We start from the raw sequence: 115,343 nt of genomic DNA on the forward strand, positions 1-115,343 counted from the left end.
GCCGGCTTGGCATGGGGAGCCGGAAACGAAGGAAAATATAACCGGAAATATAAAAATTATAATCATTTGGGTGGAGACTGCACCAACTTTGCATCCCAGGCTTTGGGTGATCCCGAAGAAGGAGGCGGCTTAAAGATGAGGGGACCATGGAGATATCATTATCCGAATGGAGGTACCCGTACCTGGGTGCAAACCGATTCATTCAAGCATTTTCTTCTAAACAGCGGGTATGGAACGGTTATCGCCAGAGGGCATTTCGGTGATCTTACACAGCGAACAGACAAGCGTCCATACGGAGCCATCGGTGAGCTGGTTTCAGGTGATTTGATTGCCCACGTTATGCACAACGATGTGGATCATTTCTCGATCGTCACCGGCTTTGACGATCACGGCTATCCGCTCGTTAACTCGCATACGGCCGACCGATACAAGGCTCCCTTTGATCTGGGATGGGATGACGAAACCCAGTATCTGTTCATTCATATTCGGGACTAGGTGACGCATTCCCTATGTTCTTACTTGTTCATAAAGTTCATATATTTGAACGGACAAGTTAGAACAGGAGGACCAGAGCAATGGACAAGTCGTCGCTCATGATGCAAACGGGAATGCGGCTTGGCGCCATCGCGTTGACCAAAGCCATAGGGTTTACAGGCAGAGTAGCGTTAACAAGGATGATCGGTGCTGAAGGGATCGGCCTCTTTCAGATTGCTTATGCTTATTTCGGATTTGTGCTTATGCTGATCACAGGCGGCTTCCCTACATCGCTAGCGTTATACACTGCCAGAACGAAACATCAAGGATGGACATGGTTTAAGCGGCTGGCGGTTCTGCTTATGATCGGCGGAGCCCTCGCCTTCTTGCTGACCCTTGCGTTTACAGCAGAGCTTTCGCATGTTATGGGAAGCGCAGACAGCTACTTTTTTATTCGCGCATTGGCGCCAGCTTTTGTTGTTGTTCCGCCCCTTGCCCTGCTGCGGGGATATCTCCAGGGTATGGAACATTATCAAGCGGTAGCCTTTTCCGAGGTAGCTGAGCAGTTGGTCAGAATAGCAATGATGTTAACATTATGCTTTCTCCTGTTACCTAAAGGTGCGCACTATGCCGGCGGGATGAGTATGATGGGGACGACATTGGGGGGAATTGCCGCTTTTGTCATTCTGCTTGCCTTTACTGCAAGGAATACTGCTGAAATCGGCTCTCCGTTCTCCCCGTCGGGGACGGATAAAAAATGGTTCCTTCAGAGTTCTTTCGCGATTTGTCTGACTCGTCTGCTCATACCGTTTTCAGACATGATCGATGCCATTATTATACCTGCAAGGCTTCAGAGCGCCGGGTATTCCGTCAACCAAGCTACCGCCCTTTTTGGTTTGCTGACAGGTATGGCCCTTCTTGTCGCTTATATGCCGACTATTGTTACAGCGGCGATCTCCCATACTATGACCATGAAACTTTCGGCAAGCTGGGAAAAACAACAGGAAAACCTCTTTCAGGCATACAGTTTCAAAGCCATCCGATATGCATGGAATTGGGGCTTGGTATCCAGCCTCTTTTTTTGGATATATTCAAGAGAGCTTTCATTGTTATTGTTTAATTCTACAGATGCCGCCCAGTTGATCCAATGGCTGTCCCCAATCCCGTTAATTGTCGGCCTAAGAGAAATCACGACCAGCATTCTATGGGCTCAGGACCGAAGAAAAATCACGTTCATCAGCACAGCAGTCAGCATCGCTTTTGCCGTATGCTGCCACTACATACTTATTCCCTACCTGCATTTGAACGGAGCCGTGGTTGGCATTCTGCTTATGGAGCTGATCGTCCTCTCAGCCAATGTCTTTGCGCTCAGAAGGCTGCTGAAATGCACATTCTGGAGCAAAATGGCTGTATGGGGCTTCGTCATATTATTCATCGGCATACCGCTGGGCTATTCGTCCCGGATGGCCGCACATACCTTTTTCCCGGGTACTCCCGGGGAAGTAACAGCAATGGTATTGTATGGTGTCTGCCTCCTCGTTTTGCTGCAAATGGTTAAACCGTTAGGATGAACCATAGGATGAACCAAATGAAAAGGAGCCGACGCATAAAGTTGGCTCCTGCTTGGGCGTTAACCCAAATAAATGATATCCAATTCATTACAAGCCCATATCATCGGCAAGCGTTTCAACTCCGGTGAAGATGGAATCTCCATAGCCCCAGAAATTGTTGAAATCAATAACGTAAATTTTCTTGTTTTTGACTGCATTAACGCTTTGTACCTGCTTGTTGGCTAACAGTTTTTCAATCGTTTGCTGCGGGTCGATGCCACCGGCATATTTAGAAATAATCATGACATCCGGATTAATTTCGATTAATTTCTCCAAGCTGAGCGTGCCTGTTTCGTTAATAAGCATATTATGCATATTTATTAATGACATCGCACTCTCAATAAACGTATCTCCGTTTCCATTGTAAATGCCGATGGTTCCATCCCCATTATCAAAGAAAGATGCATAGTTGATCGGTTCGGCGCTTGCTCTCGCTTTGAGTGCATTCTCGCGAACTTTAAGCTTCTCAACATATGCTGCTGCATTTGCCTGTACGTTAAAGATTTCGCCTAGCTGAGCAATATCCTCATATAGACTATCTAGCGATGCATCCGTCACGCTGGTCCGCTGCACATACGTTTTGATACCCATTTCATTCAAGCTGCTTACCGTGCCAACGCCCCAGTCGGCATCCTCAAACAATCCGCCACGTCCCATGACCAGATCGGGGGAAGCGCCGATCGTTACTTCCTTGCCAACATAACTATCAGCCAATACAGGGATTTTCTTAAACTCCTCAGCAATGTCTTCAGGGACACTACCGAACAGCGCTGCCACGCCGACAATCTTGTCGGTCAAACCGAGGCGAATCAACAGTTCGGCAGCACCTTGCGTATTCGCAACAACTCGTTCGGGTGCCTTTTCAAAGATTTGTTCGTTGGCCACCCATGCACCGTTCTCTGTTTTATAGTTTGAAACGGTTAGCGGGTACGCTGTTTGGGCCGCATCCGAACCATTCCCGCTCGTTTTTTCCTCATCCGCTGCAGCTTTTGCAGAGCTATTCGTCGATGCTTGCTGTGAGCTGCTGCTTTCAGCATCGCTGCTGCCATTATTGCTGGAGCAGGCTGCAAGCACAAAAACCATTACAGCCATTAAACTAATGAACATTCCTTGTTTGATCCTTCCCGACATTTCAATCCTCTCCTCTTTTATTTACCGACATTATGTATAGCAATCATTGTCAGTATACCGTAAATGTCGAAGTTCGTAAATGAGAATTATAATCATTCTCAAGGTTGAATAAGTGACTTACTTTTGATATGTTAAATCAAAGCGAGGCGTTCTACCTTCAACCTCCTTAAATAAAAACGTAAAGGTGATCAGGATGTCAGTAATTATTGCAACAGACGATTTAGAGCTCCCCTGCCCTAACTGTAACGGAGAAAAATATGTTGTTCTCAATGACGAAAAAGAACCTTGTTCTAAATGTGACGGCAAAGGCGTCATTTTAACAGCGTTGGGACAAACATTGCTTCATTTTATCAAAAAACACGCTTAGCTTTGGTTAAGGCAACCAATAATTTGGATAGAACGTACAGCTTGTACTTGGTAAGCAATTAACAACAATGAAGGAGTCCATTTATACTTACTACAACGGAATATTACACCTAAAATCACTTGGAGATGTGGACTTTTGTGGAGACAAATCTCCATTTTCGCCACACAAAGGCCTTATACAGGACATTTGTGTGTTTTTTTTGCATTCAAAAACAGGAGAAGACGCTGAAGGTGTAGTTGCGGTACTTCGCCCTGACTAAACGAAATCCGATGAAACCCTCATTAACTTGTCACCCCGTCATATGTTAGAACCCAGTACTTCTCCCCCGGCTTTCCTTCTTCAACAACTTTCCTCCAACCGCATTTTTCATAAAAATTCATCGCTTTGTGATTTTCGGACACACATTTCAATGTTACAGGCGTACCCATTTTCTCTATGGCCTTCTTGAGCAACTGAGCGCCAACCCCTTTGCCGGCAAAATCGGGGTGTACAAACAAATTATGAATAAAACGATCAGGCAAATATAAGGAAGCAAATCCAAGAATTTGCGAATGTTCCTCAGCTAACAGGATATGTTCTTCGACGGTATCCCGATCGAAATCATTTAATCCCATCTCTTCTGCATTCGCCCAGTGAAAGCTTTTGCGACGTGATTCAAGATATATTCGTCTTAACTGCGGATAGTCTGTGTTACTCGCTTCTCTGATAATAATAAGATTCATCCCCTAACCCAAAATAAGTTGTTAACGACAGAGCTTTTCAGCTTTTTTCCATCATGACATAGTTAAAGCAAATTTCCAACAGGGTTACTGTAATTCACATCGCTTCTCATAGAGGCAAACACATTGCTCGCCGCTTTATCAACCGGCAAAAACACCCCGATTTATGCAGTGACACGGTAATCGAGTATAAAAAAGAAAAAACAAGCTGTCTTGAGGCAGCTTGTTTCTGTGATGATCGAATATACCTAAAAATCAAGATCAGACTGGGCATGTTGAGGGACATCCTGCGAAACCTTTTTAACGAGTACAAAATAAGTGATGATTGCAACAATACTGGTCCCCAATAAAGTCAGACCCAACGGAACCGCAGTGTCCTCGCCTGCCACCCCAACCAAAGGAGCGACCAATGCACCTAACAGGAAAGGAACGACCCCAAGCAATGCTGCAGCGCTTCCGGCACTTTTGGCTTGGCTTTCCATAGCCAGCGGGAATGCCGCAGTTGACGTAATACCAATCGAACACACAAAGCAGAACAATGGAATGACCAAAGCGAAAAGCGGGCCATGAACGATGGTTACGACCAGTGCGGCAACGCTTGACGCCAGGGCAACCCACAGTCCGGATAGCAGCAAAGTCTGCTCTGGTATACGTTGTGACATCCGCCCCACGATTTGCGAGCCGATCATCAAGCTGATGCCGTTCGATGCGAATAATATGGCAAATACAGTGGGCGTAACGCCATAAATATTTTGATATATAAAAGGCGTTCCCGCTACATAGGCAAAGACTCCGGCCGTCATGATGCCTTGAGCCAGCATGTAGCCGACAAACTTGCGATCACGCAGAAGCTGTCCGTAACTACGCAGCTGTTGTTTGAAGTTGGGGGCCACACGTCGTTCGGGTGGATTCGACTCCTTCAAAGCCCATTTGGTCATCGCTAATAAGAAAATGCCTAGAATAGCCAGTGAAATAAACACGCCCACCCAAGTCGTAAATGAAAGAACTCCACTGCCGGCGATCGGGGCAGCCAACGGCCCCAGATTGCCTACAAGCACAAGCAAAGAAAAGAATTTGGTGAGTTCATGTCCGCTGTACAAGTCACGAGCGATTGCGCGAGAAATGACGATACCAGCCGAAGCTGAAAATCCCTGAGTAAAACGAAACAGAATCAACAGCCCGATATTCGGGGAATAGGCGCACGCTACGGAACAAATGATGTAGGCAGCCATGCAAATCAGCAGCGGTGTACGTCTGCCATAAGCATCGCTCAAAGGACCCATAACAAGCTGTCCCACAGCCAGGCCCAATAAACAGGCAGTAAGACTGAACTGAACCAGAGAAGCGCTTGTATTAAGATTTTCGGCAATCTCGGGAAATGCCGGTAAATACATATCGATGGTAAACGGGCCTAACGTCGAAAATAAACCCAGCAGCAATGCCAGGCCAGCCACATTCCATTTATGGTTGGTTGTCATTAATGATTAAATCTCCAATTCCTCTTATGTTTTTAATAACTGCAGCTAATTTGTTCGGAATTCTAGGATGACTGACCTCCTTCTGCTCCTCGGCTTTCTATTGAAATTGAAATTTTGCAGCTCTCTATGCCCCTTCTTGCCAAGCTCCATCATAATCGCCAAATGATCATGAATCAAGTACAAATCCAATATGATTATCCTCCTTTTAAATTGAAGCGTGCTTTGGAACAGCCTCGATCTGACGGCAAGTGTTAAGAAAATGTATATATCCATCAACTATACTTAAAGGATCATTGTCTCTGGGGAAGGTTTGTTGTTCTCTTGGACGTGTCTGTTACATGAAAGTATGTTTATCCTGGAGGTGCTTTTCGAATGCACACAATGTATGTCAGAGATTTTAATGCTCCACCCAAAAATGACACCAAATGCCTGGACCTGCAATCTTTTAAGGAAGTAGATACCCGCGGAATCGATGGCAATGCATTCATCCGTGGCTTTTATATGAATTTCGAGAACGGCTTTACCGGCATTGTTGGCACGAAGGACGGACCGATGTATTTCTGGAGGGAAAAGTTTTACCTTCTAAGGAAGGGAAATTTTTCGTTCGGTTTGGAAAACAAAGGAATAAAGCAGCGTTTTACGTTCGAATGGAAGAACATGTATCAACATAGTGTCATGTACTCCTACTCGATCGGCAAAAACAGGCTTAGCAATGACTTTTTTTATTGGCTTGCACAGGCAGCACTGCAGGATAAATTCTTTCGCTTTTATGCCCCGCGTGCCAGTCAAAAATATGAGCAGATTATTGAGTCGCTCTCTGTCGATTATAAAAAAGTGTATACCTGAGTCCAACTGCATAAAGAAAAAGGCATTGCAGATTCATATGGGGGTCTATTAGAGTGAACATGGAAGAAGTTTTGAAAAGGCGGCTGGAAAAACAGAAGCAGCTGTTCAAGCAATTAGGCATAGGCATGGACGCCCAGCATATTCACGAAAAACAGTTTGATTATAAGCTGCGCGGTTATGATACCGAGGCGGTAGACCGGTTCCTTGACGAAGTCGTCAAGGATTATGAGCGTTTCTATGCACACATCGCGGACCTGATGGATAAACAAAAAGAGCATGAAGAGCAGATTCGATCTTTGAAGGAATCCGGAGAGCAGGAATGGCGTCAACATTTCATTGAGCGGAAGCAGCTTGAAGATGTCATTGAACAGCTCGAATTCAGTGTTCGCCAGTTGAGTCGATTAACGAAATCATAACGACGATCACCCTTTGAAAAGGGTGTTTTTTTATTTTCAGCCCCTTTTCCCTGATCTTGTAGAAATCCAAGTGAAAGCTGTAATATACTTATCACCGAAATACGATGGTACGGCACGTACAGGAGGAATTTATGCAGCATTATTATAGATCGCTTCACAATGCGGCTGTTCAAGGAGGCATCTCGCCCCGAGAGTGGGAATGGTTCGTGCAGCGGACTACGATCAGACATATCCCTAGCGGCTTCACCATCATTCAAGCTGATGAAGAAGTGAATGATGCCTATTATTGCGTGCAGGGATTATTTCGGCTGTACTATGCGCTGCGTGACGGAAAGGATTTCAACGTTGCCTTTACGTTGGAGGACGACTATGCCACATCCTATGGTGCAATGGTGACGGGCTCGAAATCACTATTCAACATCGAGGCCTTGGAGGATTCTGTAGTTATTGAAATTCCCTATGATACGTTAAAGCTGCTTATGGATCGAAGTCACATGTGGGAAAGATTTATTAGAAAGGCCGTGGAACGGTTGTACATTCGCAAAGAAGAGCGGGAGAAGGAACTGTTATGTCTGTCAGCGTTGGAACGGTACCATGCTTTTTTGGCAAAGTATCCCGGCTTGGAACACAGAATCCCCCAATATCATATTGCCTCTTATATCGGCGTCTCCCCCGTATCTCTCAGCCGCTTGCTTCATGGATAAACTGGATTAACCTATGTTAATGCCGAACGAATCGGGTCAGGGTACAATGGGTTGGCAGCAAAGCGAAAACATAGTTGAGCGAGGAGAATGAATATGCGACAAATGATGATTGTATTATTGGAGTTCTACCCAACCTGGTTGGCGCTGCCGCGGGAGGAGCGAAGAACATTTGCGGGTGGCTTGCAAGAGATCATATCCAAGTACAGTCCATCTGTGCAAGTGAGGTTTTTTGATGCGGAAGCTCTGCCTGGCAAGGATTTTACTGATTTTGTAGTGTGCGAGACCGAGGACTTGAAGCAATATCACTATATGTGGGAGGAAATTCGGGATTCGGAGCCGTATACCAAAGGATATATGAAAATTAAAGACGTTATTATGGGCATAGAGAATGCGTATCAGGCCTATGAAACGGAAGCACTGCAACTGCCAGAGACGGAAGTCTGAACTGCAGGTAATCGTTGATATTCGGCACACGTACTGGCCCTCATCTAGGGTTAAGTACGTGTCCGCAACATCAGAAAGCTGCTCCATCAGCCATCTTTAATCCGAGATCCCACTCAACAGACTAAGATGTTGATTTTTTGATATGAGAAACAATTCGTTCTGCATCGTATTTTACCCAGCCTATAAGTGCTGATCCCCTGGCTGTTTGCCAAGGTAATCCGACAAAGTAAAGGCCATCGATCGGTGATACTCCCTCGTTATGTACAGCCTCACCATTGGAGTTAAGTGCTCCCTCAATATCCATCCATGAGGCGTAATTTTGTTTAAATCCCGTAGCCCAAATCACATTATCCACAACGAGTTCGTTCCGGTCCTCGAAAATGACGCGTTGTCCTTCAACATGCAATGTCCGAGGGTACACACGGACTTTCCCCTTATGCACGAGTTTTTTTAAATCGTATCCATAAACGTATTCAGGTTGTTTGCGCAACCACGCTCCCCTAAAGGTATCCGCACCCGCTCGGAGAATCCCGAGTTTTTCAAAATACCAGAATATGCTTCGTTTCATAATATAAAGAGGTTTGTACTTTATTGTTCCGGAAATCGATATGGCCACGGATTGTTTGGCATGCAATGCAATCTCTGCCGCGATTTGTGCTCCTGAATTACCGCCGCCTACAACGAGTGTGCTGCCTGGTGATAGCTGTAAAGGATTTTTGTACTCAGAGGAGTGGAATTGAATTACATTTTCGGGTAACTGTTTTGAAAAATCAGGGATGTTTGCCCTATGAAAAGGTCCTGTGGCAATGACGATACTCCGGGCCTCAAACAGGCCTTTTGTTGTTTCAAGGTAAAAAATGCCGTCTTTTTTCCACAACCGTCTGGCGAGAACATTCAAAACGACGGGAAGTTTAAAAAAAGCTGCATAATCTTCCAGATAGTCCGCTATTTCATTTTTGCTTGGGAGCGTATTTTTATGGCCATGAAGCGGCAGTCCCGGTAACGCGTCATATGCTCTCGGAGTAAACAATTGCAAAGATTCGTACCGATTACGCCAAGAATCGCCTATGGAGGATCCTGCATCGATCATTAAATAATTCAGCCCGGCCTCCTTTAAATAGTAGCCGGTTGCTAAACCCGCCTGCCCTGCTCCAACAACCAATACATCATACATCATCATCATCCTTTTTCATAAATATATGATCAACTATTCATATATTATAAAATCTTGCTCCTCATTTGACAACACCATCGGTTGTGCAATCAGGTAATGCTTCATGCTCTTGAAACTCTTGTTGATTAAGGATGGGAAATAGTGAACATAATATCCGGATGGCAGCAAATTAATTTATTAATTTCCAAATGGAGGTAGATCGTTTGAAAGGGGCAAATGTTGCGTTTCTGTCTGTCCTGAGCAACGCCTTTGTCGTTTTATCCAAATTCGTTGTTGGACTTTTGACGGGGTCGGTGGCCATTATTTCCGAGGCGATCCATTCTGCTTTGGATTTGGCGGCTTCCCTCATTGCATTTTTTTCGATCCGTATTTCCGGACGCACCGCAGATCAACAGCATCCCTATGGACATGGCAAAGTAGAGAACGTCTCAGGAACCATCGAAACCATACTCATTTTTGTGGCTGGCATCTGGATCATCTATGAGTGTGTTCATAAAATCATCCATCCGAGTCCCGTAGAACTTCCCTATTTAGGAATCATTGTTATGCTAATTGGAGCCGGCATCAATTATTGGGTTTCGCGAAAGCTCAAAAAAACAGCGGCAGAAATGAATTCAGTCGCCATGAAATCAAATGCACTGCACTTACTTACGGATGTTTTCACCTCCCTAGGAGTAGCGTTTAGCTTATTGCTCGTTACGATCACAGGCTGGCATATATTGGATCCGGTCATTGGGATTATTCTGGCGTTCTATATCATGCGAGAAGCTTACAAATTGATGAAAGAATCCTTCCCACCACTGATCGATGCCCGATTGTCCGAAGAGGAGGAAGAGAACATCCTTCACATTATTCAATCGTTCGAGGAAAAATACATCGAGGTTCATAACTTTCGTACCCGGCGATCCGGTCCGGAGGAGATTATTGATTTTCACCTTGTCGTCCCGTCTACCATGAGCGTGATCACTTCCCATCAACTTTCCGATGAAATGGAGCAGGCCATTAAACAAGTTTTTCATCGTGCCCAAATTTTGATTCATATTGAACCCGAGCATGAACGGATGAAGAAAAAACAGAGTCATTGAAAAAATTCGGATAATCCGGAAACGATACGAATGGTCACATTCCCAAGTTTTCACCATATACTATCGTAATCTTTCTCACCAGAAAAAGCTGAATCAGGATACTCACCCGTTTACCTCCAGTTCCAAGCAATTTGGAGGCTGGAACATTTATACTGTCGTTATTTTTAACTGATTATGTTCCGGACAGAACTTCCTCTTGCTTATGTATCTTGTCCAGCTTGAACGTGACCACGGTTTCAGTAACCTTCATATCTTCAGTAGTTGCCGGCACCGGGATATTCTTACCAGACTTTGAGGGTTTGGCTTCGGTAACGGAGAGAGCAGCGGGCGATATGTTCTAGCTTTTTCGCCCCGCCGCTCTCCAGCCCCCGATCATTCAGACTATCTTTTCGAATAAATAGACTTATTGACCGGATAAAAGACATAATCTTTTATTTTTATGCAGACATAAACTATATTGAGAATCGGAATTAAGGAGTCAGTTTCAGAATGGTCACAGTGGTATTTAGATTGTTATGCAACTGTACAGGAGTTGCATTCGCATTTACCAGCTGGATCGTCGTCGGAACCGTTGTGACCGTAATAATAACTTCAGCAGATATAGGGCCTCCTCCATCACCTGTGAAAGGCACGGGGGTTACGGGCGTTCCATTCACTGTGAGGTTGAAATCAGCATCGCCCTGATTATGAATGGTGAAAGAGATCAGGTAGCTTCCTGTTTCGTTGATGGTGATCGTCGGGGATGGCGGCACGAAGGTAAATGCACCTCCAACATTAGCCAAAACGCCGGTTAAAGTTATGGGCGAGTTTCCTGGAACGGTGTCTGTACCTGTGCCCGGATCTGCCCGGAAAACGCTCAGGAAATCGGATATTCCGGCTCCAGTAGGGCCGGCAGGACCGGCAGGGCCTGTTGCTCCGGCAGGGCCGGCGGGGCCTGTTGCTCCAGCAGGGCCGACGGGGCCGACAGGACCGACGGGGCCAGGAAGTCCTTGCGGGCCGGCAGGGCCTGGTATCCCTTGTGCGCCAGTGGCCCCGATTGGACCTATCGGACCTATAGGTCCTTGCGGGCCAGGAACCCCTTGTGCGCCTTGCGGTGCATTAACAACAATTTTTGGTCTAACTTTTACCACCTTAACCTTAGCACAATGCACATGTTTTTTTAATTTACGTTTACCAATAAATTTCCCATGACGTTTTATCAATGAACTCACCTCCGTGATATTTCTCCACATACTATGTGTAAAAATCACGGGGGGGCATAGACAATTAACTATAATTCTGATAATTACAGGCCCATTATGGGAATAGTTGTCTATATTAAACCACCCCCGCCTTCTAGGCGGGGGCTTTTTGGTAACAACCCGGACTTATCCCGGATGGGGTACGTCGAGGCAGCGGTTTGGGCTTATGAACCAAAAGCCTCCGCTTCCCTGCAGTTTGACGTTTCTTTAGACGGTTCTCGGTCAACAAATTTAAAAAGCAGGTGATTCAATCCGTTTGCACCGGCAGCACCCCGGTCGCTTCCAGTTGGCCAAGCAAGACTTTCGTTCCGGCTGCCGTATTCGGCTCCTGCTTCCCGTAAACGGCAAGCGCGGAGCGCACGTTTTGCAAATAGACCATCTCGTATGGGTTCCCTAGCGATAACAACGTGTAACGCTTATTCCGCTTGTTCATCTCGTCGATCAAGGATTGAACCTCATTCCATCCGAACTGACTGGCCACATTGCGGAATTGGTAGGAGGCCAGAATAACGTAATCAGCCTTATTGATCGCTTGCATGGCAGCGTTGGTTTGTCCTTGGTCGATCACGGAAATTTCCGTTTTGAAGGACAAGTCATCTGTGGCTTGCTTCAGTTGTTTCTCCAGCTGTTTTGCCTGCTCTTCCTCGGCTGCAACGATCACAACGCGGTCGCCCTGATGGATCGGGTCCGGATGTAAACCGTCGCGGCTCGCCAATAAGGTGACAGCTTTTTCTGCAATTTTCCGCTCCACCGTGCGATGCTCCTCTGTTCCGATGACCTGTTTAAGGTCGGCTAACTTTTGGGCAAGGCTTGGGCCAGGTTCGAACAAACCATATTTCGATTTCAGCTCCAAAATTCGTTTAACGGACGCATGGATGGTTTGGGTCGGGATCGTCCCGTCCTTCACCGCGTTCACCAGCGTCTGATGAGCGGCTTCCGAATCTTGCGGCATCAGGATGATATCCACGCCTGCAGAGACGGCGCGTTCCACCGCTTTATTTTCCCCGAAATGCGCTGCAATGGCCTTCATGGTGAAGGCATCGGAAATGATGAGACCCTCATATCCCATCTCTTCGCGAAGTAACCCGGTGAGCACTTTTTTTGGATAATGTGGCAGGGATCGGCACACGGCTTCCGTCTTTGAGCGAAGTGACCTGTTCATTATCGATCGCAGGAAAAGCAATATGCGCAGTCATGATCAAATCCACCCCATTCTCGATCGCAGCCTGGAACGGTTTCAGTTCCACCGCATCAAGCCGTTCCCGATGATGCGTCAACACAGGCATTCCGAGATGGGAATCCACCGTTGTATCGCCATGGCCCGGAAAATGCTTGACTGCCGCGATCACGCCCGATTGACGCAGTCCCTTGATCGTTGCGAGACCAAACCGCGTCACCAAATCCGCACTCGAGCCGAACGAACGCATGCCGATGATCGGATTGTCCGGGTTGCTGTTTATGTCGAGCACGGGCGCAAAGTTGAGGTTCAGTCCGAGCGCCTTCAGCTCTTCTCCTGTCAGCTGTCCGGCCGCTTCGGCCAGTGCCGCATCCCCTGTGGCGCCAAGGGCCATTTGCCCCGGCAGATTCGTCCCGCCAGGAATTCGTTTTATGACGCCGCCTTCTTGGTCGATACCTAGAAACAACGGAATGTCGCCTGCTTCGTTTTGCAGATTGTGCGTGAATGTTGTGACCTGTTTAGCGTCTACAATATTTTTATCGAAAAGTATCAAACCGCCCAAATCTTGGTCGTGGATGGTGTGTTCCAGCCCTTCATTCACGCTCGTCGTTGCTTTGTCATTCCATTGCCGAACGTCAGGCATGAGCATTTGGCCGACCTGCTCGCTCACGGTCATATATGAAATCAACTTGTCCCAATCTTGTGCCCGAATAGCTGCTTCACGTTCAAACCGAATCACGCGCGACATAAATACGGCAAACTCCGCACGCGTGACCGTACGATTCGGACGATAGGTTCCATCCGCATATCCGCCGACCAAACCGTTCGAGCTCATGATGAGAATCGGCGCTGCGGCCCAGTGCTTTTCCGTATCCGACCAATTGGCAGGCTGCTTGCCTTCGACGAGTAAATATGCGCGTGTAAGGAATGCCGCCGTCTCTGCGCGGCTAAGAGGTGCATCCGGATGGAAGGTTCCGTCTGGAAACCCGCTGGCAAGCCCGTTTTTGGCCGCGATGGCGATTTCCCGGTAAAAGGGGTGTGTTGGCGGAACATCTCCATATGTCGTACTCTGCACCGGCTTCTCAAGCTGCTGCGAATAAAGCTCCCGTACCATAAAAGTGACCGCTTGCGCCCTTGTCACAGGCGCTGCGGGCTTGAATTTCCCATTGCCGTATCCGGCCACGGTTCCCCGTTTAGCCATATATTCAATACCGTCTTCGGCCCACTTCGAATGCTGCAGATCGGTAAAGCGCTCGTTCGCAGCCACGCTTCCTGCCCATAAAAACATGGAGCCGAGTACGGCACCGATGATCGTCAACCGTTTGATATGCATCTGTTTCACTCCCGTTGATGTTCTCTATTTATGCTCAATAGACGCTGTTGAACCGATTTTGTTGCGTTCAGCCATTTTGCCATTCCGAACACTTGACTGTGGCGGCGGCTTCAAAGATAATTAAAGTTTCACTATAAATATCCAAATAGGATGATTTTCATTTGGAAAAGAGGTGATCGTTATGAATTGGTTAAATGAACTCTATACTTCACAGAAGCGGGAGCCGAAAAAGGACCTCGAGCGCTCGTTGGTTGAAGCCATCTTCCGAGTGTATGACCGGTTTCCCCGAATGGGCCTCCGAGAGCGGGTCGGGCAGCAGGATATGTCACTGGATATAGCTGATGCTTATATTAATGGACGCAACGCCATGATTGAAGCCGGGGTTGGTATCGGCAAGTCCTTCGGATATCTCATTCCCGGCCTGCTCATTAATCAGGTATCGCGCCAACCGATTATTATCGCAACATCCTCCATTCAGCTTTCGGAACAGATACATAAAGACCTTAGGATCATCGGCAGCCGGTTAGGCTTTACAACGGTTCGCTCTGTCGTAGGGAAAGGCATGGGCCAGTATGCCTGCCGAAACAGGGCAGCGGAATTATTCAACCCTGATGATCCAGGCTCCCCCTTCTCTACCCTTGCACAGCGTGTATTAAATTTTGAGATTGACGAAAGAGCGGATATAAAGGGCGGCATTCGTGATGCCGAATGGTCCAATGTTTCCGTGAACGATTGCAAATTCGAACGCTGCCATCATAAAAATGGCTGCTTATTTTACGATATGCGTGCCAAAATCAATGCAAGGGTAAATGAAATCGATTTTATAATCGTGAATCAGGACCTGCTCATCCGGGATTTGATGAAGAAAAAAGAAGGAACCCGAGGCCTTATTACGGAACGGCCGGCTCTGATTGTCATTGATGAAGCTCATAATCTGGAAGCCAAAGTTAGAGACGCACGAACTCTGGAGTTCACTTTTCGAGGAATCTGCCGCATTCTGGACGATACTGTGCAATTGCTCATGAAGAAATCCGGGGATAAAAGCCTTCTTTCGCAATCCAAATTTCTGAAAAAATGCGTTGAACGCATTTTCAAACAGATCGGCACGGACTTGCTCCGTGCGGCCAAACAGGACAGCGACCGGATCAAAGTATCCGAGATCAAAGAAACGCCGTTGACTCGAGTCTCGCATGTGTTGAAAGACCTGAGTCTCAGCCTATCGGTTTTGACCTCCCGCAACGAACGTGAGATCGATGACGTTTATGAAGCCATGAACGGGCTTATCTCCCTCATCGATGTTCTGGCTGGAGCGGAGGACAACTATCTCATATGGGCAAGCAAACCTCTGCAGGAAGCCACGGTCAGCATCTGTCCCAAAGATATTAGCCAGTTTCTGAAACATACTTTATTTCACGGCAAAACTTCAGTGATCCTCACGTCTGCAACGATGTGCCAGGGCGGGGAAACGCTGGAAGAACAATACTCTTATTTGACGCAATCGCTTGGTTACAGGGGGGATTATATGGACCGCAAACCATCCCCTTTCGATTACACCAATCATGCCATAATGTACATTTCGAACCATGTTCCGCACTATCATTATGATCGGCGTGAAATTTACCTTGAATCAGCCTACAAAGAAATGGTCAAACTCTGTAATCTGACGCAAGGACGAACATTGGTCCTTTTTTCAGCCAAGGAAGACATGAAGTATATTCACAAGAAACTGATGTCGAGTGCCAATACGCATGCATGGGCAGTGCATGTTCAAAAAGAGGGATCTTCCCAGGACGGCGTGATCGCTGAATTTCGGGCAAGCAAAGGTGTGCTTCTGAGTACCGGTGTTTTCTGGGAAGGCGTGAATATCGAAGGCTCCGACCTGTCGCAGGTCATTATTTTCCGGCTGCCCTTTCCCGTTCCGTCGGATCCCATTTATGAATATAAGTCATTGGTGGCGGAGAATCCGTTCATGGACGTATTTGTGCCGGACATGCTTCTTCGGTTACGGCAAGGAAGTGGACGTTTGATTCGCAGCGAAACGGATCTTGGCGTACTTAGCATCCTCGATTCGCGTCTCAGCGGAGCGGCAAAAAAAAATTACCGGGAACAGGTGCTGGAAACGTTGCCGTTTAAGAACGTGACCGAGGATTTTTCGGTTCTGAAGAGGTTTGTCCAACAAAAGGGCATAAAACGCCGTGTTTGAGATGGGAACAAACCTGCTAAATTTGCCTGTATCGTTATACGCCGGAGGGTTCTGACTTGCAAACGTTGAAAATACCGCCAAGCAGGCGATGGCATAGCGAAGATAAAGATCATCCTCGGAGGGCGACCACAATTGGGGGAATTGAGAAAAGACACATGATAAAGAGGGCCGCTTTAGAGAGCAACCCTCTTGTTTTTCCGGTCCACCTCGAATGGTAAGATTGGCTATTCCTTCGTTGTGCCGATCGTAATCTGCTCATCCGCGGCAAAATTTTCAACATAACCGCTTTTCTCGTAAAAATGGATGGCATTCTGCTGGACGCCTGCTCGCGTGTAGAACGGATCGCCAGCAACGAGTGGAAGCTTGACATTCTCTCCGGTGCTCGCCGATTTGTAAATGGCCATAATCAGTTCCAACGTACTGCGGCCGCTACTGCCGTCAATCAAAGGCGGTTCCCCTGACTCGATGGCATGCAAGACATTGTCGATTTGGGCGGAATGCCCCTCGTACGGCAAATTCGGTAAACGGTCGTATGCTTGTTGAAGCTGCTCTTCGAGTTCGGCATTCTTTTCCGGAAAACCATTGGGTCTGGACAATGAAGCGGTGATTTTCCAAGGCGCAGAGATTCGGGCATCCCGTCCTTGGAAGATGAACTGCTGCTGTTCGCCATGATGGATGACCGAACTCGTAATTTGTCCCAATGCACCATTCGGATAACGAAGCATCGCAATGGATAAATCTTCGACTTCCGCATTGTCGTGCGCCACATTGCTCATGAACGCTTGAACTTGATCGGGGCGTCCCATCATCCATAGCAAAGCATCAATATGATGCACCGCATGGTTCAGCGTGCAACCTCCTCCTTCTTTTTCCCATGTACCACGCCACCAGAGATCGTAGTAGCAATGACCGCGCCACCAGAAGGAATCGACCTGAGCATGCAGGATCGGACCGGCAAGTCCGGTATCCAGCATTTGTTTCAGTTTCATGATCGGATTGGTGAACCGATTCTGCGCCACAACCGACAGTATTTTGCCGCTTTTCTGCGCTGCTTCGATCATGAGATCGCATTCCTCCAGGGAAGATGCCATCGGCTTTTCCACCAGGACATGACTGCCTGCATTCAGAAAATCCACCGTAACCGGTGCATGCGCATAAGGAGGTAAACAGACCGAAATCAGATCGATTTCCTTATCAAGCAGTTCTCTGTAATCGCTAACAACTTTGGCGTTCAATCCAAACTCGTTTTTCTTCGCTTCGGCCTTTTCAGGATACATATCGCACAGGGCCACAATTTCGCATCGTTCCTTAAATTGCAAATAACTGTTGATATGCGCGTTGGCAATGGCTCCTGCGCCTATAATCGCAATCTTTAACATGGTGAATCCCTCCTCTTACCCCATTGATGTCTTCAACAAAATAGTACCTTAGGGAGAGGGTTCATTGTGATCCTGTAATGTGGATAAAATAACGCTATATTGCTGTTTTTGGAACGCTTCGTTATAGTGAACTCATGGAAATATAAACCGTGCAAAGCGAGGTAATCCGATGTGCGATATGATCTCTACGATTTCAATAAACACTCCATTCATTTCGCGTATAGACGCAAAAGCGCAAACAACGAAACGTTCCATTCCCATTTAGGTATTGAATTGTTACTTATCCATGAAGGAAGCGGAACAATGATCGTGAATAACCGAAGCTATGAGATTAAACCGGGCATGCTTTGCATTTTTCAGCCTTTTCAGCTTCATCATCTCAAATTGGACTACTCGAATAACCGATGTTTTGAACGGTCTTTGGCCGTTTTCGAACCCTCCATGTTTGAAGCCTACTTCGAGAAATGGCCTGTTTTACATGCTTTCTTTAAGCATATTTATTTAGGGAAACTCCCCTCCCCCTGCCTCTACGACCTGAGCGATCAGCATATCTTGGTGCATCAATTTAAAAACTTTCAGGAGCGTATACCTTATTTGGACGAATCGAATCGTACGGAGGAAATTTCACTGTTTCTTGTAAATTTCTTTCATCATCTCAAACCGTTATGGAATGACTTTGAGGGAAATTCGGCAGCTTCTCCTGCGGGACGCAAAAACCACCAGGTCGAGCGCATCCTGAACTGGATCGAAAAAAACTACCATGTACCCTATCGCTTGCACGATCTGGCTCAATCGCTGCACCTTTCTTCCTATCACCTTTCGCATTTATTCAAAGAAGCAACCGGAGTCAGCATATCGCAATATATTGCTGCTCGCAGGATTCATCAGTCTGTTCAATTGCTGACGACGACAAACAAACCGATCGCGCTCATTGCCGAGGAAATCGGTTTGACCAATGTGTCGTATTTCTGCAAATTATTCAAAGAACAGATGGACGTCACGCCCCATCAGTACCGTAAAAGGTGGGTCGACCATTCGTTTCGTCTGGAATAAACGTAACCCCGTTACTTCCCATCGTAACTGTTCAACGTATTTGAAGTGTTCTGTTTGGTTTGCTTTCTCCAAACAATCTGCTTTCGTCCGATCAAAAATGCGATGACGATGCACCACCCCAATGTCATGAGCAGAAAAGTCAACAGGGATGCAGCGACCTCTCCCTGGCTGATGATTGAGCCGATCATGACAAAGAAAACAATTTTAGGCAGCGAACCGAGCGTGGAAGCGATGATGTACGGTTTATACTTCGCCCCGGCAGCTCCTAACAATAAACTGATTGCTTCAATCGAGAACGGAGTAAGCCTTGCCCAGAACATGCCTGAGAATTCATGTTGTTTGTAGGTATTGAACCATTTGCTCCATTTGTTTTCCTTCGATATGAAGCGAGCAACCGTTTTTCTCCCAGCCTTGATGCCTATAAAATAAGTGATCGTCATCTCCAGCACCAGGCCCAGCAGGCAAAGAAGTGCTGCCGTTTCCATAGGAAAATATATTCCAGAAGTAACGTAAACCAGTTGAATGGGCAAGAAAAAAAGGATGGATTTAACGAGAGACAGTCCCCACAGGACGGCCCAAACGATCCACCACTCCTTGGGTTCCAACAGCCACCCTTTAAGATCAATATGCTGGAATGATTCCCAAGAATAAAAAAGTACAATGAGTCCGATCAATAGGAAACCAAACTTGACTAAACGGGAGTTCAGCATCCATTTAAACATGGGGTACACCATGCCTTCTCTTCACGTGAGTCACCTCCAACAATGATGCGCGGTCCCTTTTTAATAATCCATGTACCATACCGACACTGGCATACAATGAAATTTTCTTAAGATGTCGATGGTTTCCTTTCTATTCTATGCGAAATTTAAAGGGAATGCATACAAACTGTGCTGTTGACCTGACTAAGGCATCTATCTCATCAATAGAGTCACCCAAAGGATCGCGATGAACAAACATAGCGGGGAATAAAGTCGTGTATCCCAATGGGCAAACAACGTTCCTTTTTTCTTTTTAAAGAAACCGACCCAATGAAAGTCTCCAATCGTTCTGATGAAAAACACGAGCGCGATGATCCAGCCGCCGGTGCTGACCATCCATTCTGCCAGAATGAAGGTATGAACAACCTCCCCAAGAGCTAATGCAATGTATCCTGAAAAAATTAATGCTCCTGCCACAAAGGCGGTGCCTGCTTTCTTCGGTTTGAACAACAATTCCGAGCCATTGCTTGGAATAGCCGCCAAAGCTCCGAATTTCCCGCCTACGATCCAATAGATATGTAGACCGCCGAGTAAAAATAAAATCGTTCCCAGCATCCATGCCATCACATTCATTGTCATCCCTCCAAAGATGAACTCAACAATTGAGCTTTCAGCGTGTCGATATGCTGTTGCAATTCGTACTTTTCCACCTGTCTGTTTTTGAAGCGCTCATACCAGCCTAAATAATAGTGGTATAGGATAAAGGCTTTTTGTTGGGCGTTTAAGGTCGTCATCCCCATGCTTTCTAAAACTTGCACAGCGTAATCGATCCTTGTTTGCTCAATCTTCTCCAGCATCTCTTGGAAGTTTGCATGGTTACTCCCCAGCTTTCGGAAGAAAAACAAAAAGTCACCTTTACCCGTTGCAGAGAACATTTGCTGGAGCAAATAAGTTAATCGATCCTCCGGATTTATGGCCAAGGAGGACTGAAGGATGACCTCATTGGTCGATAGCTCGACCCATCGTTCCACCAGTTTGGTGATATACTCGTTCCGATTTCTGAAGTACCAATAAAAACTGCTCTTGCTGCAGCCCAATTCCGATGACATTCTCTCGATGACCAGGCCATCCAGCCCGGATTGCGAAAATTTCTCGATTCCGAGCTGGATCCATTGCTCTTCTGTAACTAGCACCTTTGGCAAGAAGTTCCTCTCCTTTTTCTGTACGGTATCGTACAGAAATTTTGGGATTATTATACAACGAATCCATCTTACTGTCCAACTGCTCCATGAGCATGGTGTTCTTTTAAACGAGAATACGCCGCGACCACAGTAAAAAAAGCCGCTAAATTAGCGACTTTCAATGGAATCACGAAGCTCTCTCTTACATCATGCTGATCAATTTTTCTTCCGTTTTTTTGTCAGGCGTGTAAATGCTGCAGCGCAAATCATGTTCACCGTACACTTGAAGGGACGTTAGCTCAAATATCATTTTTCCTGCTTTGGCATGCCTGAACTCCAGGTGCACATCCGGGGCATAATTGACAGGGCTCTGCTTCCACATTTCATCGAATTCGGGATGACGCTCTTTCATGTTATTCAGAAACTGTTCATACCACTCATCTTCAACATGCTGGCCATAATACGAACGAAACATCGCAAGAAATTCATTGGCAAATTGCTCCCAATTCACGGCCAAACGTTTAAATTCCCGGCGGGAGAACAGCAAGGATATCATATTCCGTTCTTCATCGGGAAGCTGATCAAAGTCCAGAAATACATAGGCGGCGGCCCGATTCCATCCTACAATTCGACACTTTCGATCCGAAATGATGGCCGGACAATAGCTTAACTCCGTAATGATTTTTTCCAAAGAAGGACTTACGATTGGCGGCCGTTCTTTCATGGGAGAAGAAGCTGTACTCCCCGCCTCCAATGATAAGGAGTATACATATCTCCGCTCATCGGCAGTTAATTGGAGCGCGTTAGCCACACTGTCCAGCACGGAAGAAGAAACCTTGATCTCTCGCCCTTGTTCAAGCCAGGTATACCACGTCGTGCTCACCCCTGCCAGTTGGGCGACTTCCTCTCTTCGCAGCCCTGGCGTTCTTCTTCGCTGACCTTCCGGAAAACCTGCGGATTCGGGAGAAATCCGGGCACGTTTTGCTTTTAAAAATGTCGATAGTTCCTGCAGTCTGACTTGACGGTTCATTACTGGCCTCCTTGTACGCTTTTATACGGAAATGATGATAGTAGTAATTATACTAGGATAAACTACAACTTGTAATAGGATACATACCATGACATGATATCCGTAAATCACAAATTTATTTGCGTTCAGGAGGATCTGATTTATGGAAAGAGTCGTAATTACAGGAATGGGCGTAATCTCCCCTCTCGGCAACAATGTAGAACAATTTTGGTCTAATCTTATTAAGGGTAAATCGGGGATTTCTGCATTGGATATATTGGATTCATCCGATCATAAAGTGAAGATTGCCGGTGTCGTTCGTGATTTTGATCCGACGTTGCTCTTTGGCATCAAAGAAGCCCGCAAAATGGATCGATTCTGTCAATTCGCCCTTGCAGCTGCGGAAGAAGCCATACAGCATTCGGGTCTGGATCTGGATACGGTGGATAGAAATCGAATGGGCGTCTATGTAGGATCAGGCGTCGGAGGAATTCAAACGTTGATGGATCAAAGCCATGTCCTTAAACAGCGGGGACCGGGGCGAATTAGCCCCACCCTTGTGCCCATGATGATTTCAAATATGGCGGCGGCATTCATCAGCATTCGATACGGAGCGAAAGGCTCCACCATGTCGCCTGTAACCGCGTGTTCGATTGGAAATACCGCGATCGGAGAAGCCTTTTACAATATCCAATCCGGACGTTCGGACGTCATTATCGCAGGTGGAGCGGAAGCGGCCGTGACCGATATTGCTTTGGCCAGTTTTGCCAATGCAACCGCATTGTCCACGCGAAATACGGAACCGGAACGGGCGAGCCGTCCATTCGATGCCAATCGGGATGGGTTTGTGATGGCAGAAGGCTCCGGCATCCTGATTATCGAATCCCTCACGCATGCTCTGCGAAGAAAGGCCAATATCCTTGCGGAAGTCATCGGTTATGGAGCTAGTTCAGATGCCTATCACATGGTTGCTACGCCGCCTGACGGCGAAGGTGCAGCAAGAGCGATGAGTTCTGCTTTGTCGGAAGCACAGCTTTCCCCCGAGCAGGTAGATGTCATCAGTGCCCACGCAACGAGTACAGTGGTTGGAGACCGCTCTGAAACAGCAGCGTTAAAACAGGTTTTTGGCAAACAGGCTTATCACATCCCCGTGACTGCCAATAAATCGATGACAGGCCATATGTTTGGCGCTTCGGGGGCGGTAGAAGCCATTGCCCTCGTAAAAACCTTGCAACAGGGTGTCATCCCGCCGACGATTAACCTGGAATCGCCAGATTCCGAATGCGACTTGGATTATGTTCCGAATCGCGCCAGAACGGCAAATGTAAAGATCGGTATGTCAAATTCCTTTGGGTTTGGCGGGCATAATGCCTCCATCTTGTTAAAAACCGTTGATGATCTTATGATTTAAAGAAACTGCAGCCGGTTCCGCCTTGCCTTTCCGTTAACGTGCGTATGTTTCTTGCGGATTATATCATTGCAAAATTTCATAACAACCGCCCATCCGATCGCCGGATGAGCGGTTTTTTTACGTTCTATTTCTTTTCATGCTCCTTAATCACCTGCTCGATTCCCAGCAGAATCAGCTTCAGGCCGAATTCAAACGCCTGATCGGTCCCCATCACCTCAAACAGCCCGCTCTTGTACATCCCACGGAACAATCCCGCTTCTGCTTCGCTCATCGAGTCCAGAAGAGCGGTCATCTGCCCGCCCGGAACAACTCCCTCGTCCTCCAGCATCACGGTAATATTGCGCTGATGCTGATAATCATCCAGAACGAAGTAGAACACATAGTTCGTAAGCGTAATCACGGCTTGCAATTTCTGCTCTTGCTCAAGTGGCGTCGATTCGATGCAGAGCAGCATCCTGTTGGTGAATCGGATCATGTCCGGCTCATGAGGCAGCGTCATCATCATGAGCTGTGTGGAGCAGGGATACCGGCTGAGCACATTTCGTATCGTGACGGCAATTCCCTCCATCTGCTCTTTCCAATCCCCATCGGAGTGGAACTCCTCCAGAATGATTTTCGATATCTGGTTGGCCAGACGTTGGTAGAGATTCTGCTTGCTCTTAAAGTACCAGTATATGGACGGAGCCTGTATTCCCAAACGGTCGGCCAATCGTCGCATGCTGAATTTCTCGATGCCCTCCTCCCCCAGAAGCGCCCACGAAGCTTCCAATATTTTATCTTCCGAGATTTGAGGCTGTTGTTTTTTCATCCATTACCCGCCCTTTTATCTAACAGTGTAAGTTTTACTTTACAGGTTCATACGTTCATGATATCATCTTACACCGTAAGGTACAATCTAACACTGTTAGATTGCCATAAGAACAAAATACATGAAGAAAGTAGTGATCCGCATGGATGCAGAACATCTCCATTACTTTGAAAAAGCACCGATCACCAAAGCCGTAGCTCATTTTGCGATTCCCATGATGCTCGGCACATCAATGAATGTCATATACTCCATCTTGAATGCCTATTTCCTGGGGACGCTGGGCAATACGGCCATGTTAACCGCCCTTGCGCTTACCTTGCCTTTATTCGCCGCCATTATGGCATTAGGCAGCTTGATTGGCATGGGCAGCGGTACCTTCATCTCCCGTCTATTGGGTGAACACAAGTATGATGACGTAAAACATGTGTCTTCCTTTGCCTTTTATAGCAGTTTAGTTCTCGGTTTGATCGTGATGGCCGTCGGCCTTCCGTTAATCGATCCGATCGTTCATGGTTTGGGAGCAACGCCGGAAGCTTTTGAATTCACGAAACAATATGTCACCGTGATGCTCATCGGCTCACCCTTCGTGATTTTATTTTTCACGCTGGAAAATATCGTGCGCTCGGAGGGAGCAGCCATCACATCAATGGCTGGGATGATCCTTAGCGTGGTCGTAAATATCATTCTGGATGCCGTGGTCATCTACGTCTTTCATTGGGGCATCATCGGCGTGGCATCGGCCACGGTCATCTCCAACCTGGTTGCGAGTGCGTTCTACGCCTTCCATATGGGAACAAAAAGCCGTTTCCTGACCATCTCGTCCAAATGGTTCAAGGTCAGCAAGGACATTCTCGGCAATGTGCTCAAAATCGGCGTTCCCGTGTTTATTATGAGTATCTTCCTGGGTGCCATGTCACTCGTGCTCAACCATTTTCTTGCCGATTACGGAGATCAAGCCGTGGCGGGGTACGGAATATCATCACGTTTGCTGCAATTCCCCGAGTTTATTTTGATGGGTTTATGCGAGGGAGTCGTGCCGCTCATCGCTTTCACTTTTACGGCGAATAAACTGCGGATGAAACAAACGATAGGATTTACGATCAAAACCATGGTTGCGTTAGCCGTCGGCTTCGGCGTCATCGTTTATCTGATCTCCGATCATTTAATCGGATTGTTTACGAGTGATCCGCAGCTCATTGAAATGGGCAGCTACATTCTTCACGTAACGTTTTTATCCCTGTTCATCTCAGGAATGACGACGCTGTTCACGGGTATTTTCCAGGCAACAGCACAAGGAACCGCCGCATTTATCATGTCCATTATTCAAGGCGTTACCTTGATTCCGGTGCTCTATATCGCCAATCATATGAACGGTTTCCACGGCGTGGTCTGGTCGCTCGTCATTGCCGATGCTGTGGCATTCCTTGTGGGTGCGATCATGATGTTTCTTCTGCGAAACAAATTGCAGCCGGAATTTGAAGCTATTGCGCAGTAAAATTTCCATCGGTAAAGGCGAACGCTTCGCTTCTCCAGATTGGTACTGCCTTTCCGTTTAACGTGTGTTTGTTTTATTTTGGCTTATATCATTGAAACAAGTTCTTGTCCCCAATTGGGGATTGGAGCTTGTTTTTATACATACACACAAGTGTAGTCCGTAAAGAAAAGTATGGAAAAAGTAAAAAAATTGCATGCTCCCCTATTTGTATTGTTCCACGTCAGATCAACAGGTAAAAAAAGTTGTGGATATCCGTCAATAACTTTTATACCACTCTGTCCCTTCCACCTTTACAATGTGTTCAAGCAAGTCTTCACTGAAATCATTTCATAGGGGGAACGAGCATGGCCAAGAAAACGAAATCCTTGATTTTGACTTTATGCATGTCCACCATTCTTATGACCGCGTGCAGTAATGACGGCAGCACCGGCAAAAATCCGACAAGTTCAGACTCGGGTAACGCTGAATCAGGAACGGTAACTATTCACACGGTAACCTCCGAGTACACGTCCGCAAAGTATCCGAAGGGCGATGATATTACCAACAATGTTTGGATCCGGCGATACAAAGAGAAACTGGGTGTTGAAGTCAAAACAGACTGGGTGAGCGATGAGTATAATACCAAATTGAACTTGGCCATTTCCTCGAACGATCTGCCCGATGTATTTCGAGTTAATCCATCCCAACTGCAGCAGTTAATTGAAGCGGATATGATCATGGATCTTACGGATGTCTTTGAGCAAAATGCTTCGGAACGTCTTAAAGGGTATATGGAGGCGGATGCTGACAGTTTCGAGTCGGGGAAAAAGGACGGCAAGTTATATGGAATCCCACAAATGCACTGGGGATTGATCGAACAGCCCGACTTTATCTGGATACGGAATGATTGGAAGGAAGAACTTGGTTTGGAAGATCCGAAAAATATGGACGACGTCAAAAACATTGCGCTGAAATTGATGGAGAAACACGGCGGGTATGGCATGGCGGTTGACCAATCGTTGGATTACCTTAACTTGCTCGCCATTGGCTGGAACGCCCATCCGGATCTGTGGATCGAAGACCAGAGCGGGAGCTTGGTATACGGTTCGATCCAACCTGAAATGAAAGCGGCGTTAGCCGAATGGGCAGAATGGTACAAACTCGGCATTATCGATCCGGAATTCGCGATCAAAGACTTCAACGCCATGAACGCAGATATCGTCGCCGGCAAGGTTGGCATGCAGCCGTATTATCAATGGTGGGGGTACAATCCTGGTGTAGATACGGTGGCCAATTTGGGCAAGGACGCCATCTTTTACCCTTATACCATTCCTACCGTCGACGGAAAAGAAGCCAAACAATCGATTTTCTTTGCAAATAACAATTATGTGGTCATGAAAAAAGGCTTCGCGAATCCAAAAGAGGTCATCGACATCTTGAACGATTATGCCTATATCGTCGATGAAGGTCAGGGCAAGGAATCCAAGGAAACGTTATCCGCCCTGCTGGACAACGATATCGCTCATGTCGTCGGTGCCTTCCGTGTGCTCAACCCGAACTCCGACTACGAGCAATACGAGGCCGTATCCGCGGCACTTCAATCCGAAGACACCAGCGGCCTAACCACTTCGGGCATGTGGCAGAAATATAACAATAGCGTCGAGTTCATGAAGAATGCAACGCCAGGAGCCGTCGGCGATTATTTGCAGCAAGGTGCTCCAAAGAACGCGTACGGTCTTGCCAAGAAAGTCCTTGACGACCAAAACTACATTAAGACGGCACTGTGGGGAGTAACCCCCGAAGTGCTGGCAAGCTACGGCACAACTCTGGATGACCTTTTGACGGAAGGGTTTACCAAGATCATCATGGGTACGGAAAGCATTGACTATTTCGATGTGCTCGTCCAGAACTGGAGAGCAGCTGGCGGTGACGAGGCTACCAAGGCCGTGAATGAAGCCTACGGAAAATAACGAGCCATACTCCAAACGGGATGAGCCTGTTCTCGTCCCGTTCTCTATTTGAAGGACAGAAGCTCATCACATCAGAAACGGAGGAATTCGAATGCTGAGAAAATGGAGACAGCAAAGCTCCTACCATCTCATGCTCATCCCAAGCTTGGTCTTGGTGTTCATTTTTAGCTACATCCCTTTCTACGGACTAATCATTGCGTTTCAGAAATACAATCCGGGCCTTGGATTCAATTCACCTTGGGTGGGCTGGGACAACTTTACACATGTGTTTAGTCAACCGAATTTCGTGAGAACCATCTGGAATACGCTGTACATGTCCGCGTTCAAAATCGTCGGAGGTATTGTCGTTCCCGTTATTTTCGCTTTATTGCTGAACGAAGTGATACACAGTGCCGTCAAACGTACCTTCCAAACGCTCGTATATATTCCGAACTTCCTGTCTTGGGTCATCATGGCCGGAATCATGCTGGACATCCTGAGCGCCGACGGCATTATTAACACGTTTTTGAGCATATTCGGGATTGCCCCCATCTCTTTTCTCGGCACACCCTCGATCTTTCCATGGACCATGATCGTGAGCGACATCTGGAAAGGCTTCGGCTTTGGCACCGTGGTGTACTTGGCAGCGCTGACCAGCATTGACCCGGGGCTTTATGAGGCCGCAGTGATTGACGGAGCCAAACGCTGGAAACAAACGATATATATTACACTGCCTCTCCTTATGCCTACCATTGTGTTAATGACCGTACTATCGCTCGGCAACGTGCTTAACGCCGGCTTTGATCAAATCTACAACCTGTACTCCCCTGTTGTGTATCAGACCGGTGATATTATTGATACCTATGTATATCGTCTAGGGATTCAGCAGGCACAGTATTCCATCGGCACGGCCGTCGGGTTGTTCAAGTCCGTCATTTCCAGCGTGCTCATGGCGCTCTCTTATTTTCTGGCTTACAAGGTAGCCGGCTATCGTATCTTCTAAGGAGGAACCCTCATTATGATCAACGATAAAAGCATGGGCAGGCGCTTGTTTCATGTTGTGAACTACACGATTCTGATTGTAATTTCACTCCTCTGCATTCTGCCGTTTATCAACCTGTTGGCGGTTTCGTTCAGCAGCAGCTCGGCCGTCTCGGCCGGCAGCGTTACGTTCTGGCCTGTCGATTTCTCGACAAAGGCTTATGAATTTGCATTATCCGGAGATTCGTTCTATACCTCTCTCTGGATCGCCATTAAACGCACCTTGCTCGGTACGCTGGTCAATCTCGTTTTAATGGTACTTACCGCGTATCCACTCTCGAAATCGAAACAAAAGTTGATGGGACGCAACATGTATATGGGATTCTTTATCATCACGATGTTATTTAACGGAGGGTTGATTCCAACCTATCTGGTTGTGGTCAAAATGGGCTTGATCGACTCCATCTGGTCCCTGATTCTGCCCGGAGCCCTTCCGGTATTCAGCATGGTCATTCTGATGAACTTTATTAGAGGTTTGCCGGAGGAAATTGAAGAATCGGCCATTATCGACGGTGCGGGACCGATGCAGGTCCTGGTTCGGATTTTACTCCCCCTGCTCAAACCTGCCCTTGCAACCGTCGGTTTGTTTAGCATCGTCGGCCATTGGAATTCATGGTTCGATGGCATCATTTATATGAACAATCCGGATAACTACCCGTTACAGAGCTACCTGCAGACCCTTCTGCAGAGCTTTGAGCAGATCATGTTGAAATCGGGAAGCGATTACACTCAGCTCCTTTCCATGATGAATGCTAGAACCGGACGCGCTGCTCAAATGTTTCTCGGCGCCATTCCGATTTTGCTCGTTTATCCGTTCCTTCAGAAATACTTTACCAAAGGGTTGGTGCTTGGCAGCGTCAAAGGGTAGGCAAAAAAGCTTGCAGCATGGTCTGCAAGCTTTTTTTCAAATTCAATATTACCCAGCCTGCCGATCCATCTTCGGATTCCATCCACAGGCTCATGATTTCGTTTCCGGCAATTCTGGTATGGCAGGCAGCAAAATGGTAAAAACCGTACCTTCGCCAAGCTTGCTGTTCACCTGCACTCCATAGGGCCTGCCAAAGTGAAGCTGAATGCGCCGATGCACATTATGCAGGCCGATCCCCCTCGCTCCCGTATCCCTATCCTCCCTTTCGTCCATCACGTTCCGGATCGTATGATGGTCCATACCGACACCGTTATCGCAAACTTCGACGGCAATATCGCTGCCCTGCGCTTGGATTCGAATGGTGATCACCCCATCCTCTTCAAGATCGGCAAGGCCATGGAAAATCGCGTTTTCGATCAGCGGCTGCAAAATCATTTTGGGCATATAATACGCCGACAATCCATGTTCGATCTCGTATTTCATTTGAATGCTGCCATAGTACCGCACGTTCTGAATGGTGGCGTAATTGGCGATGTTATCCAACTCTTCACGTATCGTTACCAAGGTCCCGTCAGACCTTGTCGCGTACCGAAGCATCGAAATCAGCGCATCCGTCATGTCCACGATTTTGTCAGCCTGCTGCATGGAGGCGATCCATTTCACCGAACCAAGCGTATTATACAAAAAATGAGGGTTGATCTGGGCATGCAGCGCCCGCATCTCGGCTGCCGCCTTCTCCATTTCTTCCTGCTGAACCCTCTCAATCATGCGCTTCAATTCATACGACATTTTGTTAAAACGAATGGACAGGTGTCCAATTTCATCCCGGGAACGGATTTGTTCGACTTGATCGAAATGTCCCTGTTCAACCAAGGTGATATTACGCATTAGTTTCTTTATGGGACGTGTTATGACATGGGATAAAGAGATGGAAATAATCGCAGCAAAGAGGGACATGACCATGGCCAGCATGATCAGATTGCGGCCCAGTATTTTGCCGTCGGCAGTCAACTCATCCAGAGGCATGTACAAGTAGGTCGTCCATTTCTGCTGGCTCAGCGGACTGGTCACTACGACATTTAATGCTTCATCTGGCCGAACATTGTCTCGGAACAACGTGCCGATCAACCTCTCATTGACGTTATATACAATTTTGTCGTCCGCGTCGACGATCATGAACCTTGAACGCAGACCTTCCTGCAAGTTGCGATTGACAATTTCGATAAACTTGATGTCGATGCTCACAACGATGACGCCAAGCAGCCTTCCGGTAGTCACATCATGAATTTTCCGAGCATGCGAGACGGCTAATATTTTATTTTTCAACTGTTGATCGATTCGGGTCGTTAGCGTAATGGTTCGATCTTTGGTATGCATGAATTTTTTGAACCACAGCTCGTTCTGCATGTTGAAGTTTCGGTCGATCGGCTGATTCGGGCTGACGAACAAATCTTGCCCCCCATTCAGGTTGTACAGGTAAATCGAGAATACACGGTCCTTCATCATGATGTAATTCATCAAAATGTCATAAGCGGCATTTTCATTCTGCTCACCCCCGTCCCTCAAAAAATCCTGAATCGGAAAACTTCCTTCATGGGTCGCAGATAAACTGCCGCTAAGTCCGTTGCTGGCCAGCAGCGAAATTTTCTCAATCTCTTTAAGAAACTCGTCAATGCGAATGTTCGTCTGCTTGGTCAGATCGCTGAGCAGCGTGGTATAATTTTGCGCGAGCAGCCGTTCGGAAGAGTAATACGAATTAATCGTCATGACGAATACCGGAAGAATAATGACCGTTATGCAAATCACCATAATTTTGTATTTAATTTGAACCAGCCGGACATGCTTCCTCACGATGCACCTCTATTCGCGAATCACATGGGAGCCTTGCTGCATTTCTCGATACTCCTCTGGACTGACGCCTACCGTTTTTTTGAATATTTTGCTGAAGTAGGTGTAGTTGTGGTACCCTACCTTGTCTGCAATCTCATAAACTCTCCATTCCCTGCTCATGAGATAGCTCTTTGCGCATTCGATTCGAACCCGGGTTAAATAAGAGATAAAGTTCTCCCCTTTCTCCTGTTTGAACATTCGGCTGAGATACGACGGGTTGACGTTGATTTGGTTGGCTACGCTGTGCAAAGAAATGTCCTCGGCATAGTATTTGTCGATGATCTCGATCGCGAGGTCCGCGTAGGTACGCTCCTGCATGACCCGGGAATCGGCCTTGAAATAAATTCCGATCTGAGCCAGCAAAGCTTGATGAATATCATCCCAGCACTCCCCTTTCAGGACGGTTTCGTAGGGCGACTTCTCTGCAAAAGCAGGTTGTGTCCGTTGTGCAGTCCGGGATACATGTGCGTGTATCATTTCCATAACCAGGATGTAGTTTTCACGAATGCTATTTTCATCCGCATGCAGCGCCTCCAGCTCCGAACGGACGGCTTCAAGAAAGGCCCCCGCCTTTTTCTCGTCTTTGCTTATCCATATTTTCAAAAAATCTTGTTCCTGCTGCGCGTTCAGGATCGCATTCACTTCTTTCCGGGGCGGAGCATGGACCACATCTTCATAAAACAGTACCTGTTTGCTGCCTGCGTAGAATCCCTGGCGGAGAGCAGATTCCGCCTCCTGATACGCCTTTCTGATGCTGCCGAAACCCGTTACGGCAGTGCTTACGCCAGCCGTGAGCGTTACATTCATCAAATCTTTGATGGAAGAAAGCAGCTTGTCGCACAGTTTCCTGATATCGGCGCCTACTGATGCACGATCCGGAGGAATGTTGACGATGACCCAATATTCAGATGAACTATCAACGACGATCTCCTTCTCCCATCTGGATGGAATGATCTCCTCCATAATATTTAGAATGGAAAAACGGAGCAGCTTTTCCCCCTTCTCGACATATTTCTTCTTTGTATCCTCGTAATAGTTTACGATAAACTTGATGACCACCAACTTGTCCGATCTCACGCGTACACGCAGCTCTTCGGCCTTCGCGGCAATATCCCCCTCCTCTATGAATCCGCTTACAAGATCATGAAAAAACGTATCCTTTAAATGGTTGAGACTCTGCGTGTACGTATGTGGATTGACGGGCATCCCGGCTTGGCTTCCAAACTCCTTCCGCAGCTTCTGACGAATCGAAGCAAGCAGTTCTGCGAGCGTGGTCTCCGTGATCTCGCTTTTGATCAAATAATCGGAGGCACCTAACTTCAATGCCTCTTTCACATAATGAAGCTCGTCAAAATTGCTCAAAATGACATACTTGCAGGTTTTTAAAGCGTCAGCGGCCCTTTGAATAAGCTGCAGCCCGTCCATGACAGGCATTTTGATATCCGTAATGATGAGATCGGGCGAAACGTCCAGCGCAAGTTCCAGCGCTTCCTTTCCATTCGCCGCTTCACCAACGACATAAAATCCGTGTTCCTCCCAATCAAGCATGGAACGAATGCCAACTCGCATCAGCAATTCGTCATCGACGATCATCAATTTATACATGAAAATCCTCCGATTTCCGTTTTCATAGATTATACTGCACTATACAAAGTGGAGAATTTGGAGCTGGAACAATCAATCCATTATATGCATATTTCAAAATACTAATCCAGACATGGAGCCAAATCCGTTTTCTGCAATCGAGGCAATAGTTGCAATCCAATGGAAAAAAGCCGCTAATTTAGCGACTTTTGACCGTTACGCTGTGCGTGTCCCTCTATTTCTTTTCCATGACGGCGAAGTAGTTCTGCTCTTGATCTGCAAAGTTAAAGACTCTGCCTGCGGGAAGCTCCACGATTTCGCCAACGGTTACGTTTTTGTCTGCCAAGTCACGGTACAACTGGTCGAATTGTTCCGTGTAAAACATGAGAGAAGGCGTTCCCAGATTCATCTCGGGGTTCATTTCGGCAACGAATTCTTTATTATGAAGAACAATGCTGGTTGCCGCCCCCTTCGGAGCCACTTCAATCCATCTCATGGGGCCGCTAACTTCTTCGGAGATGACCTCGAACCCCAGTTTTTCGGTCCAAAATGCTTTGCATTCATCCTGATTGTTGACATATAACATCACTTGCCCAAGTTGAGTAATCATTTATTTAAGCTCTCCTTCCAACAATTCGCTCAAGCGATCCCATGTTTCCGTGATTCCTTGCAGCATGCCCATATCCATCACGATTTGGAGCGCCTCTGGGGACACGTATTCAGAACGGTTCACCAGCTTGGTTTTGCCGCCCAAATCGATAAATTCCATCGTAATCAAGGAAGATGGCAGGTCGTCGTTAACATTGCCCTCGGCATCCGAGAAATAATCGTTGTAGATGATTCGCTCTGGTTCAACGATTTCCTTATAAACGGCTTTACCCCAGGACTCCATGCCGTAAAATTCACCTTGATTCGGATCAACGCACTTCATGCAGTAATGCCACACGCCGCCGGGACGGAAATCGACGGTGCAAACCGGTATTTCCCAGCCTTTCGGCCCCCACCAGCGTTTGAGATGTTCCGGCTCTTTGAACATTTGGAATACGAGTTCACGCGGCGCATCGAATACGCGTTCCAGCACCAGGATGCGTCCACTCTCTACGTTTGAAACCATTTTGTTGTCGGGCATGTTCAATACTCCTCCTTAGGAAAGGAAATTAGTCTTCTTTTTTCTTGTTTTGAATTTCGCGCAAATAGTTGTCCAAATTATCCAAACGTTCTTCCATAATATGCCGGAAGGACTGTACCCAAAAATCCATCGCTTGAAAAGGTTCCGATCGAAGCGCATAGATCCTTCGGTTTCCATCGGCACGCACTTCCACGATTCCGCTATCGCTTAACACTTTCAAATGTTTCGAAGCTTGTGGTTGGCGAATACCCAGACGATCAGCGATTTCGCCAACTGGCAGCGGACCATTGCGCAACAATTGGACAATATTCAACCGATTCGCTTCAGCTAACGCAGTCAATGTTGCTATGTCCATTCCCGGGCTATTTCCGGACATGTTGCTCACCTCTGTTAGTATGGTTTCCCGTCGAATCATCTCCTTGATCCAGGATCATTTCAACTTCTGAGAAGAATATACTTCATCAAGTATATTCCTGTCAAGGAATATTGATACTTTACTTTTTCTGCAGCCTATTCTTGTGCTTCCACGATCTGTGAGAGGCGTATTTTCCCGCTTCATTCTCTTCTTCTCCTAAAGAGCAGCAAATCGCCAACTTTTTATACCATATATTTACAAAGTTTGATGCATATGCTATGTTTACTTTGAAAGCGCATCCATGAGTGGGTTTATTGATCTTTCTTTATCTTATTTCATTTATGGAAAGGGAGATGAGAATGAAAAATCGGCTCAAAAAGGCAAGCGCAATGATGTTGGCCATTACCCTGTTGTTTGGATGGATGACCGTGCCTGTTCATGCAGATGATCCTCCACTCTTCACGATTGAAAGTGAAAACGCTCAGCTCACGTCCGATCTGCAAGTCGTCACTGAAATTTACGGACAACCCAAACCCGGATTCTCCGGGACGGGATTTGTCTGGATGCAAAATTCCGGCACGATCACCTTTACCGTGACTGTTCCGGAAACAGGCATGTACGCGATCTCCACTCGATACATGCAGGAATTGAGTCCTGACGGCAGGCTCCAATATTTGACCGTTAACGGTATCACCAAAGGATCTTACATGCTGCCCTACACGACTGCATGGTCGAATTACGATTTTGGGTTTCACAAGCTGAATAAGGGAAGCAATACCATACAAGTCAAGGCAGGCTGGGGCTTTGCTTATTTTGACACTTTCACTGTGGATCATGCCGATCTTGATCCGCTGGATGTGCAGCCTGTCCTCACCGATCCTGCGGCCACACCTGAAACCCAGCTTCTGATGAATTATTTGACAGAGGTGTACGGCAACCATATCATTTCAGGCCAACAAGAGATTTACGGGGGCGGAAATGACGGAAATACCGAGCTGGAGTTCGAATGGATCCACAATCTTTCCGGAAAGTATCCGGCCATTCGCGGCTTCGATTTCATGAACTACAATCCATTGTATGGCTGGGAAGACGGCACAACCGCTCGCATGATCGATTGGGTGAATACCCGCGGCGGGATCGCGACAGCTTCATGGCATATCAATGTCCCCCGCAAATTCGACACCTATCAACTCGGGGATTTCGTGGATTGGAAAGAAGCGACCTACAAACCGACCGAAACCAATTTTAATACGGCCAATGCGGTTATTCCCGGAACGAAAGAATATCAATATGTGATGCTGACCATTGAAGATTTGGCGGAACAGCTGCAGATTTTGCAGGACAACGGCGTGCCCGTAATTTTCCGTCCCTACCATGAGGCCGAGGGCAATGGCGGGTTGAACGGCGAAGGCGCGTGGTTCTGGTGGGCTTCGGCAGGCGCCGACGTATATAAACAGCTGTGGGACCTTCTCTATACCGAGCTTACGGAGACGTATGACTTGCACAACTTGATCTGGACCTACAACAGCTACGTGTACAGCACTTCTCCCGCATGGTATCCCGGCGACGACAAGGTGGATCTCGTCGGTTATGATAAATACAATACGATCTACAATCGTTATGACGGTTTGTCCGGCGTACCCAACGAAGATGCCATTACTTCGATTTTCTATCAGCTTGTTGATTTGACGGACGGCAAAAAAATGGTGGCCATGACGGAGAACGACACCGTACCGAGCGTACAGAATCTGACGGAGGAAAAGTCAGGATGGCTCTACTTCTGTCCATGGTACGGCGAGCATTTGATGAGCCCTGCCTTTAACGATCCGGCCACGCTGAAAACGCTTTATCAAAGTGACTATGTCATTACGCTGGATGAGCTGCCCGATTTAAAGGTTGACGCAGGAACGCCAAGCGCTTCCATCACTCCTGCACATGTTGAATTTGATAAATACGCGCCCCACCAGAGTGACCAAACCATTACCGTGAATGCCAACGGCAATACGTTGACCGCTCTCCGGTCAGGTACTAATGCATTGACGGCAGCGCAGGATTATACGTTAAGTGGCAGCACGCTGCTGCTAAAAAAAGAGTTTTTGTCCCAATTGCCGGTTGGCCAGCATTCAATCATTTTGGATTTTAATCAAGGGCAAGATCCTGTATTAAAAGTCAGCATTATCGATTCAACGCCAAGCGCTTCGCTTTCGCTCACGAATGCGACATTTGATCAAGCCGTGAACTTGCAGCAGGATATTCCCCTTACCCTGACGTTAAACGGGCATCAACTGACAAGCATCACGAACGGTAATTATACGCTTATACCGGGACAGGATTATACGGCATCCAACGCTTCCGTCGTTCTGAACAAAGGTTACCTTTCCTCATTGCCGCTGAGTCAAAATACGATCACCTTTCATTTTAGCGGTGGAAATGATGCCATTCTTACCGTGAATGTGGTAGACAGCAGTGTTCCTGCGGCCACAGGAGATTTAACGATTCAAGCCTTTAACGGCAACACAAGTGCCTCTACGAACGGGATCTCTCCCAAATTCAAACTCATTAACTCCGGGAATTCAGCGATTTCATTGAATGACGTGAAGCTGCGGTACTATTACACGATTGACGGCGAAGAAGATCAGAACTTCTGGAGCGACTGGGCCAGTATCGGAAGCGCAAACGTGACGAGCAAATTCGTCAAACTGGCAGCTCCGGCGGCCGGGGCAGACCACTATCTGGAAGTTGGTTTCACAACTGCGGCCGGGACGCTGGCTCCTGGCCAGAGTGCCGAAATTCAAACCCGGTTCTCCAAAACCGATTGGTCCAATTACAATCAGGCTGACGACTACTCGTTCCAGGCATCCGGCAGTCAGTTCGCAAACCATGAGCAGGTTACCGGATATCTGAACGACCAGCTTGTATGGGGCATTGAGCCGTAGAAGGAAAATTGAAAACAAGGGGGAGTTGGGGATTTGCGCCTTCTCCCCTTTTTTGGTTTGGGGATACTGCGACGGCCTGTAAAAAGTCCATTGCATTTCTCTATCCCGCTCACTTGAGGCTGAGAACGGGAATGCCTACAAGTTCGAAGGCGTAAAATTTTGGGGTTAACCGGAATTTATGGCGGAAACAAAATCCAAACATTGGACTTAAAAATCGGAGAATATGGTGGTATTTTTCTGAAGACTTGATTTGTAGCGATATCTTAGTACAATGGTTTTATGACTACTCAAAAAATAATAAATGATGAACTCAGAGTCAAAATATTCAAGGCATTAGCCGATGAAACAAGATTGGACATCATACGAGCTCTATACACCAGCAGGAAGGAGATGAATTGTGGAGAAGTAGGAGACATTCGCGATACTACGAAATCGAATACTTCGTATCACTTGCGTGCTTTAAAGGAGGCGAAATTGATCAAGGTACGAAAAGAAGCCCAAACGAAGTATATGAGCATCGATTTGGAGACATTTCAAACTTACTTACCCGGATTTCTGGATACATTGTAGAAAGAAATTCTTTTTTTAATCATTAGTTCAATAATCTTTGAACTATAGAACTAACTATAAAGGGTGAATATAGAATGATCAAATTAACTGCTTTATTTTTCCTGATCATGTTTGTTATCGGTACGGATACGTTTTTGATTTCTCCGCTCATCCCCACTCTTCAGGACTTGTTTCATATCCCGACCGAATATTCGGGTTGGATGGTGGGGTCTTATGCTTTAGGTTATGCCATTTTTGCACTAATTGCTGGACCGCTTTCCGATGGTTGGGATCGTAAAAAAGTCATGCTTTCCGGCATGGTCTGCTTCTCGGTTTCAACGATATTATGCGGCTTTGCCACAGGTTTTTGGTCGATGTTCTTCTTCCGTTTTTTAGCCGGAGTCAGCGCAGCTTTTACGGCGCCTCAAGTCTGGGCCTCCATCCCCGCTCTGTTTCCAACCTCAAAAATCGCCAAAGTATCGGGAATCGTCATGGCAGGCTTGGCTTCATCCCAAGCGTTCGGCATCCCTATTGGAAGCCTGCTTGCCTCCAGCCATTGGTCTTATCCTTTTTTTACGATCGGAGCATGTGCATTACTGGTTGCGGTATTTATCTTCTATGCTTTACCCGAAATGAAGCCGAATCAAAGCCCAAAAACAAAGACTCCGATGTTCAGCAGATACGTCCCGCTATTGAATAGCCGCATGGCGAGAAGGGCTTTCCTCGCTCATTTCTTATTTCAATGTGGATTTTTTGCTGCCTTTTCTTTCATTGGAAAATGGGTGACGGATCGCTTTCACCTTTCCATTGATCAAGCAGGGTACGTGATGTTTTTTCTTGGTCTCGGGAATATCGTCGGGAGCTTCGGCGGTGCCTATGTGATCAAAACGTTAAACCGTTTCAATACGCTGGTTGTGGGCTTTCTTGTCTCTATCGCATGTTTTATGGTTTTGCCTCACTTGCCATCGGTTGCGGTTTTCGAAAGTGTTTACTTTTTCATATTCGTTAATATGGGGATCGCTTTTCCCCTAATATTGGGAATGCTGAATTCATTAAATCCGACCATCCGCGGCACGATCTCCAGCTTGGCCAATTCAATCATGTACGCTGCGACCACGCTCGGTTCTTGGATCGCAGGCCTGATTTACGCGACTTTTAACGGTTTTTCCGCCGTAGGCATGTTTGCGGCCATATGCTTTGCCGGTTCGTTGTTATCTTTCATATTCAGCGGTATTCTGACCAGTCATACGAAAACAAAGAAGGAGTTTGCATCATAAATGATAGAAGAAATTCATATGGATCGTCTGAATCTTTCAAAATTCAACATCCTGAGTATTAGTGAGAATGAATTTGATATTCTAATACAAGTGGTGACGAACTCTCCGCCTTTGGCTTGCCCTCATTGTGGATGTATAGCCAACCTCTACAAACACGATAGCAGGGAACAGGTCTGCATGGACCTACCTATTCACGGCAAGCGTGTAGGCCTTCTTATAAAACGTCAAAGATATCGCTGTAGAGACTGCAATCGAACCTTTTGGGAACACTTAGACCACACCATAGACGAAAAGCGAAACTGCACCAAACGATTATTGTCTTATATAGAGAAGCACAGCCTTAAACGCACGTTTGTCAGCATATCCGAAGAGGTTGGATTGCATGAAAAAACGATACGTAACATCTTTCGTGATTACATCAATCGTCTTAAAGAAACGCATCGATATGAAACTCCTCATTGGCTTGGGATTGGCGAAATACACATCATTAAGCCAAGATGTGTTTTAACCAACATTGAGGAACGTACTTTGTTGGATGTTTTGCCCAATCGTAACAAGGAGACCGTTGTAGATTACCTCTTGCGTCTTCCAAATATAGGGGAAATCCGATACGTCACAATGAATATGTGGCGACCTTATAAGGATGCCGTGAGGGCTATATTGCCAAAAGCTCTTGTCATCGTAGATAAATTTCACGTCGTCCGTTTGGCAAACCAAGCGTTAGAAACCATACGTAAGCAGATCCTTGAAGGATTATCGCCAAAAGCACGCCGCAAGCTGATGCACGACCGTTTTATCCTCCTCAAACGCCATATAGAGCTTACAGAGACGGATAAAATTACGCTTGACCTTTGGACAAAAAATCACCCTCCTCTTGGCACTGCTTATGACTTAAAGGAATCATTTTTGGATATTTGGGATTGTGATAACAGACAGACGGCATTTCTTAAATACAACGAATGGAAAGTTAAAATACCAACTGAACTGCAATCCGCTTTTGAACCACTTACAATGGCTATGAAGTACTGGGAAGAGGAAATATTCGCCTGCTTCGAACATCGCATTTCAGATGCTTATACGGAATCTCTAAATAGCCTTATTCGAGTCATTAATCGTTTAGGCAGAGGATACTCTTTTGAAGCCCTGCGAGCCAAAATACTTTTTACAGAGGAACTTAAAAAGCAGCGTATGCCTAAGAACCAGAGACGGTTTGACAGCTACGATCTACGGGAGGATAACTTCCCGATGTTTAATATGCCGCCTATTGAAGTTGTTCGAGAGCCAGAAGAAATAATCTTCCTGGGCGTCGATTTTTCCACCTTGATCGAGAAATTGGAGAAGGACCAGCTATAAGCCCTTCTCCCTTATATCTCCTTGCAGGAACTATGAAGTGAAGCCCGAGTAATCTCCATTTTGAGTACACCCCCCAATCATCGAGTTTCGCGCATCACGCCATTCTCATAAAAGCGTATCTTTTTTCTGGATCGTTCGGATGACGATATCTTGATTGTGGTTTCCGAAACCGGCCCCATACAATGTCAACCCGCCGACATTAGCGGCATGCTCCTCGACGGAAAAACGAAGCGTCCAGAATAACTCTTCGAGCTTGACGTCTCTGATCGTTATGTTGGACATCCACTCGCCATCCATATACGTTCCCGCATGATCGATTCGAATCGTTTTCAACAATCCGTACTGGTTCACGTTTCTATGCCACCATGGGGGCGTATATTTCCCGCGGGCAGCTCTGCCGAAATCGGCAGGACTGGTCCAGGTTCCAAGTCGCACTCCATTAAACGCAAACGTAATGTCGGATGGCCAATCATCCCTCAATCCCGGCGCCTCGGAAGCGATTTCCATCGAAATTTCAATGGCGTCGGCCGTCTCCGCGGGCAGCAAGTAATTAGGCGTTTTATATTCGACATATCCTCTGCCAAACCATAAAATGGCCGCGTGAACACGTTCGGGATCAAGGAAGTACCGGGGATCGTCCCATACTCCGATTTCCTTCTCATGAGTCCCGAGCCCGCAAGTCGGATGCACCTCAAAAGCCGTATAATGCCCTACCGAAATCGTCTGTTCCTTCACGATATCCCTGACTGATCTGGCTGACGGCAGTTCGATCTCGATCGATTTCTGCTTCAGGAAACACATTTTATGCGTTCCGCCGTTGAGCCGAATTCTTCGGCTGCCGACCAGTTCAGCTTGCTCCAGTTTCCGTACGTGCATTGTCACGATGGAAGGACTAAGCTCCAGCCTGTCGGCGATATCCTTCACATTCATTTCGCCATCGGAGATGAGGTCCATGATCCTCCACCGCACTTCGCTTGCCAAGGCTTCATATAACAGCATGTATTTCAAATCTCCGTTTGCTTTCATTATTCGAAACTCTCCTTGTTCTCGTTGTTGAAATCTCATTTATATGAATCCAATGGATTTTAGTTGCAGATTCCATCACGGATTATTGTAAATTCACACGCTTTGTTGTTTAATTTTGATGATACCAATGGTTTGAATTCTTATCAACGTGAATTTAGTGAGGTGCATATTTAACATGAACTACAATAATCCTGTAATTAAAGGATTTTATCCGGACCCAAGCGTCTGCAAAGTAGGCGACACGTATTATCTCGTATGCAGTTCGTTTCAGTTTTTCCCTGGCGTCCCCCTTTTTGAAAGTAAAGATCTGCTCAATTGGACGCAAATCGGGCATTGCCTGACTCGGACAAGCCAGGTGCAATTGGCAACGGTAAGCAGCTCCGGCGGCGTTTTTGCCCCGACGATCCGTCATAACAACGGGCGGTTCTACATGACAACGACCAATGACACGACCCGGCAAAATTTCTATGTGTGGACAGACGATATTTACGGTGAATGGTCGGACCCTGTTTACGTCGATCAAGGCGGGATTGATCCCGATTTGTATTTCGAAGACGGAAAAGCATTCTTCATGAGCAACGGCACGGATGAGCATGGCGTGGGCGGCATCATTCAGTGTGAAATCGATATCGAAACCGGCCGCAAGCTGACCCCAGGCCGCGTGATTTGGAGCGGAACGGGTGGTCGTTATTTGGAAAGCCCTCATTTGTATAAAATCAACGGAACGTATTATCTCATGGCTTCCGAAGGGGGTACGGAGTACGGTCATATGGTCACATATGCGAGAGGAGACTCCCCTTCTGGTCCGTTTGAAGCCTATCCGCACAACCCTGTGCTGACCAATCGCAATTTGGGTGGTTACGAGCTGCAGGGCGCCGGTCACGGGGACCTGGTTCAGGATGATCGCGGAAATTGGTGGATGCTGCATCTGGGCTTCCGCCAGATCGGACGCTGGCTGACTTATCACCATCTGGGACGGGAAGTGTTTCTTACTCCGGTTACTTTTGGTGAAGATGGGTGGTTTACGGCAGGACAGGATGGCACTACGCTGACCAGCTTCGAAACCGACCGGATTCCGGACGCCGTCGTGCAACAGGAGAAAACGGTATATACGTTTGAAAATACGGATTGGAACCTGGATTGGTGTTACCTTCGTCACCCCGATCCTGAACAATATGAACTTGCGTCCAACAAAGTTACGCTTAAAGGTACAGATATTACGTTGGATACGCCGCTATCCCCTACCTTCATCGGCTTACGTCAGAGAGATTTCAATGCGGTCATCACTTGCGACGTGACTTTGACGGACGGAGAAGCCGGCATTACGCTTTACATGGATGAAAATCACCATTATGACCTGGCCTTCCGCAAAGTCGGGAACGAGTACAAAGTGGCCAGACGGTTGAATGTCGGCGACATCAAATCCGTGGAGTCGGAGGAAAGCATAGGGACAAGCAATCACGCGACGCTGATTATCCGGGCAAGCGCTGAACGGTACGCCTTCCTGTTCAATTCGGACGGCAAAAATGTCGTTCTGGGGACGGCCCAAACCAGATACCTTTCTTCTGAGGTTGCCGGAGGATTTACAGGCGTACTTATCGGTCTATATGCAAACGGGAAAGGGTCGGCGGCAACGTTCACGAATTTTCAATGCGAGTATCATTGAATTCATATCGGTGATTTTCCGAGTTCCTACATCCAGCTAAGTTGTTAAGGTTAAAGCTAAAAAGAGGGCTGCCATGGCATTGGCAGTCCTCTTTTTGAAATCGACTTTATGGTGCAGCAATTGCATGAATTACGCTAACATTCTAAACCAACTGAGCGAGATCGGACCTTGCAGTAACAGATATACATCGTGCCGTCCGGAAGGCAGGATCAATTCGCACGAAAAATCCCTCCATTCCTGATACCCTCCGGCAGAAATGTCGCATCTGCCAACGAGCGGTCCGTCCAATGCGTCAAGTCTGACCTCAAGCGTTGCCTTTTCCGGACTTGCGGCCCGCAGTTCCATTATGCTAATACCTTCCTCCCACGATGCGTCCGCAAACAACAACCAACCCGTGTTTTCTATAACCTCGGTCGAACTTCCTCCCTCCCGGCATTCGCCGATCAAAACGCCGCGACATGCATCATAGTTGACGATCCTTGTCAAAGACATCAGGTCGCGCGGAGGAATGGTCTCGGCAACGACCGTGAGCTGTTCTTCCAGTCGCAGGTCAGCGGAAGAAGAACCGATGATCAAGGAATATCGACCGCTTTCGATGCAGAACCGCTCCCGAGTGACATCCCAAATACGCAGTGATTCCAACGGCAGGCGGAATGTGACCTCTCTCGTTTCGCCAGGCAGCAACGAAATGCGCTGAAAATCGGCCAATTGCAGAAGCGGTCGTTTCACCCGCGAAGTACCTGCCCTCACATATAACTGCACAACTTCTTCGCCTGTTCGCGAGCTGGTATTAGTCAGACGGAAAGATAGTTCAACCGCCGTGTCTTGCCCAAGCTCGACTTGATTTACGGACATCCGCAGCGCTTCATAGTGAAAGGCACTGTAGGAAAAACCATGCCCAAACGGGTACAGCGGCGTGCCTTCAAAGTATTGATAAGTCCGTCCACCCTGAATAATGTCATAGTCCATGAACGGCGGCAATTGCTCAACAGAGGAATACCACGTCATGTTCAGGCGCCCGGCAGGATTGACGTCGCCGAACAGCACATCTGCAACGACCCGCCCAAGGTCCTGTCCCGCATGGGAAGTATATAGAATCGCAGGGACCTTGGCCTGCAATTCGTTCAACGCGAACGGATAACTGCCGACGACAACCACGATTGTATTCGGGTTGGCCTTCAGCACCTCCAGCACCAATGTTTCCTGCGAGGCAGGAAGCGTGATGTCAGGTCGGTCCATCGTTTCCTTGCCATTGATCAGCGGATGGTTCCCGACAAAAACAATGGCCGCGTCTGCTCCACTGGCAGCACGAACGGCTTCCTCTACGCCGACGCCTGCATACTCCAGCTCAAACGGTTCGGCGGTCGCTGCATTGGTTTTGGCCACTTCCGCCGCGCCGCCAACATTGATTTCGTTCGTTGTTTCGGCAGCGGTTCCGTCACCAACGACGAGTAATTCGGTTTGTTCGTCCACGTTAAGTGCGGTATCATTCCATGTGGAGATGGTAGCCAATGACTTGTTTGGATTCAACGGATGAATCAGGAACACTTCCTTGGTGAACCATTCCCAGATCCGGTCGGCTGAAGCGTAAACATGTCTGTCGTCCGTCGTTAAATACCGGCCATTTCGTTCCGCCCGTAAGGTATGGCTCCCCCATCCCCAATCGGTGGTTTCAAAGATATCGGCTTCTTCCTTGGTAACGCCGGAAGCCGCGAGCGTTTCCTTCCCGTCCCTGACGCTCCGTACATATTTTCCGCTTCGCGTCGACTTGAATCTAATGCGGTCCGAGCCGCCTGAGAAACGGACCTCTGCTTCGTTTCCTTCTGTGGCCAGGCGATCCTTGATGCCCTGCAGCGGGCTGACCTCGTATGGAATCGTACCGCTGTACCAATCGCTGTAAACGGCATCGGCAAGTGGACCGATGACGGCGATTTTGCTGAGTTTGCTTGCTTGAAGCGGCAAGGTCTCTTTATCGTTTTTGAGCAGAACGATGGCTTTTTGCGCAGCTTCACGCGCCAGTTCGGCATGCGAGGATTTCAAAATATGCGACTCCCCCACCGCGGCATACGGATTTCGTTCCTCGGGATCGAATTCTCCCAGCCTGAATCGCACGCGGAACGTGTTCTGCAATGCCGTGTCGAGATCGTTTTCGGTCAGCAGCCCATCCTCAAGCGCCAAGCGGATCGCCTCTGTCACGACATTGGCCTCATCCGTTATACTGTCGATACCGCCTTCCCGAATCGACCGTGCCACGGCCTCTTTGACGGTGTCGACGTAATGATGATCCCTCATCGTCCCCGTTACATCAAATGCATCGCTCACCACGAAGCCGTTCATCCCCCACTCGCCCTTCACGACGTCGTTAACCAAGGGGCTAAGATTCGCAGGCACGCCGTTGATCGCGTTATACGCCGTCATCATCGACAGAGCTCCGCCTTCCTTAAACGGAATCTCGAACGCTTTCAAATAATATTCGCGCAAATTCCGCGGATCAAGGCTAACGGAGGCCTCTCCCCGATCAACCTCGTTATTGTTGCCGATAAAATGTTTCAACGTTGCGACCGATTTCAAATAAAAGGGATGGTCGCCCTGCATGCCTTTCACCAACGCTGCGGCTAATTTGCCGGCAAGCACGGGATCTTCCCCGTATGCCTCCTCGGTTCTGCCCCAACGCGGGTCCCGCTCCATGTCCACCGTCGGCGCCCATAACGTTAATCCGTTATGCTCCGGATTCCGCTGATAAAAACCTCTCGCTTCATCTCCGATCGCGCTTCCGATCCGTTGCAGCAAGTCCTTGTCCCAGGTGCACGCCAAACCGATCGGCTGGGGATAATTGGTCGACTCGCCAAGCCAGGCTATACCGTGAGCGGCTTCCGTGCCGTGCTTGTACGGCTTGATGCCAAGCCTTTCTACGCCTGCTTGATATTGCGGCATCAACTCGATTTTTTCTTGCAACGTCAAACGCGAAACCAGATCGTTCACCCGCTCTTCGAGGGCAAGATCCGGATTCCAATACGGAAATGTTTTGTCCAAGTCTGTGTGCATGCCGTCACTCCTTCATTTCTGTCTGAATCACTGTTTCACTCGTTCAAAAGCCCATTCCATTTCAGCATGATTTGAACGGGTGTACACCGATTTTTGGATAGGCTCGAATATTCATTATACTTCACATCCGAGCCGCTCTTCTGGATTTTAAGGTCGTGAATTAGCATGATCTGGACAGCATTTCGTTAGAACATGATGTAAGCCGACTTTTCGCCTTACAGGATGATAGCTTTTTCGAACGTGATAGATTCGAACACGTCAAAGCTGATCCCCATCTTGAAAGTCCGGCTTCGTTTGAAGCAGTTGTTGCAGGTCCGCTGTGGCGGCCGAATTGTTCGGCTGAAAAGCATCGCCGCTCATGTAGGAAACAATGCTTCGGCGCAGCTGCTTTGCCGCGGGCCTTGCGTCTAAATCGTTAACGATGTCGATTCCGCAGACCATAAGCTTGCCCGAGCCAACCCGGCATTCAAACAGATTGGTCAGCTTGCGGTTATGATAAAAATTCGGAATCACCTGTACGATCAGCTCTGCGCTGCCAGGAAATTCATCGAGACACAACGACACGGAGCGATCCAGCAGCTCCTTCCAGTGATGTTCGGCATACGATTTCGTCGGGAACGAAGCAAAGACGGGATGGTGTTCATCGACATAAATGCCGCATGGATCTTCAGTGGCGAAATGCACAGGACTCCAAAAGACGGGAATAAATTTCCCTGGAAAGGTATGATGAGCCTCGGCATTTACGGTATATAATACCGATCCGCCGTCTCCAAGCCTTTGCTCGGTTTCTTCGTTCCAAACGTCCGTTATCCATATGTTCGTTTGATCACGGGCAGTTTCTTCTTCCGAATCGCTGAATACCCAGATCGGCCACTCGTTCCGTATCGTTCCACCTTTGGATTGAATGAGAACGGTTAATCTTACGCTTGTTTTCACTTTATGAAAAGCGTTTGAAGAGATCGAGCCGATCGGAATGCCTGATCCTTGTCCGATATCCGATGTATGGATTACACCGTGGTCCAACACTTCGCCCTGCTCGTTCGCGATGCTCCATATCCAATCGCATGACCGCAAAACTTGCGGACCGAAATGGGCAATACACACTTGGGCGGAAAACGCTTCTCCGTTTGTGAAAATACGCTTCGGCATCTTCAGCAGCAGCACCGTTTCATTGCAAAATGTCCGGAATTGTTCCGGTTCAATCAACCCTTTGGACTCCCAAAACGCATTCAAAACACCGACCGTTGCCGTGCTCTGACCCGGAAAATCGTGCAGATCCAGCAGTTGAAACCCGCCTTGGCCCGGCGTTCGCAGCGCTGCTTCGATTTCTTCGCGATACAGTTGAAGGGCAAGCATCCCCGAGCCGTAGACGAACTTCTTAATGTCGCCCAGCATCCCTTTGCGCTCCAGATCGGCTCTAATCGCTTCCAGGTTAACCGGTCTGAGCACGCCCGTATATTTGTGGATTTCCTCCACGTCGGGATATACCGCATATTGGCCGATTTCGTGACTCAGCAGCGGCACGTTTCGCTGCGCAACGGCCTCTCTGAAATCGAGCATTGTAGCGTCCGACAGTGCATCCGGAAAATATTGCCCCCTCGCACCGATTCCGTCGACCGTTTGTGCGCAAAACAAATCATCCGCCGGGTCCAGCGGCCGGTCCCAGTTCGAGGTCAGCGTGTATACGCGCCGATCGTCATTTGCTTTCAACTCCGCAATGATGCGATGAAGAAGATGGAAATCCCCGTTTAGTTCATTGCCGTTGCTGAACAAACAAAACGATGGATGATTTCCATATTCATGAATAATGCGCCCAGCTTCCTTCGGCAAATAGTCGTAGTGTTCCGGGTGGGCACCAACGGGCGTATTCCACGTGTCCAACCATGCCGGCCCTTCGGCCTGCACATAGATGCCGAGCTGATCCGCTGCATCAAATGCGGCTTCGGGCGGGCACCATGAATGGAAACGGACATGGTTTAACCCATAGTCCTTCACGATTTGGAAAAGGCGCAGCCAGACCGAAAGGTCTGTTGGCGGATAGCCTGTCAGCGGAAAGATACAGCATTCCAGCGTTCCCCGCAGGAAGGCTGGGCGTCCATTTATTGCGAAATGGGTCCCCACGGCAGTAAACGAGCGCATGCCGAAACGCTGCTTTTGCTCTATTTTCGTGGATTCCGCTGGCGTTGTCACCGTCGACTCGACATTCATTTCATAGAGATGGGGACTGAATTCATCCCACGGCTGGACATGATCTTCCTGCATATCCCAGAACCATTCGAAAGGAACCGAGCTATAAGGAGGAAGCGTTGACTCATACGGATCGCTGTTCGTTTGAAGCCATTCGGAACACTCCAGGGACCGTACAGACAGCCGTGATGATACTTCCGCATGGCTTGCTGTCGTATTCGTCCACATTCCCGTTACCTTGATCCTGCTGTTGTCCATATCCGGAAAGATCCGCATTTCTTGCAGATAGATCGGATGCATCGCTTGCATTTCGATGCGGCCGATCATGCCGTTCCAGATCGTTTGCGTTTCATCGGTGTAGGCGCTTGGATGCTGGCCTAACCGATGAATATCCCGGTTATCGATACAGATCATGATTCTGTTGGTCCCGCCTGGCAGGATGAACGGAGTTACATCGAAACGATGCGGAACCGAAAGACTGTCCTGCTCACCTGCAAGATGACCGTTGACCCATAGGGTGGATTGGACCATAACCCGTTCGATAAAAAGAACCATGTGCCGCCCCGCCCACGTTTCCGGAACAAGAACCTCTTTTGCATACCAGGCCTTGCCTACATAGCTATAGCGCGGCCTCAGGGAACGCACGGTTTCGCGATTCATCTCGTCGCCCCAAACCCTCTCTTCACCGATGCCGTTCTCCGCCAATGTGCCCGGAAGCTGCACCGTCCCCTCCTCATAGGGAGTGAGATCGCCGGACCACCCCTCCTGATGACCGATATCATTCGGATCCAACGCATATCCCCATGCTCCTGCCAAATTCAAACACGTCATTTCCTGCTGACCTTTTATCATTGTTCTACCTCCACACCAAGATGGCGAATGACTTGAACACACAAATCTTTATACTGGACATCCGGTGTTTATTGTAAGATAGAGCATATGGGAAAGGAATGATGATATGGCTGAAAACCCTAACAATCCTGCTATGGCAAAAAACGATGAACAATATACGCACCCACCGGGCATTCTCGTATCGGATTATTATCGCATGCCTTACGGTTACACGTGTTATCGACCAAACGGAACGAAAGACTGGCTGATTATGTATACGCTTTCTGGTAAAGGTGTGGTCAACCATGAAGACCATGGGTTTCTTGAGTGTGCGGAGGGGACGGTTACCATTATTCCGCCCGGGGTTAAACATCACTTTTATACAGAACAACATGAAGTCTGGGAGAAAATGTGGGCCCACTATACTCCCCGCATGGCTTGGTCGGACTGGTTGCCGGCAAGCCAAACAGACGGGGCGATTTACCACCTGCAGATCGACAGCACTCAGACTCGTGCATCCATTGAACATGCATTCCGCCGCATCCTCTCGTATCGCGTCGAGCCCGTAATCGCCTTTCAAGAGGAGCTTATGTTAAACGCCCTGGAAGAGATCATTTTGATTTTGGCCAGCCAGCATGCCGATCGAAAGCTTCTCGATCCCAGAGTGAAAGAAGTGCTGAATATTCTTGCGCTCCATTTTGCAGAAAACCATCTGATCGAAGATTTGGCGAATCAAGTATTCCTTTCTCCTTCCCGGCTGTCCCACCTGTTTAAAGAGCAGGTCGGAGATTCCATCGTCGCAACGCTGAACAAATATCGGCTGAAGCAGGCGGAGAAGCTGCTGCGTTATACGCAGCGCCCAATTACGGAGATTGCGCTGAGCGTGGGCTTTCACTCGCCCGATTACTTTACTCGAATGTTCACTCAATATTACGGCGTCAAACCGTCGCAATATCGTAAACAGCGCGCGGCATCCCTATAAACGGAACGTCATCTTTTGAAAAATGCTCCAGCCGAAATAAAAAACCGCTGAAACGCGGTTTTCTGTCCAAATAAAGAGCTGCGGTTGGTTATGCGATATCCTTGGGGATGACTCCGTCTTTTTCCTGCCCAAAGGGAGTATTCGGTTCATCGCTGGGTCTGGCCCACCGGATCAATGATCCCGAGATCATAACTCCGATAAGCACTGCAATCATTGCATTTAATAATCCAAAATGCTCTCCAAGGAACCCCAAAGCGGGCGGCCCCACCAACGACGCGATATAACCCGAAGTTGCTACAGCGCCTACTCTTGCCGCTGCCCCTTCAGGTTCATCCCCTGCTGCAGACAGACCCACCGGAAAACCTAACGAGGCTCCAAGCCCCCAAAGAACGACACCCATCGCAGACAGAATATAATGTTGACCCCAGATCACGAGCACCAAACCGAGAACGGCTGAAATGGCACATCCCGCGAGTACCCGCACTCTTCCATACCGATCCAGGATCCAACCGCCTGCAAAGCGCCCAATGGTCATAGCTGCAACAAACAACCCATAGATAAATGAGCCTGTTAGTGCACTAACACCATAACCATCGACCATAATGAGCGGTAACCAATCGTTCGCAGAGCCCTCGGCAAATGCCATGCCCAGAACCATGACCCCGATCAACAACGTTCGTTTTTCCGTCCAAACCTTAAGCTGTTTTTTGAGCGCGCCCCCTTTGTGACCGACCGTCTGTGCAGGTTCCTTGCCTGTCGCCTCCGGAAGATATCGAAAGCAGTACCATAACGTAACGGCAATCAACAAGGCAAGCACGGAAAAGTGTACGATAATCGGAAGTTGAATCGCTTCTGCACCTACTCCAATGGCTGCACCCGCTAATGTACCTACGCTAAAGAAGCCATGAAAAGCAGGCAGCAAAATCTTGTTCAATGCCTTTTCGACCGCCGAACCTTCCATATTCAGCCCTACTTCAGCCGCACCGAACCCGCACCCAAATATAAATAGGCCGACCATGACGATCGCCGTAACTTTTACGCTCGCGCCGATGCCAATAGCAACAAACCCGATGACGATCATCAAAGAACTTATCATAATGACCAAACGCGCACCTTTGCGGGCAATGACGGATCCAGCCGTAAGCAATCCGGTGAGCGAACCGATGGCCAAAGCGAAAATAATGATTCCCATTCCTGCCGTAGACACGTTCAACGCATCCCGGACGGCGGGAGTTCGCGCTACCCAGGAAGCGAAAGATAACCCTGGCAAGGCAAACAACAGAAATAATATATTACGAATCATGCGCTGCTGATGTAATGCTGTCGTCATTTGTGTTACCCTCCTATTCTTCGAATGTGGTCATGCGTACACCGACATTCTTTCTTTTTATATTTTTATAATACTTTTAATAAGTATTAATTTATATGAGATTACTCTGGATGTCTACCTGTTTTTTCCGCAACTCATTGTTCGCAATCGGCGAGAATATGCCTGCCTCAAAGCAAAAAAGCCGCTAATTCAGCGACTTTCCACAGCAACACGTTCCCCGAAAAGATCGTTCTCCGATGGCGATAACGCTTGAACGAAGGATCGAAGGGTGTTGGTATAAAAAATATCTTTCCTGCGGATGAATACGGTGGACACATTGTTAAACGGTTCAGGAATGCAGTATGCATGCAGCTTGCCATCATTGATCCATGGACTGACGGACGATTTCGGAACGATTGTAATTCCGATGCCGGCCGCGACGCTTCCGATGATCGTTTCCAATGTGCCGAACTGCATTACTTTCCGAGGAATGATGCCCTCGGCTTTTAACCAACCTTCCAGCCTTTCGCGATAACTGCATCCTTTATTGAATAACAATAGCGGTATCGTTGCGGCATCTTCGATCACAAAGGAATCACTCTTTGCCACGATGATGAGTTCTTCGCCAAAAACTTCATGGGATTCGATCAAAGGATGTTTGACCGGTCCGGTAATAAAAGCGCCATCCAGCTTCAAATTCAGCACATCCTGAAACAATTTCTCGCTGACGTCTGCATTTAAGGAGAGATCCACATGGGGATATTTTTCGATATATGAAAATAGGATCCCGGGCAAACTGATCAGTGACTCCACGATTCCGATGTTAAGAATGCCCGAAGGAGCTTCATCGCTTTGAAATGCACGTTTGATCTCGTCAAACTTGCTCAGAACCTCTTCGGCGTACTCCAGTAATCGTTTGCCCTCCGAGTTGAGCATCATTCCACGTTTATGTCTTATAAATAATTCTGTCTGCAGTTCATGTTCCAGCTGTTTGATTCTGGCGGTTACATTGGACTGGACATAATTTAATTCAACCGCAGCTTGGCTTACGCTGCCGATTTCGGCAACCGTTTTGAAAATTCGCAAATCATTGACGTCCATTGCTCTTCCCCCGCGTCATAGCCCTCAATCAGAATATATCCATGTTGAGCGTTCATCTTTTCTATCATTTTAAATGATGATAATGAACATTTTCAATCATTTTACTCTACATTTGATCTCACGTATGCTAAATCACGTTGAATTGATTGAATTGGAGAGATTAGGTATGAGCAAGAAGGTTGGCTTGGGCACGCTGCTATGTTTGATTGCCAGCGTGTCGTGGGGGGCCATGTTTCCGGTGGCACACAGCGCATTGCAGTCCATGGATCCCCTGTATTTTTCGTTTTATCGTTATTTCTTTGTGACGATTCTTCTCGTCGCGCTGCTTTATTTTAAAGAGGGAAAAACCGCTTTTCGATTCGAGGGCCAAGGCGGAAAGCTGTTGTTTTACGGAACGATGGGGTTTACGTTGTACAATTTCATGATTTTCTCCGGACAACATCTGATGGGAAATTCGGGCACGATTGTGGCCTCGATTATGGAAGCATTGATGCCCATGATTACGATTGTCATCCTTTGGTTCAGAAGCAAAGCGAAACCGGCTAACATGACGTTGATCAGCATAACCATTGCTCTCGTTGGTGCCCTGCTTGTGATCACCAATGGAAGCCTTTCGTTTTTTATCATGGCCAGAGAGCACCTACTCCCTGTATTTCTTATCTTTATGGGAGCTGTAGGCTGGGTCGTCTACTCATTGGGGGGAAGCGTGTTTCATCAGTGGTCCGTACTCAGGTATTCTGCGCTGACTTGTTTGCTCGGAACCATCGTTTCTTTCGTCATTGTTTCATGCGCGTCTCTGCTGCACCTGCTTCCCGTCCCTCACTGGAATGATTTGCTTTCAATCAAGTACCATATGCTGTTTATGGTCGTGTTCCCGGGAACGATCGCTTTGCTAAGCTGGAATGTGGGCATGAAATGGCTTTCGCCTGTCAATGGCATTCTGTTCATCAGTTTGGTGCCTGTAACAACATTCATTGTCATGGCGTTTCAGGGATATTCCATCAGCATAAATGAATTTTACGGTGCCCTGCTCGTCATTTTTGCTTTGATCCAGAATAATGTATATCAGCGCAAACCTTTGAAAATAAGCAGGTCAATTGACGCATAGCGGAAAGTTCCGTTCATTTTTATGCAAGAAGATTGCACCAGGTTTTCCCTGTACAAAAAGCAAAAAAGAGCCGCAAACGCTTGCTGCTCTTTTTCCGCATCGTCGATAAGATTAATATTCTCCCTTGATCACAAAAAACGAACCGCGGATCGTTCCGGCCAATTTGGACTTTTGCCGCGCAAACTTAAATTTCCCTTCCAGCTCTTGGGGAATCTCCATGCCATCCGAAAGCTTCAAACCGACGGCCCGCTTCTTGGGGTCATCCACCGTATACATCACATTAAGTCCAAGGCCGTCTTCATAGAACACGTAAGTAAATAAAATATTGTCTACTTGGAAGCGCGACGTCTCCAGCGGTTTGGCTGCAAACGTCAAATCACGCTCCTCCTTTAAAATGCGGTTCACGTAATCCAGCACGTCCTGACTTTCGCTTGCAGGCACAACCGTAAATTCATGCTTGTACTTGTTCATGAAATACCTGGCTTCATTGGCGCGCAAGCCCGCAAGAGCGGCAGCCACTGGCGACGATTCCAAACCAACGGTGGACACCTCTTTAAAATCAACGATATATGACATCTGCGTCTCTCCTTAAAATGTTTTCTCTTATTTATTTTCTGACGACCGGAATCCACATTTCGCCAAAGACCGTTCCGTCCCGCTGCCCCATCTCTACCGTTGTATTCGGTCCGCCGACATAGGCCACATGATCTGCTTCAGGCAGCGCATGACCAAAGGCAATGCCGGTGAGCAGCTGGTTCAACTCCTCCGCCGTCTTCGCTTCCCCTTTGACGACGAGGTATTCCCCTTTCGGAAACTGGATGACTCTCGTAATATCCGGCATGGATGCATCGGTCATGACACCCGCATAATGCATCATCTTGTTGTTTACTGCTTCGTTTACTGCAAAAATATAGTCGTTCGTGGCAATGGATTTTAACGCTTCAAGCTTCCCATTGTCTTCGATCGCCGTCCAGAAATCGGACTTCTCTTTGTTTATGCCGACATAGTCCGTATAGTCGCTTTTCAGCTCCACGCCGATCCCCGATACCGTAAAACTTTCTTTTTGCTCCAACGTATAATTTGCCATTTTTATAACCTGCCTTTGTTTGGGTTTGATCAGGGCTTTGTCTTATCCCTTGATAGGTTTATAATAACCTTAAATCATGTCAGAAAATGAAACTGTTTAGGAGGCTGCATGAAAAAAGTTGAACGGATTAATACGATGATGCGGTATATCAACAATCGTTCCCGCTTTACCATCTCGGAAATCATGCGGGAATTCGATATTTCCCGTTCGACGGCCATCCGGGACATCAAGGAAATTGAATCCATGGGCATGCCGCTTGTGGCTGAGGTTGGGCGGGACGGCGGATATTTTGTCATGAACAACTCGGTCCTGCCAGCAGCCCGCTTTACCGACAATGAGATCAAAGCGCTGTTCATCGCCTTTATGGCGACAAGAAATCAACAGCTGCCTTATCTTCAGAGCCGCCAGTCTTTGGCGGAAAAGCTGCTTGGCCTTATTTCGCAAAATCAGCAGGACGACCTTGTCCTGTTGAATCAACTGCTGCTTTTTGAAGGAACGAACCCCCATCATCCCGATCTGCTTGACCTTTCGGATCTTCCCCATCCGATGCTGGAGCAAATCATTCACATGCTGCTTTCGGATCGCTGTTTGACGGTTGCCGTCCAGGAAGGCCAGCAAATAAAAACGGTTCAGCTGTACCTTTTGCATCTTCATCGCGAAAACAGTCTTTGGCTGATGGAGGGCTTTGATTTAATGGAGGAACAGCGTCGGATTATCCCTGTCGATCACGTTGTAGAGGCCGAACCGTTTCAACCTAAAAAAAGGGTCAGCGCAAAAAAGATCATGGAAGCCTTACACGAGCAGAAACAAAAAAGCAACCTGACCCTTGAGCTCGGCCCCAAAGCCATTGCGCAGTTTCGCAAATACCATCCCTTGAAAGCTTCGCTTGCTTATACCAATCCGTTCCAGACCACGGCGCTGCTCAAAATGTATGTGCAAGTCGATCATCCCGAGGAGCTAACCGAAATCGCGAACTGGCTGTTATTTTTAGGCGAAGACATCCAATTCAAGGAAGTGCCTGAAGAAGTGTTGTACAGCCTAAAAAACAGGCTGGGGTCATTCTGCAACGCAGCTCCCTAGCCTTCATCTTCGCCAGTATCGATTCGTTTATTCAGCGGCATGTGTACGGTGAACGTCGCGCCTTTACCCGGTACACTGGAAACAGCGACCGTACCGTCATGCATGTCCACGATTTTATGCACGATCGACAGGCCCAGCCCGCTGCCGCCCAAGGCACGGGTCCGCGATTCGTCCGCTTTGTAGAAACGCTCAAAAATCCGAAGCTGGTCCTGAAGGGCGATACCGGGTCCGCTATCCGTAATACGGACCGATACGTTTTCTTCGCTTTGCGTAAGTAAAACATCGATTTTTCCGCCCGGTGGCGTAAACTTGATTGCATTATGGAGAAGGTTGACCCACACCTGAATCATCAAATCCTCATCAGCGGTGATTTCAAGCTCTTCCAGCTCCACGTTCATATCGATTTTTTTGTCGTCCCATTGTGGCTCGCAGGCCAGAATCAGCGTAACCAATTGTCGGTCCAAACGGTACGTGGTTTGATGTGATGCGTGTTCCGAGGCGTCCAGGACGGCAAGCTTCATTAAGTTATCGCTGAGTCTGGACAGACGGACGCACTCCGTTTCAATGATCGTCAAATACTGGTCACGCTGCTCCTGGTCCATCTTTTTGTCCTTCAGTGCTCTTGCAAACCCGATGATAGAGGTCAGTGGCGATCCAATTTCATGGGACACGTTCGAAATGAACTCCTGACGCAAATCCTCCATCGCTTTGAGATTCGCCGCCATGTCATTGATGCTTTCCACCAATTGGGCATAAGGATGTGTATGTCCCTGTCTCCCGCCTCGACGGGCAAACGCCGCATCCAGATTCACGCGAAAATCCCCCCGGGAAATACTCTTCAGTGCCTGAATCAATTCATTAAAATGCTCATTATCCCTACCCTTAACCAGTGGACCGATGCAAGTAATGCCTATACCAAAGAGGATGAACCCGAGCATGGCATTGATCAGAAAAGCGATGAGCTCATGCGGTTCCCACGGAATCAGGGAATATACGCTTCTCGTAATATAGAAGGCCGCGGTCCAACAGGCAAACAGCGCCAGGGATACCAGAATGATGTTTCTGGCCATATGAAGAAATCCGGGTTCCCGCTTCATGTCCTGATCTCCAAGCGATACCCTAGCCCTCGCATCGTACGAATGACGAAAGCATGCTCTTCCTCGGGAAACCGTTCACGAAGCCGCTTGATATGCACATCAACCGTTCGTTCGTCCCCTTCGTAATCATACCCCCAAATTTTTTCGATTAACTGATCGCGTGTAAACGTTTTGCCTGGATAACTTGCCAGGGTAAACAGTAATTCAAATTCCTTACGCGGGAGAACCATATCCTGTTCGCCATTTTTGCATTCAAACGTATCTCCCCGCATGACCAGCCTGCCGAGAACGATCACTTGTGAAGTCATGATATGATATCGTTTCAGCAGCGCCTTCACCCGTGCGACGAGCACCAGCGGATCAAAAGGCTTCACCAGGTAATCATCCGTACCCAGCGAAAATCCTTTGACGATCTGCGAGGTTTCCCCCTTGGCCGTTAACATCAGGAGAGGCAGGTCCGTCTGCTGCCGCAGCTGGCGGCATAACTCCCATCCGTCCATGCCCGGCATCATGATGTCGAGAACGACCAAATCAACCTTGTGATCATCGAGCACACGCAGCGCATCCAGGCCATCCACGGCCTCGATGACGTGCAAACCTTCTTGTTGCAAAAAATGCTTAACGAGTTCCCTGATATGCGGGTCGTCGTCTACGACCAGTATGCTTGCCAATGTGAGCACCTCCATTTCCAACCTTGCCCTATGCCACAAATCCTGTCAAGAAAGAGACGCCATGCCGAGAAGACATCACCTCTCATTCCTGACATCAAACCGCTGCTTAAATGATATTCCCTTCCCAATTATGTTCTACGCATATATGCCCGTACGGTTAATGGTGCAAAAATGGCTACAATAACCGCCGCTCCAGCAAGGGTGGTCATAAGATCTGTTCCCATCGTTCCTTGGTTCGCCAGTTCGCGAACGGCGGAGACCAGGTGGGAGATCGGATTGACGTTGACCACCCATTGCAGCCAATTCGGCATCGTCTCTACAGGTACGAAAGCGTTCGAGGCAAAGGTGAGCGGAAACAGGACGAGCATGGAAATCCCTTGTACGCTGGATGCCGTGCGCGCGATAACACCAAGAAAAGCAAAAATCCAACTGATGGCCCAAGAGCAGACGATAACCAGCAAACCAGCCAAAGCAACATGGCCGAGTCCACCTGCCGGGCTATAACCCAATATATATCCAATGGCAAAGGTAAGCACCGTCGCGATCGTGTATCGGATCGTATCGGCCAGCAAAGCTCCCGCCAGCGGTGCAATACGCGCAATAGGCAGTGATTTGAATCGGTCGAATACCCCTTTGTCCATTTCCTCTCGCAATTGCACGCCGGTAACGACCGAACTCGTAATCACGGTCTGCACAAGGATCCCCGGAATGATGACCAATAAATACGCTTGAATATTTCCCGAAATCGCTCCGCCAAAAATATACGTAAACATCAATGTGAAAATGATCGGCTGCAGCGTAACATCGAACAATTGCTCCGGAGTACGTTTCACCTTTAATATTCCGCGATAAGCCATCGTTAACGAATTTCGGACGGTTTGCCCCAAACTGGTGTGTTTCCTCAACTTCCGACCTGCGCTTTGTTTCAATAGTGTACTGTTCATGCTTGCAACTCCTTCACTGCATTGGTTTCCGGAGATGGATGGGACTCATTGCCGCGAGCATCCTGGCCAGTAATGGCGAGAAACACTTCGTCCAGCGTAGGCTTCTGCACGCTCATCTCTGCCAAATCAATGCCTGCGGCACGAAAGGCAATCAACAGATCTGCCGCGATATTGGCATCCGCCATGGGCGCAGTAATCTTCCCCGCTTCCGCCGTGACGTTGGATTCGGTCCGAAGGATCTGCTCGACAATCTGACGTGCCTGTTCGAGCTGCGTCATCTCCTGAATGCGCAGCTGAAGAGATGCCGTGCCCACCGATGCTTTCAAATCGTCCACCGTGCCCTCGGCAACCACGTGTCCTTGATCGATCACGGCGACGCGATCGGCCAGTTGATCCGCTTCATCGAGGTATTGAGTGGTCAGCAGGACCGTCGAACCTGATTGGACCAGCTGCCGGATCGTGTTCCACATCTGTGCGCGGGTCCGCGGATCGAGCCCTGTCGTCGGTTCGTCCAGAAAGATCAGCGGCGGTTGTGCGATCAAGCTTGCTGCCAGATCCAGACGGCGGCGCATGCCTCCCGAGAAACCTTTAATCGGGCGTTTCGCCGCATCCGTCAACCCGAACTCTTCCAGCAGGTCTGCCGTCTTGCGCTTTGCTTCAGCACGTCCAAGACCGAGAAGGCGGGAAAAGATCATCAAATTTTCGTTCGCACTCAGCGATTCGTCAACAGAGGCATATTGGCCGGTCAGTCCGATCAGCTGGCGTACGATGTGTGACTCTTTTACCACATCATGTCCAAAGATTTGGGCTGATCCCATATCCGGACGCAGCAAGGTGCCCAGCATGCGGATCGTCGTTGTTTTGCCTGCCCCGTTGGGACCCAGCACACCGTAGATCGTACCTGCCTTTACGTTCAGATTGACACCGTCTACCGCCCGCTTATCTCCAAACGTTTTTACGAGCCCTTGCGCTTCAATAGCCCAACCTCCAGAGGCATGATGCGCTGCTCTTTCCAATGGTTTGATCAATTGTGGTTCCTCCCATATCGTTGATAGGGGAAGAATATCGTACTTTTATGAACTAAATGTGAATGGAAAGAAGGCAGCTGGTGAGTTCCTCATCCAGCCGCAAGGATCGATCTCATGCTGCTGGCATTTTAGGATGAGTGCCTCAATGTTTTTTTCATTTCATTGCTTCATTGTGCGACTTAATAATGGGAGCCTAAACTAATATGTACTTTAATCATTTTTGAAAATAAAAAATACATGCTCTAAAGAACATGATCACGAACGTAAACGTTTAATTTACGCTGAGAACAAACCTTACCCTTAATCTAGATAAGATTTGTCCTCAGATAATTTTACAACTGCCTATGTTGCTAAAAACAGAACGTTTTCAATACAATAACCAATAGGATATAAAGTACCAATATAGTCGCAGTGGAAGTAAACATTGAATGACATCCTTTATCGTAGCTCACAAGTAACACCTCCTTTGACGTACCACAATATACTCTAAAACCTGCTCGGGTGTATGTTCGTTCACCTATAGTGGGAACTATGCCGGAATCGGAGAACAATTGAAGGAAACAATTTGACCCAATGCAATTGAATAATTATTCCATCACCCACCAAAAAATCTGTAGCCGTAAACTCTTGATTCACCAACCTGAATCCATGCATCCTTCCCGCTTTTAATCACACTTCTTCGCTTTACCGCGAGCATTTGCCATTCTGAAACTGGCCCCGCATCCGCAGGACGCTTTTGCATTTGGATTATTCATGGTGAACCCCCCGATCATCCCGCCTTCTTCAATACCGACTCTTAAAGACGCATTAGGCAGGTTGGCGCTAGCGATGATGTCGGCAATTTTTCGTGATGCTGTTTCGGTGACCTGAATCATTTTCATATCCCTCCATAGAATCGTTTTGTAAATCGTAATGGTTATAAAAAGCAGCCAGGGCAGTCAAGGCGACTACTCTTCTTTATACGCAACCCAGTCCGTCAAACCGGGAATGAATGCAGCAAGCGCAGACCCTTTGGGGGTCAGTGCATACATGATTTGATGTGGTTGCTTCAAACAGGTTCTTGTAACCAAATCCTCCGTTTGGAGTTCCCTTTACTTTGTCAACATTATTGTTTAAAATGTACACATTCCCTTAGATATCATGGTTTATAGCGGAGGTCTACATGAGTCGAAACCAAACGAAAAAAGATGCCTCCACGAGTACTCGGAGGGCCATCATCAATCAATTAAAAGAACACGCGGGAATGGATGTCGTAGCCCTTTCTGCTCATTTTTCGTTATCAGGAATGGCGATTCGCCAACATTTGAATGCCTTGCAGGAAGAAGGATTGGTTACATACGAAGAAGAGGCTCGTCCGATGGGCCGGCCAACCAAGCTATGGAGATTAACGCCTGCAGCGGATCGTTTTTTCCCAAGCGGCTATTCAGATTTATCGCTCAGTCTGATCCATTCGATGAAAGAGGCTTTCGGAAGCGAAGGCATGGATAAACTGCTGACCGTTCGGAATAAAAAAATGCAAGAAAAATATTTGGAGTACATCGGCGACACTTCTATCATCGAAGAGAGACTGGAGAAACTGGCGGAAGTTCGAACCAATGAAGGGTATATGGCGGAGATCAAGCAAGAAGACGATGGCAGTCTATTGTTTATCGAGAAGCACTGCCCGATTTGTGAAGCAGCGGCGGCCTGCACCGGATTATGCAAGAACGAGCTGCAATTGTTTCATCACGTTCTCGGAAATGACGTTGCCGTTGAGCGGGTAGAGTATATTTTAGCGGGAGGAAGAAGCTGCGTTTATAGGATTCAACAAAAGGGTTGAGTCCGATGACTCCTGTCACGAAGCCGCTCTTCTTCAAGACTTTGAATTGCATGGTTTGGCAGACATAGACAAAAAGCCGCTAAATGGGATTAGCGGCTTTTCATTTCAATGCGAGTGAAGCATTTTTATGCCATGTAAATCTTACTTTTTGACCGTTACCGTAACGGAAGATCTCGTTTTGTTCCCTGCATGATCCGCTGCCTCGTAAGTGATCGTGTAAATGCGGTCTTCTCCTTTGCCTTTCCCCGATCGTTCGGCACGAAGCTTGAATTCATAATCGGGCGTGCCATACTTGGCTCCTACAATATCAGGCGAGGAGTTTCCCTTCCCTTTCCCCTGCTTAGGCTGATTGCTTGTAATCGATACAAGGACGATGGAAGCAACGCCAGATCCTTCATCCTCGGCATTTGCAGTGACCCGGATTGTTTCCAGCTTGTTCCCCTTGGCCTTTAGGACCGGTTTGTTCACCTTCAGACGCAGGGTTGGCGGTGTTGTATCCTGCTCTTCCCCACCCGTAAAATGAATGACATATTCCGACTCGCCGCCGTCTTGCCCCGTAACCCGGATCGTCGCTTGGCCAGGCATGGAATCGGCCTGCTCAATGTGCACTTTGGCCTTCGCAGAAGCGGCTTCCGCCGTCACGACAGGCAGCACACCTGCATCTGCAACCACCAACGAATACTCCTTGCGAGTCGGATCGAAATCCGCTACAGGCTCGCCATCCACGAATACCTTCGACAACTCTCTGTTGGCGTCAACCCATGAAAGTTTAGAAGCAGGATTCCAGCCGTCGTCTCCGGCTAAATGCCGGGCAGGAAGATATTCGGCCGCTTCTTCTGCCGTCAGCTGGCTGGACCAGTTGTAACGGCTTTTGGCCGCCGCACCCGGACCATAACTGGCGTATTCGGCGAAACGGGCCGTCCGTTCGTTATCTGTATTGCCCCAATTGTTCCAACCTGACGGACTGATATGATCATCCATGTAGTTGTTGATGTAGACGACGTTGGCATTAGGCCGCCATGGTCTTCCAAGAGCCACTTTGCCGGTTAGGCCCGGCTCGGCCGTGATTCGGCTGCCCAGGAACACATAACCGGGTTTTCCTTCAGCCGTCGAAGCTGCCGTCACATAGCCGCTGCTCAGGCTGTGAATGATGCTGTTCTCGAACATTGCCGCTGCGTTGCCGAAAATGAAATCGACGTCGCCTTCGATGTAACTATCCACATAGTATTGTCTGCCGTCGTTGACGTAGAGCGTATCCTGCCATCCCTTCAGGCTGACATCCCGGAACACGAGACGGTCGCCGCGGGCGAAGAGGGCCACGGCCTGCCCGGCATTGTCGCCGGCATCATTCTGGATCGTCAGATGTTCGGCCGTAAAATCGTTCGTTTGCACCCGGAAGCTGTAGCTGTTCGAAGTACCCAGCGGGTTGCCGGCCGCATCCAGCGTGCTGGCCGAATCGCCGTAGACCAGGACGGTTCCCTCACGGCTCTCGCCAATCATCCGCAAATTCGTCTTGCTGGAAGGCACGTTCAGCTTCTCGCGGTATGTTCCATCCTGAATCCGGATGATGGTCGGCGTCGGACTTTGATCCGGCACCGCATCGATGGCATCCTGAACCCGTTCGAATTGCGCGCTGCCATCGGAAGCCATGGTCAGTACGGGCGCAGGAATTTCCGATACCGGAACGGACGACATGCTTTCCCCTGCCTCATTGTGCGCCGTGACGACATAGTAGTACGTGCTGCCATTGTCCAGCTCTAAATCGGTATACGTTGTCCCGTTCAAATCCGAGGCAATCGGTACGAACGGTCCTTCCGGCAAATGACTGCGTTTAACGGCATAACCGTCTGCCCCCTCTGCTTCGTTCCAACGGAGAACAACGCCGCCGTCCTGCGCTTCGGCCCTGAGTCCGGACGGGATTTGAGGCGTGCCGTCATTCGCGGCGGGGCGGGTTCCCGCCGCTGTTGAATCCAAGCTGTGTGTATGACCGCTCACCGCAACTACTTTATAGTAGTATGGCTTGCCATTTCGAAGGCCGGTGTCTGTGTAGGAGGTTCCTGTTTCGCCTTCAGCGATGATTTCATATGGCCCCTCCACTGAATCTGCCCGCTTAATGAGATACGCTGCCGCTCCTTCCACCGGTTCCCATACAAGACGGACCGCATTCGGCAGCGACTCTACTGCTGCTGTTGGCGTGGACAACGCTGCCGTCGGCGTCACGGCGACCGGGACGGCATCAGCTCCCTCTCCTCCGATGCCGGTCGCAGACACGACGTAATAATATGTCGTGCCATTCTCCAATCCGCCATCCCGATAGAAAGGCCGCGTCGTGCGGGAAGCCACGGTGACAAAAGGGCCTTCTTCCCGGGTACCGCGTTTAACCGTGTAGTAACTCGCCTGGTCCACCCCCTGCCATGTCAGCTCTGCTTGAGAATCTCTCTCCAAGGCTTGCAAGTTTTCGGGGGCATCCGGTCTTACGGCATCTTCCGATGGCGTCACTTGGACCTGGTTGGAAGGTCCGCTCTCGCCTAACGGGCCTGTTGCAGTGATCACATAAGAATAGGTCGTGCCATTGACGACGGTTTCGTCGATGTAATGGGTTTCGGCCACGTTCGAAGCGACAAGTTCATGCTCGGAACCTTGTTGATCGCTGCGTTTGACATTGTACGTCGAAGCACCCTCCGTTTCTTCCCAATCCAGCCGGACCATGCCGTTCCCGGGCTGGGCCACAAGTCCCTTGGGCGTGGCAACGGGTTCAACATAGAGGCGAATGTTGTCGTAATAAATGGTTCCTTTGCCCGTGCCCGGCGTTCTTGCCGAAATCCGGCCAATTCCTTCGCCGGTTACGTCGGCCTGGAAAGGAACGTTGTCCGCAACGCGTACGTTGTCGATATAAATATCGGCTTTCTGAGAGGCGGCATTGACCGTGATTTTCAGGTTGTACCATTGATTGGCGGCAGGCACATCCATCAATTTGTGATCTGCTCCGTCTTTTTTGTACACCAACGTATACTGATCTTCGGCCACGGGAGCGGACGGTTTGCGGATTTCGATGGATAGCGCCGTACGACTTCCCGAGCTGTTCTGCAGCTGCAGGAGATATGAAGTTCCCGGCCATCCCGGCGACATGATATCCGTTTCGAAAACAAAGTTTCCCTGCTGAGGCTGGAACGCGCGAATGAATTGCGTTGTGCCCGGCGCATTGTCGTAGAGCATCAACGCTTTGGCCGATGAGTTGCCGCTTGTTCCGGAAGGAACGCCTGCGATGACCACTTTGTGGTCTGCATCCTGCGGATCCGGCGACACTACATATCCCGTTGGCGTCGTATCGGTCTCCTGCTCCTCAAAGTCCTCGTCGATATAATAGATCGTTTCCAAATCCCCTTCGGGCACGGCGCTGGCTTCGCTCGAATCCAGGCTGATGCCCTTGTCATTCTCGGCTTTGACGACATAGTAATACGTTTTGCCCACCGTCAAATTTGAATCTGTGTATGAATTGGAGCCGAGGCCCTGCTGCAATTTCGTATAAGGTCCGCCGGAAATTTCGGAGCGGAATACCGAGTACGAGCTTGCGTTTTCCACCTCATCCCATGTTAATACCACGGATTTGGGACCGGGTACTGCAGAAAGATGGCTCGGTGGCAATGGGAAATCGGCAGGTAGCTCATGGACTGCAGCATTCGAAAACACCGACGTATTCAGTTTATCCACCTCGTCGTCCGGCTTGGACGCGTCTGCGGCCAGACCGATGTATACCGGTTCATCCTTGGAGAAATAGACGGAATCCGTGACAGACCAATCATTGCCGTCTTTGGATACCGACGAGGTCACCCGATCCCCGAGCCGAACGAGCTTTACCCAGTAAGGGAGGCTGATAAAGGTATCCGTTTCTTTGTAGATAACATCTTCTCCCGCGTTTTCACGCGTCAATCCAACCGCTTTTTGCCCGCCTTTGGCATAAGAGACCATGAGTGCGGCAAATGGAGCAGACGGTTCCAGCCCGCCACGGATCATCACGCCGGCTTCCGCTCCGTCATCCGTGGCTGTTACGCGTTCCACCTTGGCTACAATCTCGCCGTTGCCTTCCAGAGTTTGATAAGCATAATGAAAATGATCAGCATCTCCATGAATATCGCCTGCCGATTTGACGGTGATATCGGTCACGCTTGAACCGATCTGCGTATGTCCGGCAATGCCCGGCGTCCCGATATCCGTGGATTGCCATGGGGCAATGTCGCTTTCTTTATGGACATGAACCGTGACATTGTTGGATTGGGTCGCCGTTCCTGTGTCGTCGATGGCGCGAACCGTCAGATAGTGCGTTCCGTCCTGAACATTTTCCCATGTAAAGGTATACGGAGCCGTATCATCTTCACCTAATTTGACGTCGTTTTGGTAAAACTCCACCTTGGACACCGTACCGTCTGAATCGGATGCCGAAGCTGTGATCTCGACAGAAGCTCCTTGCGTCGTGATGGTATGGTTGGCAGGCGAATCGATCGTCACTGCCGGGTTGGCCGAGCCGTTGCCGACAATGCCGTTCAGGTAAACTTCAAGATAGGTATAACCGGATTCGTGTATTCCGTTCCGGTCGTTCGGATCATCGGGATTCAGTCCCATGCTGATTTCCCAATCATCCGGCATGCCGTCGCGGTCACGATCAGCCAACGTGGATACGGCTTCCTCGAATTCGAGGTATCCTCCGACTTCTTTTTGCGAATTGATGTGCTGCCCGGTGCGGTTTTTGACGTCGTTCACGATTCTGGCATCGATGGCATCCCTGCGGGGTAGAACGGCTCCCGCTTCGGCAAGGACGCGTTCATATGCGGTTTCTGCATCGTCAACAGGCGAAGGATGGGCCATCTCCACCGGAGAGGACAATTTGGACTCCGGGTTTGCCAGTTCGCCGACGCCAAGCCAGTTGTCTGCCGTGACTTCAGGGAAACCGTCCACGACATTGGCTCCGACATAGAGGCGTGTATTGGGGCTCACATCGAGAAAAACCTGATCCCGAGCCGAACGATACGTGTTTGGCCCGTATTTGTAATAATTGTTCATCAAATTATAATTGCCTTCTTCACCGCCATAGGCTGAGAAAAATCCCCAGTTATAAACGACGTTGTTGTACGATTCGGTGTTGAAACCGGGGGAACCGGCGAATCTCGGGTTACGGCTTACGTTGTGGGCGATGATGTTGTGATGGAAAGAAGCGTTGTTGCCGCCCCAGATGCCCGCGTAGCCATGTCTTCCCTTCTGGTGGGTAGTCATCAGCATGCTTTCGGCAATGACGGACCATTGTACGGTCGTATTTTCGTTGACGTACATGCTGAGTACTTCATCGACAGACCAAGCGAACGAGCAATGGTCGATGATAATGTTTTTGTGGTAACGCCCACCGAACACGTCATCCTCGCTGGGATGTTTGTCTCCAAGGCGAAAACGCATATGTCTCACGATAATGTTATCGGCTTGAAACGTGGTCCAATAATCCGAAACGGTGATGCCTTCGCCGGGAGCCGTCTGGCCCGCAAGAGTAAGGTTGGAGCCCGTGATGGCCAGCGGGGATTCAAGATAAATCGTGCCGCCGACCCGGAACACCACTGTAGTGTCATTTTGACTGACCGCTTCGCGCAGGGAACCGGGGCCCGAATCCGCCAAGGTCGTTACTTCGTACACCGCGCCTCCCCTGCCGCCGGTTACATATTTTCCGCCGCCTTCAGCTCCGGGAAAGGCAGGCAATGAACCGGCCTCGTTCGCTTCTTCCGCAGCAGCCATCGCTGGAAGCAGACTGAATAGCATGGATATGACCAAAACGAGTGACACAATCCTTTTCAAAAGAATCTTCCTCCTCCGGTATCGTCTATTCGGTTCAATGCCGTGTTTGCCGAGAGGCAGCTAACCTTTCAGCAGGCCAAACATCACCTCCTTAGCGAATGAAGGCACAGCCAATGAACAAGATATGAACTCGCTGCATCTTTAAAAAAGCCCGTTTCGTCAATCCTCCTTTGAACGTACGATCCGGGCCGTTGACTCTCCTTATTGTTTTGCTTTACTTGCTCCCCTGCACGGCTTGGTATGCCGCCTCGTATTCCGCAATGATTTTGTCGCCGCCTGATGATCTCCAAGTGTTCACCGCGTCACGGAAGCCGTTCAGGTCAGTCTTGCCCAGAATGTATTTATAGGTGGCATCCGTAATAATCTTTTGCAATTCAGAGCCTTGCTCCGAAAACGTCGGCGATTCCAGTGAGTACATCGGATTGAGCACGGCATACTTGGTGTTTTCCTCGATCAAACGCGTGGATTCGATGCGCAGCGGGTCTGCATCTTGAATGCTGTATCCGTTCTCGTTGGGCCGAGATGATGAAAAGGGTTGAACCTCTTGTTCCCAGAGCTTGGTGTCAATGATGGTCGCTCCATTGTTGGCATCGAGGCTGTAATGCACGTCTTTGATGCCATACGTCATCAACGTGTAGATTTCTTCGCTCATGAGATCATCCATAAATTTCAGCACCCGCTTTAATTCGGCTTCGTCCTTCACCTCCGATTTCGGGAACGCAAGCAGTCCGCCTACGCCGTTGGATGTGGACCAAATGGCCCGATCGCTTTCGTTGCCCGTGGACGTGATATCGTTCACCATAACGAGTTCCATGTCATCTTGAACGCCTTTGGCCAGATTAAGCAGTCCTTTGCTATCAAATAAAGCGCCTACGTAAATGCCGGCTTTGCCTTGCGCGAAGCCCTCTTGTTGATCCTTTTTCGCCGTGACCGCGAAATCCTGATTGATGTAGCCATTGTCATACAGCTCCTTCATGAAATCCATCGCCTGGATGTACCCCTCCGATTCGAATTCGGGCGTCACTTTGCCATCCTCGCTGACGGCCCAGCTGCTAGGCGTTCCGAAGTAGGAACCCAGCGTTTTGAATGCTCCAAACACGAGATCGCTGCGGTCCATGAACCCTGTCGTGTCTTTGACCCCATTGCCGTCAGGATCTTGTTCGGTAAACGCTTTGGCTACCTGCATCAGTTCTGCCGTCGTTTTGGGCACAGGCAATCCGAGTCGGTCCAGCCAATCTTTGCGAATGATGACGCCGTTGCGCGCAACCTGTTTTTGCATCGGGATCCCGTACAGCTTTCCTTCAATGGAAGCGGAATTTCGCATGTCTTGGGAGATTCCTTTCAAGTTCGGGAATTCATCCAGATAGGGTCCAACTTCCCAGAAAACTCCCGCTTTTAGCGCGTTTCGAACCGACGAGTTTTCCAGAATCGTCAGCGAAACGATATCAGCCAGGGAACCCGAAGCCAGCGAGGTATTCAGGCGCTCTTCCTTTGAAGCATCCGGTATCCAGGAAAACTGGATATCCGCATTCGTCAGCTCTTCGATTTTGTCAAGCACCGTATCCGTTGGCGGCGAAGCCGTATGCATGATGTTCAGCCAAGTAATGGTCGTTTTGCCATCGGCACTGGTTCCTGTTTCACTTTTCCCTCCGGAGCACGCGGAGAGCATCAGACTGCTGCAAATCGTAAGCGCTATCAACTTTGCATAGCCAAATTTCATGGTTCATTCCCCTTTTCGTGATTGTAGTTAGATGGGCGAGATCCCCCCAATTAGTAGACACCGTCTTCGCCGAATTTTTTGGCGAGCCGGTTTGCAAACATGACAAGAACGAGCCCTACCAACCCTTTGAACAGCCCTACCGTTGTGCTGAAGCTTAGTTGTCCGTTTTTTAAACCTGCCGTGAAGATGTACGTATCGAAAATCTCTCCCACTTCCCGGTTCAGCGAATTCAACAGCAAATACATATGCTCAAAGCCGAGTTCAAGCGTATTTCCGATTTTGAGAATGAGCAGCGTGATAATGACCGGACGAATGGCCGGCAAGGTTACATGCCACATTTTGCGCAAGCGTGATGCACCATCCATCTCTGCCGCCTCATAAAGCTGCGTATCCACGACGGTAATCGCCGCCAAGTAAATGATCGTGGACCATCCGGCTTCCTTCCATATAATCTGCAAAATGTACATCGGGCGGAGCCATTCGGGCGATGTCAGGAAGCTGATTTTGGTGCCTCCGAAGGCAGCAATCAGTTCATTGACAACGCCGCCATCCACGCTCAAGAACACGTACGTAATCGAAACGATGATGACCCAAGACATGAAATGCGGAATGTAGACGATGGTTTGCACGGAATTTCTGAACAGCTTATGTCTTACTTCATTCATCATCAAAGCCAGAATGATCGGAATCGGAAAGAAAATGATCAGTTCCAGTGCAAACAAAATCAACGTATTGCTAAGCAGCAGGGCAAAGGTGGGCTCCGTGAACAGGCGGATAAAATGTTTGAAGCCTACCCACGGGCTGTCCTTGATCCCGAGAAACGGCTGATAATCCTGGAACGAAATGATGAGGCCGCCCATCGGAAAATACTTGAAGATGACGAAGTACACAAAGCCGGGAAGAATCATTAAATAAAGAAGTTTGTTGGATGCCGCGTTTCTTAAATAATGGTTTAGGCCGGACTTTCCGTATACCTTGCGTTGCAATGGAACGACTGTGGAATCTGGCTCTTTCACTGCTTGCTGACCTCCTTGATCTGGATTCGTGGTTGATTGCTTCCCAAGCATATGTCATGGAGGCTATTCCGTACATAATCATTAGCTACTGCGGTTGCAGGATTCCTCATAACACGGGCTTTTTTCCGATTTTTATCGAAGTCGATCGTAGCTCATGATTATTATTCAACTCCCGGATTATCGTCGATGTTTTCTGTCCGGATTCGGTATTAAGGCCTGTTCCAATGTCCGTAGGTGATGATTATATACGGAATCTTTCACCGTTGTTATGGTGGGCATACACCACTATCCATCAAGGAGGAACAACCATGTTGTCCAAATCCGCACTCCGAAAAGAAAGCATCGGCAGCATCGTATTCAATGTTATGAATTATACGCTGCTGCTCCTTTTTTCCCTGGCATGCCTGCTGCCCTTCGTCAATGTCGTTGCCAGCTCCTTCGCATCTACGCAAGAAATCGTGCAAAAGAAATTCATTTTATTCCCGACGACCTTCTCGCTGGATGCCTATCGCTACATCTTCTCTACACCTACCATCTTCAAAGGGCTCGGCGTATCGGTTTTCATTACGGTTGCGGGGACCATCGTGAGCATGACGCTGACGGCACTCATGGCATACGGACTTTCCCGCCGCTATCTTCTGGGCAGAAACTTCATTAACTTTCTGATCGTCTTCTCCATGTTGTTCAGTGGGGGCATGATCCCGACGTTTCTGGTCGTTAAAGCCGTTGGATTGATCGATTCCTACTGGTCGATGATCATTCCGACTGCGATCAATGCGTTCAATCTGATCATCATGCGCAATTTCTTTCAGGCTCTCCCCGACAGTCTGGAAGAATCGGCGAAGATGGACGGGGCCAATGATTTTCGCGTACTGCTGCAGATCATGCTTCCGCTTGCCCTGCCGTCGATCGCCACGCTTTCCTTGTTCTACGGCGTGTCCTATTGGAACACGTATATGAATGCCATTCTGTATCTGAACGAATCCAAAATGTGGCCGCTGCAGGTGCTGCTTCGTCAGATCGTCATCGTCTCCAGCGGCATGGAAGGCAACAGCTCGGCCGTGGACATCGTGCCGCCGTCCCAAACGATCAAGATGAGCGTCATCGTTGTGGCTACCATACCGATGCTCATCGCCTATCCTTTCGTGCAAAAGCACTTCACGAAGGGTGCCCTCCTTGGTTCGGTGAAAGGATGAGCCGTTCATATGTTTCGTTTCATGTCGCTCCGTTTCGAGCCGGCAGACAACAATCCCCTCGGGTATGCAACCTGAGGGGATTTCAAATAAATCGCACTAAACAATCACACAGGGCACTGCGAGTGCAGTACCATCTTCCGATCGCTGTTATCCCCGGATTTTCCCTTTTTCAAAGGGAAAATCCGGGGATAAGCCTATGCTTCCGACGCAGCTTTCTTTCAGAAAGCTTTTAGACCGCTTCGCTTCTCCAGATTGGTTCTGCCTCTCCGTTAACGTGTGTATGTTTTTTTGCGGATGAATATAGCAATATAAATCTGGTCAGCTTTCCATCTTCATCCGCCGGTATGCACCGGGGGTCAGATTCTCTTTCTTGCGAAAAGAGCGGATGAAATTTTGGGAATTCTGATAGCCCAAACGTTCCGCGATGTCTTTTACGGGCATGTTGGTATCCACCAGCCATTTGCGGGCAACTTCCAGTCTGAAGTTCATGAGATATTCGCTAAAGGTTGTGCCGTATTCCTTGCGAAAGATGCTGCTTAGATAGTTGGGCGTGTAATGCAAACGCTCACTGATGGATTCAAGCGACAAGTCCTGGTCATATTCCGTACGAACGATGGATGCCATGCGGTCCGCGATGGAACGGAATTGCTGGTTGGCTCTCTCCTGCATGCTCGCGACCATCGGATAGATGACTTCATGAACGAGAATATGTTCGATCTCTTCCGGATTCAGCGTATTCAACAGCCTGTGATACAACGTGGAATTGGTTTGCGTAAGCAATATCTCGGCCCCGATCAGCTGCTCCAGCTGAATCAAATTGTTCACAAAGCGGATCAGCGTGATCTCCAGATTCATCGGGTTCGGACTATGTTTCATCATGTCGGCCAAGAACGGATATAACGTGCGCGACACTTCTTCTTTGTCCCCTAACCGAATGGCGTCGAACAGACGGGTTTCCAGCTCCGTAGGGTAATGCAGCAATGTCGGCCCACCGCTGCGGGAAATGTCCTCGTAGAAAATAACGGACTCTTTGCCCAGCTTCAGGCGTTGATAAAGCGCTTCAAGGCTCATATCCGATGCCTCGCGGCTGTTCATCAGATCTTCGTAAGGAGCACTGATGCCTACACTCACGGAAGCCGACCAATATTCGCGGGCCAGCATGATCACTTGTTTGGCGTACGCCATCATGACATCGCGCATCTCTTGGGCTCGTTCGGCATCGAAGTAGAGCAGCGTTGCCTGCGTTCGTTCATTAAGCACTACCGGCAGCATTCGTTCGGATTCCGGCACGATCTCCTGTACAAGTTGGTTTACTGCGAGAAGCAGCGTATCTTTGTCAGCCAAGGGACCTTCCCCGCGGCGATCGATCTGAATCAGCATGGTGACGAACAGAACATCGGTGGTGATGCGGTAACCGAACCGCTCCAGATTATCCGCCACTTCTTCGCGGGTCAGCCGATTTTGCAGCACATTAAGCACAAACTGCGTTTCCAGCTTCGGCTTCTCCAGATGCATCAGCTGTTCCAAACTTTGGTTTTCGGACACGATGGAATCGATCGATTGAATAATCCAGTCGACTTCGTCCTTGATCGTTCTCTCGGAACGGTTCCCGAGACTATGCCGGATTTTGCGAAAAGGCTTGGCAAGATAAAGCGAGATGATGTAGGCAAGAACAACCATCAAGCCCAAAATCACGACGCCCATGACAATGAGGCCGACACGGGTCGTCGTTAAAGCCTGGCTGACTTCCTTCTGATCCAGAAGTGTGACATAGGTCCAACCATTATAGGCCGAGCGGGCATACAATCCGATCAAGGTTCCCCCGGACGGGTCGGGAATTTCCATTTGCCCTGCACGCAGTTCGCTCACTGTCTGACTGCTTATCCACCCCATCTGCTCGCTCGACAGCGCCTTTTGCTCCGTCTGGCTTGCGTATAACAGCTCTCCTTGTTTGTCTAATATGTAGATGGCGGCATCAGGTTGGGTCTGCAGCGAAAGATTCAACGTACGGAGCGAAATATCCGACATGGCGATCGCTTCTTTTTCCTTGGAATATACGGGTAAGGCATGTAATAACCGAATACCGTCTTCGGTTTTGGTCCAATACAGCCCTTTGCCGTCGGCATCGGCGAATAGGTGCTGCAATCCTTCTTTTTCCGTGTCTGTCATCCGGCTTAAGGATCCGTTGGACAGACTCCAGTTTTGCTTTAGGCTTACCAGCGTATATTGGATACCATCCAGGCCCATCGTTGCGATATAACCCAATTGGGAGTTCAATTCCCGATAGGCTTCGTAATCCTGTCCGGTCAGCGGACTGTCGATCACCGTGCGGAACGATGGCGTTGTGCTGTATGTGGCGAAAGCATACTCGATCGTCTGAATTTTTTGCTCCAATGTATTGCGGACCTGCATGATGAGACTTTGGCGTCCCTCTCCGAGCCGTTCGATCACGGACTTCGTGGTGGAAATATAAATATAACTTCCGAAACAAACAACGATGCCCACGCTGAGGAGCAGAATTGGAACAAAGATATTGTAAAACGTTTTGCTTTTTCGCACGGAACGCCCCTCCACTCTTGAGTTCGTTAAATGCAAGTTATCGCTTTCGCTGCTCCAGATTGATTCTGCCTCTCTTTTGTAATCGCTTGCATGCGTCATACACTTGAATTTTACCATGGCGGAGGATGGCAGTGTAGACATAACACATAAAAAATCAGCCAAAAATTGCACAGAGAGGAAATAAAGATGAACTTTCGGAACTACCTGTGCAAATGCGGGATTTGACAGCCAGCGTACGGTCAATCGGGTGTTACGATCGATTTACGGCATGACTCCGAGGGATTTCAAAAATAACGTCAACCGCTATTTGATGTAAAGGTATGACTTGGACTTCGTTAAGCGATGACTGTTTACAGTCGGAAGATTATCAATTATAGTTATTAAGGAGTTTATATATCTATAATAATGCAAACATCTCATAACTTACGAATGATACGAAAGGAGATCAACGCATCATGGAATTTTGGGAAACCAGCTTTATTGAGAAACAAACGATGTGGGGATTTGAACCTGCAGATTCGGCCATGTTGACTAAAGATTTTTTTCTTGCGGAACATGTGAAGCATGTGCTGATTCCGGGTGTTGGGTATGGTAGAAACGCGAAGGTTTTTATGGATGCGGGCATCGCTGTCACCGGCATTGAAATTTCACAAACAGCCATCGATTTGGCGAGGCAAAACGGGATTGACATCGATATCGTACATGGCTCGGTAACCGGCATGCCGTTTGATGACAAACGTTACGACGGCATATTCAGCCACGCCCTGATCCACTTATTGAACCAAGGTGAAAGAGAAAAATTCATTCAAGATTGCTATGCTCAGCTAAAGCCAGGCGGTTATATGGTCTTTACCACGATTTCCAAAAAAGCTCCGATGTTCGGTACAGGCAAGCTTTTGGATCAAAACTATTTCGAGACCAAGGATGGCGTCAAACTGTTCTTCTATGACACGGATTCCATTACGGATCAATTCGGTAAATTCGGGCTGGTCGAGATTTCGGAAATAAACGAACCGAACAAAAGCATGGCCAGTAAACCTTCGATGCCATTTTTAATGATTACATGCAAGAAAGCATCATAAACGTTTGTCAGATCAAAAAACCGTTAATCCGAAACGATCAACGGTTTTTTGGGGTCTGTTTTGAACCGACTCTGGATGTTACAACACCTCGATATATCCTTCCGTACCATGCAAGCGAATCCGCTGCCCATCTTTGATTCGCTCGGTAGCTTTCTCCACGCCGACGATGGCCGGCAAGCCATATTCACGTGCAATAACGGCTCCATGGGTCATCAGGCCGCCAACTTCGGTAACCAGTCCTGCGATGGAAACAAAGCATGGCGTCCAGCTTGGATCCGTGAAAGGCGTGACCAGAATATCCCCTGGCTCCAAATGGGCATCTTCCATGTTAAAAACGACGCGAGCCCTCCCTTCAATGACTCCGGAAGAAACGGGCAAACCAACGATCGCTCCGCCAGGCAGGTTTTCACGCTTATACTCGCCTGCAATAATTTCGCCATCCGACGTGATCACCCGCGGCGGCTTTAGTTTTTCATACGTTTTGTATTCCGCTTTTCGCTGGCTAATGATCCGTTCATCCAACGTATTTGTGCGAACGACTTCATGAAGCTCCTGAAAAGTGAGATAGAAGATATCTTCTTTTTCGCGGATCACTTCTGCCTGTACAAGCTGCTCGGCTACTTTCAACAATGTTTGTTTATAAATGAAATAGCGATGAATCATGCCGTATTTCGGATATTCCCGATAACCGCTGAGATTTCGGATCAGGTCGATCTTGCGTTTGGTTTCTTCGGCTTTTTGCTCCCCGTCCGGTAGTTCTTTCAGTCGTTCCAATAACTCTTGTTCTTTGTTCAAAGCTTCCTGCCGTCCGAGCTCAAACTTGCGCTTCCCCGCATGCGGTTCGAAGTTTTTGATATTGTTGACGATTAGCGGAACCAGTGTGATCGGTTTCTCGCTCCAGCGTGTTCGCGTAATATCGATTTCTCCGGCACACCGCATGCCGTATTGATCGAGGTACGCCTGGATTGCATGTTGAGCCTCTCGTCCACCTTCCACGTGGGCCAATCCGTCCAAAAAGTGGTCCTCTTTGACCTGTTCCAAATAGTCGATCACTTCCGGATAAGGACGAATGACGTCCGCAACGTCCAGCAGGGCGAGGCCCATTTCCGAAGTAATATTACCTGTTACGGATTGTGATAACGTGTCTGCTGCGTTTTTCTCCCCCAGCCACTCGTTCATTTTTTCATTGATCCAAGTAGAAGCATTCATCGCTGTCATAATGACGGCCGAGCTTTGCGGGTCAAATAGAAGTTTCTTTAATTGCTGGATATCTTCCAGAATGAAATCCATGGCATCTAAACCCGATTTCGATTGGATGTCATGTTTTAACTGTTCTATGGAGGCTTGATTTTTCTTGATCAAATGGGAAACGATGTCCGGATCGTTCGCCAACTGGGCTTCATGACCTGCATGCGGCACCTTTGGTCTGCCCTTACCCGAACCTTGTTCGTTCGCTTCTTGGGGTAACGTAGGAATGAAATCCCTTCGCTCCACAATCGTCATAAGAGCGTCCTTGACCAGCGGATCGTATTGGCCCAGGCCGTTCAGGAGGGTGTCCCTGCCGGCGGCAGAAGCGAGCATGGGAGTAGCGTCAACGAACAGTCTTCCTCCTGCTGTACGCATGGGTGCCGGCGTGGTTAACAGATAAAAGGACAGGCCCAACGGTTTCATGGGATCCGTCATCATTTGTTGGTGACCGACGGATATATAAACATGATTTTCTTGATCGTTCACTTCAGGGATCGGGTATAACGTTGTGATCGGCCGACTCTGGACCACATAAAACGTTTGATCAGCCAAACACCATTCAATATCTTGCGGACAGCCGAAATATGCTTCGATCTGCCTTCCGATCCGTGCCAATTGCACAATTTGCTGATCCGTAAGCGTTTGGGCCATCTGCTGCTCAGGACCGAGCTGCCGCGTTTCTGTGCCTCCGCCTTGACGTGCATAGATCGCCAGTTTTTTATCCGAAATTCTCTTCTCGACGATTTCTCCTTCACGTACTTTATAACCGTCAGCGGATACCAGCCCGGAGACCAGTGCTTCTCCAAGGCCATAACCCGCATCGATCGATACCATTTTCCGATTGGAGGTCATCGGATCGGCGGTAAATAAAATACCTGAAGCCTCGGGAAAAACCATCCTTTGTATGATGACGGATAAATAAACGTGTCTGTGGTCGAATCCGTTCTGTATCCGGTAAATGACGGCGCGATCCGTAAACAAGGACGCCCAGCATTTCCGGATATGCTGCAAAATGTCTTCTGTGCCGATGATGTTCAAATATGTGTCTTGTTGGCCGGCAAAAGAGGCATGCGGCAAATCTTCGGCAGTTGCACTGGAACGTACCGCATAAGCCTCTTCTTCGCCAAACTGTGATACGTAGTCCGTGACTGCTTTCGCAACGTCTGTAGGGATCTCACTTGTCATGATGGATTGCCGAACTTTGTGGCTGATTTCCCCGATTTGGTCCCGATCCTCTGCTTGGATCAGAGCGAGCTGCTCCAGTAATGCATCATAAATTGGATTGTGTTCAACCGCTTTTTGGTAGCTCAATGTTGTCACGCAAAATCCATCCGGCACATGTATGCCTTGAATCTTCGATAATTCCCCGAGATTCAGCCCTTTTCCGCCAACAAGCAAAAGCTGGTCATTGTTCATTTCGTGAAAACCGAGTACCAAAGGGTTCATTCCATGTCACTCCTTATTCATGAATTCAGAAAAAATCATTTGACAAGAGTTCATCAGCGTACTATAATTAAATTATAAGATGAACTACTTATGCAAAATTTACAATATAGAATCGCATTCCGATTGTAACATTGTAGTTCTGTATATGCAATACTAAAGGACCCGATACATGTTATCAGGTTCTTTTTTTGATGCCGCAGTACCGATAATGATGCAAAAAAAAAGAATGGTACCCGCGAAACCTGGCACCACCAGCAGAACAGAATTTATTCTTTCTTTAGCTTCTTACGCGCTTTTTATACACTTGCATCGCCAATCCATACGCTACGAGCATAATTCCGACACACCATACAAGAGCCACCCACAGATTACTACCCACCGGCTGACCTGACAGTAGCGCCCGAATGGATTCAACGATCGCGGTCACCGGCTGATTTTCGGCAAAGGCACGCACAATCGATGGCATTGAATCAGTCGGGACAAACGCCGAGCTGATAAACGGCAGGAATATCATCGGATAGGAAAAAGCGGTTGCACCATCCACCGATTTCGCGGACAGCCCGGCAATCGTCGCAACCCAGGTTAACGCGAGTGTAAACAATATGAGTATGCCTGCTACGGCAAGCCATGACAGCATTCCCGCTGACGAACGAAACCCCATAATAAGCGCTGCGAGAATAATGATGACAACCGATATGGCGTTGGATACCAGTGATGTCAGCACATGCCCCCACAACAAGGTGGAACGTGAAATGGGCATGGTGTGAAACCGCTCAAATATACCTCGTTGTACATCAATAAACAGGCGATAAGCCGTGTAAGATACGCCGCTGGCGATGGCTATAAGCAGAATGCCTGGCAGCAGATAGTTCACATAGTTATCCGTTCCGGATTCAATTGCACCTCCGAATACATAGACGAACAGCAGCATGAATGCGATCGGCATGACGGTGACTGTAATGATGGTGTCCATACTGCGAGAAATGTGGAGCATTGAGCGTCCGAGCATGACACCCAGATCGTTAAAAAAATGTTTTTTTGTCGTCTCCATTTACGCTCCCTCCTTTTTGCCAACGATGGCGAGAAAAATCTCTTCCAACGTCGGCTGCTTTTCAACATACTCCACCTTTGTGGATGGAAGCCGTTTTTTCAGCTCCGCGAGCGAGCCGTTTGCGATAATTTTGCCTTCATGCAAGATGGCTATTTTGTCGGCAAGCTGCTCTGCTTCCTCCAAATACTGCGTCGTAAGAAGAATCGTCGTACCGCCGTCGGCAAGCTCTTTGATAATTTTCCAAACCTCAATGCGCGATTCCGGGTCCAGCCCGGTCGTCGGCTCATCAAGGAAAATCACCCGAGGACTTCCCACAAGGCTTAAGGCGATATCGAGCCTGCGGCGCATCCCTCCGGAATAGGTGGAAGCTCTGCGATCGGCGGCGTCTGTCAAATTGAAGCGTTTAAGCATGTGATCCGCCACTTGACGCGGATTTTTGAGGTATCGCAGTTTGGCAATCATGATCAGATTTTCCCTTCCGGTCAAAATCTCGTCTACAGCGGAGAATTGTCCGGTCAGGCTGATCGCCTGTCGCACATTGTCGGGGCTTGATGCAACATCGAATCCGTTTACGGAAGCTGTTCCCCCGTCCTGTTTCAACAACGTGGTGAGTATTTTGACAATCGTCGTCTTGCCCGCGCCGTTAGAACCAAGCAGGGCAAAAATACTCCCTTGATCCACTTCGAAATCTACACCTTTGAGGATGTGAAGCTGTTTGTAGGACTTTTGCAGTCCTTTCACTTGAATTGCAGCGTTTTGCATATTCCTTCCTCCTCGAACTGTTTTTAAATAACAGTAACTTTCGACAAGTCCGCCTCCATGCCTTTAAGAGCCGCGTATGTCAACTTATCCATCATAGCGTCATCAAAGCAGACGGTTTTGATGGCACGATAGTATTTCTTGGACAAAGTAAAACCGGAAACAAACGAAACATTTTTGAGTATCGCGCCTTTAAACGAAGCTTCGTTAAGTGCCGACTTGTCAAACTTGACCCCGATGAAAGTCTGCCCGTCAAATCGCTGCCCCCGCAGATCCGAATATCTGAAATCTACACCGGTAAAGCTACAGCGATCAAAGACCGTTTTTCTAAGATCGGCCATATTTAACATCACATCCGTTAACTTCACATCCGTGAATTTTGCCCGATCCAGACCCGACTTGCTGATGTTGGTACGTACAAGGATGGATTTATAGAAACTTGAATTCGTAAGGTCGATGGCAGATAGGTTGCAATCCGTCAGATTCGCATGGTCAAAAATGGAATCTCTCACATCACTGCTTGCGAATGTGCTGCCGGTTAAGTCAGCACCGGTAAAATCGGAGCCTCGCAGCGCGCTTCCCGAAAATTTCCCTTGATGCGCGGTGACGCCGGCAAAATCGCTTTTGGCCAGATTACTTGCACTAAAGTTTGTCACTACCTGTCGTTCCAATGAGCGGGAAAGATTAGCCACTTCTCGTACCGTTTGCTCAATGTCACCGATGCTGTCAATGGTCATCGCAAAGGCCGTTTCATCGTCCTTGCCTTCGGCTTTGAGTTCACGGAATCGCTCCTGCAAGTCGGAAAGCAGATCGGTTTTTAATTCAGCAACGCTTTTCACCCCATCATACGGTGCGAACACGCCATTTAAATAATGGTTCAATCTTTCAGTCATCACATCAAGCCCCCTATAACAGGTTTTCGAGCACGCGTTTTGCATACTCCCAATTGCTTTTGTTGTTGGCGTAAGTCTCCTTGCCCTTTTCGGTAATTCGGAAATATTTACGCCGTCCGCCCTGAGACTCATCGCCCCAATACCACTCGATATCACCGTCTGCCTCGAGCCGGCGGACGCTGGAGTACATCGTGGCTTCTTTTAATTCATACTTGCCACCCGAGCGCTCGGCAATCAGCTTCACAATTTCATAGCCATAGCGGTCAGCTTCGAACAAGAGCCGTAAGATCATCGTATCCGTATGTCCGCGCAGCAGGTCGGATGTGATTTTGTTTTCGCTCATACAATCACCTCCACAATTGCATAATACGATACATTACTGTGACTGTCAAGGTACTGTTTTTGTAGTATTACTTTACCTGAACAATCTTATGCTCTTGTGTTGACAAAAAAAAGAACCCCCATTACTTCATGGAAGTTCTTCTTAGGCGGCTTTCAACTGAACTCGGCCCTACGTTATGCAGTTAGAAGAAGGATCATTCAAAAGATCATCTATGGCTTGCACCGCGAGATCCAGCGATTTCATTCTTCGTTCCAGCAGCGTTCTTTGAGGGCTGCCTTCTTTCGACTTGGCATATGCGCGCTCTAGGGACGGAAACAAACCAGTAAGAATATGGCGAGCTTCCGTCAAATCTTCCCGGGGAAACGAATGCGTTCTCTGATCCCAAGTGTGATTCAGGATCGCCAAGCCTATGTACAGCGCATGCAGCCTTTTCTTGATTAAGGTGGTATTTGCGCCTTTCTCCGTCATTTGCGCCAATGCATTTTCGCACTTGTTTATGGTCGATTGAAAAGATGTTATGGATTCCTGCTTTACTGCATCGGATACACGTTCCATGATCGTCCCCCCTCTTATCATATATTTTGCTTGTCATGCTGATGTCGTCAATCCCCGATATAGAAAATGCTTTGGAACAGTGCCACGAAAAATCCCGGCTCTTGTATGGGACAATCGGCTTCAATCTCCAATCTTACCTTAAACCATTCGCTTGGTTTCATTTGCCATTTTGCCAATACTTCGCCCGACTGCATGAACTTGGCCCAATCAAACAGATCTTTTTTTACCACATACTCTTGATCTCGATGGGTGACCTTAAACTCTGGAGCAACCTTTTGCCATGTGGTGTAGGTTACACGGAAAGTATCTTGAGTACGATTGTTTTTAACGAAGTATTCCGGTTTACCGATCCACGGCGTCTTTTTTGAGCATTGAAATATCGGTTGACCTTCTGAAGAATACACTTCAACACTCGCAGACCAATCGATATCAAAAATGACATTGCCCCACTTTACTAGAGCATTCGGATAAATTCGTCGGAATGTACAGGATACATTTCCCTGTTCATCCTTTACCTCAATCCGTTGGGTCGAAGCTTTCAGCTTTGGTGGAGTATAATAAAACGTCTTCATCGATACCTCCCTTTCATGATAAATTTTATCACATCCCCTTTTGTTTATAATCCTTTTGTACGCAAAAAAAAGCCGCTAGCAGCGGCCTCCTGGCTTTCATGGGTAAAAATCTGGTTTTTCCCTTCAGATATGATTCTAGTGGTTGATCTTCACGTTTATTTTATTTGTTCAAATGTTTGGTAATGGTCGGTCGTTTTATAGATCAGTCCGTCATTGGAGTATAAAATCCGGTCGCTTCCCCGCGTGCCGCCTGAATAATTTATGTCAGCCTCGTACCAGGTCCGCCCTTTCTTTTTGGGCAGCAACCCTTCCCGGTTCTGAAATACGTCACCGCCAATGCTTTTGCCGGGAGCAACTTTGTCCAAATTACCCTCGCTTGGCTTCCATCCAAGCTCCCTGGCCTCTTTCTTGGTAATATAATAATCCGGAAGTTCATGATGTTCGCTGATGTACTCGGCAACTTCATCAAATTGCGTCTGCGCCGCCCCTGCTTGCGATGAACCGATATCGGGCAATGATTGGAGGGAACAGCCTGCGAACAATAATGTAGATAGAATAATAAGTAAGGTGGATATCCATTTTTTTAAAGCCACTGCGGTTTGCTCCTTTTACGTCGTATGATTAGCAATCAATAACAATTCATTATACTTATGAACCAAACTGGCGTCAAAAGGTTTAGAAGTCTTCAGGCCAATCTGATTATATAAAATGGTTGTCCAATGTAAGCAATCTTTCCGAAAACACTTCATTTGCTCTGGAAGGAACTTGACCCGTGCGGCGAACGAATGAAAAGTTCCGTTCGAGACGGATTCCAGGAATGGATATTTCCTTCAACAATCCGGCGGTGAGTTCCCTTTTTACGACCCAGCGAGACAACATGGCCATGCCTAATCCGGAGAACACGGCTTCTTTGACGCCCTGACTGCTGTTAAATACATATGAACGCTCAATCCTTAAACCCGTCTGAGCCAAGAACCGATCGCTGGCAGCCCTTGTTCCAGAACCGCTCTCGCGAAGAACCCATACCTGATCCTGTAATCGCTCTACGTCAACCACATCCGACAGCGTCAGTGGGTGTCCTTCAGCCGCCACGATAATCAACTCGTCCTTCATGAAAGGTGTCACCGCCAGATCATCGGCCTCGATATCCTCTTCGATCAAGCCCATATCCATATTGTTATCCCGAATAGCCTCAACAACTTGAGCGGAATTTCCGATAAACACACCCATTTCGACTTCGGGGTATTGCTTCGCAAACGATGCAAACAGACGAGGCAGCACATATTCACCGATCGTAAAACTGGCTCCGATCTCTAAAGTTCCGCTTACGTCATCATGCAATCGAGCAATATCCAATTTTACCGACTCGTACACATTCAGCATTTCCTTGGCACGAACATAGAGCAGCTCACCTGCTTCGGTCAACTTTACCCACTTCGGTGAACGATGCAGCAACTTTGCATTAAATTCCTTTTCCAGATTGCGAATGTGCAAACTGACGCCAGGCTGCGATAAATGCAATATTTCCGCGGCCCGAGAGAAATTGCGCTGCTCCACCACGGTTATGTATACTTTCAACGTTTCGACAATCATGATTTCCCTCCCCTTAATATCCATATACATTTCGATCAATCATTATGTTTTGTTATGATAAGCATTTCAACCTCATATTTCTCTTTGTAATCATAACTCATTATAGTTATACATGAAAATGAACAACTAAAAATGGATGTGATAACAATGATTCAAACCTCTGCCTTGCAACAAGTAAAAACGAATAAATGGGGGTTTACGCTGGGGATTGGTCTTACTTTGAGTCTTGCGCTTGCCGCCAAATATGCAGCCGGCTTTCCTTTTCTTAGCATTATGGGACAACTCGTGCTTGCCATCCTGTTCGGCATGCTCTGGAGAATGGTTATGGGAGTACCGCAACGTATCGCAAACGGAATTTCATTTTCAGCAAAAAAACTGCTGCGTTACGGAATCATCTTGCTTGGCATGCGGCTGAATATGCGGGATATTGTTCACGCCGGACCGAAGGTCGCCCTGATCTCCATCCTGAACATAACGATAACGATATGTGCCGTGTACGGCATTGCAAAACTGTTCAAAGTAGAGAAACGATTGGGACTGTTAACGGCATGCGGAACAGCCATTTGCGGAGCCGCGGCGGTGGTTGCCATTTCCCCGCAAATGAAAGCCAAAGACGAAGAAACAGCTATCGCTGCCGCCGCCGTTGCGATTCTGGGCACTATTTTTACACTCGGCTATACGCTGCTATATCCTATGCTCCATTTATCCCCTTCGGGATACGGCATTTTCGCCGGAGCTACTTTACATGAAATCGCACATGCCATCGCAGCCGCCGAACCTGTTGGCAAAGAGGCTGTCGATCTGGCCGTCATCGTTAAACTAACCCGTGTAGCGATGCTGGTGCCCGTTGCGCTCCTGATCGGATTTTGGACTCATCGCAAGGAAGGCTGCAAACATGCAGAAACGGGCGTTCCGGATAAGAAAGGTTGGAAATCTATTCCCATCCCTTGGTTCATTTTTGGTTTCCTTGCGATGAGTGCGGTGAATACGTTGCAGATCATCCCTGCAGCGGCAGCAAACCAGATCGTTTTCGCGGCTTATTTGCTCATTGCGATGGCGATGGCTGGCCTGGGACTCAATGTAGATACAGGTACATTTCGACGAATGGGTTTAAACGCTTTGGCCGCCGGTTTTATCGGTTCGGTGCTGCTTGCATTTATGGGATATATATTGGTGAACATGTTAGGCCTAGGTCGATCCTGAGCCATTTGGCAAGCTTCCAAAATGCAAAAGACTGCCGGTAAAATACCGACAGCCTTCCACCTATAACGTAGTATGCTTCTCGTCATATTCGCTTGATAATTCTTTGAGCGATTTGATTTTGCCATGAGGATGCTGTTCTTGCTTTCGTGACTTCCAAGCAGCTTCCTGCCTTCTTTTCTGGCGTGCCATAAAAGGAGACCTCCTCTGGAAAATAGAAGTATACCACTTTTTTATGTTGCCATTCGTAGGCTGCTTTTATTCATGTTTCAAAAGCACGAATCCAGGCTTTCATTTAAAATGTGACCAAACCCATCGCCTGTTTGGCGCGTTTTAGGGTGTCATATGCTTTCTCGGATGCTTTTTGCGCACCTCGCTTCAGAATATCGTCCAACTCCCGGGAATCTACGATTTCCTTGAATTTTTCCTGAATGGGTACTAATTTGTCAACCACGACCTCTGCCAAATCCTTTTTGAACGTGCCGTAACCCTCACCGGCGTATCTCTTCTCGATGATTTCCACGGGTTCGTTGGCAAACACCGAATAGATTTCGATCAGATTGCTGACGGCAGGCTTGGTGTCCCAGTCACAGCGTACGCTGCCCTCCGAATCGGTGACGGCGCGGGCAAATTTCTTCCGGATCGTGTCAGGAGGATCGAGCATCAACACATAACTGCTGAGGTTCGGATTGCTCTTGCTCATTTTCTTGGTGGGATCATCTAATCCCATGATTCGACTGCCAATGTCCTGGATCAGCGGTTCAGGTACAACGAACGTCTCCCCGAAACGATGATTGAAGCGTTCCGCCAGATTGCGCGTTAGTTCCAGATGCTGTTTCTGGTCTTCGCCGACAGGTACATGGGTCGCTTGATAGAGCAGGATATCGGCTGCCATAAGGACCGGATACGTGAACAAGGCCGAGCTTACCGATTCTTTCCCGTTCGATTTGTCTTTGAACTGGGTCATTCTGCCCAATTCGCCAAAGCTTGCTTGGGTTTCAAGCAACCAGGCAAGCTCCGTGTGAGCGGGCACCTGCGATTGCAGGAAAATGGCGGATTTCGCCGGGTCAATGCCGGCCGCAATATAGAACGCCGCGATTTCTCTGGTCCGCCGTGCCAATTGTTGCGGATCCTGCGGCACAGTGATGGCATGCAAATCAGGAACGAAGAAAAAACACTCAAAATCATGTTGATACTGGACGAATTGACTGAGTGCCCCGCCATAACCTCCAATATTCAAGTCGCCGCTAGGCTTAATGCCTGACAAAATTTGTTTGTTCATTGTTATTCCTCCTCTTTTACGCGTCCTTCATCCCGAGGCTTCCAAAACAAAAAAAACACTTCATCCCGTAAAGGGACGAAGTGTTTGGCTCCGCGTTACCACCCGAATTCGGCCAAAGGCCGCACTCTAACCTGTCAAAACGACTAACAGGGCTCCCTGGAATAACGGTGGGATGCCGTCAACGCCTACTGTTCGCAGTACGAAGTTCGGATTGAAGCGAATGGACCCATTCATTGCGCTGCCTCGTGCCGGACCTCTCACCAATCGCCGGCTCGCTTGGACGAATTCGCACAACTACTCTTTCCATTCATCGCCTAAATATCATTGTTGGTTAATTGTTAAAGAGTTTACATGAACAAACGAAGGAATGTCAACCTTTAAATGTTGATGGCCAGGCCATCGCCCCGTTGAACGTTTTCCTGGTGGATGAACCGGAACCTCAAACTCTGCCTATGTCGGACAAAGAACGTGATTTTATCATTTTTGATTACAAGCGGCGGCCATTTGTGATATGGTCAGAAGGATGTGTTATTCGAACATATACATATACAATGTGCGAGGAGAAGATTGAACGTGCACGGAGAATCGGCAATCGAGAATAAACACCCATTTAGCAAACCTTTATTTGTAACCGTAGTTGCCAGCCTATGCTGCCTGTTGTGGGGAAGTGCTTTCCCGTCCATTAAACTAGGATATATCGCTTTTGAGATCGCCCCGGAAGACATTGCGTCCAAATTTGTTTTTGCCGGGTATCGGTTCATATTGGCAGGGCTGCTGCTCCTCATTTTATTTCGTGTCTTTCGAAAACGGAAATTCGAATTGTCCGGGCGTCAATGGACAAGCCTCGCCATGCTTGGCGTATTGCAAACAGGCTTGCAATATATGTTTTTCTATATAGGCGTTTCAAATACGACCGGTGTCAAAGGATCGATCATGAATGCAACGGCGACCTTTTTCAGCGTTGTCCTGGCCCATTTCCTATATCAAAACGATAAGCTCAGCAAAAATAAAGTCTTCGGTTGTTTACTCGGATTTGTCGGCGTAATCATCGTCAATTTTCACTCAGACCTGCTGACGTTCTCCGTCTCATTTACAGGGGAAGGGTTCATTATTATCGCTGCACTCATTTTTTCCATTACGGCCATTTATGCCAAACATTTGACAGGCTCCATCGATGTGTTGATTGTAACGGGGTTCAGCCTGTTCGTCGGCGGATTGGCACTTGCCCTGCTAGGTGTTTTGCTTGGGGGCAGCGTGACGCACTTTACGCCGGGGTCTACTGGCAACCTGCTGTATTTGGTTGTGCTGTCCTCAGCTGCGTTTGGTTTGTGGAATTTGCTTCTGAAATACAACAAGGTGGGCAGAATCTCCGTCTTTAACTTTCTTATTCCCGTTTTCGGCGCATTGTTATCGGCGTTATTTCTGGGGGAAACCATTTTCGAACTGAAAAACCTGATTGCCCTGCTGTTCGTGTCGGTCGGAATTTATATGGTCAATCGTGTACAACGCGTAACCTCAACTTAGAATTGCGCCCGCCTAAAAATGACCCACCAAAAAAAGCCGCTATATAAACCGCATGAATCAATCACACAAGGCATTGCGAGTGCAGTACCATCTTCCGATCGCTGTTATCCCCGGATTTTTTTGATTCCCCTTTCTAAGGGAAAATCCGGGGATAAGCCTATGCTTCCGATGCAGTTTTCTTTCAGAAAACTTTTAGGCGAACGCTTTGCTTCTCCAGATTGGTACTACCTCTCCGTTAACGTGTGTTTTTTTGCGGTTTATATGTTTAGCGGCTTTTTTCAATACACTCTATTTTTGTCTACACTGAAACTAATAAATATTCGTGAAATCAATCAGATCATGTTCTTCTTCATAATTGAAAACGATCGTATGCTTCCCTACGTTGTATACCATCTCATAGCCTCCAGCGGCTTCATTATAATATTCAGACGAAGGTTTTCCCATCCATTGCTTGACATTCAGCGGGGAGAGGTATCGTTTTTCGTTGTTCAACTCGAACATGGCAATGCGGGATTTATTGTTAAGCTCATGCATATAACCATCCAAACCCAGGCCGAATTGGGTGTAATAGTAGATTGCTCCCCACTCTCCATTTGATTTGGACTTCGGTTTGCCCAGCTTTTTTTGAGCGGATTGGATCGTCATTCCAAGCTTGATATCGGTGCGGCCAGGCAATACGCCTTTTACGGCCGCATTCTTAAGGCTTTTCAAATAAGCACGATCTCCAGTACCTGAATTCGGCCAAGCTTTCGTACGGGTATTCCGTGTATCTTCCAGTCGCAGTTCCAATTTGCTTGCATTTAATTTGAACGTATCCACGCCGTAAACGAATTGCAGGTTGTTATAATTTTTGAACTGCACTCTGGCCCCAGACAGAGTACGTATACCATCGCCTCGGATGGCCGAATAGCGATCACCGATTTTTTTGCCATTGTTGTCTACGAAGTTCACGCGGCGCAGTTCGCCTGAGCGAACAATATACGTTTTTACTTCATTGAAGTTGGACGTTCCCCAATCTGAAATGATCAGCATATCGGGAGTTCCGGACTCTTTGCTTTTCACGACGAAATTCCAGGTTTGCGGTAAAATGATTGTACTCAAATCCAGTTTGGCTGCTTGAACGACTCCGTACTTTGCTCCCTTTTTCAACAGTGCTGCGCGATATGTACCTGAATAACTAGCATCGCCCTTCTTATTGTTGGTCCAATTGTTCGGTTCGGTCAATGTGCTCTTCTGCTCATCGTCAGCGAAGATATACACCGTATAAGGGGTCTGATTGGCGTCGCGGACCGTGAACGACAGGCGACTCATGCTCTTGAGCTGTTCCGCAGAAATTTGCTCTCCTTTTGCAGCTGCTTTAACTGGATGCAGCAACAATGCGCTGAAAACAAAACATACCAGGGTCAGTATTACCAGGTAAGCCGTTCTGGCATTGTACTTGGGGTGAATCATCTCCAACTCTCCTTTACTAATTTATTTTCAATCTAAAGCTATGACATTATATCACCGAAGGTATTGTACGAACAGTAGATCGTTTCCAATATTTATTGGAGTCATAAATGCAGGGGTCCGGTCATTCGGAACAGGAACATGTTGCTTAAAGTTGACGTAGACTTTCCGTAAAAGAGAAAAACCCTTGGGATTGCTCCCAAGGGTTTAACAAACGATAAATATGCGCGTGGAGGGACTTGAACCCCCACGTCAAAGACGCTAGATCCTAAGTCTAGTGCGTCTGCCAATTCCGCCACACGCGCATCATGGTGCCGGCGAGAGGACTTGAACCCCCAACCTACTGATTACAAGTCAGTTGCTCTACCAATTGAGCTACACCGGCAAATATGGTAGCGGCGAAGGGGATCGAACCCCCGACCTCACGGGTATGAACCGTACGCTCTAGCCAGCTGAGCTACACCGCCATATTAGTGAATCATAAAGTATTGTAATGACCCGTAGGGGATACTCTCACTTCGTTCGAGACTGCGAAGCCTGCACTTGCGAAGCTGATCCTCCGACGAACCTTTGGGGTTCTCACCCCGTATGCTGCAATAAAATTGCGATGACCCGTAGGGGATTCGAACCCCTGTTACCTCCGTGAAAGGGAGGTGTCTTAACCCCTTGACCAACGGGCCTTATGGCTCCCCGAACAGGACTCGAACCTGTGACAACTCGATTAACAGTCGAGTGCTCTACCAACTGAGCTATCAGGGAAAATTAAAAAATATTCATCTCACATCAATCAACAACTGTCTTCTATGTATGATGCAGAGTTTGTTTACCGGAGTCCTATCAATTTTGCTCCCGGAATTAGAATATATCATAGACATCATCTCTTGTAAAGATAAAATTCAAAATATTTCTGTTACTCGTTTTTACATCTCCCTAAGGCAAAGAAAAAAAGTCGCTATATAAACCGCAAAAAACATACTCACGTTAACGGAGAGGCAGAACCAATCTGGAGAAGCGAAGTGTTCGCTTAAAAGCTTTCTGAAAGAAAGCTGCATCGGAAGCATAAGCTTCACCGGATTTTCCCCTTAGAAAGGGGAATCCAAAAAATCTGGGGATAACAGCGATCGGAAGATGGTCTGCACTCGCAGTGGCCTTGTGTGATTGACTCATGCGGTTTATATACATTAGCGACCTTTTGAAAGAATCCAACCATCTTGTCCAGATCACAGATTGTTACTTGTCATTCATCCCTTTGCCATTCAAGATATGCACCATATATTTTTCAATTCTGGCTTCGCGGGTTTTGGACTGCTTGGGTGAAGAAAAATGCAGAAGATACGCCCTTTGCCGCCCCGGCGTCAGAGCCTCGAATGCTGCCTTCAAGTCGGGAATTTCCACGAATTTGTTTTCCAATTCTTCGGGTACGGCATACTCTTCCTTCTTTTTGAACTCCACCTGCAAACCGGACTTCTCAGCCTCGATCGCTTCGGCAATATATGCCTTCAAGATCAACTGCATGTCTTCGATCTTCTCCGCCTCGGTAAATCGGATCTGGCGCGCGGACTGTACGTTTTCCGTTTGCTGTACCAAAATCCCGTGCGGGTCCTTCAGCAATGCTCCTTTGTGGAATAAAAGGGCGCAATAATTTTTGAAGCCATGAATCAACACGATGTTTTTGCCTTCAAACGTGTAGCACGGGTGCATCCATTTGAACTCCTCGGTCAAACCGCAGTCCAGAATGATTTCCCTCAGCAGATGGAACTCTTCCTTCCACTGTTTGAGTTTATTGAAGTATGGATCGATCTTTGTATTTCGTTCGCCTTGCATGATTGATAGCAACCCCTTTCAATTATAAATTGTTTCAATGACGATCCGGCTTTAATCGTTTGATTATAAACCGTTTTCAATTTTATCGGTACCATTTGGCGTGAAATTGATTATAGACCACCGGAGGGCACTCTTTCAATCCTGAATGTATCATGCCTGGAGTCGGCAGCGTAATCCTTGCCGTGGAGGAACAAAAAAGCCGCTAAAATAGCGGCTGTTCAAATATGATGTTCACTTTTCCAACAACGGCGCAGGCCATTAATGGATGTCTTTCTTTTTGAAATTGCCGCCCTTCACTTCTGCTACATCGTATACGACAACAAAAGCACCGGGATCAATCTCGTGGATGATCTCTTTGATTTTGCTCTCTTCCATCCGGTTGATGACGCAAGTGATTTCTTTGAACTGTTCATTGGTGTAGCCGCCGTAAGCATCGGTGTATGTTGCTCCCCGTCCTAACCGGTCACGGATGGTCTCCACCATGATTTCGGGTTGGTTCGTAATGATTTTGAACGTTTTGGAGCCGCTCAAACCTTCTTCAACGATATGTATGACTTTGGAAGCAATGAAATAAGCAAGTCCGGAGAGAATGGCTCCCTGAAGACCGAATACGCTCGAAACGACAATAAAGACAAACATGTTCAAAAACAAAATCAGATCACTGGTTCCGAAAGGCAGTTTGCGCGAAAGCAATACGGCCAGCATGTCGATTCCGTCCAACGCCCCGCCATTACGCAGCGCAAGACCCATACCGAAACCGATGATAATCCCGCCGACAACGGTGATCAACAGCGTATCACCTTCAATAATGGTTGGAACATGGTGCATTAAACTGGTGCCGACGGCCAGAGAGGCAATGCCGATCACCGAATATATGGCAAAGCTTTTGCCGATTTGTTTGTATCCGAGCCAAACGAAAGGAATGTTAATGATGCCGATTAACAGCCCCAGCGGCAGCCCGAACAGCTTGGAACCAACGATGCTGAGACCCGTCACCCCTCCGTCGGATACATTGTTGGGTATCAATACGGCTTCCAGGCCGTATGCGGTAATAAAAGCCCCGATCATAATCAGCAATACTTTGGAAACGATTCTTACTTTGTTCGATTTCTGCACTCTGCCTTTGCTTTGAATCACTCAATTTCCCCCTTGGACAATGATGAATAAAATAAGTCTATAATAATTTTCACTAATTTGGCAAACCATTCGACTCTTTTCGATATTGCGCTGCAACCGTCCGGGGACGGGCCAGCGAATCATTTTTTTATTTCATTGATGGATCACGAGAGGCTGCGTTTTTTCTTCTTTTCAAGACCACAATGATATAAAGCAGTACCGGAAAGACGATTTGAAAGACGGGAGAAATATAATTTACCGTAAACCCGCGCCCCACCTCGATGTGTTGAGTATACGTGGGCGACAAGAAAGACACGCCGTACAGAGCCAGTCCAACCGGCAGAACCCAGCGCCTGTAAGTCACGCGTGTTATTCGTTCAAGCCCGATGACCGCACCGTGGAAAAACGCCGCCAGCTTGATACCCAGCCCTAAAAAAAGAAGCAGCGTAAACAAGGCGTCCATGCGCTCAAACACCTCGCTTATGTCAATCAGCTGGACGGTCTGCAGAAGCGGAAGCGTGCTGAATGCTGCAATTTGCGGACCCATGACGAAAATGACAAGCTGATTGATAAACGTTAACGCAAGAGCGGTTATGGTATAGGCGATGATGACCACCTTGTTCAAGTTTCCGCCTTGACGCACATAGGGGTAAAAAACCAGGAACAACACAACTTGCCCAAAAGGAAAAGAAACGATTTCCGGAAATGCGGCGCTGAAGATGCTTCCCCATCCCTGGTCCAGAACCGGCAAGCTAAGCTCTAAGTGGAACAGACCCGTAGCAGGTATTAGAATGCTGATCAACACATAACCCAGCAGCATGGCGGGGAACAAGATCATGCACATAAGAAACAACACGCGATATCCGTATCGCACGGTGTTGGACACCACCACGATCGTGATTATGCTGATGAGCCACATGGGCGTTTTGTTTAGCAGCGTCAACTCGGTGACCTCGCTAAGATCGCGCAAATTCCGGGATGCTTCGTAAGCGAAATAGCCGATGAACAACACGTTTAAACACGTTCCCCACCCTTTCCCCATGTAGCGCCGAAACAGCATAAACAAATCCAAATCAGGCGCTTCGCGGTGGATTCCCAGGTACAGAAGCAATAGCAGCAAGCCGGCAAAGGCCCCGGCCAGCATGGCCATCCATGCATCCTGCTTGGCTTCTCCGCCGATAAGAAACAAGGTCGTGCTCCCTACTTCAAACAGGGAAAGGCATACCGCCAGTTCGGATACCCGCAGCGTCTTGGCCAAAGCCATGTTGTACATCCCCTTTTGGTTTTAGTGCTCCTCTTGCTCTTTCGATTTGAGCAACTTGCTGAACGAATCCTGCAGAAGTCCGACCCGTTTGAGGCTGACGCCTACGTCCACCTCTACGTCCATTTGAGCCAACTCTTGGGGCCAGTTTTCCTGAATCGCTTTCCAGTCCTTCGGATGTCTTTGATGAATTTTGTTTGCGAGGCCCAGCAAATCGACGCGAAGCCGCTGATTCGCGGTCCACCCCTGTACAACCTGTGCTTTAATGACTTGTTCGGCTTGTCGCTGCAAGATGCGAATATCGCTGGCGCTTGTGATCTCCTTTTGGGAGGTGCTCTCGCTTAATTCGGCGTTGACCTTTACATCGACATGAACAATATAATGTAAACCGGACTTCAGGGGTTTCACGTTAACAACTGCTTTTCGGACAAGAAAAGAGTTGATCTCTCCGTTATCACCCGAAAACGTCAGGTTGGCGATTTTGATCCGATTCGTCAGCCAAGAGATGCCCAAGCTTTCGCTCTCGCTTAGTTCTCCGATTTTTTTGTCTTTGGAGAATACGCTTAATCCCGCTAATCTCAATTTGACTGGCGGAGAAGTTTGTTTGAAGATATCGGTGGATTCCAATTCGCTGCGCTCTTTTCCCTTAACCGTTATTGTAGGTATTCCGACTGCCCCGCTGTCCGAGGTCATTTTCAGTGCGATTTCGTGAAGAGTCATCACGGGGTAAAAAGAGCCCATTTCCGTATTTCGATTCAGAATTCCCGATAACGCCCGACCAGGTTGTTTCTCTGGAGGAACTTGAAATTTTAAATACTCTTTGGCTTGCCCGTCCGCAACGAGCACTTTAACCGATTCCCGCGCATCTATACTGCGATAGTACTCATCCATGACTTCCGCAATGCCGCGACGTGCAGCTTCTTCACCGATCAGAAGGACATGGGTATGGGCAAAATATAATTTTTTGGAATTTTCCAAGCTGCTTTTGGAGACGGCTTCGTTTATGGTTTTGCCTTCCGATGTGAAAGTATTTACGGATGTTTGGGACCCCCCTGATGAAGATTTCCCCGCACTCGCGGGGGGAACGATCGTTTGACAGGTCACCAGCCATTTTCCGTTCTGCCTGTCAATCCCTGTTGCCGTCGTAATGCCCAAATCGTTCATTTCCGTGAGATTGCCGCACCCGGCCACAACCATGGACAAAGCCAGCATCAGGACGCTGAACCAGCGTTTAATCATAGCTTTTTGCTCCTTTATTCGTCCGTTTCGGAATCAGGGATACTGTTTATGGCATTGTTTGATCCCGAAGGAAATTGATGAGCCGCTTGCCTTGTTTTGTTTGCGCCTGCCTTTTCATCCGGCCTTGTTTTCATGGCCCACCAAGGAACCCGCAGCAATTGGTCTTTCATATTGGACTTGTAGAACGGACTGTATGGCATTAAATAATCAATGCCGAAGGACCTCAGCGAAACCAAATGAGCCAACAAAGGCACGGCCCCGGCCAATATTCCGAATATGCCCAGCGTGCCCGCCAGCAGCATGAACGGGAACCGCAGCAAACGAACGGCTGTCGCCATGCTGAAGTATGGAATGACAAAATTGGCGATCGCGGTAAAAGACACGACGATCACCATGGCTCCCGAAACTAATCCTGCTTCGACCGCAGCCTGTCCGATCACTAATGCGCCAACGATGGATATTGCCGGTCCGATGGCCCGAGGCATTCGAACTCCCGCTTCGCGAATGACTTCAAACGTAATTTCCATGAGCAGTGCTTCGAGCAAAGCTGGAAATGGAACACCTTCCCGTTGGGCTGCAAGGGTGACCAATAAGGTCGTAGGTATCATTTCTTGCTGAAAGGTCGTTAATGCGATGAACGTGGATGGCAGCAAAAGCGAAATGAAGAAACACAGCATGCGGATGACTCTGAGAAATGTAGAAATATCATACCGCTGGTAGTAATCCTCGGTCGTTTGAAAGAAATTAAAAAAGCTTACGGGAGCAACGAGCGCAAACGGGGTTCCATCCACGAGAATGGCGATTTGACCATCTAAAAGACTGCCTGCGACCGTATCCGGCCGCTCTGTGTTAAGCATCGTCGGGAAAGGCGTCAAGGGCGCATCCTGAATAAATTCTTCAATATATCCACTCTCAAGAATGCTGTCGGTGCAAATGGCATTAAGCCTCCTTGTCGCTTCTTCCACGACTTCAGGCTTCGCGATGTTTTGAATATAAACCAGCGCAACCGACGTTTGAGAAACCGAACCGATATGGTGCATTTGAAACTTCAGATCCGCTGTCCGGAGTTTTCTCCGGATCAGGGTCATATTGGTGCTCAATTCTTCCGTGAAACCTTCTTTCGGACCCCTGACCACCGTCTGCGAGGTAGGCTCTTCCACCGACCTCCTTGCTCCTCCGCTCACGGGAACGGACAACACATGCTGTACGCCGTCCATACAAATAATGACATGGCCAGTTAGCATGGCCTCATAAACCTTGGAATACGTATGCAAATTTTGAATTTTTCCAGAAGGTAGAAGTCTCCTAACCGATGCATCGATAGATTGTTCTTCGGCCGAGGAAATGGAGTCGACCATTCGAAGAACGGAATCCATCATTTCAATGATCAAGGCGGGGTCTGTCAATCCTTCAAGGTAACAGATCGCCAAAACGGAATCATCTGGAGACGATGCGGAAAATTCCCGAACAACCAAATCGGGACTTTGATCAAACGCCTTTTGAATCGCCTCCACTTTATCTCGAAACGATATTCCCATGCTCTCGGAAGGATGATTTTGTACTGCCTGTGGAGCATTCTCTTTAGGCTTTGCAAATGCCTTTTTCATCCAACGGGTCAGCACAATTCCACCTCCTTTATTTTCCGGTTAATATGTCTACCTATTTCTGAAAATATGCATAACAGCCTGGAATGACAGAGTGTTTTCCACCTTCAAGATCTGTGCCCCCGCCCCCAACTTTTACTGAATATTTTCCAATTGCCTATTCCATACTACAGTTGTTATTCAAATGACCATTGGAGGGATTCGACATGAACCAATTTTCACAGTCTCAGCAAATTACTCAGCTTGCACAACAGCTCACGCAGCAAACGCAGCAAGCATCCATGCAGTATCAACAGCTTTTGAGACAAGAGCAAAGCAACGCGCAGCAGCTTGAACAACTCGCTCAGCGCGAACAGCAGGCGGCACATATCATTCAAACCGCGCTGCAAGGCCATCAAACAGCGATCCAACAGCTGCAACAAATCGCTAACCTTGCACAACAACTGGCCAATACGACTTCTCAACATGTCAATTCATTTGAGCAGCCGTATAATACCAACCACGGCATCGGAATGCCTTCCCAGTCATTCGGGAGCTTCCCGAACCAGCAGCGACAATAAGTTTGCCAAAGAGCCTCGCCTACAAGGTTCGTTTTTGATGCCCATGAATACGAAACAGCAAAAAGGCTAACCGATGAGTCGGGAAACTCATTGGTTAGCCTTTTTTACGCAAAGCTTGATATAACCATCACTTGAGAAGTGTTATTCTTTGCTTCGATAATGCAACGGGGCATTGCCCGTGACCGACCGGAACACCCTTCCGAAGTGTGTAACGCTCCCGAAGCCAACCTTCCTTGCGATCAGGTTCACTTTCATGGACGTAGTCTCAAGCAGCTTCTTTGCTTCTTTGATCCGCACGCTGTTCACGTATTCGACAAACGCAAACCCCGTCGCTTCTTTGAAGGATCGGCTTAAATAATAAGGACTGATATAGAACCTGTCTGCCAGCAAGTGAAGCGATAGTTCTTCCATGTAATGCTCGTTAATATGGCGGACAATCTCCGACACTCGTTCGTGCATGGGGCTCGGTGAGGCCATCGGCTCCGCATCGTGCTGCATGAAATGCCTGCAGCATGTAACGAGGAGCTGCTGCGCAAGTGTCTGGGCAAACAACTCAAAGCCCTTTCTGCGTTCCTGCATTTCCTGGATCATCGCACCGACAAGCGTTTCAATGGGTTGCCTGCTGCGCAAGGAATGTTTCAAGACCAGATAATCCCGTTCGAGTAAAGGCCGAAACACGTCCTGATGGGAACCGTCCGGCGAGAAAAGCCGTTCATGCATATTGATGATGAGCCGTTCATGCTTCGGCCGTTCCGCATTGGTGGTACGGTGCAAAATGTTGGGCGCGATCACAACGAGATCGCCTTCGTTAATCGTAATCGTCCGATCTTGGATAAAAAACGCCCGATGACCGGACATCAAATAATAAATTTCGTAGGTGCTGTGAAAATGGCTTTCCGGCATATGGTGGCTTAACGCTTTGCGGTGGGATACCAGGAAAGTGCCAGCATTGTTCTCAAAATAAAGATTCCCCAACCTCGATCTCCCTCCCATCCCTGTAGTTCATTATACCGCAAGAAATAAGAAGAAATGGAGTTTTTCCGCAAAACATGTACATATTCTGATGCTAAAATGAGAGTACAAATAACCCAAGGAGGAAGGATACGCATGCAAACTGCTTCATCTCTAACCACCCCGATCCAATGGGCACTTAAAGCTTGTGAAGCCTTAATGAACAAATTCGAGCCGGAGAACCTTCCGCCGGACCGTTTCCATTACCATCAAGGCGTCTTCCTGTCCGGCATGGAAAAGTGCTGGCGGCAGACCGGAGAACAGAAATTATATGACTATATGAAGGGTTGGGTCGACAGCCAGGTCCTTGAGGACGGGAGCATCAGAAAATTCAAGCCTGATGAACTGGACGACATCCAGCCTGGCGTGCTTCTTTTCACCCTTTACGAACAAACCGGAGACGAGCGGTACAAAAAAGCGCTGTATACACTTGTTCCATTGTTGAAATCATGGCCAACGAACGAATCCGGCGGATTCTGGCACAAAGGGCATTACCCGAACCAAATGTGGCTCGACGGCTTGTACATGGCCGGACCGATTGCGGTGCAATTTGCCCACACGTTTGGTGAAAGCGAATACATCGACATGATGACCTTTCAAGCGCTGCTTATGGAGAAACATACGAAAGACCCGGTTACCGGTTTGCTGTATCATGGCTGGGACGAAACGAAGGAAGCCAAATGGGCCGATCCGGTCACTGGCCTTGCGCCGGAATTCTGGGGCCGCGCCATCGGCTGGTATCCGGTCGCGCTGCTCGAAATGTTCGAATACATGCCGAAGGATCATCCCGACAAAGAAAAGCTTGTAGCGATTGTACAGGATCTATTGATCGCGCTGACGAACTATCAGGACCCTGCCACCGGATTGTGGTATCAAGTGGTGGATAAAGGCGACCGCGCAGACAATTGGCACGAAAACTCCTGCACCGCGCTGTATGTGCACGCCATCGCCAAAGCCGTTCGGTTCGGATATTTGGACCCGCAATACTTGAAGTATGCCTGGAAGGGCTACCAAGGCGTGATTGATACGTTGAAATTTGACGACGACGGCAACGTTGTCATCGGCAACATATGCATCGGTACAGGGATTGGCGACTATGACCATTACATTGCTCGTCCTACGAGCGAAAACGACCTTCATGGAGCAGGCGCATTCATCTTGATGTGTGCGGAAATGAACTTGGCTGCCAAAGCGGCCGACTAAGAAAAGAGCCCGAAGACGGAACGTTCTTACGTCTTCGGGCTTCTTTTTATGTTTATATTTTTCACCGTTTGGCTGGATCGTCGTTTTCGATGGTTTTCAATAAGGTGGTTCACTCAACGGATCTTGGACTTTTCTTGGTCGTGGAACTACTTTGTTTGCGTTTATCGATATGCGTTTAATAGTGTATCAACACAACCGAATCGCCAAACCATAGCAGCTTGATTGCTGAACAGAGTATTTTTCATTGAATAGGTGGGAGGGAACCAAAATGGGACATTACGTACAGACTGAGGACAACGTCAACATTTATGTTGAAGATATCGGTGAAGGCGTTCCGGTCATCTTTCTGCACGGCTGGCCGGCCAATCATCTGATGTTCGAGTATCAATACACGCTGCTCGCGGAGCAAGGTTACCGCTGCATCGGCGTTGATCTCCGCGGTTTTGGCAAATCCGATGCGCCGTGGGAACATTATTCGTATGACCGCATGGCGGATGACCTCCGCAGCATCATTGATGAGCTTCGCCTCGAAAACGCGGCTTTGGTCGGTTTTTCCATGGGCGGAGCGATCGCGGTTCGATATATGGCTCGCCATCAGGGTTATGGCATTCATCGGTTGTTGCTGGCCGGTGCCGCGACGCCGGTGTTTACACGGCGTCCCGGGATCGATTATGGCATGGAGCCGGACGATGTCACTTCGCAGCTTATCGATGCTGCTTACGAGAACAGGCCGGCGATGCTCAATAAATTAGGTTTGAAATTCACCCGGACCAAAACGCAGCCTGGCATGATGGTATGGCTCGAGTCTCTCTGTTATCAAGCATCCCATCATGGAACGATCAAAGCCGCCGCTTCGCTAAGGGACGAGGATCTCCGAAACGATCTGACGGCCATCAACGTTCCGACCGTTGTGTTCCACGGGCGGAAAGACAAAATCGTGCAGCCGGAATTGGGTGAACTGACAGCACAGAGCATACCGAATGCCCGCTTGGTGATGTTTGAACATAGCGGCCATGCCATGTTATTCGATGAACCGGAGAAATTCAATCGGGAATTGTTGACTTTCCTTGACGGTTCGGCAACAGACGGTCAACTGCTGCAAGCAGCAGAAGCACAGCGAAACTTGTAATTCGGCTTATTCGTCCGATGAATAGCAAAAGTCGCCTCTGGCGACTTTTTTGATTTCTATTTAAACACGACCAATTGCACGGGCCCAAGAAGGCCGCTCGGTTCCTGCTGCGCAAACGACGATAAATTGTCCCGCTGCTCTTTCACGAGCGTATTCGTCACTTCAACGATTAGACAATTGTTCCCCTTTATGAGGAATCTGCTAACGTCTAGTTGATACGGAGGGCAGATTCGGACCCCTACATGCTCCCCATTCACCCATACTTCGGCCGTTTCGTACACCTCGCCTAAGTTCAGCAGAACCCGATCTGAGGTTTCACCCCATTCAACATCCGTTTCGTAGCGGAACGTTCCCGAAAATCGCGGCAAAACGTCCGGACCGCTCATGCTGCATAAGTCTTTTAACGATCCCCATGCTTCGAAATGCGGATACTTTTCCGCTCGGGACGTAGACACCGTCCATACCCTGTTAAGCTCAACAGCGATAGTAGATTCGGTTGCAGGGCAAGGCATCGCCTCAACGCTCTCTTCAACGATAGCCCCGTTTAACCAAACGACGGATTCATAGGGGGAAAGCGCGATCTCAGCCATGCTGCCGCCGTCCATATCCTGACTGGCATCTACCCTTGTTAGCCGATTAAGAAACCCGTCATAAGCATATAACTTTCCCGACACCGGCAAATGAATCTTCGTTTGAACAGGTTGATGCGGGGATTCGTTAAAAAACATGAACACATGCAAATCGTCATGCACATAATGGTAATTCCGAAGGTATGGCAAGTCTCCCTCTGCCCGAATGTCGAAAAGTCCTTCTTTGATGAGCGAAGCTGCCAGCCCTTTCAGGCTTGAGACGTTTACGCTCGGATCGCTGGCGAGCTGTGACAGTTCAGCCAACACTTGAACTCCCTCGCTCGATCGTCGAGGCAGCCCGTCGATAAAATGGACCGGCAACCCTTGCTCGGCCATTTGCGCCAAACGCTGAATCATTGCAACCGGAAGCGCTTCTGCATAGGGTATGATCAGGCACCCGTAATCCTCCTGATGGATGTGCAGTTTTCCGCTGGTAACGCTGGCTCCTTCCAATAGAACGTCAACGGGAACGACATCGCAATCGATTTGATGCTGCATCAGCTCCTTGACCGGCTTATGAAAATACATCGATTCCCCGGACCATTCCGCTTCGGCATGATACAGTACGGCCGCAGTGGCCACATGCCTGCCTCCCGAGATCAGATGGCTGATGCGGTTGATATATTGATTCAGCACTTTATAGTAGCGATATTGCGGATTTTTCCCGCTGGCATACATATGCGGCGGATGATCCGGGTCCGGGAATGCTTTCTGGGTAAACGCATGCGGAACAAAGTGGTTAACCCCCCTCACAAGCATATGGTCGGTAAGCCATTTCATCAATTTCAAACCTTCCGTCCAGCCGTATGCCCCATATAGTTCACACATCGTCCGGCCTTTTTTTTTCGGGTCCATATGACTGAGTGACACACCGAGCTTGCCGAGACCATAGTGGAAAAACTCGCTGTCCGTCTCTCCTGCCTTCCATCGGAATGGCAGTTCGTCGAAACCGGGAACGATCTGCCATAACACAACGTCAAGGCCTGACATATCCTGTCCCCACATCGAGCGAAAAAAGTGTCCGGCACCTGCTGCCAATCGCGCATGAATGTTGTTGTCCTCCAGCACGTGTCCGATGTATTCCACGCCCCGCTCCCGGCACCAATCTCCGATCTGGCTGCAGAAATGGTCCGCGTACAGCTGACTGACCGCATTCATATAGGCATACCTTACCTTGCTGGACGCTTCTCCGGCATCATGCCACAACAAATGCAGCTGCTGCTGGTAATCGGGACCCAACGACCGCTTGAGCAAACCGGGCATGTCGCGGCTCCAGGGCAGCGGCACTCCCGGTTTCCCCGGCTTCGAGTCGAAATCGAACGTTTCCGGATCGTTATAAAATCCGGGCTCGTCGGAAAAAAAGCCCGCCAGCGTTTGTCCGAAATCTTCACGATATCGTTCGAAGAACGCCTCATACACCGTGTCGATCAAAATACGGGTCGAATCCCGGTCCAGCGGATTCAAGTAATGCTCTTGTTTTTTGCTGCCGCCATCCGGATTCACCGAAATGACAAACACACGCCAGAATCCTGCAGGAATGTCCCAGTACAAAATTCCATCCTGAACGAATTCGGTAAGATCAACCGCAGCACCGCATAGCCCCCCGTTTATGGAGTCCCTTTGCACGGCCACGGCGGATATCAATTCATGCTTTCCGTTCGCCAATATCGGTTCCAGCAGCAGCGAAGCCCCTGTTGCCGGTCCCAACGTGTCGATGTGCCTCTCCGCCAGAAACTTGCGATGCAGTTCCGCGGGAGCCTGTTTGACCCTCCCTCCTGCGTGTCCCGTAGGAAAGTGATCGTCATCAAGAATCCATACCTTCATGCCTCGATTTCGGGCTTCGTCCATAATGACATTCATATCCTCCCACCATTTCGGTCCTAGAAAATCCGGATGGGGTCGGGATTCGACGCATACCGCTCCGATCCCGGCTTCATGCACACGAGCGATCTCTTGCCGAATCGTCTGTTCATCCTCTCCGTGCTGCCATAGAAAAGGAAGAATATAATTGCTTTCCCGACCATCAAGCACATCTTGTAATCGATGGTTCATCGCTTTTCCCCCTGTTCGAAGGTTACTTTTTCACTTTGGCATGCCATTCCCTGGCCCGTTTCGTCACTTCTTCCCCACCTGACTGATACCATTTTTCGACAAACTCATCGAACTTGCTGATCGGGTACTGTCCCAAAATGATTTTGGTAGCGTATTCCACATACAATGTGCGGTTGTTGATGTCAGGGAAACCGTCGTAAATACTGGCCGGCATGCCGTCTCCCGCAATGACTTTGGCATACTTTTGCGCTTCCTTCATATTTCGTGTGACTTGATCAATGGCCCATTTGCTTTCCTCGGAGGCCGTGCTGTTGAGCAATTCCATCGTAAAATCAAGCGTTGCTAACGATGATGAAGTATTCAAAATCATATTTTCCTGGCTGCTCTTGTCGTCGGGGAGTCTGACGGCTTTGCCGTCCTTCATTTCGTAATGCATACCTTCCACGCCGAGGAACAAGTCCTTCCAAATTTCTTTGTTATACATGTTGTTGAGCAGCTTTAACGTCGCCATAAGTTTGTCCTCGTCCTTGTTGTTCTTCACGACCCACTGCGGCGGCGCAAACCTTTTCATCGTGTAGAACCCTTCATAGCCCTCGACTTTCGGTACAGGCAGCACGGTAAAGTCGGCCTTCACGCCCGTATTCTTGTTCAGATTCTCCAAAACCAAATTTCCGCTCTCGACCCAATGAAAATAGTTCCCTGCCTTGTCCGATTGAATCTTGCCGTCCCATTTGTCTTTGCTGTTTAACAACGATTCTTTGTCGATCAGTCCTTCTTGATAGAGCTTGGCGATAAATTCCAAGGCGGCTTTCATATTCGGCGTTACTGCGGCATACGTCAATTCGCCGTCATAGATATCCCACTCCGGATAACCTTCGAACATCGCTACGCCATACATGGCAAACAAATGGTCCATCCAGCGCGCCTGTTCGCGGCCACCGGTCGGAAGTTCATCCTTTTGGCCGTTGCCGTTCGGGTCCATATCCCGAAATGCTTTCAGCACATTGACGTATTCGTCTTGAGTCGTCGGCATGGACAGACCGAGCTTGTCGAGCCAATCCTGGCGGATCAGGCCGGCATAACGTCCGTATTCCACGACACCAGGAATATAATAAATTTTGCCCTGGCCGGTCGGATCGTTTGCTTTCACCACATCCCACATTTCCTGGGGAATAGCTTCCCATACGTTAGGCGCATGCTTTGGCAAAAGTTCCGTCAAATCGGCAATCGCGCCGTTTTTGGCCAAGCTGTCCTCTATGCCTTGCTGCGGGATAAAAAGATCGGGCATTTCGTTCGCGGCGATCTTCAGGTTCAGCTGATTCAGGTAATTGGTGCCGCCGTTCCACTCTACGTACGGATTAATTACGCCAACGCCAAGTTTTTCTTTGTAAAACTCGTAGAGCTTGCTGCCTTTGGTCACCGCTTTGTACCCGATGTTCGTTCCCCATACCTCCAAGTCGATCACGCCATCCCCGCTGCCGGAAGCTGGAGCCTCGGAAGAAGTACTGCTCCCGCTGCAAGCCGTAACCGTAGAGATCGCAAGCACGCTTGCCGCAAGCACCATACAGAACTTTTTAAGATTCATGCTGTATTCCCCCTATTCATAGATTTATAGTTTAGGTGTAGCCAACCGCAGACTTTGCTTCAGCCTTTCACGGAGCCGATCATGGCGCCTTTGACAAAGTATTTTTGCAGGAAAGGATAGACCACAATGATCGGGAGAATCGCAAAGATGACGGTAGTCGCTCTTAGGGTCCGTTCATTGTAGTTCAGGTCCACCGTGGAGGCAGCTCCGGCCATAATGACGCTGTCATCCGTAATGAATTGCCGAATCTTGATCTGAAGCGGAAACCAGTTGGCGTCTTGCAGAAAAAACAATGGATGCTGGAACTGATTCCATAACACCACGCCATAGAACAGGGCAAGCGTTGCAAGTACGGCTTTGGATAACGGGAGCACGAATTGGAACAGCATGCGGAAATATCCGCAGCCTTCCAAGAAGGCCGCTTCCTCCAACTCTTTGGAAAATTGCTTGAAGAACGTTCTCATGATGATTAGGTTGAACGGGTTCAGGATGTGAGGCAAGATCAGCACCAATGGATTATCGTACAGGCCGATGCTGCGAACCGTCAGGAAATAAGGCACGATCGGCGCTTTGAAGATCATCGCAATGACCACGGCCACCATCAGGAATGAACCCCAGCGGAACTCCGACTTGGAGAGCGGGTATGCAAACAAAGCAGTCATGATCAATGCCAGCACGGTTCCGATTAACGTTGAGCCGAGCGTAATGAAGAAAGATTTCCACAGATCGGGACGGTCGAAAATGTACTTCCACGAATCCAGCGTAAACTGCTTGGGCCACAAGGTGACCAGATTCATGTCCACAACGCTTTTCGAGCTGAATGAGGTCGCGATCACGGATAGAAGCGGGATGATGGCCACAATGGAAAATAGAATGAGAAAGACGGTAATCGACGTGGTGAACACTTTTTCGCTTCTCGATTCGAGCATGTTACCAGAGCCCCCCGTCCGATACTTTTTTCGACAGCCTGTTGAAGACGTATACCATCATGAATCCAATGACTGACTGAAACAGGCCGACCGCCGTCGCAAAACTGTACTGAGCCTGCTGAATGCCCGTTCGGAATACGTACGTGTCCAGAATATCTCCCACGTTATAGGTCATCGGCGTGAGCAGGTTATACACCTGATCGAAGCCAAGGTCCAGGAAATTCCCGATTTCGAGCAAAAACAGCACCGTCACGGTTGGCAAAAGGAGCGGGAACGTAATGTGGCGAATCTGTTTGAACTTGGATGCCCCGTCGATCATCGCCGATTCATACAGCTGCGGATCGATCGCACTGATGGCCGCCATATACACCACGGTCCCCCACCCGGCATCCCTCCATATCGAAGACAGGGCATAAATCGGCCGGAAATAGGCGCTCTCCTGCATGGCCAAAACCGCTTCTCCCCCAAACCAGCCGATGACCGTATTGAATAATCCGCTTAACGAAAAGAAATCGAACAGAATGCCCCCCACGATAACCCATGATAAAAAGTGCGGGATGTACAGCGCGGTCTGGATTCCTTTCTTCAATGCTGATTTTCGGATTTCATTGATCATCAACGCGAGGATCACCGGGACCGGAAACACGATGACCAGCTTAAGCAGCCCCAGCATCAGTGTGTTGCCGAATACACGAGCGAAGTCAGGATGGTGAAGCAGCGTGTTAAAATGCTTGAGTCCTACCCAAGGGCTATCCACAAATCCTTGGAAAACCGAGTAGTCTTTGAAGGCAATGACCGCGCCGCCCAAGGGAATGAATTTGAAAACGATAAGAAAAACGATTCCCGGAATGGCCATCACATACAAGGGCCAATAGACTTTCATACGATGGAACGCAATAGACTTCAAGTCCTTCCTCCTCCCTGGCATCTCTTGGATGAATCCGCTTACATGCTAACTATACAATTCGAATGAACGTCTCTCAATTGGGCATTTTTAAGTTTAAACACGCTATTTTTAAGGTGAAAAAACCACCCCTTTCGGGGTGGCAAGTGAACATTCGCTTAATTCGTCGGCAAGTTTTTGCGATATTCCCGCGGTTTGCAGCCGGTCAGCTTTTCGAACATCCGGGCAAAGTGCTGCGCATCGGAATAACCTACCTTATGGCAAATTTCGTATATCTTCAAATCGGTATTCTCCAGCAGCTCCCTGGCTTTGTCGATCCGGATACGGGTCAAAAAATTCAGGTAAGTCTCCCCCGTCTTTTGTTTAAAAAACTGGCTCAGGTAATACGGATTCATATAAAAACGTGCGGCCAATTCCGCAAGGCCAAGCGGTTGATTGTAGTGCTCCGCGATATATTCCTGCATCTCCGTAATCATGTCTTTCTTTTTGGGCACATGGTGTTCCAGCTTGAACCCGATGATGCCGCGAAAGGTTTGAATCATCCACGTTTCCAGCTCTGCCAGCGTTCGAAACCGCGAAATGCCCTCCAATGAAAGAATATGGCGTCCCAAAGACTCATTCTGCTGCAGCTGCTGGAAAGACATCTTGCGCGTGCTTGCCACAAGGATGTGCAGACACTTTAACTGCAAATCCTGCAGTCCCATGTTGGACCCTGCCTCCATCCATCGAAAAATCTCGCGGATCACGCCTGTGCATTCCGCCTCCTCCATGTTATCGAGCGCACTTTCCAGTTTATTGATAAAATGCTCGGGTACCGGCTGGCTGCTTTCTCCCGAGTTAACGATCTCCGTGAACGGAATGACGGCGCTCCCGCCTTTGATGACTTTATAACTCAGTGCCATCCGGGCTTCCTCAAACGATTGACCGATGCCTTCTGCACGTTCCTGCACGGAACCGATGCCAATAGCGATGGATAAGTTCAAATTCCGATGCACATCCTCTCTCAGATTGCGCATCGAACGCACCAGTTCACCATAGCCAATCGCTCCGCCATGCGCAATCAACACAGCAATTTGGGGACCCGAATATCGGAACCGGTAGACGCCCTCGTACCTCTTTAAAGCCAGATCAATGCGCTGATACAACGGTTCCAAACCCGACTCTTTCAGAACCTCGACAGGCCCGTGGAATTCGATCATCATCGACGTGAAAACCTTGTTGTCTCTAGGGATTTGGGCGATCTGAAGCAGTTCCTGTACAAGTTCCGCATGACCGCCGCCAAGTTCAAGGATGTTCCGCAAAGCTTCTTCCTGATTCCTGCCGTGAACTTCCTGTTTCAGCTGTTTCATTTCCTGCAGGGAGGCATTGTCCGCACGGATTTCTTCCATGGCCTGGCGGACGCAATCGCGCAGCTCCTCTTCCTCAACCGGTTTGTTCATATAGAACCTTACGCCGAGCCGCATGCCTGTCCTTGCATATTCAAAGTCGGCATATCCGCTGAGCAAAATAAACTTTGCCGTGCAGCTGCTTTGCTTCAGGGCTTGGATCATCTCCAGGCCGCCCGCCTGCGGCATGCGTATGTCTGTTATGACGATATCCGGCTTCCTTTTCTGAATGATATCCATGCCTTCCAACCCGTTATAGGCGGTCCCCACAATTTCGCATTCCGGAATGTATCGATGGATCATTTTTTTAAGACCTTCCACAATGCCTTTTTCGTCGTCCACCACGATAATTTTCATCCAAGCACACCACCTTCGGTCATTTCAAACCAACTTACGAATTATGTTTTGGGATCAGAATCTCGACGGTTGTTCCATTCATGCTTTCCGACATCATCGTTAATTCGTACGCATCGCCATAATTGAGCTTGATTCGCTCCGAAATGTTTTGCAATCCCAGCCCTTTTTCTGCAGATTCCTCCTCCTGCTCCAACTTGGATTTGTTCGTACCGGCTTCCTTCAACGACTGTTGAATCTCCATCCATTTGTCCGAAGTCATGCCGCTCCCGTTGTCCGAAATCCGGAACAGGAGGTCCCCATCTTTCGTCCAGCTTCCCGTAATGGTGATCGTCAATTTGCGGCTGTAGTCGATAAATCCGTGGTTGATGCTATTTTCAACGATGGGCTGAAAAATCAATGGAATGATGCTGCACTCCAACATTTCGTCCGGGATATCAATCACCCATTCGAACGTATGATCGAAACGCATGTTCTGAAGCTGCAAATAATTGATCGTATAATCCAGTTCATTTTTCACGGAATGGCGTTTTCCTTCTTTGCCCAAGGTCAAACGAAACATGCGAGCCAAAATTTTAATCATTCCGGCAGTTTCTTCATCATCGTTCACCAGCGCTTTCATGCGGATGGATTCCAGGGTGTTGTACAGCATGTGGGGATTGATCTGATTTTGAAGTGCGGTGAGCTTCGCTTGACGCTGCTTGATTTCGGCCATGTACACGTCTTCGATCAATGCCTTGATCGTGCGGATCATTTTGTTGTAGCTGTGCACCAGGCCGCCGATTTCGTCGTTGGTATGCTCTTTTTCGATCGGATGATAATTTCCCATTTCCGCTCGTTTCATACTTCTGCGCAGACGAATGATCGGCCGGGTAATTCTATGGCTTAACCAAAATGAGATGAGGACAACAATCAGGCAGCTGACCAGAATCACGATGGTGCTCATGCCTTTGATCTGATTGATCTTTTGCAGGAGCTTTGACCGTGGAATATCGGTTTGGATGTTTAGTTCCCCCCCGGCAGTGCTGCCGGATAAGCGGATCTGGTCTTTGCTGCCGCTTTCGCCAATAAGCTCCGATTTCAATCCGATCCATTCTTCCCACGGAATTTGGCCGCTGGCCGCGTCGGAATGGTACACGATTTCTCCTTGCCGGTTGTAAATGACGACATTGATGCCATATTTATCCCTGGTCGTGATAAATTCGTGATCGAGCTGCAGCAATGCAAAGGGATCGAGGTCGATCAGCAGCAAGCCTGCATACGCACCATTAGAGTTATATAACACTCTTCCCAACGTCACGACGGCTCCCGCTCCTTGATCTTCATAATAGGAACGGTCATGCAAACCGGTAATGAAGAAGGTTTCGTTCAAGCTCTGGATTCCTTGGTACCACGCTTGGGAAAGCAGCCTCTTTTCGTTCACCCTGCTTGTTGTCGTTGTGTACTGATACACGTGGTGATCCCGGCTGATCAGCATCACCGTGCCAATCTCGGATTTGAGCATCGCGACCCGCATCAGCAGTTGCTGTACGGCGACCCTTTGATTGACCACCTCGTCCATGGGCATGTTCCGCTCTTCTCCGAGGTTGTAAATCAGCTGGTTGTCGACCAGCACCGACTTCGTGACTTTATCATATTCCTTGATGAATTCGTTCAACGAAGACTTGATTTGTGACGTGTACAGCGAAGCGAACTCTTCCGAGGAATCTTCGAGCGTAGCAGCGGAGTATCGAAAAATGAATACGCTTACAATTAATAACGGAACAATGCATGCCAGCAAATAACTGATCAGCAATTTGTTTTGAAACCGCAAGTTTCCAATCCATGACCCCGACCTTTTGATCCGGTGATTGCGCTCCATCCGCAGACCATCCTTTGTTTAAATTGTGGAGTTTCTGAACCATCCTCTTCAATGTCGTTACTTTACCGTTTACTGCTATATCTTGTAAAGCTTTTTATCATGCCATAGGTTAGCGATGGGAGAATGGGGTGAGAAAGCGTCTGTTAAAACACGTAAAAATAGGGCACGCCAATGCGTACCCCATTACACTATTACTCTACTACCCTATTGATCCAACGAGGAACTAAACGAGGTTTTTGGTCATAATCAAATCCGTTTGTTCTTCATCTCCCATGTAGAAAGCGTGCGCCCCCGTTTGAATAAACCCCATTTTTTCATAAAAAGCGATCGCGTTTTCATTTTTCTCCCATACGCCCAGCCAAATTTTCCTTTTATCCTGTTTCCTGGCGATCTCGATCGCTTGGTTCAGCAGGTATTTGCCAAGCCCATGTTTTTGAAAATCGCGCTTAATATAGATTCTTTCGACCTCAAGCGAATCGTTCCCCATATTTTCGGTTTGCGCGTCACTTGTATTCATCTTCATATATCCCGCAAGTTCCTCATTGAAATAGATGAAATAAAAGTCCGACGAGTCGTTGGCCATCTCCTTCTCCAACTGCTTCAGATTAAACGCTTTATCCAGATAAGCTTTCATGTTTTCAGGGGAATTCTGATCTTTAAATGTCTCGTTGAACGTTTGAATGCTCAGTTCCTGAAGCAATTGTACATCGTTGAGGTTGGCTTTTGTCCACTGTATCGTCATGGTATCGGTTCACTCCTAGATCATTCAAAGTCTTTGGTGTTTTTCCGTTCTATATTTTTGTTGCAAATGCAACGAGCAATGGAATATATTTAATGTATATTATTTTTGTTGAGTTTGCAACAAAATTTTAGAGTGATGGGGTCGAGTCAATATGAAGTTTGTATTTTACGTCATCGGTATTTTCGTGTTAACGCTGGGCATCGCTCTCACCATCCAATCGGATCTTGGAACGTCGCCTTTTGATGCCCTTTTGGTCGGACTTTCCGAAAATGTTGGACTTACGGTAGGCAGTTGGGAGATCATCGTTGCTTTGATGTTAATAGGCTGCAATGCACTGTTAAGCCAACGAAGACCGGAAATATTAGGATTGCTGACAGCCATGATCACAGGCTTCGGGATCGATCTGTGGCTTTTTCTGCTGCAGGGCTGGCCGGGGTCTGAGTTGTGGCCTGGTCAATGGGTTTGTTTTGCATTCGGCCTCATCGTTATCGGGCTGGGCACGGCTACGTATTTATACACCAACTTTGCGCCGATTCCGGTAGACCGGTTAACGTTGATTATTCGGGATTTGATGAAAACCAACCTGTTTTTCGCGAGAACTTTGGTTTACCTGGCCTTTTTGCTGGTTGCAGTCCTTTTAAAAGGGCCGATCGGAATCGGAACGATATTAACGGTATGTTTCGGAGGATTGATTCTGAACTTTTTTATGCCCATCATTCGCAAAGGTTTGGGTGGCATATGTTCTCGATCGGTCACGCCGACCTTCCGGGAATCCGATGATAAATGCGAACGCTCCGCTTCTCCAGATTCTTTCTGACCTCTCCGTTATCGTGTAAATGTTTAGTTCAACCTATATAGCAAGTTTGCTTGTGGTAGTAAAAATTGGCCCAGTTATTTATCTCATTATTGGTACTGTGAATCAGTCCATTTTGTTTATACAATTTGTCGAGATTCAAGATATAAGGAGTGTGGCTTGATGTTCCATGGATTATCCGCTTTTCCGCTTACCCCGTTAAACGAGGCAGGCATTCATGACAACGAATTTGCGGGATTGGTTCAGCGATTGGTTGCCGCTGGCGTCGATTCGATCGGCGCGCTTGGTTCGACGGGAAACTATGCCTATTTGAACCGGGAAGAACGTTTGCGGGTCCTTAAACTTGCCGTCAAGACGGCTGAAGGCATTCCCGTAATGACAAGCATAAGCGCGCTTCGGACGCTTGACGTGCTTCGCTTGGCGGAGGACGCACAAGAAGCAGGAGCAAAGGGAGTGCTGCTGGCGCCCGTCTCTTATCAAGCGCTTACGGATGAAGAGGTTTATTTGTTGTATGAACAGGTCACGAATGCGTTATCCATTCCCTTGTGCGTTTACGATAATCCGTCAACGACGCATTTTCACTTTAGCGACGAACTCCACGGAAGAATTTCCAGGTTGCCGTTTGTTCGTTCGATCAAAATTCCCGGCGTCCCCTCTGAGCCTGAAAAGGCCAAGGCGCGCATTGATCAATTGAGGTCCATCATCCCTTCCCATGTTTCGATCGGCGTAAGTGGCGATCCGTTTGCTGCCACCGGCTTGAATGCAGGATGCGACGCATGGTACTCGGTTCTCGGAGGTTTGTTTCCAAAAACATGCCTCAGCATCACTCGATTGGCCCTGAGCAGCCGTGCGGACGAAGCCAAGCTCAGCTCAGCGCGGCTTGAACCGATTTGGGCGCTATTTCGTCAATACGGCAGTCTTCGCGTCGCTGCGGCATCGGCAGAAATTCTCGGCCTGATCTCAAGCCCTAGTCTCCCGCTTCCGCTGCAACCATTGAATTCTTCAGCACGGGAGAGATTAAAGTCGACTCTTAAAGACCTTCAATCCTATGAAGAAGCACATGAGTGAGTCGGATCGAAAAAGCGGTATTTGACCAATGAGAAGATTGGAATCACAGCGTTAAACCGAAACATGCAGAAGACCCGAATTCGTTGGAATTCGGGTCTTCTTTCGCCTTCATTTGACTGCACGGATCGCCGTTGCGATTATATTTTCGCCATTATACCATGTCCTTCTTGCGAATGGGCATACATCAGTCTGGATACAACGATTCTTAACCACGAAAAATGGGTTATACCGTTCTGCCGGTTCGCTTCCACAGCGTCCTGCCTTTTCCTCTCCGGGCCATCAGATTGGCCGAAAGCAGCATGCCCACGATGACGATCACGCCGCCGACGATTTGTGAAATCAGCAGCTGCTGGCCAAGAATCACGGAAAGAATCGCGGTAAAGATGGGCATCAAATTCATCGTAATGCTGGCTTTGCCCGGTCCAAGTTCCTTAACGCCTTGGTTCCAGAACAGAAATGAACCAATGGAAGGGAACAAGCCCAAATAGATGACGCCCGTGATGCCCGAAGACGTGATGTGCTCCGTAGACAATGGTTGTAGAAACAGGAGCGGCACCATGCATATGACGCCTATAAACGCCGTAAACGCCACAAACGTGATCGGCGGAAGATGCTGGGCCCGTTTGCCGATCAGCGAATACATGGCCCACAGAAATACGGCCGCGAACATGATGCCGTCCCCCTGGTTATAATGCGTGTTGAATACACCCAGCAAATGTCCTTTGGTCAACACCGTCAGCACGCCCAAAAAAGACAACACCAGCCCCATTCCCTGCCACCCGGTAATGTTCTCTTTGAGAAATAACAGCGAAAGGATAATCATGACGGCCGGAGTCAAACTGTTGATCAAACTTCCGTTCGTCGACGAAGTGTACCGGAGTGCTGTATAGGTGAGAAGGGTATAGAGAACAACGCCCACCACTGAAAGGAATAGCAGCACTCCCCAGTTGTTCTTCCATACCTTCACCCAATTCGGCTTCTCCGCCAGCTGCGCCAGCGGAATCAACACCAAAGCCGCGATGCCCCACCGCAAAAAGGACGCCCAGACCGGCGGGAAATCAGACGTTACCGCTTTGCCGAAAATCAGGTTTCCGGCCCAAAACAGATTCGCCAGTATTAAAAATAGCCAAGCTTTTGCTTTCATTTGATCCTGCTCCCATCCATGTAATATTACAGATCCTGGCATTACAGTGCCGGGTTTAGCCACTGGCAATGCTGTGTTTTGCTTCTTCCCTCTTGCTTGATAAACATGATACAATACGCTGTAGCATAAATAAAATGAATATAAATCATGAAGGGGATACCATTTTTGATATGAACAGATCATTGCTGCAGCTCATCGTCTCCATTTCGGAGACACGCAGTTTCACGATTGCCGGCGAGAAAATGAATATGACCCAACCTGCCGTTAGCCGTGCGGTCACTACGCTGGAACGCGAGCTTGGCGTCACGCTGTTGATTAGGGATCGGCGAAACGGCGTTGCGCTCACGCCGGTCGGCGAACGGATCGTCCGCATTTTTCGGGAAATTCTTCAAGGTTACGATAAAGTCGATCAGGAAATATCCAGCGAAAAAGGGGTGGAGACCGGCTCAGTGCGCATCGGCGCTTTCCCCGTAGCCTCGTCCTACTTTGTCCCGAAGCTGATCAGCCGGATCAAAAAGCTTTATCCAAAGCTGGAGTTCAGCATCGTGGAAGGTACCATTACCGAAGTTCAGTCCTGGTTGGACAATCGGCAAATCGATGTCGGTCTGTTGATTCCTTCGGATCAAACCTCCCATTCTTTTCCGCTTTACAGAGAAGGTATCTATGCCGTGATGAGAGACGACCATCCACTGGCGAAGAAGGATGTGATTACCCCCCAAGATTTACGAGGGGAACCCATGCTGCTGTGGAAAGCAGGATATGAACCGCCTGTCCTGAAGTGGTTTGAAAGCGCCGGAGAAACGCCCCGAGTGGAATACATCCTCTATAATTACAGAACCTCGCTGCAAATGATCCTGGCAGGCGAAGGTCTGGCGGTCATGTCGGAGCTTTCCCTTCTGGACCTGCCGCAGGGCATTACGGTCAAACGGCTCTCTCCCTCGGCCTATCGTGACATCCATATGGCCACCGGTCCCGTGGAGGATTGTACCATTGCCGTAAAGACGTTTATCGACGTTGCGCGAAAATCATTCCCTTTTCAAGCGGAACACGCGCCCTTGATTGATGTATGAACGCTCTGAACATTCTGAGCGTGGAAAAAGGCAACAAAAAGAAGCATGCACCGAAAAGGATGCATGCTTTTTCTTATACCAACATTTTCAAGGTGAAGGCACTGCCCTTCCAAACGCTATGCGTTAATTTCTCCGCTCACGGACCCGCTTCCGTTCTTCACCGTTTGCACTTCATACATGTTCACCGTCGTACTGATCAGATACGCCGGTTTTTCCTGATTTCTTTTTTCCCGGTGTCCCTTGATGTGTGCATCGCTCTTCTCCCAATTTTTCCAGGCCTCCTCCGATTCCCAGCGGATGATGATCAGGACTTCTTCTTGTTCTTTGCTCTTCTTGTTGACCATCACGCTGAAATCAATCAGGCCTGGCATGTCCACAACAGGGGTTGGACCGCTGAAACGTTCTACGACTTGGTTACTGTACCCTTTCTCGACAAGGATGCTTCGGGTTTGGATTAACATTCGATATTCCTCCTGGATGCCATGGCTTGCCCGTGCTTTCGTTCGAGGTTTGCCGGCACAATGATATAGTCTCTGTTAACTATATTAACCCAATTGAAAATGATTATCAATGAGAGAGCGGATTGTTGTCCACAGCGTTGTCTCACACCCGTTCACTGCAAGCGCTGTACCACCTTTCGATCTTTGTTATCTTACGGCTTATATAAAAGGTTTTCGAAAACAAGAAAATGATCGAAACATATATTTAAATTATTGTCATTTATGTAATATAATTCTTTTTAGGTTTCTATTAACGCTGCAGCCGCTCCACTTATGCTAACGAACCTTTTACGAAAAGAGGAATTACACAACGATGCCGAAACCTAGCATGGAGAATCCGCTGGATGCCGATATGCCGCTTATGATTACAGGGCAAATCCAGTTGACCGTAAATGAATTCATGCACTGGAGCGACCGTTCGCGGGATTACACCATAGTGAAATGCATCGAGGGAACCGGGCGAATCGCAGCCAGCGACGACGAATTTCTGATCCGCGAAGGAACCGCTCTTATTATGTTTCCGGAGGTTGCCTACCGTTACCGCAATCTTAGCGAATCGCTATTGTTCGATGGTTTGACGTTCAATGGCTATTTATTGCCCCGTTTCCTGCAATCCTTGAAAATCGGGAAACTGCGTGCCTTCAAGCCGGACGGTTTGCTTCAAATCCTGCTGCATGAAATAACGCTGGCGCAGGAGTCCAGGCAC

96 protein-coding genes, 5 tRNA genes, 2 pseudogenes and 1 other annotated feature (2 of these 104 only partly in view) are annotated in these 115,343 nt (G+C 48.3%); of the genes and pseudogenes, 36 read left to right on the forward strand and 67 right to left on the reverse strand.

The window, feature by feature from the left end; genetic code table 11:
* Both RSX24_RS10880 and RSX24_RS10885 read left to right on the forward strand, forming a co-directional pair.
* Positions 1-495, forward strand: the 3' end of a protein-coding gene (locus RSX24_RS10880; RefSeq protein ID WP_343260580.1) for an amidase domain-containing protein. Its footprint begins 627 nt before the window's first position; the window shows 495 of its 1,122 coding nt (coding positions 628-1,122); its start codon lies beyond the left edge, outside the window; its stop codon occupies positions 493-495.
* An 80-nt stretch (positions 496-575) separates the two neighbouring features.
* Positions 576-2,045: an oligosaccharide flippase family protein gene (locus RSX24_RS10885; protein WP_343260581.1), complete on the forward strand. Its 1,470-nt coding sequence runs from the start codon at positions 576-578 to the stop codon at positions 2,043-2,045.
* Positions 2,046-2,132: 87 nt separating this feature from the next.
* Here RSX24_RS10885 and RSX24_RS10890 read toward each other — a convergent pair whose 3' ends face one another.
* Entirely contained in the window at positions 2,133-3,215 is a 1,083-nt protein-coding gene (locus RSX24_RS10890; RefSeq protein ID WP_343260582.1) for an ABC transporter substrate-binding protein, read from the reverse strand.
* 193 nt (positions 3,216-3,408) lie between these two features.
* Between RSX24_RS10890 and rtpA the strand changes: the two genes are divergently transcribed.
* Positions 3,409-3,582 (forward strand): anti-TRAP protein, encoded by a 174-nt coding sequence (gene rtpA / locus RSX24_RS10895; RefSeq protein WP_236414089.1) that lies wholly within the window; start codon positions 3,409-3,411, stop codon positions 3,580-3,582.
* A 281-nt stretch (positions 3,583-3,863) separates the two neighbouring features.
* On the opposite strand, the gene RSX24_RS10900 is transcribed toward rtpA, so the two are convergent.
* Together RSX24_RS10900 and RSX24_RS10905 are read right to left on the reverse strand one after the other, a co-directional pair.
* The gene (locus RSX24_RS10900; RefSeq protein WP_343260881.1) at positions 3,864-4,295 is read right to left on the reverse strand and encodes a GNAT family N-acetyltransferase; all 432 of its coding nucleotides are present in this window, start codon (positions 4,293-4,295) and stop codon (positions 3,864-3,866) included.
* Positions 4,296-4,549: 254 nt separating this feature from the next.
* On the reverse strand, positions 4,550-5,779 hold the full coding sequence (locus RSX24_RS10905) for a multidrug effflux MFS transporter (protein WP_236414087.1): 1,230 nt from the start codon (positions 5,777-5,779) through the stop codon (positions 4,550-4,552).
* A gap of 372 nt (positions 5,780-6,151) precedes the next feature.
* Between RSX24_RS10905 and RSX24_RS10910 the strand changes: the two genes are divergently transcribed.
* The 4 genes from RSX24_RS10910 (at position 6,152) to RSX24_RS10925 (ending at position 8,189) form a co-directional block, all read left to right on the forward strand.
* Entirely contained in the window at positions 6,152-6,625 is a 474-nt protein-coding gene (locus RSX24_RS10910; protein WP_236414085.1) for a hypothetical protein, read from the forward strand.
* Between the two features lie 59 nt (positions 6,626-6,684).
* The gene (locus RSX24_RS10915) at positions 6,685-7,041 is read left to right on the forward strand and encodes a DivIVA domain-containing protein (RefSeq protein WP_339278401.1); all 357 of its coding nucleotides are present in this window, start codon (positions 6,685-6,687) and stop codon (positions 7,039-7,041) included.
* A gap of 131 nt (positions 7,042-7,172) precedes the next feature.
* Positions 7,173-7,745, forward strand: a complete 573-nt coding sequence (locus RSX24_RS10920; RefSeq protein ID WP_343260583.1) for a Crp/Fnr family transcriptional regulator — start codon at positions 7,173-7,175, stop codon at positions 7,743-7,745.
* Between the two features lie 93 nt (positions 7,746-7,838).
* Positions 7,839-8,189, forward strand: coding sequence for a darcynin family protein (locus RSX24_RS10925; protein WP_236414083.1), 351 nt, complete (start codon positions 7,839-7,841; stop codon positions 8,187-8,189).
* 121 nt (positions 8,190-8,310) lie between these two features.
* On the opposite strand, the gene RSX24_RS10930 is transcribed toward RSX24_RS10925, so the two are convergent.
* Positions 8,311-9,363 carry a flavin-containing monooxygenase gene (locus tag RSX24_RS10930; protein WP_343260584.1) on the reverse strand — a complete coding sequence of 351 codons (1,053 nt, stop codon included), beginning with the start codon at positions 9,361-9,363 and terminating at the stop codon, positions 8,311-8,313.
* Positions 9,364-9,551: 188 nt separating this feature from the next.
* Between RSX24_RS10930 and RSX24_RS10935 the strand changes: the two genes are divergently transcribed.
* The gene (locus tag RSX24_RS10935; protein ID WP_343260585.1) at positions 9,552-10,448 is read left to right on the forward strand and encodes a cation diffusion facilitator family transporter; all 897 of its coding nucleotides are present in this window, start codon (positions 9,552-9,554) and stop codon (positions 10,446-10,448) included.
* Between the two features lie 470 nt (positions 10,449-10,918).
* On the opposite strand, the gene RSX24_RS10940 is transcribed toward RSX24_RS10935, so the two are convergent.
* From RSX24_RS10940 to RSX24_RS10950, 3 genes are all read right to left on the reverse strand, one after another.
* On the reverse strand, positions 10,919-11,647 hold the full coding sequence (locus RSX24_RS10940; protein WP_438286821.1) for a collagen-like protein: 729 nt from the start codon (positions 11,645-11,647) through the stop codon (positions 10,919-10,921).
* Positions 11,648-11,936: 289 nt separating this feature from the next.
* The gene (locus RSX24_RS10945; protein ID WP_343260587.1) at positions 11,937-12,758 is read right to left on the reverse strand and encodes a glycoside hydrolase family 3 N-terminal domain-containing protein; all 822 of its coding nucleotides are present in this window, start codon (positions 12,756-12,758) and stop codon (positions 11,937-11,939) included.
* Positions 12,748-14,199, reverse strand: coding sequence for a glycoside hydrolase family 3 N-terminal domain-containing protein (locus RSX24_RS10950; protein ID WP_343260588.1), 1,452 nt, complete (start codon positions 14,197-14,199; stop codon positions 12,748-12,750). Before RSX24_RS10950 ends, RSX24_RS10945 begins: the two co-directional genes overlap by 11 nt.
* A gap of 181 nt (positions 14,200-14,380) precedes the next feature.
* Between RSX24_RS10950 and RSX24_RS10955 the strand changes: the two genes are divergently transcribed.
* Positions 14,381-16,402 (forward strand): ATP-dependent DNA helicase, encoded by a 2,022-nt coding sequence (locus RSX24_RS10955; RefSeq protein WP_343260589.1) that lies wholly within the window; start codon positions 14,381-14,383, stop codon positions 16,400-16,402.
* Positions 16,403-16,626: 224 nt separating this feature from the next.
* On the opposite strand, the gene RSX24_RS10960 is transcribed toward RSX24_RS10955, so the two are convergent.
* Positions 16,627-17,781, reverse strand: a complete 1,155-nt coding sequence (locus tag RSX24_RS10960; RefSeq protein WP_343260590.1) for a Gfo/Idh/MocA family protein — start codon at positions 17,779-17,781, stop codon at positions 16,627-16,629.
* 171 nt (positions 17,782-17,952) lie between these two features.
* On the opposite strand from RSX24_RS10960, the pseudogene RSX24_RS10965 reads away from it, so the two are divergent.
* Together RSX24_RS10965 and RSX24_RS10970 are read left to right on the forward strand one after the other, a co-directional pair.
* Positions 17,953-18,210, forward strand: a pseudogene (locus tag RSX24_RS10965) (AraC family ligand binding domain-containing protein); the annotation flags it as partial.
* Positions 18,211-18,375: 165 nt separating this feature from the next.
* Positions 18,376-18,834, forward strand: coding sequence for a helix-turn-helix transcriptional regulator (locus RSX24_RS10970; protein ID WP_339278399.1), 459 nt, complete (start codon positions 18,376-18,378; stop codon positions 18,832-18,834).
* A gap of 11 nt (positions 18,835-18,845) precedes the next feature.
* Here the strand turns inward: RSX24_RS10970 and RSX24_RS10975 are convergent, their stop codons facing one another.
* From RSX24_RS10975 to RSX24_RS10990, 4 genes are all read right to left on the reverse strand, one after another.
* The gene (locus RSX24_RS10975) at positions 18,846-19,556 is read right to left on the reverse strand and encodes a TVP38/TMEM64 family protein (RefSeq protein ID WP_343260591.1); all 711 of its coding nucleotides are present in this window, start codon (positions 19,554-19,556) and stop codon (positions 18,846-18,848) included.
* Positions 19,557-19,748: 192 nt separating this feature from the next.
* Entirely contained in the window at positions 19,749-20,168 is a 420-nt protein-coding gene (locus RSX24_RS10980) for a DUF3995 domain-containing protein (RefSeq protein ID WP_339278209.1), read from the reverse strand.
* 2 nt (positions 20,169-20,170) lie between these two features.
* A complete protein-coding gene (locus RSX24_RS10985; protein WP_343260592.1) occupies positions 20,171-20,737 on the reverse strand; it encodes a TetR/AcrR family transcriptional regulator in 567 nt (188 codons plus the stop codon).
* Positions 20,738-20,918: 181 nt separating this feature from the next.
* Positions 20,919-21,746, reverse strand: a complete 828-nt coding sequence (locus RSX24_RS10990) for a helix-turn-helix transcriptional regulator (RefSeq protein ID WP_236414071.1) — start codon at positions 21,744-21,746, stop codon at positions 20,919-20,921.
* A 142-nt stretch (positions 21,747-21,888) separates the two neighbouring features.
* On the opposite strand from RSX24_RS10990, the gene fabF reads away from it, so the two are divergent.
* Positions 21,889-23,136 carry a beta-ketoacyl-ACP synthase II gene (fabF, locus tag RSX24_RS10995; protein ID WP_343260593.1) on the forward strand — a complete coding sequence of 416 codons (1,248 nt, stop codon included), beginning with the start codon at positions 21,889-21,891 and terminating at the stop codon, positions 23,134-23,136.
* Between the two features lie 124 nt (positions 23,137-23,260).
* Here the strand turns inward: fabF and RSX24_RS11000 are convergent, their stop codons facing one another.
* Entirely contained in the window at positions 23,261-23,944 is a 684-nt protein-coding gene (locus tag RSX24_RS11000; RefSeq protein ID WP_343260594.1) for a TetR/AcrR family transcriptional regulator, read from the reverse strand.
* A gap of 142 nt (positions 23,945-24,086) precedes the next feature.
* Between RSX24_RS11000 and RSX24_RS11005 the strand changes: the two genes are divergently transcribed.
* The 4 genes from RSX24_RS11005 (at position 24,087) to RSX24_RS11020 (ending at position 29,276) form a co-directional block, all read left to right on the forward strand.
* The gene (locus RSX24_RS11005) at positions 24,087-25,439 is read left to right on the forward strand and encodes an MATE family efflux transporter (protein ID WP_343260882.1); all 1,353 of its coding nucleotides are present in this window, start codon (positions 24,087-24,089) and stop codon (positions 25,437-25,439) included.
* 344 nt (positions 25,440-25,783) lie between these two features.
* Positions 25,784-27,388, forward strand: a complete 1,605-nt coding sequence (locus RSX24_RS11010; protein WP_343260595.1) for a type 2 periplasmic-binding domain-containing protein — start codon at positions 25,784-25,786, stop codon at positions 27,386-27,388.
* Positions 27,389-27,479: 91 nt separating this feature from the next.
* On the forward strand, positions 27,480-28,370 hold the full coding sequence (locus RSX24_RS11015; RefSeq protein ID WP_236414064.1) for an ABC transporter permease: 891 nt from the start codon (positions 27,480-27,482) through the stop codon (positions 28,368-28,370).
* Between the two features lie 15 nt (positions 28,371-28,385).
* The gene (locus tag RSX24_RS11020; protein WP_343260596.1) at positions 28,386-29,276 is read left to right on the forward strand and encodes a carbohydrate ABC transporter permease; all 891 of its coding nucleotides are present in this window, start codon (positions 28,386-28,388) and stop codon (positions 29,274-29,276) included.
* A 90-nt stretch (positions 29,277-29,366) separates the two neighbouring features.
* Here the strand turns inward: RSX24_RS11020 and RSX24_RS11025 are convergent, their stop codons facing one another.
* The 5 genes from RSX24_RS11025 to RSX24_RS11045 form a co-directional block, all read right to left on the reverse strand.
* Positions 29,367-31,127: a cache domain-containing sensor histidine kinase gene (locus tag RSX24_RS11025; protein ID WP_343260597.1), complete on the reverse strand. Its 1,761-nt coding sequence runs from the start codon at positions 31,125-31,127 to the stop codon at positions 29,367-29,369.
* Positions 31,128-31,136: 9 nt separating this feature from the next.
* Positions 31,137-32,771: a response regulator gene (locus RSX24_RS11030; RefSeq protein ID WP_343260598.1), complete on the reverse strand. Its 1,635-nt coding sequence runs from the start codon at positions 32,769-32,771 to the stop codon at positions 31,137-31,139.
* A gap of 214 nt (positions 32,772-32,985) precedes the next feature.
* The gene (locus RSX24_RS11035) at positions 32,986-33,360 is read right to left on the reverse strand and encodes a VOC family protein (RefSeq protein WP_343260599.1); all 375 of its coding nucleotides are present in this window, start codon (positions 33,358-33,360) and stop codon (positions 32,986-32,988) included.
* Positions 33,361-33,879 carry an SRPBCC domain-containing protein gene (locus tag RSX24_RS11040; protein ID WP_343260600.1) on the reverse strand — a complete coding sequence of 173 codons (519 nt, stop codon included), beginning with the start codon at positions 33,877-33,879 and terminating at the stop codon, positions 33,361-33,363. It abuts the gene before it with no gap.
* Between the two features lie 28 nt (positions 33,880-33,907).
* On the reverse strand, positions 33,908-34,255 hold the full coding sequence (locus RSX24_RS11045; RefSeq protein ID WP_236414053.1) for an ArsR/SmtB family transcription factor: 348 nt from the start codon (positions 34,253-34,255) through the stop codon (positions 33,908-33,910).
* Positions 34,256-34,593: 338 nt separating this feature from the next.
* Between RSX24_RS11045 and RSX24_RS11050 the strand changes: the two genes are divergently transcribed.
* From RSX24_RS11050 to RSX24_RS11065, 4 genes are all read left to right on the forward strand, one after another.
* Positions 34,594-37,170, forward strand: a complete 2,577-nt coding sequence (locus tag RSX24_RS11050; protein WP_343260601.1) for a glycosyl hydrolase — start codon at positions 34,594-34,596, stop codon at positions 37,168-37,170.
* A gap of 279 nt (positions 37,171-37,449) precedes the next feature.
* Entirely contained in the window at positions 37,450-37,740 is a 291-nt protein-coding gene (locus RSX24_RS11055; RefSeq protein ID WP_343260602.1) for an ArsR/SmtB family transcription factor, read from the forward strand.
* 74 nt (positions 37,741-37,814) lie between these two features.
* Positions 37,815-38,996, forward strand: coding sequence for an MFS transporter (locus tag RSX24_RS11060; protein ID WP_343260603.1), 1,182 nt, complete (start codon positions 37,815-37,817; stop codon positions 38,994-38,996).
* Positions 38,997-39,014: 18 nt separating this feature from the next.
* A complete protein-coding gene (locus RSX24_RS11065; protein WP_438286822.1) occupies positions 39,015-40,349 on the forward strand; it encodes an ISL3 family transposase in 1,335 nt (444 codons plus the stop codon).
* A gap of 105 nt (positions 40,350-40,454) precedes the next feature.
* On the opposite strand, the gene RSX24_RS11070 is transcribed toward RSX24_RS11065, so the two are convergent.
* On the reverse strand, positions 40,455-41,378 hold the full coding sequence (locus tag RSX24_RS11070; RefSeq protein ID WP_343260883.1) for an ArsR/SmtB family transcription factor: 924 nt from the start codon (positions 41,376-41,378) through the stop codon (positions 40,455-40,457).
* A 172-nt stretch (positions 41,379-41,550) separates the two neighbouring features.
* On the opposite strand from RSX24_RS11070, the gene RSX24_RS11075 reads away from it, so the two are divergent.
* A complete protein-coding gene (locus RSX24_RS11075; RefSeq protein WP_343260605.1) occupies positions 41,551-43,041 on the forward strand; it encodes a glycoside hydrolase family 43 protein in 1,491 nt (496 codons plus the stop codon).
* Positions 43,042-43,170: 129 nt separating this feature from the next.
* On the opposite strand, the gene RSX24_RS11080 is transcribed toward RSX24_RS11075, so the two are convergent.
* Positions 43,171-46,086, reverse strand: a complete 2,916-nt coding sequence (locus tag RSX24_RS11080) for a glycoside hydrolase family 3 C-terminal domain-containing protein (RefSeq protein WP_343260606.1) — start codon at positions 46,084-46,086, stop codon at positions 43,171-43,173.
* Positions 46,087-46,344: 258 nt separating this feature from the next.
* A complete protein-coding gene (locus RSX24_RS11085; protein WP_343260607.1) occupies positions 46,345-49,125 on the reverse strand; it encodes a DUF8487 domain-containing protein in 2,781 nt (926 codons plus the stop codon).
* Between the two features lie 106 nt (positions 49,126-49,231).
* Here RSX24_RS11085 and RSX24_RS11090 point away from each other — a divergent pair, with 106 nt between their 5' ends.
* Complete coding sequence (locus RSX24_RS11090) at positions 49,232-50,086, forward strand: helix-turn-helix domain-containing protein (RefSeq protein ID WP_339278192.1); 855 nt, start codon at positions 49,232-49,234, stop codon at positions 50,084-50,086.
* 88 nt (positions 50,087-50,174) lie between these two features.
* Here the strand turns inward: RSX24_RS11090 and RSX24_RS11095 are convergent, their stop codons facing one another.
* On the reverse strand, positions 50,175-51,416 hold the full coding sequence (locus RSX24_RS11095; protein ID WP_343260608.1) for an MFS transporter: 1,242 nt from the start codon (positions 51,414-51,416) through the stop codon (positions 50,175-50,177).
* Positions 51,417-51,605: 189 nt separating this feature from the next.
* Complete coding sequence (locus RSX24_RS11100) at positions 51,606-52,496, reverse strand: LysR family transcriptional regulator (protein ID WP_343260609.1); 891 nt, start codon at positions 52,494-52,496, stop codon at positions 51,606-51,608.
* 166 nt (positions 52,497-52,662) lie between these two features.
* On the opposite strand from RSX24_RS11100, the gene RSX24_RS11105 reads away from it, so the two are divergent.
* Complete coding sequence (locus RSX24_RS11105; protein WP_343260610.1) at positions 52,663-53,604, forward strand: DMT family transporter; 942 nt, start codon at positions 52,663-52,665, stop codon at positions 53,602-53,604.
* Positions 53,605-53,715: 111 nt separating this feature from the next.
* Here RSX24_RS11105 and RSX24_RS11110 read toward each other — a convergent pair whose 3' ends face one another.
* Positions 53,716-54,180, reverse strand: a complete 465-nt coding sequence (locus RSX24_RS11110; RefSeq protein ID WP_343260611.1) for a DUF8821 family protein — start codon at positions 54,178-54,180, stop codon at positions 53,716-53,718.
* Positions 54,181-54,211: 31 nt separating this feature from the next.
* Positions 54,212-54,691: a GyrI-like domain-containing protein gene (locus RSX24_RS11115; protein WP_343260612.1), complete on the reverse strand. Its 480-nt coding sequence runs from the start codon at positions 54,689-54,691 to the stop codon at positions 54,212-54,214.
* A gap of 108 nt (positions 54,692-54,799) precedes the next feature.
* Between RSX24_RS11115 and RSX24_RS11120 the strand changes: the two genes are divergently transcribed.
* A complete protein-coding gene (locus RSX24_RS11120; protein WP_343260613.1) occupies positions 54,800-55,771 on the forward strand; it encodes a helix-turn-helix transcriptional regulator in 972 nt (323 codons plus the stop codon).
* Here RSX24_RS11120 and RSX24_RS11125 read toward each other — a convergent pair.
* The 6 genes and pseudogenes from RSX24_RS11125 to RSX24_RS32325 form a co-directional block, all read right to left on the reverse strand.
* Positions 55,768-56,868 carry a sensor histidine kinase gene (locus RSX24_RS11125; RefSeq protein WP_236414036.1) on the reverse strand — a complete coding sequence of 367 codons (1,101 nt, stop codon included), beginning with the start codon at positions 56,866-56,868 and terminating at the stop codon, positions 55,768-55,770. The two genes, RSX24_RS11120 and RSX24_RS11125, sit on opposite strands and share 4 nt — an antisense overlap.
* On the reverse strand, positions 56,865-57,539 hold the full coding sequence (locus tag RSX24_RS11130) for a response regulator transcription factor (RefSeq protein ID WP_339278185.1): 675 nt from the start codon (positions 57,537-57,539) through the stop codon (positions 56,865-56,867). Before RSX24_RS11130 ends, RSX24_RS11125 begins: the two co-directional genes overlap by 4 nt.
* Positions 57,540-57,667: 128 nt before the next feature.
* Entirely contained in the window at positions 57,668-58,483 is an 816-nt protein-coding gene (locus RSX24_RS11135; RefSeq protein WP_343260614.1) for an ABC transporter permease, read from the reverse strand.
* A complete protein-coding gene (locus tag RSX24_RS11140; RefSeq protein ID WP_343260884.1) occupies positions 58,480-59,508 on the reverse strand; it encodes an ATP-binding cassette domain-containing protein in 1,029 nt (342 codons plus the stop codon). The genes RSX24_RS11135 and RSX24_RS11140 overlap by 4 nt, the downstream gene beginning before the upstream one ends.
* A 668-nt stretch (positions 59,509-60,176) precedes the next feature.
* Entirely contained in the window at positions 60,177-60,386 is a 210-nt protein-coding gene (locus RSX24_RS11145; protein WP_343260615.1) for a hypothetical protein, read from the reverse strand.
* A gap of 72 nt (positions 60,387-60,458) precedes the next feature.
* A pseudogene (locus RSX24_RS32325) lies at positions 60,459-60,590 on the reverse strand (hypothetical protein); the annotation flags it as partial.
* Positions 60,591-60,673: 83 nt separating this feature from the next.
* Here RSX24_RS32325 and RSX24_RS11150 point away from each other — a divergent pair.
* A complete protein-coding gene (locus RSX24_RS11150; protein WP_339278183.1) occupies positions 60,674-61,330 on the forward strand; it encodes a helix-turn-helix transcriptional regulator in 657 nt (218 codons plus the stop codon).
* Positions 61,331-61,471: 141 nt separating this feature from the next.
* On the opposite strand, the gene RSX24_RS11155 is transcribed toward RSX24_RS11150, so the two are convergent.
* The 3 genes from RSX24_RS11155 to RSX24_RS11165 form a co-directional block, all read right to left on the reverse strand.
* Positions 61,472-67,165 (reverse strand): pectinesterase family protein, encoded by a 5,694-nt coding sequence (locus RSX24_RS11155; RefSeq protein ID WP_343260616.1) that lies wholly within the window; start codon positions 67,163-67,165, stop codon positions 61,472-61,474.
* A 214-nt stretch (positions 67,166-67,379) separates the two neighbouring features.
* On the reverse strand, positions 67,380-68,885 hold the full coding sequence (locus RSX24_RS11160) for an extracellular solute-binding protein (protein ID WP_343260617.1): 1,506 nt from the start codon (positions 68,883-68,885) through the stop codon (positions 67,380-67,382).
* 50 nt (positions 68,886-68,935) lie between these two features.
* Positions 68,936-69,793 (reverse strand): ABC transporter permease, encoded by an 858-nt coding sequence (locus RSX24_RS11165; RefSeq protein ID WP_236414353.1) that lies wholly within the window; start codon positions 69,791-69,793, stop codon positions 68,936-68,938.
* A 416-nt stretch (positions 69,794-70,209) separates the two neighbouring features.
* On the opposite strand from RSX24_RS11165, the gene RSX24_RS11170 reads away from it, so the two are divergent.
* Positions 70,210-71,097 carry a carbohydrate ABC transporter permease gene (locus RSX24_RS11170; RefSeq protein WP_236414029.1) on the forward strand — a complete coding sequence of 296 codons (888 nt, stop codon included), beginning with the start codon at positions 70,210-70,212 and terminating at the stop codon, positions 71,095-71,097.
* 318 nt (positions 71,098-71,415) lie between these two features.
* Here the strand turns inward: RSX24_RS11170 and RSX24_RS11175 are convergent, their stop codons facing one another.
* The gene (locus RSX24_RS11175) at positions 71,416-73,656 is read right to left on the reverse strand and encodes a helix-turn-helix domain-containing protein (RefSeq protein WP_343260618.1); all 2,241 of its coding nucleotides are present in this window, start codon (positions 73,654-73,656) and stop codon (positions 71,416-71,418) included.
* 455 nt (positions 73,657-74,111) lie between these two features.
* On the opposite strand from RSX24_RS11175, the gene RSX24_RS11185 reads away from it, so the two are divergent.
* Positions 74,112-74,738 (forward strand): class I SAM-dependent methyltransferase, encoded by a 627-nt coding sequence (locus RSX24_RS11185; protein ID WP_343260619.1) that lies wholly within the window; start codon positions 74,112-74,114, stop codon positions 74,736-74,738.
* A gap of 78 nt (positions 74,739-74,816) precedes the next feature.
* Here RSX24_RS11185 and ppsA read toward each other — a convergent pair whose 3' ends face one another.
* From ppsA to RSX24_RS11230, 9 genes are all read right to left on the reverse strand, one after another.
* Positions 74,817-77,432, reverse strand: coding sequence for a phosphoenolpyruvate synthase (ppsA, locus tag RSX24_RS11190; protein WP_343260620.1), 2,616 nt, complete (start codon positions 77,430-77,432; stop codon positions 74,817-74,819).
* 277 nt (positions 77,433-77,709) lie between these two features.
* On the reverse strand, positions 77,710-78,483 hold the full coding sequence (locus tag RSX24_RS11195) for an ABC transporter permease (protein ID WP_343260621.1): 774 nt from the start codon (positions 78,481-78,483) through the stop codon (positions 77,710-77,712).
* Positions 78,484-79,245: an ABC transporter ATP-binding protein gene (locus RSX24_RS11200; RefSeq protein WP_343260622.1), complete on the reverse strand. Its 762-nt coding sequence runs from the start codon at positions 79,243-79,245 to the stop codon at positions 78,484-78,486.
* A 23-nt stretch (positions 79,246-79,268) separates the two neighbouring features.
* Positions 79,269-80,135 (reverse strand): pentapeptide repeat-containing protein, encoded by an 867-nt coding sequence (locus RSX24_RS11205; protein WP_236414016.1) that lies wholly within the window; start codon positions 80,133-80,135, stop codon positions 79,269-79,271.
* Positions 80,136-80,148: 13 nt separating this feature from the next.
* Entirely contained in the window at positions 80,149-80,478 is a 330-nt protein-coding gene (locus tag RSX24_RS11210) for a PadR family transcriptional regulator (protein ID WP_236414015.1), read from the reverse strand.
* A gap of 168 nt (positions 80,479-80,646) precedes the next feature.
* On the reverse strand, positions 80,647-81,033 hold the full coding sequence (locus RSX24_RS11215) for a hypothetical protein (protein WP_343260623.1): 387 nt from the start codon (positions 81,031-81,033) through the stop codon (positions 80,647-80,649).
* 47 nt (positions 81,034-81,080) lie between these two features.
* Positions 81,081-81,605 (reverse strand): tubby C-terminal domain-like protein, encoded by a 525-nt coding sequence (locus RSX24_RS11220; RefSeq protein ID WP_236414013.1) that lies wholly within the window; start codon positions 81,603-81,605, stop codon positions 81,081-81,083.
* A 155-nt stretch (positions 81,606-81,760) separates the two neighbouring features.
* Positions 81,761-82,198, reverse strand: coding sequence for a ribonuclease domain-containing protein (locus RSX24_RS11225; RefSeq protein ID WP_236414011.1), 438 nt, complete (start codon positions 82,196-82,198; stop codon positions 81,761-81,763).
* A 106-nt stretch (positions 82,199-82,304) separates the two neighbouring features.
* Entirely contained in the window at positions 82,305-83,198 is an 894-nt protein-coding gene (locus RSX24_RS11230) for a LysR family transcriptional regulator (RefSeq protein ID WP_343260624.1), read from the reverse strand.
* 147 nt (positions 83,199-83,345) lie between these two features.
* On the opposite strand from RSX24_RS11230, the gene RSX24_RS11235 reads away from it, so the two are divergent.
* Positions 83,346-84,401: a YeiH family protein gene (locus tag RSX24_RS11235; RefSeq protein WP_343260625.1), complete on the forward strand. Its 1,056-nt coding sequence runs from the start codon at positions 83,346-83,348 to the stop codon at positions 84,399-84,401.
* A gap of 60 nt (positions 84,402-84,461) precedes the next feature.
* On the opposite strand, the gene RSX24_RS11240 is transcribed toward RSX24_RS11235, so the two are convergent.
* Entirely contained in the window at positions 84,462-84,590 is a 129-nt protein-coding gene (locus RSX24_RS11240) for a DUF6254 family protein (RefSeq protein WP_236414007.1), read from the reverse strand.
* A 103-nt stretch (positions 84,591-84,693) separates the two neighbouring features.
* Entirely contained in the window at positions 84,694-85,680 is a 987-nt protein-coding gene (gene trpS, locus RSX24_RS11245) for a tryptophan--tRNA ligase (RefSeq protein WP_339278171.1), read from the reverse strand.
* A 68-nt stretch (positions 85,681-85,748) separates the two neighbouring features.
* Positions 85,749-86,000 (reverse strand) — a binding site (T-box leader).
* A gap of 253 nt (positions 86,001-86,253) precedes the next feature.
* Here trpS and RSX24_RS11250 point away from each other — a divergent pair.
* Entirely contained in the window at positions 86,254-87,204 is a 951-nt protein-coding gene (locus tag RSX24_RS11250) for a DMT family transporter (RefSeq protein WP_343260626.1), read from the forward strand.
* A gap of 309 nt (positions 87,205-87,513) precedes the next feature.
* Here RSX24_RS11250 and RSX24_RS11255 read toward each other — a convergent pair whose 3' ends face one another.
* The 11 genes from RSX24_RS11255 to RSX24_RS11305 form a co-directional block, all read right to left on the reverse strand.
* Positions 87,514-88,656, reverse strand: a complete 1,143-nt coding sequence (locus RSX24_RS11255; protein WP_343260627.1) for a DUF4309 domain-containing protein — start codon at positions 88,654-88,656, stop codon at positions 87,514-87,516.
* Between the two features lie 221 nt (positions 88,657-88,877).
* Positions 88,878-88,958: transfer RNA gene (locus tag RSX24_RS11260), tRNA-Leu, on the reverse strand.
* Between the two features lie 4 nt (positions 88,959-88,962).
* Positions 88,963-89,038: transfer RNA gene (locus RSX24_RS11265), tRNA-Thr, on the reverse strand.
* Between the two features lie 5 nt (positions 89,039-89,043).
* Positions 89,044-89,120 (reverse strand) — tRNA-Met (locus RSX24_RS11270).
* Positions 89,121-89,261: 141 nt separating this feature from the next.
* Positions 89,262-89,333, reverse strand: a tRNA-Glu gene (locus tag RSX24_RS11275).
* Between the two features lie 3 nt (positions 89,334-89,336).
* A tRNA-Asn gene (locus RSX24_RS11280) sits at positions 89,337-89,412 on the reverse strand.
* A 471-nt stretch (positions 89,413-89,883) separates the two neighbouring features.
* Complete coding sequence (locus RSX24_RS11285) at positions 89,884-90,477, reverse strand: YdeI/OmpD-associated family protein (RefSeq protein ID WP_343260628.1); 594 nt, start codon at positions 90,475-90,477, stop codon at positions 89,884-89,886.
* A gap of 258 nt (positions 90,478-90,735) precedes the next feature.
* On the reverse strand, positions 90,736-91,611 hold the full coding sequence (locus RSX24_RS11290; RefSeq protein ID WP_438286823.1) for a YitT family protein: 876 nt from the start codon (positions 91,609-91,611) through the stop codon (positions 90,736-90,738).
* Positions 91,612-91,741: 130 nt separating this feature from the next.
* Positions 91,742-92,857 carry a GerAB/ArcD/ProY family transporter gene (locus tag RSX24_RS11295; RefSeq protein ID WP_343260629.1) on the reverse strand — a complete coding sequence of 372 codons (1,116 nt, stop codon included), beginning with the start codon at positions 92,855-92,857 and terminating at the stop codon, positions 91,742-91,744.
* Positions 92,858-92,878: 21 nt separating this feature from the next.
* The gene (locus RSX24_RS11300; RefSeq protein ID WP_343260630.1) at positions 92,879-94,093 is read right to left on the reverse strand and encodes a Ger(x)C family spore germination protein; all 1,215 of its coding nucleotides are present in this window, start codon (positions 94,091-94,093) and stop codon (positions 92,879-92,881) included.
* Between the two features lie 14 nt (positions 94,094-94,107).
* A complete protein-coding gene (locus RSX24_RS11305; protein ID WP_339278166.1) occupies positions 94,108-95,715 on the reverse strand; it encodes a spore germination protein in 1,608 nt (535 codons plus the stop codon).
* A gap of 188 nt (positions 95,716-95,903) precedes the next feature.
* Here RSX24_RS11305 and RSX24_RS11310 point away from each other — a divergent pair, with 188 nt between their 5' ends.
* Positions 95,904-96,257, forward strand: coding sequence for an AMP-dependent synthetase and ligase (locus tag RSX24_RS11310; RefSeq protein WP_236413995.1), 354 nt, complete (start codon positions 95,904-95,906; stop codon positions 96,255-96,257).
* A 141-nt stretch (positions 96,258-96,398) separates the two neighbouring features.
* Here RSX24_RS11310 and RSX24_RS11315 read toward each other — a convergent pair whose 3' ends face one another.
* A complete protein-coding gene (locus RSX24_RS11315; RefSeq protein WP_343260631.1) occupies positions 96,399-97,232 on the reverse strand; it encodes a helix-turn-helix domain-containing protein in 834 nt (277 codons plus the stop codon).
* Positions 97,233-97,364: 132 nt separating this feature from the next.
* Here RSX24_RS11315 and RSX24_RS11320 point away from each other — a divergent pair, with 132 nt between their 5' ends.
* Both RSX24_RS11320 and RSX24_RS11325 read left to right on the forward strand, forming a co-directional pair.
* Positions 97,365-98,471, forward strand: coding sequence for a glycoside hydrolase family 88/105 protein (locus RSX24_RS11320; protein ID WP_343260632.1), 1,107 nt, complete (start codon positions 97,365-97,367; stop codon positions 98,469-98,471).
* A 268-nt stretch (positions 98,472-98,739) separates the two neighbouring features.
* Positions 98,740-99,600: an alpha/beta fold hydrolase gene (locus RSX24_RS11325; RefSeq protein ID WP_236413989.1), complete on the forward strand. Its 861-nt coding sequence runs from the start codon at positions 98,740-98,742 to the stop codon at positions 99,598-99,600.
* Positions 99,601-99,656: 56 nt separating this feature from the next.
* On the opposite strand, the gene RSX24_RS11330 is transcribed toward RSX24_RS11325, so the two are convergent.
* The 7 genes from RSX24_RS11330 to paiA form a co-directional block, all read right to left on the reverse strand.
* On the reverse strand, positions 99,657-102,281 hold the full coding sequence (locus RSX24_RS11330) for a glycosylhydrolase-like jelly roll fold domain-containing protein (protein ID WP_343260633.1): 2,625 nt from the start codon (positions 102,279-102,281) through the stop codon (positions 99,657-99,659).
* 22 nt (positions 102,282-102,303) lie between these two features.
* Positions 102,304-103,866: a type 2 periplasmic-binding domain-containing protein gene (locus RSX24_RS11335; protein ID WP_343260634.1), complete on the reverse strand. Its 1,563-nt coding sequence runs from the start codon at positions 103,864-103,866 to the stop codon at positions 102,304-102,306.
* Positions 103,867-103,925: 59 nt separating this feature from the next.
* Entirely contained in the window at positions 103,926-104,795 is an 870-nt protein-coding gene (locus tag RSX24_RS11340) for a carbohydrate ABC transporter permease (protein WP_236413983.1), read from the reverse strand.
* A gap of 1 nt (position 104,796) precedes the next feature.
* Positions 104,797-105,702: an ABC transporter permease gene (locus RSX24_RS11345; RefSeq protein WP_236413981.1), complete on the reverse strand. Its 906-nt coding sequence runs from the start codon at positions 105,700-105,702 to the stop codon at positions 104,797-104,799.
* 155 nt (positions 105,703-105,857) lie between these two features.
* Entirely contained in the window at positions 105,858-107,441 is a 1,584-nt protein-coding gene (locus RSX24_RS11350; RefSeq protein WP_339278160.1) for a helix-turn-helix domain-containing protein, read from the reverse strand.
* 34 nt (positions 107,442-107,475) lie between these two features.
* Positions 107,476-109,299, reverse strand: a complete 1,824-nt coding sequence (locus tag RSX24_RS11355) for a cache domain-containing sensor histidine kinase (protein WP_343260635.1) — start codon at positions 109,297-109,299, stop codon at positions 107,476-107,478.
* Between the two features lie 223 nt (positions 109,300-109,522).
* Positions 109,523-110,041, reverse strand: a complete 519-nt coding sequence (paiA, locus tag RSX24_RS11360; protein ID WP_343260636.1) for a spermidine/spermine N(1)-acetyltransferase — start codon at positions 110,039-110,041, stop codon at positions 109,523-109,525.
* Positions 110,042-110,192: 151 nt separating this feature from the next.
* Here paiA and RSX24_RS11365 point away from each other — a divergent pair, with 151 nt between their 5' ends.
* Together RSX24_RS11365 and RSX24_RS11370 are read left to right on the forward strand one after the other, a co-directional pair.
* Entirely contained in the window at positions 110,193-110,858 is a 666-nt protein-coding gene (locus tag RSX24_RS11365) for a YczE/YyaS/YitT family protein (RefSeq protein ID WP_343260637.1), read from the forward strand.
* A 159-nt stretch (positions 110,859-111,017) separates the two neighbouring features.
* Positions 111,018-111,923: a dihydrodipicolinate synthase family protein gene (locus RSX24_RS11370; RefSeq protein WP_236413971.1), complete on the forward strand. Its 906-nt coding sequence runs from the start codon at positions 111,018-111,020 to the stop codon at positions 111,921-111,923.
* Positions 111,924-112,146: 223 nt separating this feature from the next.
* On the opposite strand, the gene RSX24_RS11375 is transcribed toward RSX24_RS11370, so the two are convergent.
* Positions 112,147-113,067 (reverse strand): DMT family transporter, encoded by a 921-nt coding sequence (locus tag RSX24_RS11375; protein ID WP_343260638.1) that lies wholly within the window; start codon positions 113,065-113,067, stop codon positions 112,147-112,149.
* Between the two features lie 170 nt (positions 113,068-113,237).
* Between RSX24_RS11375 and RSX24_RS11380 the strand changes: the two genes are divergently transcribed.
* Entirely contained in the window at positions 113,238-114,137 is a 900-nt protein-coding gene (locus RSX24_RS11380; RefSeq protein WP_343260639.1) for a LysR family transcriptional regulator, read from the forward strand.
* A gap of 116 nt (positions 114,138-114,253) precedes the next feature.
* Here the strand turns inward: RSX24_RS11380 and RSX24_RS11385 are convergent, their stop codons facing one another.
* On the reverse strand, positions 114,254-114,598 hold the full coding sequence (locus RSX24_RS11385; RefSeq protein WP_343260640.1) for an antibiotic biosynthesis monooxygenase: 345 nt from the start codon (positions 114,596-114,598) through the stop codon (positions 114,254-114,256).
* Positions 114,599-114,950: 352 nt separating this feature from the next.
* On the opposite strand from RSX24_RS11385, the gene RSX24_RS11390 reads away from it, so the two are divergent.
* Positions 114,951-115,343, forward strand: the start of a protein-coding gene (locus RSX24_RS11390) for an AraC family transcriptional regulator (protein ID WP_236413967.1). The gene runs 423 nt beyond the window's last position; 393 of the gene's 816 nt are visible here — the first part of the coding sequence; it begins with the start codon at positions 114,951-114,953; its stop codon lies off the right edge, out of view.

This window comes from Paenibacillus hubeiensis, assembly GCF_032334105.1.
In the GTDB taxonomy this organism is placed as follows: domain Bacteria; phylum Bacillota; class Bacilli; order Paenibacillales; family Paenibacillaceae; genus Paenibacillus; species Paenibacillus hubeiensis.

What these genes read in the sequence shown, in the direction of transcription:
- RSX24_RS10885 (WP_343260581.1), top strand. Translation starts at nt 576, where the DNA reads ATGGACAAGTCGTCGCTCATGATGCAAACGGGAATGCGGCTTGGCGCC.
- RSX24_RS10890 (WP_343260582.1), bottom strand. Translation starts at nt 3,215, where the DNA reads ATGTCGGGAAGGATCAAACAAGGAATGTTCATTAGTTTAATGGCTGTA.
- rtpA (WP_236414089.1), top strand. Translation starts at nt 3,409, where the DNA reads ATGTCAGTAATTATTGCAACAGACGATTTAGAGCTCCCCTGCCCTAAC.
- RSX24_RS10905 (WP_236414087.1), bottom strand. Translation starts at nt 5,779, where the DNA reads ATGACAACCAACCATAAATGGAATGTGGCTGGCCTGGCATTGCTGCTG.
- RSX24_RS10910 (WP_236414085.1), top strand. Translation starts at nt 6,152, where the DNA reads ATGCACACAATGTATGTCAGAGATTTTAATGCTCCACCCAAAAATGAC.
- RSX24_RS10915 (WP_339278401.1), top strand. Translation starts at nt 6,685, where the DNA reads ATGGAAGAAGTTTTGAAAAGGCGGCTGGAAAAACAGAAGCAGCTGTTC.
- RSX24_RS10920 (WP_343260583.1), top strand. Translation starts at nt 7,173, where the DNA reads ATGCAGCATTATTATAGATCGCTTCACAATGCGGCTGTTCAAGGAGGC.
- RSX24_RS10925 (WP_236414083.1), top strand. Translation starts at nt 7,839, where the DNA reads ATGCGACAAATGATGATTGTATTATTGGAGTTCTACCCAACCTGGTTG.
- RSX24_RS10930 (WP_343260584.1), bottom strand. Translation starts at nt 9,363, where the DNA reads ATGTATGATGTATTGGTTGTTGGAGCAGGGCAGGCGGGTTTAGCAACC.
- RSX24_RS10935 (WP_343260585.1), top strand. Translation starts at nt 9,552, where the DNA reads ATGGAGGTAGATCGTTTGAAAGGGGCAAATGTTGCGTTTCTGTCTGTC.
- RSX24_RS10945 (WP_343260587.1), bottom strand. Translation starts at nt 12,758, where the DNA reads ATGGGATATGAGGGTCTCATCATTTCCGATGCCTTCACCATGAAGGCC.
- RSX24_RS10950 (WP_343260588.1), bottom strand. Translation starts at nt 14,199, where the DNA reads ATGCATATCAAACGGTTGACGATCATCGGTGCCGTACTCGGCTCCATG.
- RSX24_RS10955 (WP_343260589.1), top strand. Translation starts at nt 14,381, where the DNA reads ATGAATTGGTTAAATGAACTCTATACTTCACAGAAGCGGGAGCCGAAA.
- RSX24_RS10960 (WP_343260590.1), bottom strand. Translation starts at nt 17,781, where the DNA reads ATGTTAAAGATTGCGATTATAGGCGCAGGAGCCATTGCCAACGCGCAT.
- RSX24_RS10975 (WP_343260591.1), bottom strand. Translation starts at nt 19,556, where the DNA reads ATGTTTAAATGGATGCTGAACTCCCGTTTAGTCAAGTTTGGTTTCCTA.
- RSX24_RS10980 (WP_339278209.1), bottom strand. Translation starts at nt 20,168, where the DNA reads ATGAATGTGATGGCATGGATGCTGGGAACGATTTTATTTTTACTCGGC.
- RSX24_RS10990 (WP_236414071.1), bottom strand. Translation starts at nt 21,746, where the DNA reads ATGAACCGTCAAGTCAGACTGCAGGAACTATCGACATTTTTAAAAGCA.
- fabF (WP_343260593.1), top strand. Translation starts at nt 21,889, where the DNA reads ATGGAAAGAGTCGTAATTACAGGAATGGGCGTAATCTCCCCTCTCGGC.
- RSX24_RS11000 (WP_343260594.1), bottom strand. Translation starts at nt 23,944, where the DNA reads ATGAAAAAACAACAGCCTCAAATCTCGGAAGATAAAATATTGGAAGCT.
- RSX24_RS11005 (WP_343260882.1), top strand. Translation starts at nt 24,087, where the DNA reads ATGGATGCAGAACATCTCCATTACTTTGAAAAAGCACCGATCACCAAA.
- RSX24_RS11010 (WP_343260595.1), top strand. Translation starts at nt 25,784, where the DNA reads ATGGCCAAGAAAACGAAATCCTTGATTTTGACTTTATGCATGTCCACC.
- RSX24_RS11015 (WP_236414064.1), top strand. Translation starts at nt 27,480, where the DNA reads ATGCTGAGAAAATGGAGACAGCAAAGCTCCTACCATCTCATGCTCATC.
- RSX24_RS11020 (WP_343260596.1), top strand. Translation starts at nt 28,386, where the DNA reads ATGATCAACGATAAAAGCATGGGCAGGCGCTTGTTTCATGTTGTGAAC.
- RSX24_RS11030 (WP_343260598.1), bottom strand. Translation starts at nt 32,771, where the DNA reads ATGTATAAATTGATGATCGTCGATGACGAATTGCTGATGCGAGTTGGC.
- RSX24_RS11035 (WP_343260599.1), bottom strand. Translation starts at nt 33,360, where the DNA reads ATGATTACTCAACTTGGGCAAGTGATGTTATATGTCAACAATCAGGAT.
- RSX24_RS11040 (WP_343260600.1), bottom strand. Translation starts at nt 33,879, where the DNA reads ATGCCCGACAACAAAATGGTTTCAAACGTAGAGAGTGGACGCATCCTG.
- RSX24_RS11045 (WP_236414053.1), bottom strand. Translation starts at nt 34,255, where the DNA reads ATGTCCGGAAATAGCCCGGGAATGGACATAGCAACATTGACTGCGTTA.
- RSX24_RS11050 (WP_343260601.1), top strand. Translation starts at nt 34,594, where the DNA reads ATGAAAAATCGGCTCAAAAAGGCAAGCGCAATGATGTTGGCCATTACC.
- RSX24_RS11055 (WP_343260602.1), top strand. Translation starts at nt 37,450, where the DNA reads ATGACTACTCAAAAAATAATAAATGATGAACTCAGAGTCAAAATATTC.
- RSX24_RS11060 (WP_343260603.1), top strand. Translation starts at nt 37,815, where the DNA reads ATGATCAAATTAACTGCTTTATTTTTCCTGATCATGTTTGTTATCGGT.
- RSX24_RS11065 (WP_438286822.1), top strand. Translation starts at nt 39,015, where the DNA reads ATGGATCGTCTGAATCTTTCAAAATTCAACATCCTGAGTATTAGTGAG.
- RSX24_RS11075 (WP_343260605.1), top strand. Translation starts at nt 41,551, where the DNA reads ATGAACTACAATAATCCTGTAATTAAAGGATTTTATCCGGACCCAAGC.
- RSX24_RS11080 (WP_343260606.1), bottom strand. Translation starts at nt 46,086, where the DNA reads ATGCACACAGACTTGGACAAAACATTTCCGTATTGGAATCCGGATCTT.
- RSX24_RS11085 (WP_343260607.1), bottom strand. Translation starts at nt 49,125, where the DNA reads ATGATAAAAGGTCAGCAGGAAATGACGTGTTTGAATTTGGCAGGAGCA.
- RSX24_RS11090 (WP_339278192.1), top strand. Translation starts at nt 49,232, where the DNA reads ATGGCTGAAAACCCTAACAATCCTGCTATGGCAAAAAACGATGAACAA.
- RSX24_RS11095 (WP_343260608.1), bottom strand. Translation starts at nt 51,416, where the DNA reads ATGACGACAGCATTACATCAGCAGCGCATGATTCGTAATATATTATTT.
- RSX24_RS11100 (WP_343260609.1), bottom strand. Translation starts at nt 52,496, where the DNA reads ATGGACGTCAATGATTTGCGAATTTTCAAAACGGTTGCCGAAATCGGC.
- RSX24_RS11105 (WP_343260610.1), top strand. Translation starts at nt 52,663, where the DNA reads ATGAGCAAGAAGGTTGGCTTGGGCACGCTGCTATGTTTGATTGCCAGC.
- RSX24_RS11110 (WP_343260611.1), bottom strand. Translation starts at nt 54,180, where the DNA reads ATGTCATATATCGTTGATTTTAAAGAGGTGTCCACCGTTGGTTTGGAA.
- RSX24_RS11115 (WP_343260612.1), bottom strand. Translation starts at nt 54,691, where the DNA reads ATGGCAAATTATACGTTGGAGCAAAAAGAAAGTTTTACGGTATCGGGG.
- RSX24_RS11120 (WP_343260613.1), top strand. Translation starts at nt 54,800, where the DNA reads ATGAAAAAAGTTGAACGGATTAATACGATGATGCGGTATATCAACAAT.
- RSX24_RS11125 (WP_236414036.1), bottom strand. Translation starts at nt 56,868, where the DNA reads ATGAAGCGGGAACCCGGATTTCTTCATATGGCCAGAAACATCATTCTG.
- RSX24_RS11135 (WP_343260614.1), bottom strand. Translation starts at nt 58,483, where the DNA reads ATGAACAGTACACTATTGAAACAAAGCGCAGGTCGGAAGTTGAGGAAA.
- RSX24_RS11145 (WP_343260615.1), bottom strand. Translation starts at nt 60,386, where the DNA reads ATGATTCAGGTCACCGAAACAGCATCACGAAAAATTGCCGACATCATC.
- RSX24_RS11150 (WP_339278183.1), top strand. Translation starts at nt 60,674, where the DNA reads ATGAGTCGAAACCAAACGAAAAAAGATGCCTCCACGAGTACTCGGAGG.
- RSX24_RS11160 (WP_343260617.1), bottom strand. Translation starts at nt 68,885, where the DNA reads ATGAAATTTGGCTATGCAAAGTTGATAGCGCTTACGATTTGCAGCAGT.
- RSX24_RS11165 (WP_236414353.1), bottom strand. Translation starts at nt 69,793, where the DNA reads ATGATTCTTCCCGGCTTTGTGTACTTCGTCATCTTCAAGTATTTTCCG.
- RSX24_RS11170 (WP_236414029.1), top strand. Translation starts at nt 70,210, where the DNA reads ATGTTGTCCAAATCCGCACTCCGAAAAGAAAGCATCGGCAGCATCGTA.
- RSX24_RS11185 (WP_343260619.1), top strand. Translation starts at nt 74,112, where the DNA reads ATGGAATTTTGGGAAACCAGCTTTATTGAGAAACAAACGATGTGGGGA.
- ppsA (WP_343260620.1), bottom strand. Translation starts at nt 77,432, where the DNA reads ATGAACCCTTTGGTACTCGGTTTTCACGAAATGAACAATGACCAGCTT.
- RSX24_RS11195 (WP_343260621.1), bottom strand. Translation starts at nt 78,483, where the DNA reads ATGGAGACGACAAAAAAACATTTTTTTAACGATCTGGGTGTCATGCTC.
- RSX24_RS11200 (WP_343260622.1), bottom strand. Translation starts at nt 79,245, where the DNA reads ATGCAAAACGCTGCAATTCAAGTGAAAGGACTGCAAAAGTCCTACAAA.
- RSX24_RS11205 (WP_236414016.1), bottom strand. Translation starts at nt 80,135, where the DNA reads ATGACTGAAAGATTGAACCATTATTTAAATGGCGTGTTCGCACCGTAT.
- RSX24_RS11210 (WP_236414015.1), bottom strand. Translation starts at nt 80,478, where the DNA reads ATGAGCGAAAACAAAATCACATCCGACCTGCTGCGCGGACATACGGAT.
- RSX24_RS11215 (WP_343260623.1), bottom strand. Translation starts at nt 81,033, where the DNA reads ATGGAACGTGTATCCGATGCAGTAAAGCAGGAATCCATAACATCTTTT.
- RSX24_RS11220 (WP_236414013.1), bottom strand. Translation starts at nt 81,605, where the DNA reads ATGAAGACGTTTTATTATACTCCACCAAAGCTGAAAGCTTCGACCCAA.
- RSX24_RS11230 (WP_343260624.1), bottom strand. Translation starts at nt 83,198, where the DNA reads ATGATTGTCGAAACGTTGAAAGTATACATAACCGTGGTGGAGCAGCGC.
- RSX24_RS11235 (WP_343260625.1), top strand. Translation starts at nt 83,346, where the DNA reads ATGATTCAAACCTCTGCCTTGCAACAAGTAAAAACGAATAAATGGGGG.
- RSX24_RS11240 (WP_236414007.1), bottom strand. Translation starts at nt 84,590, where the DNA reads ATGGCACGCCAGAAAAGAAGGCAGGAAGCTGCTTGGAAGTCACGAAAG.
- trpS (WP_339278171.1), bottom strand. Translation starts at nt 85,680, where the DNA reads ATGAACAAACAAATTTTGTCAGGCATTAAGCCTAGCGGCGACTTGAAT.
- RSX24_RS11255 (WP_343260627.1), bottom strand. Translation starts at nt 88,656, where the DNA reads ATGATTCACCCCAAGTACAATGCCAGAACGGCTTACCTGGTAATACTG.
- RSX24_RS11285 (WP_343260628.1), bottom strand. Translation starts at nt 90,477, where the DNA reads ATGCAAGGCGAACGAAATACAAAGATCGATCCATACTTCAATAAACTC.
- RSX24_RS11295 (WP_343260629.1), bottom strand. Translation starts at nt 92,857, where the DNA reads ATGGCTTTGGCCAAGACGCTGCGGGTATCCGAACTGGCGGTATGCCTT.
- RSX24_RS11300 (WP_343260630.1), bottom strand. Translation starts at nt 94,093, where the DNA reads ATGATTAAACGCTGGTTCAGCGTCCTGATGCTGGCTTTGTCCATGGTT.
- RSX24_RS11310 (WP_236413995.1), top strand. Translation starts at nt 95,904, where the DNA reads ATGAACCAATTTTCACAGTCTCAGCAAATTACTCAGCTTGCACAACAG.
- RSX24_RS11320 (WP_343260632.1), top strand. Translation starts at nt 97,365, where the DNA reads ATGCAAACTGCTTCATCTCTAACCACCCCGATCCAATGGGCACTTAAA.
- RSX24_RS11325 (WP_236413989.1), top strand. Translation starts at nt 98,740, where the DNA reads ATGGGACATTACGTACAGACTGAGGACAACGTCAACATTTATGTTGAA.
- RSX24_RS11330 (WP_343260633.1), bottom strand. Translation starts at nt 102,281, where the DNA reads ATGAACCATCGATTACAAGATGTGCTTGATGGTCGGGAAAGCAATTAT.
- RSX24_RS11335 (WP_343260634.1), bottom strand. Translation starts at nt 103,866, where the DNA reads ATGAATCTTAAAAAGTTCTGTATGGTGCTTGCGGCAAGCGTGCTTGCG.
- RSX24_RS11340 (WP_236413983.1), bottom strand. Translation starts at nt 104,795, where the DNA reads ATGCTCGAATCGAGAAGCGAAAAAGTGTTCACCACGTCGATTACCGTC.
- RSX24_RS11350 (WP_339278160.1), bottom strand. Translation starts at nt 107,441, where the DNA reads ATGAAAATTATCGTGGTGGACGACGAAAAAGGCATTGTGGAAGGTCTT.
- RSX24_RS11355 (WP_343260635.1), bottom strand. Translation starts at nt 109,299, where the DNA reads ATGGAGCGCAATCACCGGATCAAAAGGTCGGGGTCATGGATTGGAAAC.
- paiA (WP_343260636.1), bottom strand. Translation starts at nt 110,041, where the DNA reads ATGACGATACAGTGGACAAAAGCCAACCTCAACGATGTACAATTGCTT.
- RSX24_RS11365 (WP_343260637.1), top strand. Translation starts at nt 110,193, where the DNA reads ATGAAGTTTGTATTTTACGTCATCGGTATTTTCGTGTTAACGCTGGGC.
- RSX24_RS11370 (WP_236413971.1), top strand. Translation starts at nt 111,018, where the DNA reads ATGTTCCATGGATTATCCGCTTTTCCGCTTACCCCGTTAAACGAGGCA.
- RSX24_RS11375 (WP_343260638.1), bottom strand. Translation starts at nt 113,067, where the DNA reads ATGAAAGCAAAAGCTTGGCTATTTTTAATACTGGCGAATCTGTTTTGG.
- RSX24_RS11380 (WP_343260639.1), top strand. Translation starts at nt 113,238, where the DNA reads ATGAACAGATCATTGCTGCAGCTCATCGTCTCCATTTCGGAGACACGC.
- RSX24_RS11385 (WP_343260640.1), bottom strand. Translation starts at nt 114,598, where the DNA reads ATGTTAATCCAAACCCGAAGCATCCTTGTCGAGAAAGGGTACAGTAAC.